This is a genomic window from Rhodobacter sp. 4.3.4 (genome assembly GCF_058724655.1).
Map to the genome: position 1 here is coordinate 3,193,485 of NZ_CM178967.1, position 109,083 is coordinate 3,302,567.

Here is a 109,083-nt window from a genome sequence, read left to right on the forward strand (position 1 = left end):
ACCGGAGCGCCCAGAATGTCGGCCAAAAACTGCATCGTCCAGTCGCTCGCCGCCATGCCGCCATCGACGCGCAGCACGTTTTGCCCCGCCGCGCCCCAATCGGCCCGCATCGCCTCCAGCAGGTCGCGCGTCTGCAACCCGACACTTTCAAGCGCCGCACGGGCAAATTCCGCAGGCCCGGTGTTGCGGGTCAGCCCATAGATGGCGCCGCGACAGTCGGGGTTCCAGTAAGGCGCCCCCAGCCCGGTAAAGGCGGGCACGATCACCAGATCCTGCGCCGGATCGGCGGCTTCGGCCAGATTTTGCGTCTCGGACGCCCGGGCAATCAGGCCCAGCCCGTCGCGCAGCCATTGCACCACCGCCCCGGCGATGAAGATCGAGCCTTCCAGCGCATAGGTGGTCTCTCCGTTCAGCCGATAGGCGATGGTGGCGAGCAGCCGGTTTTGTGACACGACCCGCGCGGACCCGGTGTTCAACAGCGCAAAGCAGCCGGTGCCATAGGTCGATTTCAGCATGCCGGGGGCGAAACAGGCCTGCCCCACCGTCGCCGCCTGCTGATCGCCCGCTACCCCAGTGATCGGGATCGCGGCGCCGAACAGCGCCGGATCAGTCACCCCGAAATCATCGGCGCAATCCTTTACTTCGGGCAAAAGCGCCATGGGCACGCCCAGCAGATCGCAGATTTCCGCATCCCATTGATTGCGGCCGATGTCATAAAGCAGCGTCCGCGCGGCATTCGTCGCATCGGTCGCATGCACCCGGCCACCGGTCAGCCGCCAGATCAGGAAACTGTCGATGGTGCCAAAGGCCAGTTCCCCGCGCGCGGCCCGCTCCCGCGCGCCCGGGATCGTGTCGAGCAGCCATTTCACCTTGGTCCCCGAGAAATAGGGGTCGAGCAGCAGCCCGGTTTTCGCCGTCACCCTCGCCTCGTGGCCCGCGGATTTCAGGCCCGCGCAGATCTCGGCGGTGCGGCGATCCTGCCAGACAAGCGCATTGTGGATCGGCACGCCCGTTGCCCGGTCCCAGATCACCGTGGTCTCGCGCTGGTTGGTCAGGCCCAGCGCCGCCACCGGACCGGCCTGCGCCAGCGCCTCGCGGACGGTCGAAAGCACCGTCGCCCAGATCGCCTCGGGGTCATGTTCGACCCAGCCGGGCGCGGGGAATATCTGCGGAAACTCCCGCTGCGCCGTGGCCACGGGGCGCAGGCCCGCCTCAAAGACAATCGCCCGGGTCGAGGTCGTGCCCTGATCGAGCGCCAGAATTCGTGTCATCGCGCCCCCCGGTCCAGCATGAAGCGGTCGAGCACCGCGATCTGATCGGCGCTCAGCCGCAGGCCCAGTTTCGTGCGCCGCCAGACCACATCCTCGGCCCGCCGCGCCCATTCGCGGTCCATCAGCCAGATCACCTCGGCCTCGGAGAGGCCTGCACCGAAATCGCGGCCCAGATCGGCGCGGGTCTTCGCCTCGCCAAGGATCGCGAAAGCCTCGGTGCCATAGGCCCGCGCCATCCGCCCCGCCCCCGCCTGCCCCAGAAAGGCATAGCGCACCCGCAACCGCTCGATCAGCGCCTTGACGCCGGTTTGAAAGAAATCGCCGCCGGGCAGCGGCACGCGGGCGGTCCAGTCCGGGCCAAGGCCGGGAAAATGCGGCGCCAGCTTCGCCAAAGCCGCCTCGGCCAGACGGCGATAGGTGGTGATCTTGCCGCCAAAGACATTGAGCAAAACCGCCCCCCCGGCCTGCAGATCCAGCACATAATCGCGCGAGGCCGCGGTGGCAGAACTGGCGCCATCGTCATAAAGCGGCCGCACCCCGGCATAGGACCAGACGACATCCCGGGCGGTGACGGGCTTTGCCAGATATTGCGAAACAAAAGCCAGCAGGTAATCGCGCTCGGCTTCGGAACAGGTCGCGGCCTCGGGGGCGGCCTCATGCGCGGCCTCGGTGGTGCCGATCAGCGAGAAATCCTGCTCGTAAGGAATGATGAAGACGATCCGCCCGTCCGATCCCTGCAGGAACAGCGCCCGGGGATCGTCATGCAGCCTGCGCGTCACGATATGGCTGCCGCGCACCAGCCGCACCTGCGCCGTGGGTTTCGGGCCTTCGATCAGGCCCAGCACCTGCCCGACCCAGGGCCCGGCGGCATTGACCAGACCGCGGGCCAGATGCACGGCCTTGCCTCCAGGCCCCTCGGTCTCGATGCGCCACAGATCACCCTGCCGCGCCGCCGCGGTGACACGAGTGCGCACCAGCACCGTCGCCCCCCGCGCCTGCGCATCGCGGGCATTCAGCACCACAAGCCGCGCATCCTCGATCCAGCAATCGGAATATTCCCAGGCCAGCGCCATCCCCGGCTGCAAGGCCCGGCCGATCTTGTCCCGCGTCAGATCCAGCCTGCGCGTGCCGGGCAGGATCTGGCGCCCGCCCATGCTGTCGTAAAGAAAAAGCCCCAACCGCAAGAGCCACGCGGGCCGCCGCCCCTTCATCCACGGAAACACAAGGTTCAACAGCCGGCTGGTCGGTGTTGTCGTGTCGAACCGGATCCCCGCATGGACCGGCAGCACGAAGCGCAAGGGCCAGGAAATATGCGGCATCGCGACCAGAAGCGTCTCGCGTTCCTCCAAGGCCTCGCGCACCAGACGAAACTCGAAGAACTCCAGATAGCGCAACCCGCCGTGAAACAGCTTGGTCGAGGCCGAGGAGGTCCCCTGCGCCAGATCCCCCTGTTCGGCCAAGGTCACGGAAAGACCACGCCCCGCGGCGTCGCGGGCGATGCCGCAGCCGTTCACCCCCCCGCCGATGATGAAAAGATCGACGACCCCGGGTTGATCGCTCACGACGTCCTCCTGCGCATTTGATCCGATGATGGGCTTTTCCCGCGGTTTGGCAAGCGATGACGCAGCCGCCCGGGGGCCTTCGCGCTTGCCCGCCCCCCTTGGCCCGCCTATAACGCCGCCATGACCGGGCTTTGCTTCATACATCGAATTACCGGCCCGGCGCTCTGACGCGTCAGGGTTGCCGGGAGATAGTGTTAAAGCCCCGGGCACGGAGGTGCCCAGATCAGATGCGGGCGCGTTGCGCCCTTTCAGCCCGATATGGATATGAGATGAGCGCCGACACGCCCGAAACCACCCCCGAAACTGCTGTCGATTACCGCAACACCGTCTTTCTGCCCGAAACCGACTTTCCGATGCGCGCCAACCTTCCGGGCCGCGAACCCGACTGGCTGGCGCGCTGGGAAAAGATCGGCATCTATGACCGCCTGCGCGAGAAAACCGGCCGGGCGCCGTTTGTCCTGCATGACGGCCCGCCCTATGCCAACGGGCATCTGCATATCGGCCATGCGCTGAACAAGGTCCTGAAAGACTTCATCGTGCGCAGCCAGCAGATGATGGGCCGCGATGCGCGCTATGTGCCGGGCTGGGACTGCCACGGCCTGCCGATCGAGTGGAAGATCGAGGAACAATACCGCGCCAAGGGCCTGAACAAGGACGACGTGGACACCGTCGCCTTCCGGCAGGAATGCCGCCGTTTTGCCGAGGGCTGGATCGACATCCAGCGCGAGGAATTCAAGCGTCTGGGCGTCACCGGCAAATGGGAACGCCCCTATCTGACGATGGATTACCACGCCGAGGCGGTGATCGCCGAGGAGTTCATGAAGCTTCTGATGAACGGCTCGCTTTATCAGGGCTCGAAGCCGGTGATGTGGTCGCCCGTCGAAAAGACGGCGCTGGCCGAAGCCGAGGTCGAATATCACGACCACACCAGCCACACGATCTGGGTGCGGTTCAGGGTCAAGAGTTTGCGGCCGGACTCATTTGTTGCGGTTGCTAACGGCTTGACCTGGGAAGGCGAACGACACGTTGATGAGCTCTTGTCTTCCGACGAGATGAAACAGTTCGCGCCAGACTTCATGGACACGTCGGTGGTGATCTGGACCACGACCCCCTGGACGATCCCGCAAAACCGCGCCGTGGCTTACGGCCCGGGGATCGCTTATGGCCTTTACCGCGTCGATACGGCGGCGGAGAGCGCGACCGCGGTTGTCGGCGAAACGCTGGTGCTTGCTGACGTTCTGGCGCAGGGCGTGATGACCGCGGCCAAGGTCGAGGGCTTCACCCGTCTGCGCGATGTTCCTGCCTCGGAATTCGAAGGCGTGATCCTGCGCCACCCCTATGCGGGCATCGAAAACGGCAACGGCGAATGGGATTTCGATGTGCCGATGCTGCCGGGCGATCACGTCACCGACGACGCCGGGACGGGCTTCGTTCACACCGCGCCCAGCCACGGCGATGACGACTATCAGCTGGGCCTCAAGTTCGGCCTGCCGATGACCTACAATGTCGAGCCCGATGGCAGCTACCGCGCCAACCTGCCGGTCTTCGGCGGTCAGGCGATCATCCTGCCCGATGGCAAGGAAGGCCCGGCAAACGTCAGCAACATCAAGGCGCTGCATGCGGCAGGCGCGCTGCTGGCCAAGGGCAAGCTGAAGCACTCCTACCCGCATTCCTGGCGCTCGAAGGCGCCGCTCATCTACCGCAACACGCCGCAATGGTTCGCCGCCATCGACGTGAAGCTGGAAGACGGCATGGGCACCTATGGCGACACGATCCGCCAACGCGCGCTGAAATCCATCGACCAGCTGGTGCAATGGACCCCGCCCACCGGCCGCAACCGGCTTTATTCGATGATCGAGGCCCGGCCCGACTGGGTGCTGTCGCGGCAACGCGCCTGGGGCGTGCCGCTGACCTGCTTCACCAAAAAGGGCGCGCAGCCGACCGACCCGGATTTCCTGCTGCGCAACGCCGAGGTGAACGCCCGGATCAGCGCGGCGTTTGAGGCCGAGGGCGCCGATGTCTGGTATACCGAGGGCTTCAAGGAGAAGATGCTGGCGGGCATCGTCAATCCCGAGGATTACAACCAGGTCTTCGACGTGCTGGATGTGTGGTTTGACTCTGGCTCCACCCATGCCTTCGTGCTGCGCGACCGCGAGGATGGCACGGCGGATGGCATCGCGGATCTTTACCTCGAGGGCACCGACCAGCACCGCGGCTGGTTCCATTCCTCGATGCTGCAGGCCTGCGCCACCAAGGGCCGCGCCCCCTATCGCGGCGTGCTGACCCACGGCTTCACGCTCGACGAAAAAGGCATGAAAATGTCGAAATCGCTCGGCAATACCGTGGCGCCCGCCGATGTGATCAAGGATTACGGCGCCGACATCCTGCGGCTTTGGGTGGCGCAATCGGATTACACCGTCGATCTGCGGATCGGCAAAGAGATCCTGAAAGGCACCGCCGACAGCTACCGCCGCCTGCGCAACACCCTGCGCTTCATGCTCGGCGCGCTCTCGGGCTTTGCGGAGGAAGAGCGCGTCAGCCCGGCCGAGATGCCGGAGCTGGAACGGTGGGTGCTGCACCGTCTGGCCGAACTCGATACCACCGTGCGCACGGGCTATGCGGCTTACGACTTCCAGGGCGTGTTCCAGGCCCTCTTCACCTTCTGCACCGTCGATCTCTCGGCCTTCTGGTTCGACATCCGCAAGGACGCGCTTTACTGCGACGCCGCCTCCAGCCTGCGCCGCCGCGCCGCGCGCACGGTGATGGACGCGCTCTTCCAGCGCCTGACGAAGTGGCTCGCGCCGATGCTGCCCTTCACCATGGAAGACGTCTGGCTGAGCCGCTTCCCCGGCGAGGCGAATTCGGTCCATCTGGAGGATTTCGATCCCACCCCCGCCGCGTGGCTGAACCACGATCTCGCCGCGAAATGGGAGGGCATCCGCCGCGCCCGCCGCGTGGTGACGGCGGCGCTCGAGGTGCAACGCACCGCCAAGGTGATCGGCGCGAGCCTTGAAGCCGCCCCGGTGGTGCATGTCGAGGAAGCGGCGCTGGAAGCCGCGCTGAAATCGGTCGACTTCGCCGATATCTGCATCACCTCGGACCTGAGCCTGACCACCGACCCGGCCCCCGCCGAGACGTTCCGCCTGCCCGAACTGCCCGGCATCGCCGTCGTCTTCGAGGCGGCCGAAGGGGCCAAATGCGAACGCTGCTGGAAGATCCTGCCCGATGTGGGCTGCCACAAGCATCCCTGCACCTGCGCGCGCTGCAATTCGGTGCTGGGCTGATCCCCACCGGCGCCGGGGGCTTCGCGCCCCCGGACCCCCGCGGGATATTTGGGGCAAGATGAAAGGCAGACAGGCTTTGCTTTCATCTTGCGACAAATACCTCGGGGGGAGTCCGCTTGCGGACGGGGGGCGGCGCCCCCTTGCCCTGCCGGACATCGCTCGTTACCGATGTGACGATTGCATGACAGTTGGGGGCGTCCGCGATGAGCCTGTCCATTCTTCTCGCGGTTCTGGCCGCCGCTTTCCTGCATGCGCTCTGGAATGCGCTGTTGCGCTTTGGCGGATCAAAAATCCGCGCCATGGTGATGCTGAGCTACATGGAAGCCGCCGTCGGCCTTGCCATCGCGCTTTCGCGCCCCTGGCCCGAGGTTGCCGCCTGGAAATGGGTCGCCGCGGCAAGCTGCGTGCATTTCTTTTACAAGTATTTCCTCGCCCATGCCTATGAACAGGGCGATCTGAGCCGGGTCTATCCGATTGCGCGCGGCACGGCGCCGATGATGGTCGCGATCGTCTCGGCGCTTTTCGCGCTCGATACGATTGCGCCGCTTGGCTATGTCGGCATCGGCGTTCTGGGGCTGGGCATCCTCTTCATGGCGCGCGGCGTTTTCACCGATGGCGAGAGCCGCAAGCTCCTGCCCTATGCCTTCGGCTCCGCCTGTGCCACCGCCACCTACACGCTGACCGACGGCCTTGGCGCCCGCGTCGCGGGGGATGCGGCGGGCTATGTCGGCTGGCTGATGGTGGGGGGCGGGCTGCTGTTCGGGCTGGTGATGACCTTCACCCGTCCGAAGGGCTTTCTGACCGTCACGCCGCTGAAGGATTGGGGGATGGCGGCGGCGGGGGCGGCGGCCTCTTATGGCGCCTATGCGATCTCGATCTGGGCGATGACCAAGGCGCCGATCGCGCTTGTGGCGGCAACGCGCGAAACCGCGATCCTGTTCGCGGTGCTGATCGGCTGGCTGGCCTTTGGCGAGAAGATGACCCGGTCGAAAGCCACGGCAGCGGCGCTGATCGTCGCGGGGGTGGTGCTGACCCGGCTATAGTCGGGACGGTTTCAGTCCTGGTTCCGCGCCGGGATGATCTGCTGCGCGATCCCCGCGAACATCAGGTAGACCGAGGTCACGACCAGCCCCCAATGCGCCCAGCTGCCTTCCTCGAAATTCACCCAGGCGGCGCGGGCGGCAAAGGCGGTCCACAACAGCGCCATCGTCAGCGACAGCGGCCGCCAGCGCAGGGTGCGGGTCGGGTGGATGAATTTCAGCGGAAAGAACATCGCCACCGCCAGCGCCAAGACGACGCCAAGCGTGATCCAGTAGGAGGGCCAGATCGCGAAAAGCACCAGCACCACCATGTTCCAGCAGGCCGGAAAGCCGGAGAAAGAGCAATCCTTGGTCTTCATCCGCGTATCGGCGAAATAGATCACCGAGGTGTAGATGATCGCGATGATCGCCAGCCAGCCGGTCCAGCCCGGCAGCAGCCCGGATTTGAACAGGGCATAGGCCGGAATGAAGACATAGGTCAGATAATCGACGATCATGTCCATCAGCACGCCGTCATGCGTCGGCCAGTTGTGCTTGGTGTCAAACCGCCGTGCCAGCGGCCCGTCGACGCCATCGACGATCAGCGCCACCACCAGCCACAGGAACATCAGCGACCATTTTTCCTCGACCGCCGCCAGCATCGCCAGCATCGACAGAACCGCGCCGGTGGCGGTCAACAGGTGAACGGAGAGGGCCTTGAAACGAATGTCCATGTGCCCTTCCTGCCCGAAACCGGCAAGGCGCGCAAGACGGGCCGACGGGGCAGCCCGGCCAGTCCCCCGGTCACGATGTCGTTTTGGCCACCGCCCGGGGCGGCGACAGGACCCGGCGGGCGGTGTCGCGGCGGATCGTTCGCGGCCCCGACAAAGCCCCCGGAGCAGGACCGGGACTTTGCTCCTGGCCCGACCTTTGGGCCCCCCCCGGGTTCGCCTCAGGCGCGCGGATGGGCCGCCTGATAGACCTGCATGAGCCGCGCCTGATCGACGGCGGTATAGACCTGGGTCGTGGCAAGGCTCGCATGGCCCAGCAATTCCTGGATCGCCCGCAGATCGCCGCCTTCTGCCAGCAGATGCGTGGCGAAACTGTGCCGCAAGGCATGCGGGGTCGCCGTCGCGGGCAGGCCAAGGCCGAGCCGCGCCCGTTCCATCGATTTCGCCACCAGCCGCGGATTGAGCGGACCGCCGCGGGCGCCGCGGAACAGCGGCTCATAGCGCGACATCGGGAAGGGGCAGAGCCGCAGGTAATCGGCCACCGCCTTGCGCGCCGCCGGAAGCACCGGAACCAGCCGCTCCTTGTCGCCCTTGCCGCGGATGCGCAGCACCTCGGGCAGGGGCGCATCCGAGCCCTTCAGCGCCAAAGCCTCGGAGACCCGCAGCCCGCAGCCATACATCAGCGTCATCACCGCCGAATCACGCGCCGCAATCCAAGGCTCCTGCGCCTGCACCTCGACCTGTTCCAGCACCTCGGCCGCGGCCTCGACACTCAGCGGACGCGGCAGCTTGCGCTGATATTTCGGCGCCTTGGCAGACAGAACATGGGTGGCGTCAAAGCCTTCGCGCGCCGCCAGCCAACGGATGAAATTCTTCACCGCCGAAAGCGCCCGCGCCAGCGACCGGCTGGAAAGGCCGCGGTTGCGCTCATGCGCCATCCAGGCGCGCATGTCGGTCTGGCCTAGCCCGGCCAGCTGCGCCAGACCAAGGCTTTCGCCGCGGTGACGGTGGAGAAAGGCCAGGAACCCGGCCACATCGGAACTATAGGCCGTCAACGTGTGACTGGCCGCCCCGTCGATCGCCCGCAAGTGACTGATCCACAGGGCCATCGCCGTCCGTGCGGCGGGCGAGACCCCCATCGACATCAGCTCAGCCAGCGCCGCATGCCGCGTTCGAACACGCCTGCAAAGAAGGCCAGCAGGTCGGTGCCCTGCGAGGGTTTGAACTGATGCGGGTCTTCGGCGCCCATCACCAGCATGCCGGGCAGACGCCCCTCGCCCAGATCCAGACGCATCAGCGCCTCGGAGCGGATCCAGCTCGCGGCCTCGCCATAGATCGCCTCGGAATGCGGCAGGGTCTGGCGCAGCACCACCGGGCGCACCTGCCCGCCACGACCGGCGCGCATGTATTCCTGAATGAAGCCGGGCTCAGCCACGCAGAGCACATCGCCCAGACGGCGCAGCGCCGGATCGCTGTCATCTTGCAGCGTTTCCAGCACCAGCTTGACGCTGTCCACCCGCAGGATCTCGGCGACTTCGGTGCCGAGGCTCTTCAGGAAGCCCTCGAAATCGACCGGATCAAGCATGCGCAGCACGGCGCGGTGGATCTGGTTCGTCCCCGAGAGATTCTCGTAGGCGGCCGCGATCACCGAACGGTGCGTGTCCTCCAGCCGGTCGAGGCGGCGTTCCAGCCGCTCCATCGCCACACCGCGCAGGTCGACGATATTGGCGCCCATGGCGCGTTCATTCGCGGTGATCAGGGCCCGCATCAGATCGCGATCCTCGAGGATCACGTCAGGATCGGAGATGATCTTGTCGCGCAGTTCGGGTGCAAAAGCCGTGTCGGTCATGCCAGCCTCTCGTAAGCGGGTTACAGGTAAATTGACACAGATTCTGGTTAAATGCAGGTTAAATTTGTTAACAATAATAACAGGCCCGCCGATTTTGGCGGGCCCGGGCCTGCGAAGTGCGGATTTCAGACGATCGACTGACCGGTTTTCGCCCAATCCTTGAGGAACTGCTCCAGCCCCTTGTCGGTCAGCGGGTGGTTCGCCATCGCCTTGATCACCGCGGGCGGCGCGGTGATGACATCTGCGCCGATCCGGGCGACATCGGTGATATGGTTGACCGAGCGGATCGAGGCGGCCAGAATCTCGGTCTTGAAGCCGTAATTGTCATAGATGGTGCGGATGTCCTCGATCAGCTGCACGCCATCGAGGTTGATGTCATCCAGCCGGCCGATGAAGGGGCTGATGAAGGTCGCGCCCGCCTTGGCGGCAAGGATCGCCTGCGCGGCCGAGAAGCACAGAGTGACGTTGACCATATGGCCTTCGGATGCGAAAGCCTTGCAAGCCGTCAGGCCCGCCCAGGTCAGCGGCACCTTGATGGCGATGTTGGAGGCGATCTTGGCCAGTTTCAGCCCTTCGGCGATCATGTCCTTGGCTTCGGTCGCCACCACCTCGGCCGAGACCGGGCCCGCAACCATGTCGCAGATTTCCTTCGTCACCTCGAGAATGTCGCGGCCCGATTTCAGGATCAGCGACGGGTTGGTGGTGACGCCATCGACCATGCCGAGATCGTTCAGCTCCTTGATGGCTGCCACATCGGCGGTATCGACGAAGAATTTCATGACGGGCCTCCTGCGCTCTGTCTGGCCGCGATTTAGCGCAAACAGCCGGCGATGGCGAGAGCGGATTCGGGCGCAAGGGGGGGCTTGCCGCCCCCCTCGGCCTGACGGCCTCTCCCCCCGCGCGTATTTCGGCCAAGAAAAAGCCCGACCGTTTTTTCTTGGCGCAAATACGCCCGCCGGAGGCGTTGCGGGGCGCGGGGCCGGCCATGTCTGAGCCGGGCTTCTTTCCCGAAGGCGCCCGGGTCTCGGTGCTCACCGCCGAGCCGATCGGCAAGCCTTTGGACTATCTCGCACCCGAAGGCGGCTGTTTCCCGGGCGCTTTCGTCGAAGTGCCGCTCGGGCCGCGCCGGGTCGTCGGCGTCGTCTGGGGCGCGGGCGATGGCCGGTTCGAGGCGGGCAAGCTGCGCACGGTTTCGCGGGTGCTGGATGTGCCGCCGATGCGGGCGGAATTGCAGGACTTCCTGATCCGCATGGGGTCTTACACGATGACCTCGCTGCCCGCGGTGCTGCGGCTGGCCACGCGCACGCCGGGCCTGTTCGATCCGCCCGGCGCGCGGCGGATCTATCGGCTGGGCACGGCGGCGCCGGGCAAGCTGACCGAGGCGCGCGAAAAGGTGCTCGCCGTGCTCTGCGATCACGGCGGCGCGGGGTTTTACCTGAGCGAGCTGGCGCAGCTGGCAGGCGTCACGCCGCAGGTGGTGAAGGGGCTGGTGAAGCTCGGCGCGATCGAGGAGACCGAACAGCCCCGCGATCTGCCGCTGCCGAAGCTCGATTTCACCCGGCCCGGCAAGGTTCTGTCCGAAGATCAGGCGGCGGCGGCGGAGGCGCTGCGGGGGGACGGCTTTGGCGTGACGCTTTTGAAGGGCGTCACCGGCTCGGGCAAGACCGAGGTCTATCTGGAAGCCGTGGCCGACTGTCTGCGGCGCGGGCGGCAGGCTTTGGTGCTGTTGCCGGAAATCGCGCTGACCTCGGAATTTCTCTCGCGCGTCGAGGCGCGCTTCGGCGCAAGGCCCGGGGAATGGCATTCGGGCGTCACCCAATCCGAGCGGCGCAGGCTGTGGCGGATGGTGGCGACGGGGGGCGCGCAGATGGTCGTCGGCGCCCGTTCGGCGCTGTTCCTGCCGTTTCAGGATCTGGGGCTGATCGTCGTCGACGAGGAACACGACACCTCCTACAAGCAGGAGGAGGGCGCGCTTTACAACGCCCGCGACATGGCCGTGCTGCGCGCCTCGCTCGCCGGGTCGCAGGTGGTGCTGGCCTCGGCCACGCCCAGCCTTGAAAGCTGGGTCAATGCCGCCTCGGGGAAATACCGCCGTATCGATCTGGCCGCCCGTTTCGGCGCCTCGGAACTGCCCGAGATGCGCGCCATCGACATGCGCGAGGAACGCATCGAATCGGTGCACTGGATTTCCCCCAGCCTGGTCGGCGCGGTGCAGGCGACACTCTCGCGCGGGGAACAGGCGATGCTGTTCCTGAACCGGCGCGGCTATGCCCCCGTCACGCTCTGCCGCGCCTGCGGTCAGCAGATCGGCTGCGATCATTGCGACGCGCGGATGGTCGAGCATCGCTTCCTCAAGCGCCTTGTCTGCCATCAATGCGGCGAGACGAAACCCGTTCCCACCGCCTGCCCCGCCTGCGGCGTCGAAGGCAAGCTGGCCCCCGTCGGCCCCGGCGTCGAGCGGCTGGCCGAGGAGGTGGCGGAACGCTTCCCCACGGCGCGCGTCGCGGTGCTGTCCTCGGACCTCTTCAGCACCGCCCGGGCGCTGAAAGAGGCGGTGGAGAGCATCGCCAAAGGCGGCGCCGACATCCTCATCGGCACGCAGATCGTCGCCAAGGGGCACAACTTTCCGCTGCTCACCCTGGTCGGCGTGATCGACGCCGATCTGGGCCTGCAGGGCTCGGACCTGCGGGCGGCGGAACGCACCTTTCAGCTGATGCGGCAGGTGGCGGGCCGGGCGGGGCGGGCGGAAAAACCCGGGCTGGCGCTGTTGCAGACCTATCAGCCCGAACATCCGGTGATCCGCGCGATTCTGGGCGGCGACGAGGAGGCGTTCTGGAAGGCCGAGGCCGAGGGGCGCCGGGCCGCGGGCGTGCCCCCCTATGGCCGGATGGCGGGCATCATCCTCTCGGGCGCCGAGATCGAGCCGCTCTTCGCCTATGGCAATGACCTTGCGCAGCACGACGGCCCCCTGCGCCGGGTGGGCGCGCAGCTTTTCGGCCCCGCCCCCGCGCCCATCGCCCGCATCCGGGGGCGGCACCGGGTCCGGCTTCTGATCCGCGCCGACAAGACCGCGCCGCTGCAACAGGCGATCCGGGCCTGGCTGCGCGGGGTGAAACAGCCCAATTCAGTGCGTCTGGCCATCGACATCGACCCGCAAAGCTTCCTTTAGCCTTGTTTCGATTGACCGCCCGCCCCTTTCGCGCCATTGGGGGCAAAACCAACGGAGCCCGCCATGACCACCTTCACCGCCTTTGCCGTCCTGCCCGAGCGCGACCTTGCCGAGGATCTGGCCGAGCGGCTGGAGGAGCTGGACCCCGGCCCCTATGGCGTCGGCGTCTTCGAGATCGAGGATGGCTCGGGCAATTTCGAGGTCGGCGCCTATTTTCTGGACCGCCCGAATGACATCGTGCTCGATCTGCTCGCCGCAGCCTACGGGGCGACGGGCTTTGTCGTCTCGGAACTGCCGGAAACCGACTGGGTGGCGCATGTGAAACGCGAACTGGCCCCGGTGGTGGCCGGGCGGTTTTTCGTGCATGGTAGCCATGATGCCGACAAGGTGCCTGCGGGGGCGATCCCGCTGCTGATCGACGCGGCCATGGCCTTCGGCACCGGCCATCACGGCACGACGCTCGGCTGTCTGACAGCGCTCGACCGGCTGGCGGGCGAGGGCTTTCATCCGCGCAACAGTGTCGACATCGGTTGCGGCACCGCGGTGCTGGCGATGGCCGCTGCGAAACTCTGGCCCGAGACGGTGCTGGCCTCGGACATCGACCCGGTGGCGGTCGAAACCGCCGCGGCGAATGTCACCGGCAATGATCTGGCGGGCCGGGTGATCTGCCTGCAGGCGGCCGGTTTCGCCCATCCCGATCTGCAATCCGCCGCACCGTTTGACCTGATCTTTGCCAATATTCTGAAAGGCCCGCTGATCGCGCTGGCCCCCGACATGGGGCGGTTTTGTGCCGAATCGGGCCTTGTCATCCTCTCCGGCATCCTGATCGACCAGGGCGACGAGGTGATCGAGGCCTATCAGGCGCAGGGCTTCAACCTTGTTTCGCGCGACAATTACGGCGATTGGACAACTTTGGTGCTGCGGCGGGGCTGATTTCGGCGAAACCATCTCGCCGGAGCGACAAAATTCAGGCATGATCCTTAACCGGCCGTTAGGCATGTTGCCCCGGCCGGTTTCTGTGGAGCCTGTCATGCGTCGTGCGACCCATGCGGATTTCGAAGACCGCCTTGCGCGGATCCACCGGATTCGCGCGACCGGCGGGGCGTTCGAGGCGGCGGGTGCGCTTGGCCGCACCTATTTCGATAGCCGCCGCCCGAAGCAGCGCCGCCGTTTTCCCTGGCCCGCCGTGGCGATGGTGCTTTTCGCGATGCTGCTCTTCAAGGGCGCGATCCTGGCGCAGGTCGGCCCGGAAACCTATGACCGCCGGGTCGAGGTTCTGCGCCAGGGCTCGCCGCTCGAACAGGCGGGGGCCTGGGTTCTGCAGGCTGATGCGCCGACGCGATTCATCGCCACGCAGCTGCGCGCCCTGCTGTTCTGACCCGGGGTGCCGCCATGCAAAAGGCCGCGCAGGATGCTGCGCGGCCCTTGGTCCTTTCCGGCGCTCAGCGGCCGATGCTGTCGATGTCGGACCGCGTCAGGCCGATGTCATTCAGCTCCCGGTCGCTCAGCCGCGCCAGCGCCCGCCGCGTCCGCCGGGCGTCGTTCCACAGCAGCACCGCGTCGATCAGGCGGGCAAACATCCCGGCCCGGCCGTTGCGGGCGGAAAAGGCGAGGGTGTCGAGGGCGGACATGAGGAGTTCCTTTGTTTTCTGCCGTTTTGATGGGCGCCTCTTTGTTGATTGAGCAGTTAATCAAGGCATCTGATGAAAACAAGCACCCCCCGGTCAGCCCCGCCATGCGGTTTTTGCATGGCTTTTCGGACAGTTGACGGCTTCGTGACCGACCCCGGCATTTTGCTGTCCCGTTTCGTCATTTTGCTGGCGCAATCGGCTGCGAAACGTCGCTTTGTGTCGATCCCGGGCCGTTTCGCCGTCAGGGCGCAAAGCGGCCGCCCCCGCTTTGCGCTTTCCGATGTTCTGCTTTTGTGCTAATTGCGGTGAAAATGCCACAGGTGAAGGGCGAGCAGATGCGGGTGATCGGGATCGATCCGGGGTTGCGCAACCTCGGCTGGGGGGTGATCGAGGTCGAGGGCGCCCGTCTGCGTCATGTCGCGAATGGAATCATCCATTCCGAGGGAACGGATCTGGCGAAACGCCTTGTCGTGCTGCATGCGGGCCTGACCGCGGTGATCACGACGCATCGCCCCGAGGCGGCAGCAGTGGAACAGACCTTCGTCAACAAGGATGCGGTGGCGACCTTGAAACTGGGGCAGGCGCGGGGGATCGCGCTTCTGGTGCCCGCGCAGGCCGGGCTGGAGATCGGGGAATATGCGCCCAATGCGGTGAAAAAGGCGGTCGTCGGCGTCGGCCATGCCGACAAGGGGCAGGTGCAGCACATGGTCCGCCACCAGCTGCCGGGCGTCGTTTTTGACGGGCCCGATGCGGCGGATGCGCTGGCCATCGCGATCTGCCACGCCCATCATCTGCAATCGGCACGCCGCGCCTCGGCGGCGATTCTGGGCCGCGGCGCGCTCGAAATCACCGCGGGGCAAGCGCGCATCCGGAGGACAGGCGCATGATCGGACGTATCGCCGGGGTGATCCTGCACCGCGCCATGGACCATGTGCTGATCGACGTGCGCGGGGTGGGGTACATCGTCCATGTCTCCTCCCGCACCGCCGCGAACCTGCCGCCGGTGGGCGAGGCCTGCGCGCTTTACACCGAGTTTCTGGTGCGCGAGGACCTGTTGCAGCTTTTCGGCTTCCCGACGCTGATCGAAAAGGAATGGCACCGGCTGTTGACCTCGGTGCAGGGGATCGGCGCGAAAGCCGCGCTCGCCATCCTTGGCACGCTGGGGCCGGAGGGCGTCTCCCGCGCGCTGGCGCTGGGCGACTGGAACGCGATCAAGGCCGCCCCCGGGGTCGGGCCGAAACTGGCGCAGCGCGTGGTGATGGAACTCAAGGACAAGGCGCCGACGGTGATGGCGATGGGCGGCACGCTGACCGTCGACACCGCCCCCTCGGACACGGTGATCGAGGCCGAGCCGAAGCCGGTCAAACGCCCCGCCCCGGCCGCCACGAAACAGGTGAACTTCACCGCCGAGGCGCTCTCGGCCCTGACCAACCTCGGCTATTCCCCCTCGGACGCCGCCACCGCTGTCGCTCGGGCCAGCGAAAACCCCGAGGCCACCGATACAGCAAAACTGATCCGCGCCGCCCTGCGCCTTCTCGCCCCAAAGGACTAGCCTTTTCATCTTGCCCCAAATATCCCGGGGTGCGGGGCAGAGCCCCGCTCCGCCGTTGAAAGCCAAGCATGACCGAACCCGATCCGACCCTCCGCCCCGACCGCCTGCCCGAGGACGCCGACCGCGCCCTGCGGCCGCAGCTGCTCGAGGATTTTGTCGGTCAGGCCGAGGCGCGGGCGAACCTGCGCGTCTTCATCGAAAGCGCGAAGATGCGCGGTCAGGCGATGGATCACACGCTGTTTCATGGCCCCCCCGGCTTGGGGAAAACCACGCTGGCGCAGATCATGGCGCGCGAGCTTGGGGTGAATTTCAAGATGACCTCCGGCCCGGTGCTGGCGCGGGCAGGCGATCTGGCGGCGATCCTGACCAACCTCGAAAACCGCGATGTGCTGTTCATCGACGAGATCCACCGGATGAACCCGGCGGTCGAGGAGGTGCTTTACCCGGCGATGGAGGATTTCGAGCTGGATCTGGTGATCGGCGAAGGCCCGGCCGCGCGCACCGTGCGCATCGAGCTGCAGCCCTTCACCCTGGTCGGCGCCACGACCCGGCTGGGCCTGCTGACGACCCCCTTGCGCGACCGTTTCGGCATTCCGACACGGCTGCAATTCTATACCGAGGACGAGCTGGACCTGATCGTCAGCCGCGGCGCCCGGCTTCTGGGCATTCCCGCCGACCCGGACGGCACGCGCGAGATCGCCAAACGCGCCCGCGGCACGCCGCGGATTGCAGGCCGGCTCTTGCGCCGCGTCGTCGATTTCGCGCTGGTCGAGGGCGACGGGCGGCTGACCCGGAAACTTGCCGACACGGCGCTGACGCGGCTCGGCGTTGATCATCTGGGGCTGGATGGTGCCGACCGGCGCTACATGATGCTGATGGCCGAACATTACGGCGGCGGGCCGGTGGGGGTGGAAACGCTCTCGGCCGCGCTGTCGGAAAGCCGCGATGCGCTGGAAGAGGTGATCGAGCCTTACCTGTTGCAGCAGGGTCTCATTCAGCGCACCCCGCGGGGACGGATGCTGGGCCACCGGGCTTGGCGCCATCTGGGGCTGGAGGCGCCGGTGCAGCCGGTCGCGCAACCTCCGGTCCAGACCGACCTTTTCGACGCGGACTGACTGGACGCGCCGCGGTGGCGGTATATCCTTGGCCCATGTCCACGCCCCTGCCCCCCCGTTTCCCCGTCACCGAAGCCCAGATCGAAGCCGTGGTGGCCGAGTTCTATGCCCGCATCCGCGCCCATCCCGATCTGGCGCCGATCTTTGCCGCGCATGTGACCGACTGGGCGCATCACGAGGCGAAGATCGCCCGGTTCTGGAAGGGCTCGATCCTGCATATGCAGGGCTATGAGGGCAGCCCGATGATCTCGCATCGTCGCGCGGGCGATGTCGAGGGCGGGCATTTCCCGCTTTGGCTCGCCACTTTTGATGCGGTGCTGCACGACACGCTGGACCCGGAGGCGGCGGCAGGCTGGTCGGCGCTCGCGCATCGGATCGGCAAGGGGCTGCGGATGGGGGTCGAGGATGTGGGGCGGCCGCCCGATGCAGTGCCCAATCTGCGCTGAGCCGCCCGGCCCCGGCCAGGGAAAGGGCGTATTTGGACCAAGAAAAAGCCGAAGGCTCAGTCTTCGTCTTTCGATCTGGTGAAGACGCCTTTCAGCGCGCCGCCGGTCAGTTGCGTGACTTTCGGGCGCGGCAGCGCGGCGAAGGGCATTGGGCGACAGACCTCCATTGCGGCAATGCCGACGCGGGCGGTCAGGGCGCCGTTGATCACGCCCTCGCCGAAGCGGCGCGAGAGTTTCGCGGCCAGATGGCCCCCGGTCATCGTCTCGATCAGATCATCGCCCGCCGAGACCGCGCCCGTCGCGATCACATGCGTCATCACCGTGCGGGCGAGGCGCAAGGCGCCAAGGCTGCCCGCGCGGCCGCCGTAAACCTCGGCCACGCCGCGGATCATCCGCAAGTTGGCAATCAGCGCGGTGGCGACATCGGCCAGAGCCAGCGGCACCAGCGCCGTCACCGCCGCCACCGTGCGCGTGGCCGCCTCGATCTCCAGCCGGGCAGCGGCATCGAGCGGCGCCATCAGCTCGGTTTCGGTCAGCCGCAGCAAGGTTTGCGTATCAAGCTGCTCGGGCGCGCGCTCGCGCAGGCGGGCCAGCGACCATTTCATCTCGGGCCGGGCGGCATAAAGCTTCGCCATCCGGTCCACCGCCTTGCGCGCGGCGCGCAGATCATCGCGGGTTGCCGCCTCGATCACCTCCTGATGCAGCTTGTCGAGCCGGCCAAGCTTGGCGAAGGCGGTCAGCTCGCGCAGCGCCACCAAAGCGCAGGCGATCAGGAACAGGATCAAAAGCCCCGTCGCCACCCAGCCCAGCACCGGATTGGCCGCGAACAGCCCAGTGACGAAATTCCAAAGCGCGACGCTGATCAGAAAACCCACCAGCGCCCCGGTCGCCTGCCAGAAGAAGCGCGTCAGCCGGGACCGCGGCCGGGTGGCGAGTTTCGCGGCGATCTGCATGGCGCGGCCTTCCGGGGCCACATCGAAGGCGGGTTGGTCGATCACCGGCGGCGCCTCGGCGGGCGAGGCGGGCGGGGTGTCCAGTTCCAGAATGACAGGTCGTTTCACAGCTTGTCCCCGATCAGGAATTCGGCGGCGCGGTCGATGCGGATATGCGGCGGCCCTTCGCCCGGGCGCAGCACACCGGGCGCGGGCGCAAAGTTCATCAGGCTGAAATCGGCATCCAGCCAGTCCTCGGCGCCATCCCGGGCGGGGGTCAGCAGCTCGGCGGGATCGGCGGGCAGCTCGCCCGGGTAAAGCGCGACCGAGCGGCCATCGGCCAGCCGTCCGCGCACCGCAGGCAGATCCTCGCCGGAATGCGGGATGATGTCTTCGGTCGTGGTGCGCAAGGACGCCAGCGGCATCGCCGCGGTCTCGGCCCCGGCGAAACTGGCGCGATCCTTGGCCTCGCGCAGAAGCGCCTCGGTGATCGCGGTCAGTTTGGCGTGCTGGATGTGATGCAGATGATCGGCCTTGGTGGCGGCAAAAAGGATGCGTTCGACCCGTTTCGCGCCCAGAAGCGTGAGCAGGAACCCGGGCACGCCGGGGCGGAAGGCCGAGAGGATCGCCGCCATGGATTGCCGCAGATCTTCGAGCGCGGCAGGTCCGGCGTGAATGGCGCCCAAGACATCGACCAGCACCACCTGCCGGTCGATCCGGGCGAAGTGATCGCGAAAGAAGGGCCGCACCACCTCGCGCTTGTAGGCGTCAAAGCGGCGTTCCATCTCGCGCCCGAGCGAGTCGCGCGGATAGCTGGCGGGCGGGATCGGCGCGAAGGTCAAGACCGGCGAGCCCGCCATCTCCCCCGGCAACAGGAACCGCCCCGGCGAGCAATCGGAAAACCCCGCCTCGCGCGAGGCGATCAGATGCGCGGTGAAGCTTTCCGACAGCGCCTTGGCCGCAGTTTCCGAAAACCTTGCGTAAAGGTCGATCTCGTCGAGCGTTTGCAGGAAGGCATCGGACCCCGGGCGGCCGGGCAGACGGTCAAGCACGCCCGCCGACCAGTCGGCAAAGCTTTTCTCGATCAGGCCAAGGTCCAGAAGCCATTCGCCCGGGTAATCGACGATATCGAGATGCACGGTGCGCGGTTTGTAAAGCGCGCCGAGCATCCCCGCAGGTTGCAGCCGGAAGCTGAGCCGCAGTTCCGAGACCGCCCGCGTGCCCTCGGGCCAGGCGGGATTGGGGCCGGTCATGCTGGCCAGATGGCTTTCATAGTCGAACCGCGGCACGGTATCGTCGGGTTGCGGTTTCAGATAGGCGGCGCGGATGCGCCCTGCCCCGGTCAGCGCGGGCATCCGGCCGCGATCGAGCAGATTGGCCACCAGCGAGGTGATGAAGACCGTCTTGCCCGCCCGCGAGAGCCCGGTGACGCCCAGCCGGATCACCGGCTCGAACAGGGCTTCGGATACCGAGGAGCCCAAGCCCTCGATGCTGCGGCCGATGTCCTCGGCAAGGTCGGTGATCCCCACTGCGCTGCCTTTCCCGGTCATTCTGGTTGCGCCGAAGATAGGCGTTGCGCAAGGCAATTCACAGAGGGGAAAGCAGCGCACCCGCGCGGCCATTGCACAACGCCCGCAGCCGCGCTATCGCCGGGACATGCCCAGATTTGCCTTCAGGATCGAATATGACGGCGGCCCCTTTGCCGGGTGGCAAAGACAGGCCGTCCTGCCCTCGGTGCAGGGTGCGGTGGAAGCGGCGCTGGCGCGGCTCGAACCCGGCGATCACACGATTGCCGCCGCCGGACGGACCGATGCCGGGGTGCATGCGACCGCGCAGGTCGCCCATGCCGATCTGGCGAAAGACTGGGACCCGTTCCGGCTGTCCGAGGCGCTGAACCACCATCTGCGCCCGCATCCTGTGGCGATCACCGCCTGCGCCCGCGTGGGAGACGACTTTCACGCCCGGTTTTCCGCGCGCGAGCGACGCTATCTGTTCCGGCTGGTCAGCCGCCGCGCCCCGGTGGTGCATGATCGCGGCAAGGTCTGGCAGGTGCAGAATCCGCTGGATCTGGCGGCGATGCGCGACGGGGCGGCGCAGCTGATCGGGCTGCACGATTTCACCACCTTCCGCGCCGCGATGTGTCAGGCGAAATCGCCGGTCAAGACGCTGGATGAGATCACGATCGAGGAGATCGCCCTGCCGAGCGGGCAGGAATATCGCTTCCATCTGCGGGCACGCAGCTTCCTGCACAATCAGGTGCGCTCGATCGTCGGCACGCTGGAACGGGTGGGGGCAGGCGCCTGGGCACCCGAAGATGTCGGCCGGGCGCTGGCCGCGCGTGACCGGGCGGCCTGCGGGCCGGTCTGTCCGCCGCAGGGGCTTTACCTTTGCGGTGTCGGCTACCCCGAAGATCCGTTTGCCTGAGTTACAAGGCCGGAAGTTCGGCTGCGGGCTCGTCGCGCTGCGCCTGCGCGATCTGACATTGCAGCGCCGAAGCGGGCAGGCTTTGCGGCGCATATTCCGGCACCGCCCGCGCCACCACCGCGATCACGTCGGTCTCCGAGCCGCGGTCGATCGCCTCGCGCAGATCGCGCAGCGCCGCCGCCGTGGCCAGTTCCGACAGGTGATCTTCGCGCACCGAGATGATCTTCGGATGTGCCGTGGTCTGCGCGCCCCGACGCATCATCAGCTCCTCATGCAGCTTTTCGCCCGGACGCAGCCCGGTGAGGACGATCTCGATATCGCCCTCGGGGTTGGCCGCGTCGCGCACGGTGAAGCCCGCGGTCTCGATCAGCCGCCGCGCCAGATCGATGATCTTTACCGGCTTGCCCATGTCCAGCACGAAGACCTCGCCGCCCTCGGCAAAGGAGCCCGCCAGCAGCACCAGCCGCGAGGCCTCCTGGATCGTCATGAAATAGCGCGTCACCCGTTCGTCGGTCAGCGTCACCGGGCCGCCGCGGGCGATCTGTTCCTGAAACAGCGGCACAACCGAGCCCGAAGAGCCAAGCACATTGCCGAAACGCACGATCGAGAACACCGTCTTGCCCGGCCGCGCCGCCAGATCCTGCACGATCAGCTCCGCCAGCCGCTTCGAGGCGCCCATCAGATTGCCCGGCCGCACCGCCTTGTCGGTGGAGATCAGCACGAAGCGCCTGACCTGCGCCTCCCGCGCCGCCCGCGCCAGCACGGCGGTGCCCAGCACATTGTTCGCCATCCCCGCCCGGACATTGATCTCGACCAGCGGCACATGCTTGTAGGCGGCGGCATGCAGCACGATGTCGATGCCGTGGCCCTCCAGCACCTGCATCACCTGCATCCGGTCGGCGACCGAGCCCAGAACCGCCACGATCCGCACGCCGGTCGCCTCGGCCAGCAGCCGCATCTCGGCCTCGGCATTGTAAAGCGCAAGCTCGGAAAGCTCGTAGAGCACCAGCGTCTTCGGACGGCAGGACAGGACCTGACGGCACAGCTCCAGCCCGATCGAGCCGCCGGCCCCGGTAATCAGCACATTGGCATCGCGATAGGCATTGCGGCCCGCGGTCAGCTCATGGCTGAGCGGGTCGCGGCTCAAAAGCCCCGCCGTGCCGACCGGGCGCACCAGGTCCAGCAGTTCCTGACCGCCGTGGATCTGCGCGAAGGCGGGCAGGCTGTGCACCTGCAACCCCAGCTTTTCCAGCCGTTGCGACAGGAAAGTCTGCTTGTCGGTCGAGACCGAGGGCATCGCCAGAATGACGTGATTGATCTTGTATTGCTCAATCACCCGGGCGGCATGCACGCCGGAATGGATCGGCACGCCATTCATCGTCATGCCCGCCAGCGTGGCGTTGTCGTCCAGAAAGGCGCAAACGACGAAATCGTCGCTGTCGCGCAATTCGCGGGCAAGCGCCAGGCCGGTGCGGCCCGCGCCATAGATCGCCACGCGCGAGAGGGTGCGGGAATTGCGATAGATCGCGATCAGGATCTGCGTCAGCGCCAGCCGGGTGAAGAAGAAGCCGGTGAAATAGATCAGCCCGAAAACCACATGCAGCCCGGGCGATTGATCGACGGCGGCCAGGCTCGACTGCACCGCCGAGGTGATGGCCAGCAGCAAGGCCAGGACCGCCGAGCGCACCACCGCCGCGCCCTGATAGTCGCGCAGCTTGATCCGCGACAGGCCCAGAAGAACGCTCAGAACCCCGGCTTCGGCGATCAGCAGCGGCAGCTCCAGCGCATGCGCCCGCAGCAGCGGCATAAGGGCCGCGCCCTCGTTCAGCAGCATCAACGCAAGGCAGAAACTCAGCGGCACCAGCAGAAGATCGACCGTCATCAGGATCGCGGACTTCTGCCGGCGGCTGAGCGAGATAATGGACTTCAAGAACACCGTCAGCCCCGCTCCGAGATATGCATTGCATTTGCAGCATACCCGGTATTCATTTTCGATCAACGAAATGGATGCAAAACCGGCCACGCGTCGCCAAACCTGCGCAAAAATATGCGCTATCGGCGGCAATCAGCTTATCATTCGTGCAATGGTGCGCCCGATCAGCTGCAAATCGAAGCAGACCGAGGCGTGACGCGCATAGATCAGGTCCAGTTTCGCCTTCGCCGGAATGCAGATGCGGCAATAGAGTCGGTCGGTCTCCTCGGCGCTGCGCGAGCGCGCCAGCAGCCATTCCTCGTGCCGGTGATAGTGGATCGAGGCCAGCCCGGTCACGCCGGGACGGGATTTCAGCACCTCGGCATAGATCGCGGGGAAGCGCTCGACATAGGCGCGCAGCGGCGGGCGCGGCCCGACGAAGCTGATGTCGCCGCGCAGGATGTTCCACAGCTGCGGCAGCTCATCAAGCCGGAACCGGCGCAGCACCCGGCCGACCGGGGTGATCCGCCCGGCCTTGTCGCCCCCCGACACGCCGGCATCGGCGGCGACCGCGGTCATGGTGCGGAACTTCCACAGCCGAAAGGCGGTGTCGGGCGTCTTCATCCGCTCGGCGGCGTAGAAATAGGGGCGGCCCTGGGTCAGCGCCAGCGCCACCAGCACCAGAAGGCCCAGCCCCCCGACCACCGGCAGGATCAGCAGCGCGAAACCGAGGTCGAACAGCCGTTTCGTCAGGCTCATGGCCGTCCTTCCTCCAGCCGCAGATCGGCGATCAGCCCCGCCGCGGTGACCGGCAGATCGGGCACAAGGCCGAGCGCCAGCGCCCGGTCCACCGCAAGCTCCACCGCGGCGATCGCTTCGGGCGGGGCCGGATCGGCCTGCCAGCCTTCCCCCGCCGCGCGCAACAGCGCCTCCATGCCCACGGCCCCGGGCAAGGCCAGATTGATCACCCCGGGCAGCGCCGCGCCGCCAGATGCTGCCCCACCCGCCGTCGTCCCACCAACCGCCAGCCGCACCAGCCGCGCCAGCGCCCGGGCAAGCGCCTGCGGGCCGATGTAGCTGCGCCGCGGCGCCAGCCCGTCGGCAAAAACCTGCAGCCGCCGCCCGCCCGGCGGCGCGGGCTGCCCCAAAAGCGCATCCGCCCCCGCGACATTGCCAATCCGCAGCACCACCGCCCCCGGCCGCCCCGCGGCCACCGCCTCCATCGCCGCCTTGGCCCGGCCATAATCCGAGATCGGCGCGGGTGCGTCCTCCTCATGGCACAGCCGCCCGGCAGGCCGACCATAGACCGCCGCCGAAGAGGCCAGCAGGACCGGCCGCCCCCCGGCGCAGTCCAGCACCGCCCCGGCAAGCGCCGCATGGGCGGCAAGCGCCTCGGCCGTGCCCCGGGTCGGACCGGCCAGCAGCAGCACCGCCTCGGCCGCCGCCACCGCCCGCGCGAGCGCCCCGGGCTCCGCCAGCGGATCGAACACCACCGAGGGACCGCCAAAGGCGGCGAAATCACCGGGCCTGCGCGCCTGCCACACCAGCTGCGGCGCGGCACTGCCGGGCAGGCTCCAGACCCGGCGCAACAGCCCGCCCAACCGCCCGGATCCGCCCAGAACAAGCAGGCGCGGAAACTCTGGCTTGAGATTTGATCTGAATGACCGCATAGATTTGGCTGCCGTGGACCTGCTGACTCCTGGGAGTGAGACTTAGCACCCGATGCGCGGCGCGGGAACGGGGGAACGTGAATGGCTTCGAGACCGGGACTCATCGTCGCCGTGATGCTGGCGGTGGCCGCCTCGGGCTGCGCCCTGCCGCGCGGTGCCGCGATGCAAAGCGAGATCCTGAAGAACGCCTCCGACAAGACCCCGGAGTTTTCGCATTACCCGGTGGATTCGAAACTGCTCGCCGAGCTGCCGCACTGGCCCGCGGGCAAGGCCGCGGCGGCGAAGCGGTCCTGGATCAAAGGCGGCAGCGGTGGCGCCGGGCAGGTTCTGGCGGCGGGCGACACGGTGACGCTGGCGATCTGGGAAGGCGGGCAGAACAAGCTTCTGACCAGCGAGGGTGCCCCCACGACGCAGATCGCCCCCACCACCGTCTCGAACAGCGGCCAGATTTTCGTGCCCTATGTCGGCGCGGTGAAGGTTTCGGGCCTCAGCGTCGAGGCCGCGCGCGAGAAGGTGCAGCAATCGGTCACCGCGCTGATCCCCGAGGCGCAGGTGCAGCTGGCCGCCACGCCCGGCAAGGGCAATGCCGTCTCGCTGATCGGCGGTGTGTCGAACCCGGGCACGATCCCGCTGATCGACCGCTCGCTGACCGTGCTCGGCGCGATTTCCGAAGCGGGCGGCGTGCAGGGCGCGATCGAGAACCCGCAGCTGCGGCTTTACCGCGGCGGCAAGGTCTACGAGACCTCGCTCGCGCGCGTGCTGGACGATCCGGCGCTGGATGCCGGGCTGCGGCCGGGCGACAAGCTGATGGTGCTCAAGGACGATCGCAGTTTCCTGGCGCTGGGCGCCTCGGGGGTGGAAAAGATCATCCCCTTTCCCAAGGATCACGTGAACGCGCTGGAGGCAGTGACGCTGGCGGGCGGCATCAACGACATCCGCGCCAATCCCAAGGGCGTGCTGATCTTGCGCGAATATCCCGCCAGCGCCGTGCGCGCCGATGCCGCGCAGGGGCCGCAGAACGCCCGGGTGGTGTTCTCGATGGACCTGACCACTTCCGAGGGGCTGTTCTCGGCGCAGAATTTCGAGGTGCAGTCGAACGATCTCGTGCTCGCCACCGAAAGCGCACTGGTCAATACCCGGACCATCCTCGGACTCTTCGGCTCGACGCTGGGTCTGGCACGGACGGCGGACTCGATCGGGAACTGATCCGCTGTCCCCGATACAATCCGGTCTCTGGACCTTTGGGCGCGGCTGTGGCTAGGGTCGCGCCCGACAAAGGAGACCGTCATGGCATTCGGAACGAACATCCGCACCTGGTTCGAGGGACGCTGGCACGAGGGCGACATCGCCGTCATGCGCGCGGCCGATCATGGCATCTGGCAGGGCTCGTCGGTTTTTGACGGCGCGCGTCTGTTTGACGGGCTTGTGCCCGACCTTGACCTGCATTGCGCGCGGGTGAACCGCTCGGCCGCGGCGCTGATGATCACCCCGACGATCGACCCGGCCGAAATGGTCGAGATCGCCCGCGAGGGGCTGCGCAAATATGCGAAAGGCGCGGCGGTCTATGTGCGGCCGATGTATTGGGCGCTCGACGGCTCCGATCTGGGCATCTCGCCGCTGGAAAATTCCACCGGCTTCGCGCTTTGTCTGGAAGAAGTGCCGATGCCGCCCGCCGACCGGGCGACGACGCTGACGACGACGCAATTCCGCCGCCCGGTGCTGGCCGACAACGTCTGCAACGCCAAGGCGGGCTGCCTTTATCCGAACAACGCCCGGATGCTGGTCGAGGCGCAGCGCAAGGGCTTCGGCAATGCGCTGGTGCAGGATGCGATGGGCAATGTCGCGGAATCGGCGACGGCGAACGTCTTCATCGTGAAGGACGGCGTGGTGCTGACGCCGATCGCGAATGGCACCTTCCTTGCGGGCATCACCCGGGCGCGGCACATGGCGAACCTGCGCGCCGCGGGGATCGAGGTGCGCGAAGCCGTGCTGACGCTTGACGACGTGCGGGCGGCGGACGAGGTGTTCCTCTCGGGCAACTTCGGCAAGGTAACGCCGGTGACGGGCTTTGAGGACGTGACCTATGCCCATGGTCCGATGACGAAACGCATCCGCGAGATCTACATGGACTGGGCGCTGTCGTCGCCGCTTTGAGCCAGTTGCCAAAGCGTCCGGTTCCGGTCCATGATGGCCGCAATCCGGAGGACAGGATGCGCAAGTTTCTCGTGGTGCTCGACCAGACCCGCGAATGTCTGAATGCGATACGCTATGCCGCCATGCGCGCGGCCCATACGGGCGGGGGCGTCACCATCCTGTCGGTGATCCCGCCCGACGATTACCAGCACTGGATCGGCGTCTCGGAAATCATGCGCGCCGAAGCCCGCGAGACGATCACCGCGCATTTCGAGGTCTTCGCGAAATGGATGCGTGACAAGCAGGGGGTGACCCCCGAGCTGGTGATCCGCGAGGGCGATCCGGTGAGCGAAATCATGGCGCTGGTGCGCGAAGACCCGGAAATCGGCGTGCTGGTGCTGGGCGCGGGAACCGACAAATCCGGTCCCGGCCCGCTGGTGACGCAGCTGTCGCGCAGCTCCGGCAACCTGCCCGTGCCGCTCACCATCGTTCCGGGCGACATGTCCAAGGAACGGCTGGAATCGATCACATAAGCCGCCAATCTTGACGGTTTCGGTCGCCAAGCGCATATAGACCGCAAGCCAAGGAGGCGCCCGATGTTCATCCAGACCGAGACCACCCCGAACCCCGCCACGCTGAAATTCCTGCCGGGCCTTGACGTGATGCCCGAGGGTGTCGCGGATTTCACCAGCCAGGAGGCCGCGCAGGTCTCGCCGCTGGCGGGGCGGATCTTCCGCGTCGCAGGCGTCAAGGCGGTGTTTCTGGGCGCCGATTTCGTCACCGTGACGAAGGACGAGGCCACCGAATGGGCCCATGCCCGCCCGGCGATCATGGGCGCGATCATGGAACATTACCAATCCGGCCAGCCGGTGCTGATGGGCGCGGCCACGGGCGGCCACACCGAGGGCAGCGCGGATTCCGGCGAAGACGGGGCGATCATCGCACAGATCAAGGAACTGCTTGATACAAGGGTGCGCCCCGCGGTGGCGCGTGACGGCGGCGACATCACCTTCCACGGCTTTGAAAAGGGGGTCGTCTATCTGCACATGCAGGGCGCCTGCGCGGGCTGCCCCTCCTCGACCTACACGCTGAAAATGGGGATCGAGAACCTGCTGCGCCACTACATCCCGGAAGTGAGCGAGGTCCGCGCCGTTGCGCAGTGAGCCGCTGGTTCTGGGTTTCGATACCTCGGCCGCGCATTGCGCGGCCGCTTTGGTTCGGGGCGACACCGTTCTGGCCGCCCGCGCCGAGGACATGGCCAAGGGGCAGGCCGAACGGTTGATGCCGCTTCTGGAAGAGGTTCTGGCGGAAGCCGGTCTGGGCTGGCACGATCTTGATGCGCTTGGCGTCGGCACCGGTCCCGGCAATTTCACCGGCGTAAGGATCTCCGTCGCCGCCGCCCGCGGTCTGGCGCTGGGGCTGGACATCCCGGCGATCGGCGTTTCGGTGTTCGAGGCGCTGGCCCAGGATGCCCCCCGCCCGGTCGCGGTCGCGCTCGATGCGCGGCGCGACGAGGCCTATGCGCAGCTTTTCACCCCCGCGGGCGCCGAGGCCCCGACCCTTGGCCCCGCCGCCGATCTGGCTGAAACGCTGGCCGGGGTTCCGGTGATCGGCCTGACCCTGCCGCACTCCGCGCCGCTTGCGCCCCGCCATCCGCTGGCCGTGGCGGTGGCGCTGGTGGCGGCGGCGAAACTGGGCACGGACCAGCCCCGCCCCGCGCCGCTTTACCTGCGCGGGGCCGATGCCGCGCCGCCCTCGGACCCGCCGCCGGTGATTCTCGACTGATGACCCCCGAAGCCCTCGCCGCTCTGCATGCCCGCTGCTTCACCACGCCCCGGCCGTGGTCGGCGGCGGAATTTGCCGATTTTCTGGGCTCTCGCTTCTGTTTCCTGCTCACCGAACCCGCCGGTTTCCTGCTTGGCCGGGTGATCGCGGACGAGGCCGAACTGCTGACCGTCGCCGTCGATCCGGCGGCGCGGCGGCAGGGCATGGGGGCGCGGCTTCTGACCGGATTTGCCGCCACCGCAAGCGCGCGCGGCGCCACCACCGCCTTTCTGGAAGTCGCCGCCGGCAACACCCCGGCGCAGGCGCTCTACCGGCAGGCGGGCTGGGTGGAGACCGGACGCCGCCGCGGCTATTACCACGCCCCCGACGGCACCGCGGAAGATGCGCTTTTGCTGGGCTGCGACCTGTCGCGCGGCTGAGGCCGTGCCGCGAAGTCCCCCTTGACCCCCTGCCGCGGTTCTGGCCCTATCGAGCTCGGGTTGCCGCCTCGCCGGGCGGACCGAAACGGACAGAGGCCGCCAGAACCGGCAGCCATAGTCGACAGGAGAGATGTCATGAAGAACGTTTTGCTGGGAACCGTCGCTTTCCTCGCGGTGGCTGCGGTCGGTGGGTATGTCCTCGTCCTCAAGCCCGGAGCGTCTTCCGCCCCGCAACCCACCCCCGCCACCGAACCCGCCCCCGCTGCTGCCGCCCCGGCTGCCCCGGCCGCGGATGCCACCGCCACGGCCGGTCCGGCGCTGATCTTCGATCTGGGCGGCAAGTTCGACAAATCCTTCAACGAAGCCGCCTTCAACGGCGCGCAGAAATGGGCGGCCGAGACCGGGGCGACCTTCAAGGAACTGGAAATGCAGTCGGAGGCCCAGCGCGAACAGGCGCTGCGCCGCTTTGCCGAGGCGGGCGCAAACCCGATCGCGATGACCGGCTTCGCCTTTGGCGACGTGCTCAACACCGTCGCCCCGGATTATCCGAAAACGAAATTCGTCATCGTCGATGCGGTCGTTGATCAGCCCAACGTGCGCTCGGTGGTGTTCCAGGAAGAACAGGGCTCCTATCTGGTCGGCATGATGGCGGCGATGGCCTCGAAGACCGGCACCGTGGGCTTTGTCGGCGGCATGGACATTCCGCTGATCCGCAAATTCGAATGCGGCTATGCCCAGGGCGCGAAAGCTGCGAAGCCCGAAATCAAGGTCGTCTACAACATGACCGGCACCACCCCGGCGGCCTGGAACGACCCGGTGAAGGGCTCGGAGCTGACCAAGGCGCAGATCGCGCAGGGGGCGGATGTGGTCTTTGCCGCTGCGGGCTCGACCGGGCTTGGCATCCTGCAGACCGCCGCGGATGAAAACATCCTCGGCATCGGCGTCGACAGCAACCAGAACTTCCTGCATCCGGGCAAGATCCTGACCTCGATGGTGAAGCGCGTCGATGTCACGATCTATGACGCCTTCAAGGAAGGCGCCGCGATGAAGACCGGCACTGTCGTCGCCGGGCTGAAGGACGAGGGCATCAGCTATGCGCTGGATGAACACAACGCCAAGCTGGTGACGCCCGAGATGAAGGCCGCGGTCGATGCCGCCGCCGAAAAGATCAAATCGGGCGAGATCAAGGTGCATGATTACATGACGGACAACACCTGCCCGGTGAACTGATGGCATCGGCAGCGGAACCGGGGCGGCAGGCAACTGCCGCCCTTGCCACAAGACCGCCTGCGATCGAGCTGCGGGGGATTTCGAAATCCTTCGGCGCCGTGCAGGCGAACCGGGACATTTCGATCCGCGTGCGGCCGGGCACGATCCACGGCATCGTCGGCGAGAACGGTGCGGGCAAATCGACGCTGATGTCGATCCTCTACGGCTTTTACCGCGCCGATGCGGGCGACATCCTGATCGACGGCCGTCCGACCGAGATTCCCGACAGTCAGGCGGCGATCCGCGCGGGCATCGGGATGGTGTTCCAGCATTTCAAGCTGGTGCCGAATTTCTCGGTGCTGGAAAACGTCATCCTGGGCGCCGAAGACGGCGCGCTGTTGCGCCCCTCGCTTGCCAAGGCGCGGAAAACGCTGGCAGATCTGGCGCGGGACTATGACCTTGAGGTCGATCCCGAGGCGCTGGTCGAAGACCTTTCCGTAGGCCATCAGCAGCGCGTCGAGATCCTCAAGGCGCTGTATCGCCACGCCGACATTCTCATTCTGGACGAGCCGACGGGGGTTCTGACCCCGGACGAGGCCGACCATCTGTTTCGCATCCTGCGCGGGCTGAAGGCGCAGGGCAAGACGATCCTGCTGATCACCCACAAGCTGCGCGAGATCATGGAGATCACCGACGAGGTCTCGGTGATGCGCCGCGGCGAGATGGTCGCGACGGTGACGACATCCGAAACCAGCCCCGAACAGCTGGCCGAGCTGATGGTGGGCCGCAAGGTGCTGTTGCATGTGCCCAAGGGCCCCGCCACCCCGGGGCGCGAGGTGCTGCGCATCGAGGATCTGCGCGTCACCGATGCGCAGGGCGTCGAGCGGCTCAAGGGCGTCAGCCTGACGATCCGGGCGGGCGAAATCCTTGGCATTGCGGGGGTTGCGGGCAACGGCCAGTCAGAGCTGTTGCAGGTTCTGGGCGGCTTCGCCAGGGGCAAGGTCAGCGGCACGATCGCGGTGGACGGGCAACAGATCCCCGCCGCGGGCAAGGGCGCGACCGGCCAGACGCGGCGGCAGATCGGGATTTCCCATGTGCCCGAGGATCGCCACCACCTCGGCCTGATCCTCGATTTCACCGCCTGGGAAAACATCGCCTTCGGCTATCATGCGGCGCCCGACTATCAGGCGAATGCCCTTTTCATGGACAATGATGCCATCCTGCGCGACACCCTGGGCAAGATGGAGCGGTTCGACGTGCGCCCGCCCGATCCGTCGCTGCCCGCGAAAAGCTTCTCCGGCGGCAATCAGCAGAAAATCGTGCTGGCGCGGGAAATCGAGCGCAATCCGGTGCTGCTGCTGGTCGGTCAGCCGACGCGCGGGGTCGACATTGGCGCCATCGAATTCATCCACCGCCGCATCGTCGCGCTGCGCGATGCCGGGGCGGCGGTGCTGCTGGTCTCGGTCGAGCTGGATGAAATCCTGTCGCTCTCGGACCGGATCGCGGTGATGTTCGACGGCCAGATCATGAGCGAGCGTCTGCCCGACAAGACGAACGAACGCGAGCTGGGCCTTTTGATGGCCGGGGTCGCCAGCACCACGGGGGCCGTATGATGGAGAAACTTCCGGCCTGGGCCGATCTGGTGCTGGTGCCGTTGATTTCGCTTTTGCTGGCGGCGCTGATCTCGGCGCTGGTGGTGCTGGGCATCGGCGGCGACCCGATTGAGGCGGTCTCGGTGATGGTCACCGGCGCGCTCGGCTCGGCCTATGGCTGGGGCTACACGCTTTACTACACCACCTCTTTCATCTTCACCGGGCTTGCGGTGACGGTCGCCTATCACGCCAGCCAGTTCAACATCGGCGGCGAGGGACAGGCGCAGCTGGGCGGCCTTGGCGTCGCGCTGGTGCTTTTGGCCTTTGACTGGCCGCATTGGTCGGTGGCGCTGCTTGCGGCGAGCCTGGGCGCGGCGGCCTTTGGCGCGGCCTGGGCGGCGATCCCGGCCTGGCTGCAGGCGAAACGCGGCAGCCATATCGTCATCACCACGATCATGTTCAACTATATCGCCGCGGCGCTGATCGTCTATCTTCTGGTCGAGGTGCTGCGCCCGGTGGGTCAGATGGACCCGGCCACGGCGCGGTTCCCGGCGGCAACGCATCTGCCAAGCTTCGGCGAGATCCCGGGCCTGTCGCTGATCTTTTCGAAACAGGTGCCCGCGAATATCAGCTTCTTTCTGGCGGTTGCCGCCTGTGTCGCGGTCTGGGCGCTCTTGTGGCGGACCCGGCTGGGCTATGAGATCCGCGCCTTCGGCAAATCCGAAAGCGCCGCCGTCTATGCCGGGATCTCGCCCACCCGGGTCATTCTTGTCTCGATGCTGATTTCGGGCGCGCTGGCCGGGCTGATGGCAGTCAACAACGTCATGGGCGAGGCCGAGCGGCTGATGCAGAACGCTTCGGAAGGGGCCGGGTTCATCGGCATCGCCGTGGCGCTGATGGGGCGCAACCATCCGCTGGGGGTGTTTCTGGCGGCGCTGCTGTTCGGCTTTCTTTATCAGGGCGGCGCCGAAATGGGGCTTTGGACCAATATCCCGATCGAGCTGCGCACGCTGTTGCAGGGGCTGGTGATCCTGTTCACCGGGGCGCTCGATACGATGGTGCGGATGATGCTGGTGCCCGCCTTCCGGCTGGTCGCGGCCAGACGCATCGGGGGGGCGGCGTGATGGAGTACATGACGCTGATCGAGATTCTCGGCTCGACGCTGCGGCTGGGCACGCCGCTTCTCTTGGCCTGCATCGCCGGGCTTTATTCCGAACGCGCGGGCATTTTCGACATCGGGCTGGAAGGCAAGATGCTGATGGCCGCGATGGCCTCGGGCGCGGTGGCGGCGCTGACCGGCTCGGCCTGGATCGGGCTCGGCGCAGGCATCTTCGCCTCGCTTCTCTTCGCGGCAATCCACGGGCTCGCCTCGATCACCTTCCGCGGCAACCAGCTGATTTCCGGGGTGGCGCTGAACTTCGTCGCCTCGGGGGCGACGATCCTGATCGCGCAGACGCTGTTCGGACAGGGCGGCCGCACCCCGCCGCTGACGGGCGAGGCCCGGTTCGGCCCCATCACCCTGCCCTTTGCCGAGGCGCTCTCGGGCGTGCCCGTCCTTGGCCCCTTCTATGGCCGGGTGATCTCGGGGCAGTCGCTGCTGGTCTATCTGGCGCTGGCCATCGTGCCGCTGACCTGGTGGCTGCTTTACCGCACCCGCTTCGGGCTGCGGCTGCGCGCGGTGGGCGAGAACCCGGAATCGGTCGATACCGCGGGGGTTTCGGTGGTGCGGCTGCGCTATACCGCCGTCGCGCTGACCGGGGTTCTGTGCGGCATTGCCGGGGCCTATATGGCGACCTCGCTGCAGGCGGGCTTCGGCCGCGAGATGACCGCGGGCCGCGGCTACATTGCCCTCGCCGCGCTGATCTTTGCGAAATGGCGGCCCTGGCAGGCGCTGTGGGCAACGATGCTCTTTGGCTTCCTGCAGGCGCTGGCCCTGCGCCCCGACGTGATCGAGGCGATGTCGCCGGGTAGCCTGACCATCCCGGTCTCCTTCCTTGATGCTCTGCCCTATCTGCTGACCGTGATCGTGCTGGCGGGCTTCGTCGGCCGCGCCATCCCCCCCCGTGCCGGAGGCCAACCCTATGTCAAAGAGCGCTGAACTTGCCGATCTGATCCGCGCCCGCGCCGGGGCGGAGCCGCCCGCGCTCGGACTGATCCTTGGCTCGGGCCTTGGCCATATCGCCGAGGAGGTGCAGGGCTGCGGCATCGATTACGCCGACCTGCCCGGCTTTCCCCATGCGGGGGTGTCGGGGCACAATCCGAAGCTGGTGATCGGCCAGCTGGAGGGCGTGCGGGTCGCGGTTTTCGGCGGGCGGGCGCATTATTACGAACGCGGCAACCCGGCCGAGATGCGCCTGCCGCTGGAGATCCTGCGCGATCTGGGCTGCGGTGAGCTTTTGCTGACCAATGCCGCCGGGTCTTTGCGCGACGACATCGGCCCGGGCGATCTGATGGCGCTCTCCGATCACATCAACTTCGCCGGGGCAAACCCGCTGATCGGCGAGCCAAGCGACGCCCGTTTCGTGCCGATGACCGAGGCCTATGATCCGCTGCTGCGCGCCGCGCTGCAATCCGCCGCCGCCGCCGAAGGCATCGCCCTGCCCGAGGGCGTCTATTGCTGGTTCTCTGGTCCCTCCTTTGAAACGCCTGCGGAAATCCGCGCCGCCAAGGTTCTGGGCGCCGATGCGGTCGGCATGTCCACCGTGCCCGAGGTGATCCTGGCCCGCTTCCTCGGCCTGCGGGTGGCCGCCGTTTCGGTCGTCACCAACATGGGCGCGGGGCTGTCCTCTGAGGCGATCAGCCACGCGCATACCAAGGCGATGGCCCCCCTGGGTGCGGCGAAATTCGAGCGCATCCTGCGGCGGTTCCTGCGGTCTCGGTAACGTGACGGCCAGCCCCTCTTGCTCCGCAAGGTCGCCCGGGGCATGCTGGGACAACCAAGCCGTCGGACATCCATGCAGATCTACCTCCCCATTGCCGAGGTATCGGTCAACATCTTCCTGTTGCTGGGTCTGGGCGGCCTTGTCGGGCTGCTGTCGGGCCTGTTCGGCGTGGGCGGCGGCTTCATCATCACGCCGCTTCTGTTCCTGATCGGCATTCCGCCCACCGTCGCCGTGGCCACCGGGGCCAATCAGGTCGTCGCCTCCTCGGTCTCGGGGGTGCTGGCGCAGTTCCGGCGCAAGGCGGTCGACGTGCCGATGGGAATGGTGCTGCAGGCGGGCGGCCTGCTCGGCTCGGGGCTTGGTATCCTTTTGTTCAACTGGCTGACCCGGCTTGGGCAGGTCGATCTGGCGGTGCAGCTGGCCTATGTGGTGTTTCTGGGCGGCATCGGCGCGATGATGCTGCTGGAATCGATCCGCGCCCTGCGCCACGCCAACCGCCCGGGGGCGGTGCGGTCGCGCGATCAAAGCCGCAAGCTGGTGCACCGGCTGCCCTTCAAGATGCGGTTTCGCACCTCGGGGCTTTACATCTCGGTCATTCCGCCCTTCGCCATCGGCATGGCGGTCGGCGTGCTGGCCGCGGTGATGGGGGTGGGCGGCGGTTTCATCATGGTGCCCGCGATGATCTACCTGCTCGGCATGCCGACCAAGGTGGTGATCGGCACCTCGCTGTTTCAGATCCTGATCGTCTCGGCCTTCACCACGCTCTTGCATGCGATCACCAACCAGTCGGTCGATGTGATGCTGGCGCTTTTGCTGATCGTCGGCGGCGTCGTGGGCGCGCAGATCGGCACCCGCCTTGGCGCGAAGCTGAAGGCGGAACAGCTGCGCATCCTGCTGGCGCTGCTGGTGCTGGCCGTCGCGCTGAAGCTGGGGCTGGATCTGGTCTTGCCGCCCTCCGAGCTTTACAGCCTGCAGACGGGGGGGGCGCGATGATCCTGCGGCTGCTTCTGCTGCTGCTGCTGACCGCCCTGCCCGCCCGGGCCGAGCGCGTCGTGGCCGGCATCAGCGCCGACAATATCGGCATCACCACCGCCTTTGACGGCTCTTCGGTGCTGATCTTCGGCGCGGTGAAACGCGAGGCCCCGGAACCCGACGGCCCGCTGGGCGTCATCGTCACGCTGGAGGGGCCGCCGCAAAAGGTTACCGTGCGCCGCAAGACCCGCGAAATGGGGATCTGGGTCAACAGCGACAAGATGGTGATGTCCTCGGTGCCCAGCTTCTATGCCGTCGCCTCTTCGGCGCCGCTGGACCGCATCCTGTCGCCCGAGACCGACGCGAAGGAGCGCATTTCCGTGCCGGTCGCGGTCGAGGCCTATGCCGGGCCGCTCGGCCGCAGCGACGGACGCCCCTTCGCCGAGGCGCTGTTGCGGCTGCGCGCGGGGTCGGGGGCCTATACGGTTTCCGAACGCGCGGTGACGCTGGCGGCGGACACGCTGTTTCGGGCCGATTTCGAGCTGCCCGCGAACCTGATCGAGGGCGATTACACCGCGCGGATGTATCTTTTGCGCGAGGGCAAGGTGATCGATCAGACCTGGGCGCCGATCAAGGTGCGCCGGATCGGGCTGGAACGCTTCACCTATGCGCTGTCGCGCGAACAGCCGCTGCTTTACGGGCTTTTGTCGCTGGGTCTGGCGATCTTCGCGGGCTGGGCGGCGGCGGCGGCGTTCCGGCTGATCCGCAATTCCTGATCCGGCAAAGCCCCCGCCCTCAGAACGCCCGAAACGTCATCGTCGTCAGGGTGCGGGCGATGCCCTCGATGCCGAACAGCTTTTCGTTCAGCCAATGGCCGACATCGGCCTCTTCGGGGATATAGACTTTGGCGATCAGGTCGAACTCGCCCGAGGTCGAGTAAAGCTCGCTCACCACCTCGCGTTCATAGATGGCATCGGCCACGGCATAGGTCTTGCCGGGCTGGCAACGGAACTGGACGAAAACGCAACGCATCGCGGGCCTCCTTGGACGGGGCGGATTGGGGTTGGCGCCAGATTAGGCGGCTGCGGGGAAAAGGAAAAGCCTCACTCTTGCTCGGGGGCCAGCGTCAGCGCCGCCGTGCCCGCGGGCAGATCGTCAATGCCGAGCGGCGCCGAGGGCCGCGCCAGCATCGCCTTTGTCACCCAAAGCAGCCGATGCTCGGCGCGGGTGATCGCGACATAGGCGAGCCGTTTCCACAGCGGAATGCCCGCCTCGGACCGCCCGGCGCGGAAGGCGGCATAGATGTCGGGGGCGAAGACCTGCACATCGGGCCATTGGCTGCCCTGCGCCTTGTGGATGGTGACGGCGGCGCCATGCAGGAAGGTCGCCCCCATCCGCGCGGCAAAGGGGATGAAGGGCTCTTCCTCGTCCGGCATCTCGATCTTCACGATCGAGGCGGCCGAAAGCCGCGGGTCCTCGGCGCCGATCACATGCAGCCGCGAAAAGCCGGGCTTGCGGCCGGGGCCGAGGTAGATCACCTGCGCCCCCTTGATCAGGCCGCGGGCTTCCAGATCGATGCGCTTCTTGCGATGCTTGAGCGGCAATTCGATCCCGTCGCAGATCAGCGGCTCGCCGGGCAAAAGCGCATCGGCGGGGGCACCATGGGCATTGCGGAACGCCTGAATGAGCCGGATCCGGGTCGCGTTGCGCCAGACCAGCACCGGCGAGCGCGCCATCAGATCGCTTTCCACCCGCTCGGCCCGCACCACCCGCGGATCGCGCCGGGCGGCCTGGTCCACCATCCGCTCGAAGGCATAGAAATCAAGGCTGTCATCGGCCAAGGCATGGGCCAGATCAAGGATCGGGTTGTCGTCGGCCTGACGGTGGATGCGGTGCAGCGCATGCACCGCGGCCTCGGGCAGGCGCTCGAAACTCATGTGGCCGGACTGGTTCACAGGGGCGAGCTGGGCCGGATCGCCAAACAGCACCAGCGTCGGGAAAATCTCTTTCAGATCGTCGAACTGGCGCTCGTCCAGCATCGAGGCCTCGTCGACAAAACCGATGTCGAGCGGGTCTTCGCGCCGCTTCCAGCCCGAGATGAAATCCGACCCGCGCAGCCCCGCCGCGGCCAAGGCGCCGGGGATCGACTTGTTCGTCTCGTAAAACGCTTTCGCGCGGTCCAGCGCCAGATCGGTCAGCCCGTCGATGCGCAGAAGGTCAAGGTTCGGCCGCTCGCCCTGCCCCGCCAGCCATTCCGCGATCGCCTCATATTCCGGGTGATAGACCGGGGAGTAAAGGATGCGGTGAATGGTGGTCGCGGGCACCCCGCGCGAGCGCAGCACCGAAGCCGCCTTGTTCGTCGGCGCGAGGATCGCCAAAGTGCGCCGCTCCTTGCGCCGCTTACCCTCCCAATCGCCCGAAACCAGCTCGACCCCCGCGGCCTCCAGCGCCTTGTAAAGCTCGGCCAGCAGCAGGGTCTTGCCCGAGCCCGCCTTGCCGATCACCGCCATCACCGAGGGCTCGCCGCCCTCGGGCATCACCGTGCCGTCAAGCAGATCGACGCCTGCGCGCTCCAGCGCGGCAGCGACGGCATCCCAGGCTTCGGCCTGATCTTCGGAAAAGGTGACGGTGGCAGGCAGGCTCATGGGCGCGACCCTACACGGCGCGCCCGGCTTTCGAAAGGCGCGAAATCATTGACCGAGGGAGCCTCCGGCGGGGATATTTGCGGCAAGATAAAGGGGCTTTGCTTTTATCTTGCCCCAAATATCCCGGGGTGAGACGGGATCGAGCAAGCGTCCAGTGGACGCTTGCCCCGTCGAACGGGCTGCCCGTGGCAGCCCTGGGGGGCAGAGCCCCCGCCGCCACGGTTCACGCCGCGACCGTCTCTGGCGTGGCCAGCGCGACGATATCCATCATGATCCGGTTCAGTTCGAAATCCTTCGGCGTGTAGACCCGGGCCACGCCCATCTGCTTGAGCTTCACCGCGTCTTCCTCGGGGATGATGCCGCCGACGCAGACCGGGATATGGTCAAGCCCCACCGCGCGCAGCCGTTCCATCACCTCGGAAATCAGCGGCAGATGCGACCCCGAGAGGATCGACAGGCCGATCACATGCACCTCTTCGGCTGCGGCCTGGGTCACGATCTGCTCAGGCGTCAGGCGGATGCCCTCGTAGGTGATGTCCATGCCGCAATCGCGGGCACGGAAGGCGATCTGCTCGGCGCCGTTGCTATGCCCGTCAAGCCCCGGCTTGCCAACCAGGAATTTCAGCCGCCGCCCCAGTTTCGACGACACCGCATCGACCGCGGCGCGGATGTCTTCCAGCCCCTCGGTCCGGTTCGACGGGCTGCGCGAGACCCCGGTCGGCCCGCGATATTCGCCATGCACGGCGCGCATCACCCCCGCCCATTCGCCGGTCGTCGCGCCCGCCTTCGCCGCCGCGATCGAGGCCGGCATGATGTTCTTGCCCGCCGCCGCATCGGCGCGGAGTTGCTCCAGCGCCACCGCCACAGCCACCGCATCGCGCGACGCCCGCCAGGCCTGCAGCCGGGCGATCTGATCGGCCTCCACCGCCGGATCGACGGTCATGATGCCGCCATCCGACCCCACCAGCGGCGAGGGCTCGGCCTCGGTCCAGCGGTTCACCCCGACGATCGTGGTCTCGCCGGTCTCGATACTGCCGACGCGGGCGGCGTTGCTGTCGACCAGACGCGCCTTCATGTAATCGATCGCCGCAATCGCCCCGCCCATCGCGTCGAGCGTCTCCAGCTCCTGCCGCGCCCCCGCCTTCAGGCTTTCGACCTTGGCCGTCACCACCGGGTTGCCGTCGAACAGATCGCCATATTCCAGCAGGTCGGTCTCATAGGCCATGATCTGCTGCATGCGCAGCGACCATTGCTGATCCCAGGGCCGCGGCAGGCCCAGCGCCTCGTTCCAGGCCGGAAGCTGCACCGCCCGCGCCCGGGCGTTCTTGGAAAGCGTCACCGCCAGCATCTCGATCAGGATGCGGTAGACGTTGTTTTCCGGCTGCTGCTCGGTCAGGCCCAGGCTGTTCACCTGCACGCCATAGCGGAAACGGCGGTATTTCTCCTCCTCGATGCCGTAACGCTCGCGGCAGATTTCGTCCCACAGCTCGGTGAAGGCGCGCATCTTGCACATCTCGGTGACGAAGCGGATGCCCGCATTCACGAAGAAGGAGATCCGCCCCACCATCGCCGGGAAATCGGCGGCCGGAACCTTGCCCTTGAGGTCATCGAGCACCGCAATCCCGGTGGCCAGCGCAAAGGCCAGCTCCTGCTCCGGCGTCGCGCCCGCTTCCTGCAGGTGATAGGAACAGACGTTCATCGGGTTCCATTTCGGCAGATGTTGCGCCGTATAGGCCGCGACATCGGTGATCATCGTCAGGGACGGTTTCGGCGGGCAGATATAGGTGCCGCGCGACAGATATTCCTTGACCAGATCGTTCTGCACCGTGCCCTGCAGCTTGCGGATATCGGCGCCCTGTTCCTCGGCCACGGCGATATAGAGCGACAAGAGCCACGGCGCGGGCGCGTTGATCGTCATCGAGGTGTTCATCTGCTCGAGCGGGATCTGGTCGAACAGCGTGCGCATGTCGCCCAGATGGCAGAGCGGCACGCCGACCTTGCCCACCTCGCCGCGCGCCAGAACGTGGTCGCTGTCATAACCTGTCTGCGTCGGCAGGTCGAAAGCGACCGACAGACCCGTCTGCCCCTTCGCCAGGTTGGTGCGATAAAGCGCGTTCGATTTCGCCGCCGTCGAGTGACCCGCATAGGTGCGGAACAGCCAGGGGTGATCCTTCTTGGGCTTCATCGTCTCGGTCATGGCGGCCTCCGGCGTCGATTCTGGTTTCGCAAGAATGTTGCTTTGAAAGACCTGATAGGCGAAAGAATGTGTCCCTGTCAATTCGCCGCAGTGCGGCAAGATGCGGATAGGAAATCTGCGCGGCCTTGCAACACGGCGCTTGCCGCAGATCACGTTTCTGTCATCCTTACCGCGATGGCGCGCGACGCCATCCACACAGGGGGACGAACATGTTGCATAAAAGATTTGTGACTGCGCTGGCTTTTGCGGCTGTCGTGGAGTCGATTGCCTCGCCGGGTTGGGCGCTGAACCGTCATGTGACGATCGTGAACAACACCGGGTTCACCATGGTGAAATTCTACGGTTCGAACACCGGCTCGGACAATTGGGAGGAAGATATCCTCGGCAATGACGTTTTGCCCTCGGGATCTTCGGTCGACATCAATTTCAACGACGAGTCGGGCTATTGCAAGTTCGACTTCAAGGCGGTTTTCGAAGACGGCGACGAGCTGGTGCGCCAGAACGTCAATGTCTGCGAAGTCGCCACCTTCACCTACAACTGAGCCCGGTGGCTTGGCGGCCGCGCCCTGTTTGCGGCCGCCTGTCGCGGAAATGCTGCATTCGCTCGGTCATAAAATTACAAAAACCTAACGTCACCAATTGCATTGTTGCGCAGCGAAGTTTATTTACTCCTCGGACCCCGCGCTGATTCTGCACCGCGGCGAAAACAGGAGACGCTGATGGCCCTCGATCAGAACACCGGCATCGCGCCTTATGAGGCGCCCGAGAAGGACCTTTACGAAATCGGCGAGATGCCGCCCCTCGGCTATGTGCCCAAGAACATGTACGCCTGGGCGATCCGCCGCGAGCGTCACGGCGAGCCCGAGCAGTCGTTTCAGGTCGAGGTGGTGCCGACCTGGGAGATCGACAGCCACGAGGTGCTGGTGCTGGTGATGGCCGCGGGGGTGAACTACAACGGCGTCTGGGCGGGGCTTGGCGTGCCGATCTCGCCCTTTGACGGCCACAAGCAGCCCTATCACATCGCGGGCTCGGATGCCTCGGGGATCGTCTGGAAGGTCGGCTCCAAGGTCAAGGGCTGGAAAGTCGGCGACGAGGTGGTGATCCACTGCAACCAGGACGACGGCGACGACGAGGAATGCAACGGCGGCGATCCGATGTTCTCGCCCAGCCAGCGGATCTGGGGTTACGAAACCCATGACGGCAGTTTCGCCCAGTTCACCCGGGTGCAGGCGCAGCAGCTGATGCGGCGTCCGCAGCATCTGACCTGGGAGGAATCGGCCTGCTACACGCTGACGCTTGCCACCGCCTACCGGATGCTGTTCGGCCATCCGCCGCATGACCTGCAGCCGGGTCAGAACGTGCTGGTCTGGGGCGCCTCGGGCGGGCTTGGCAGCTATGCGATCCAGCTGATCAACGCGGCGGGCGGCAATGCGATCGGCGTGATCTCGGACGAGGACAAGCGCGAGTTTGTCATGGGTCTGGGCGCCAAGGGCGTGATCAACCGCAAGGATTTCAAGTGCTGGGGCCAGCTGCCCAAGGTGAACAGCCCCGAATACAACGACTGGCTGAAAGAGGCGCGCAAGTTCGGCAAGGCGATCTGGGACATCACCGGCAAGGGCGTGAACGTCGACATGGTGTTCGAGCATCCGGGCGAAGCGACCTTCCCGGTCAGCTCGCTGGTGTGCAAAAAGGGCGGCATGGTGGTGATCTGCGCCGGCACCTCGGGCTTCAACTGCACCTTTGACGTGCGCTACATGTGGATGCACCAGAAGCGTCTGCAGGGCAGCCACTTCGCGCATCTGAAACAGGCGGCCTCGGCGAACCGGCTGATGCTGGAGCGGCGGCTCGACCCCTGCATGTCCGAGGTCTTCCCCTGGACGGAAATCCCGAAGGCGCACACGAAAATGATGCGCAACCAGCACAAGCCGGGCAACATGGCGGTGCTGGTGCAGGCCCCAACCACCGGGCTGCGCACGTTTGAGGATGCGCTCGAAGCCGGTCCGAAAGCCTGAGTTTCCTCCGAAACGCCCGTGAAACCCGCGCCCCGTGGCGCGGGTTTTGCATATCTTCCATGCGTTCAATCACTCTAGTTTCGCTGTTTCCCTGACCGGCGCTTTCCTCTGCGTCACTCTGGGGCGAAGCGAGGGGCAATCGTGCACCGGATGGTCAGGGACGCGGCGCGCGGGGGATGCGGCACGACGACCCGAACCGCGGTCCAGGGAGTTGCACAAACCTCCGCATGGTCCAGGCATCGGCCTTCCGTTCCAGCTCCGGGATTGGGCGGGCAGTCTTGACCTGTCACCGGAGACGATGAACTTCTGGCGCGACCGCGACATCCGCGCCAAGCTGGCGCGCAGGACATGCCCTGCCCGGTGCTTTTGGAAAACGACGCCTCGGCCGGGCGCACTGCGGCACTGGTTTTCGGCAAGGACCGCCCGCCGCGCGATCAGGCGGCAAGTCCCCGCATCGCCACGATCTGCCCCAGCGCCCGATGCAGCGGCACGGTGCGGAACATGTCAGCCAGCATGCGGATATCGGCCCGGACCCCGGCCAGACGGCCGCGTTTGGTGCCTTTCCACGGGCTTGCCACCTCGGGCCAGCGCACGACGGCCAGCCGCGCCCGCGCCGCGATCAGACGGCGGTTGAGATGCATTTCCAGCCCGAAGCGCGGCAGCGCCCGCAGCGCCTGCGGCTCGCCGATCAGCGCCCGGCGCAACACCCGCTCGCCCGAGATGTAATCCAGCCCGATCCTCCGCCACAGCCAGGGCGCATTGCCGCGCAGCGAGATCGCCACATCGGCCCGCCCCGCCTGCACCGGCGCGATCAGCGCGGCGATCGCCTCGGGCGCCAGTCCCAGAAGATCGCTGTCCAGAAGCAGGATCAGCTCGTGACGCGCGGCCTCGATGCCGACCGAGACCGCCCAGCTCTTGCCGCGATTCGGGCTTTGCCGGATCAGCCGGATGCCGGGCACCTGCGCCGCCACCGCGGCGGTGCCATCGCTTGAACCGTCATCGACCACGATCACCTCGTCGATCAGCGGATGACCGATCACGGTTTGCAGCACGGCGGCGATGCGCGGGGCCTCGTTATAGGCGGGGATGATGCAGGAAACGCCCATCGCTTACGCCTTCGCCTCCTGACCGGGCGCCAGCGCGGTGCCGCGCCATTCAAACCCGCGCGACCGCCAGGTGGCAACCCAGAGCGGGGCGAGCAAAAGATCGCGCAGCACCATCGCGGCCATGTCGATCCGCCGCGCCGGCCAGCCCGCGACGCGGTTCATCGCCACCTCGACGCCATACCAGAGCGCGAGGAAGGGCAGCGCCACCGCCGCTGTCCACAGGCCCAGCATCGGGATCAGCGCGACAAGCGGCACGAAGGGGCCAAGCAGGATTTCGGCGGCAAACAGCGCCGGAAAGCCGTCGCGCCGCACCCGCGCCCAGCGCAGCTGCCGCTTCCAGACCGCGACAAAGCTGCGCCTGCCGATCGGCTGGGTAAAGGCCTGCCGCGTCAGCCGCACCTTCAGCCCCTGCGCCCGCACCGCCTTGGTCGAGGCGACATCCTCGGCCAGATCGCGGCCCAGCGCCACCAGACCGCCCGCCTTTTCCAGCACGTCGCGCCGCCAGGCCAGCGTCTTGCCCTGCGCGAAGCCGTTGCCCAGACTGTCCGACGCCAGCTGCCAGCGGTCCTGAAACCCGTCCAGGAAGGCGCATTCCAGCGCCGCCCAGAAGCCCTCGGCGCGGATACCCACGGGGGGCGAGGTGACCAGCCCGGTATCGGGGCGGAAAGTGGCGAGGATCTGCTCGATATAGTCGCGCGGCAACAGCAGGTTCGAATCCGCCATCGCGACGATCTCGCCCCGCGACGCGATCCAGCCCTTTTGCAGGTTGTTCAGCTTCGGGTTGCCGGTGATCCGGTCCTCGCCAATCAAGAGCTGCGCCCGCGCCTGCGGGTACTCGGCGATCAGCGCGCGCAGAAGCGGCACTGCCGGGTCCTCCTCGACCGCGGCGCAAAAGATGATTTCAAGGTTCGGATAGCTGAGTTCAAAGGAGGAGCGCAGCGTTTCCGCATCATGGGTGTCAAGCCCGCAGACCGGACGCAGCAGCGTCACCAGCGGCGGGTTGGCTGGCAGAAGGGTCGGCGCAGGCCCGCGATAGCGCCAGGCGGTCAGGGCAGCCGAAGAGACATGCAGGGCAGCGGCAAGGCCGGTGAACCCGGCCAGTGTTTCGGCGATCATGCGTCCACTTCCTCCATCAGACCCTGGCGGGCCGGGGCGGCTTCGACCTCGGCACGCCATTCCACAAGTTGGAGAGCGCCCTCGAAGGTTTCAACCAGCGCGGTCCGGCTGTCGACCCAATCGCCGCAATTGGCATAGGTGATCGCGCCGCTTTGCCGCAGCGCCGCCTTGTGGAAATGACCGCAGATCACCCCGTCGTGCCCGGTCGCCATCGCCATCGCGGCCAGACGCTTTTCAAAGCCGTTGCCGACCATCATCAGCGCATTGACCCCGCAGATCGCCCATTCGAACATCCCGCGCTTGGCCGAGGGCCGCAGCCCGCGCAAGGCGTGATCGACCGCACGCAGCGCGGCATCCAGCCGCGAGCCGATCCGGGTCATGACATGAAAGCGGAAGATCCGCGCATCGACCTGATCGCCGTGCAGCACCAGATAGCGGGTGCCATCGGCGGCGACATGGGTCAGGCTGTCGGTCAGCTCGAAGCGGTCAAAGCGGCCGGTGGCGATCTCGCGCAGCGGCGCATCGTGGTTGCCGGGCAGATAGACGACGCGGGTGCCGGTGTCGGCGCGGCGGCCAAGCTCGGTCCAGATCGCATCCTGCAACCCGCCCCAATGCACCCGACCGGGGTGCCAGACATCGAGGATGTCGCCCACAAGATAGATCGTCTCGGCCTCGACGCTGCTCAGGAAATCGAGGATCTCGGCGGCGCGGCAGCCCCGCGCCCCCAGATGCAGATCGGACAGGAACAGGCTGCGGTAACGGCGGCGCAGACGGGTAGCGGAAGCGTCGAACATGATCATTCCCCGTTGTCGATGCGTTTTCACTATCAACAAGCGGGAACGACGCTTCCGTTGCATCTTCACGAAGATTTCATGACGCTTCGCTGCAATGCGGCGACAAGCTGTCGCAGCGGCGGACGAATCAGCTGAAAAGCCCGAAGCGCGGCGGCTTCGGGCGGGTTTCGGCCAGCTTCGGGCTAAGCTTCGGACTCAGCCGCGGGCAAGCAGCGCCGAGGGGCGGTATTGCGCGATGGTGCGCGCGACCAGGCCCGTCACCACCACCTTGACCAGATCGCCCGGGATGAAAGGCGCCATGATCGCGGTCGCGGCCCAAAGGCTCATCGGCGCGTCCTCGGGCTTCAGCCCGGCGTTCTTCACCAGCCAGAAGCCAAGGATGCCCAGCGCATACATGACGACGATGCCGCCCAGCGTCGCGCCGATCCCGGCGGCAAGGCCGACCGGAACGCGGCGCAGGCGCTCGACGATCAGGCCGGTGACGAAGGCGGCGGGAAGCCAGCCGATCAGGAAGCCCGCGGTGGGACCGACGAAGATGCCAAGGCCGCCACGACCGCCCGCCAGCACCGGCAAGCCGATCGCCACCAGCGCCTGCACCAGAAGCACGGCGAGCGCGCCACGCCAGCTGCCCAGCACCGCCCCCGCCAGCATCACGCCCAGCGATTGCAGCGTGATCGGCACGCCAAAGCCCAGCGGAATCGCGGGCACGAAGCCAAGCGCGACGATCAGCGCAGCGAAAAGCCCGATCAGGGTCACGTTACGTTCCAACGGTGTCTCTCCCTTTGCGCGGCAGGGCCAATCCACCGCGTGCGCGCAAGGCATCGGCCATATGATCCGCATCGTCAAGCAGCGAAAACGTCAATGGCGCAAGGAGTTTCCCCCGTGGCTTGCGGGCGGAACGGGCCCGCCAGGCCTCGGCCAAAGTGTCGTGACGGGCGCGCAGGACCGGCACGAAGCGGATCACCAAAGCCACCGAAATCGCTGGCACGCGCGGGGAAATCCCAAGCCGCGCAAGCGGTTGCGCCAGCCATTCGATCAGCGCCACGATCTCGGGCAGCGGCGTCGTCAGGGTGACGAGATTGGCCAGACCGACCATCGCCAGCACCCGCAGGCCGAACACCACCCCCAGCTGAAAGCGCCCCTGCGCCGTATCCCAGAGCAGGATCACCGCCACGATCCAGACCAGCGGACGCAACGTCACCAGGCTTTGCCGGACCGCCCGGCGGCCAAGGCTGACAGTCAGGGCGGCCACGACCAGCACCGCCGCCCCCTGCCCCGCCAGACTGCCGATCCGCATCAGAGCGATCATCGCCACGGCAAGCAGGCCGAATTTCAGCGCCGCGGGCAGCCGATGCGCCCAGGTCCGATAGGGCAGCGCCAGGCTCAGCATGCGCCCTCGCGCGCCAGCGCCTGCATCGCCGCGATGTAGCGCGGCAGCACCTCGGCGGGCGGGCCGTCGGCCTCGATCCGGCCCGCCTCCAGCCACAGGACACGGTCGAACCCGCTCAGCCGCGACGGATCATGCGTCACCAGCACGACATTCTGCGCCAGAGCCGCGATCCGCGCCTCGATCGACAGCGCGGTGGGCAGGTCCAGCGCGTTGAACGGCTCGTCGAACAGGATCCAGTCCGGCTCCATCGCCAGAACCGCCATCAGGCACAAAAGCTGGCGCTGCCCCTGCGACAGCGTATGGCACAGCCGGTCGCCCCAGTCAGGGCGCCCCTGCGCCGCCAGAACGGCCTCGGCCCGGGCCAGCGCCGCGGCGCGTTTCAGCCCCTTCTGCTCAAGCCCAAAGGCGATCTCGTCGCGCACCACCGGAAAGATGATCTGATGATCGGGGTTCTGGAACAACAGCCCCACCGTGCCCAGCGCCCCGGCGCGGTCGGCGGCCACATCGACGCCATTCACCACCACCCGGCCCTTTTGCGGCGCCACCAGCCCGGTGATCAGCCGGATCAGCGAGGATTTGCCCGCGCCATTGCGCCCGACGATGCCGATGCGCCGCTCGGTCAGGCGCAGGGAAAAACGGTCAAAGATCGTCGCGCCCTCGCGCTCGAATGTCACCCGCTCGATATCGATTGCCTGCATCATCGCCTCCGGCTGCTGGCTTGCCCGCTTGGCTGTGCAAGGTCAACCGCGAAGCGGTGGCGATTGCGCGGCGGGGGTGATAAGGCTGGCCGTGGTGGGCGGAATCATGTCGCCGATCCTGCCCCATCGCCGTGCAAAGGCCCAAGACCGAAGGCTCGATGACCGAAACCTGTCTTTCCCCCGCTGACGCCAAGGCCGAACTGGCCCGCCTGACCGCCCCGGTATCGAAGCAGCTGCGTTCGGCCGGGATGCTGGCCTCGCTTTCCGAAGTGCTCTGGGCGGCGCAGGCGGCGCTGGTCGCGCTGGCTTTGGGGGGGCTTGTCGCCCCGCCCGCCAGCCTGAGCGTGCCGCAGGCGGCGCTTGGCTTCGTCTTCGTGATGCTGCTGCGGGCAGGGCTGGATGCGGCGGCGCAGGCCCGCGCCAACCGCGCCGCGACGACGCTGGTGGCGGCCGAACGCGCCCGGCTGCTGACCGAGGCGGCGCGGCTGGACGCCCGGGCGACCGGCCTTGCCCCGGCGCAGCTGGCCAGCCTTGCGGGCGAGAAACTGGCGCTGCTTGGCCCCTATGTCTCGCGCTTCACCCCGGCGATGACCCGCTCGCGCATCGTGCCGATCGTGTTTCTGGCGCTGGTGGCGCCGCTCTCCTGGGTCGTGGCGGTGATCTTCCTGATCGCCGGGCCGCTGATCCCGGTCTTCATGGCGCTGATCGGCATGGCGGCACAGCAGGCCTCCGAGCGGCAGATGGCGCATCTGGGCACGCTGAACGGCACGCTTGCCGACCGCATCGCCGCCAGCGCCGATCTGCGGCTGCTGGGCGCCGAAGACCGGGCGGGGCGCGAATTGTCGATCGTGTTCCATATCCTGCGGGCGCGGACGATGAAGGTGCTGACGGTGGCCTTCCTGTCCTCGACCGTGCTCGAGCTTTTTTCCGCGCTCGGCGTCGCGCTGGTCGCGGTTCACGTCGGCTTCAACCTGCTGGGGGAAATCACCTGGGGCTCCTGGGGCACGCCGCTGCATCCGGCCGGGGGGATTTTCCTTCTGATGCTGGCGCCGAACATGTTCCAGCCGATGCGCGATCTGGCCGCGGCCTGGCATGACCGGGCTTCGGCCTTTGCCGTCGCGGGCGAGCTCAAGGCCGCCAAGGCGATGCTGTCCGAGGAAGGCCAGATCATGGGCACGGGCGCCGCGGCCAAGGCGCTGCCGCCTGCGGCCCTGTCCTGGCGGGGTCTGGCGCTGCGGCCCGGGCCGGGGGCGGCGCCGATCGCGCTGCCCGACGGCCATGTGGCGCCCGGAGAGGCCGTGGCGATTTCCGGCCCCTCGGGGGCGGGGAAATCGACGCTGATCGCGGCGCTGGCCGGGCTGATCCGTCCCGATGCGGGCGAAATCCGCTGGGGCGAGACGGTTCTGGCCGAAGACAGCGCCGATGCGATCCGGGCGGGGATGGGCTGGCTGCCGCAGGCGCCGCAATTCATCGCCGCGCCGCTCTCCGAGGCGATCACGCTTGGTCGTCCGGGCGATCTTTCGGCGGCGCTGCGGGCCGCCCATGCCGAGGAAATCATCGCCGCCCTGCCCGAGGGTCTGGCGACGCCCTTGGGCGATATCGGCGGCGGCGTCTCGGGTGGCGAGGCGCGGCGGCTGATGCTGGCGCGCGCCCACCACGCCCAGGCGCATCTGATCCTGGCTGACGAGCCCACAGCCGATCTGGATGCCGAAACCGCCCGGGCGGTTCTGGCCGGGCTGATGGCGCTGCGCGAGGGTGGCGCGGCGCTCTTGATCGCCAGCCATGATCCCGCGGTGATCGCCGCGATGGATCGCGTCATCACGCTGCACCATGATGCGGAGGACCGGACATGATCGCGCTTTTCCGTCTGGCACGTCGCCTGTCCGAAGCCGAACGCACCGCGTTTCTGCGCGGCCTTGCGCTGATGGTGACGGTGTTGGTGATGGGCGTCGCCCTTCTGGGCCTGTCGGGCTGGTTCGTCACCGCCGCCGCCGCCGCGGGCATCGCCGGGGTGGTCGGTTTCGATTTCTTCCGCCCCTCGGCCGGGGTGCGGTTTCTGGCGCTGGGCCGGGCGATGGCGCGCTATGGCGAACGCCTTCTGACGCATGACGCCACGCTTCGGGCGCTGGCGGGGATGCGCAGCGCGGTTTACGCCGGGATCACCCGGCTGCCGCATGAGGTGCAATCGCGCCTGCGCGGGGCCGAGGCGCTCAACCGCATCACCTCGGATATCGACGCGCTGGACGGGCTGATGCTGCGCCTTGTGCTGCCGCTTTGTGCCGCCGTGGCGGGGCTGGCGGCGGGCACGCTGGCGATCTGGTTTCTGGTCACCCCCGCTGCCGCGCTGGCCGTGGCGCTGATCTATGCGCTCGGCGGCACGCTGGTTCTGGTGGTCACCGCCCGCATCGCGCATCGCCCCGCCGCCGAGGCCGAGGCCGGGCTGCAGGGGCTGCGCGCCGCGGGGCTTGATCTGATGCGCAACCGCGCCGATCTGGCGGTGGCGGGGGCGCTTGACCGGCTGACCGGGGTGGCGTTGCAAACCGTGGCGGCCGAACAGACCGCGCGCAACCGGCTTGATGACATCGAGCGGCAATCCTCCTCGGCGCTGGCGCTGACGGTGGGCACGGCCGCCGCCGCCGCGCTTTATCTGGGTGGCAGTGCCGCCGAGGCCGGGCTGATTTCGCCCGCCCGCGCCGCGATCGGGTTTTTCGTCGCGCTGGCGCTGGCCGAAAGTCTGGGCGCGCTGCGCCGGGGCCTGGCGGAATGGGGCCGGATGCAGGGCGCGGCCGAACGGGTTCTGCGCCTGACCGACACGCCGCCGCGCCCCGATCCGCAGGTGGTGCCGCTGCCCCTGCCGGAAAAACCGCTACTGCACGTGACCGATCTGCGCCACCGCCGCCAGGGCGCGCAGCGAGACAGTTTCGGGCCGGTCAGTTTTGAGCTGATCCGCGGCGAGACGCTGCTGATCACCGGCCCTTCGGGGGTCGGCAAATCGACGCTGCTGGCCACGCTGGCCGGGCTGACGGCGCCGGTTTCGGGGCAGATCCTGCTTTCGGGCGTGCCGCTTACGGATTGGTCCGAGGAGCTCCTGCGCTCCTGGCTGACGCTGGTGCCGCAACGCTCGGCGCTGATGGCGGGAACCGTGGCAGAGAACCTGGCGCTGGCCCTGCCCGAGGGGCAGCCGGTCGATGAGGCCCAGCTGTGGCAGGTGCTCGAAGCCGTCGATCTGGCCGGGCCGTTGCAGGCGCGCGAGGGGCTGGAAACCCAGCTTGGCCCGCATGGATCGGGGCTTTCGGGCGGTCAGGCGAAGCGGCTGGCGCTGGCCCGGGCGCTGTTGCGCCGCCCCAAGGTGCTGCTTCTTGACGAACCGACCGAGGGGCTGGATGCGCCGACGGCCAAGGCGACGCTGCAGGGCATCCGCAAGCTTTTGCCCGAAACCGGGATCGTCTTCGTCAGCCACCGCAGCCCCGATGCCGATCTGGCTGACCGGGTGCTGCATCTGGCCGAATGACCTGTCCCCCGCTCAGCTGCGGGGGGTCAGTTTCAGCCTGATCCCGGCATCGGAGCGCACCGTCAGATGCGCGACCGGCATCGGCACCGCGCCCGGGACCGGCTCAAACCGGAAGGCGCGCAGGAACATCGACAGGATCAGCGGCCCTTCGGCCATGGCAAAGGCCGCGCCGGGGCAGACCCGCGGTCCCTCGGAAAACGGCACATAGGCATCGCGCAGCCCGGCCTTGCCGTTCTCGGTCTCCCAGCGGCCGGGATCGAAAGCGTCGGGATTGTCCCAGATCCGTTCATGCCGGTGCAGGTGCCAGGGGGAGATGATGATCTGCGCGCCCTTTTTGACCTTCCGCCCGCGGAAGGTCATCGGGCAGGCGGCCTCGCGCACGAACATCGGCACCGGCGGGTACAGCCGCATCGCCTCGCGGAACACCGCGCGCGACAGTTTCAGCCGGTTGACGATGGAAAACACCGGGATGTCATCGCCCAGCACCTCGGTCGCCTCGGCGGCCAGTTTCTCCTGCCAGTCGGGATGGGTGGCGAGCAGATAAAGCGACCAGGCCAGCGCCGCGGCCGAGGTCTCGTGCCCGGCCAGAAAGAAGATCGCCACCTGATCGACCATCTCCTCGGTCTCGAAGACCCGGCCGGTTTCCGGGTCGGGCGTCGTCATGATCTTCGTCGCCAGATCATCGGGCGCGGTGCCGTTCTCGATCTCGCCCGCCCGCATCCGCGCCAGCTGGCCGATCAGCGCCCGGATTGCCCGGGCGGTGTCGCGCGTCTGTTTCGAATGGATCGCGGGGACCCATTTCGGCAGGGGCAGGATCGCCGCCAGATTGGCCACCGGATGCGCCGCCTGATGGGCGCGAAACCCCTCGAAGGCCGCCTGCGCGATCTGATGCTCGATCGGCATCGAGAACATCGTGCGAAAGATCACATCCATCGCCACATGGCTGGTTTCCGCCTCGATCTCCAGCGGTTGCCCATCGGCTTTCGCCCGCAGCCTTTCGACCGCCGCGACGCCGCTGTCCCACATCGCCGGGAAGACCTCGCGCAGCCGACCGCCCTCGAAGGCCGGGTCGATGATGCGGCGCTGATGTTCCCACAACGCGCCGTTGGTGATGAAGACGCTGTCGCGCAGCAGCGGCTTGAGACCAAAGCGGATGCGCTCGGATTTCGGGAAATCATGCGGCGAGCCGCGCAGAACCCGATGCACCAGATCCGGCTCGTTGCACAGGAAGGACCGGAAGAAGGGTGTCTTCATCTCGGCCATCCAGGCCCGGTAGAGATGCGCGGGCTGGGCCGAAAGAATGTCGCGCTGAAACAGCCGCAGATATTCCAGAAGCGAGACCTTGCCCCTGCGCGCTTGCGGTTTCGGCGGCAAAGCCACCGCTTGCGGCGCGGGGGCTGTTTCATCGGTCATCGGCACACTCCGGTTCGGCTGGGGTTCGACATTGGGGGGGCGGCATGGGAAGGTCGGCTGGGGGGCTTGCAGGGCCATCGGTCGGGTATCGAGAGGGGTTTCGGCCTTGTCAGTGACGGCTATCACAGGAAATTGCCCTTGTCCGCCCCGTGTTACCTTGGGTCGCACTCGCCCGCGCCGGGAAAGACGCGTAAAGTCGCGCGAGCCCATTCCGCCGCAAAGGCCGTTCGTCATGCTTGACGCCCTCGATCCCCCGGCGCATCCCTGCGGGAAGTGCCTCTTTTACGAAAAGAGCCTGTGGAACCCGGTGGGCCTTGGCGGCGTCTCGGTGCTGGCCTGCGGCTTTTCCCGCCGCGATGTCGCCGCGGGCGAGGTGCTGTTCGAACAGGGCAGCCGCAACCGCGGCGTGTTTTGCGTCTCGAAGGGGCTGATCGCGCTGCGCAGCCACAACCCTGATGGCTCCTCGACGCTGATGCGGCTGGCCTATCCGGGCGAGATCGTCGGCTTCCGCTCCTTCCTCAGCCATGGCGAGCACCAGACCGAGGCCCGGGCGCTGATGCCCGCGCGGGTCTGCACCGTGGCGCGCGGCAGTGCCGAAAAGCTTTTGCGCAACAATCCCGCGATCATGGAGCGGCTGATGGTGCGCGCGGTGGCGGAAATCGACCGCAGCCATGCCCGGATCATTGCCGCCGCCACCACCTCGAACAAGGACCGGCTGGAACAGCTGCTGGGCTGGCTGATGACGCGGCATGGCGCGCGCATCGGCGCCGAGATGCGGATGCAGCTGCCGATGACGCGCTCGGATCTGGCCGATCTGATCGGGGTGCAGCGGGAAACGATGTCGCGGCTGATCAAGCGGCTGGAGGAAGACGGGGTGTTCCGCTTTTCCGGCCGCGAGGTGCTGATGCGGGTTCCGGGCGATCTGATGGCGCAATGCTCTGACGCCGAACGCGAAGAGGTCCGGCTGCTGGTGCAACGGCTGCGCTGAGATCGCTCAGCGCGGGGTCAGCGCCAGCCAGATCCCGTCGCGGCCACGCACGGTCAGTTGCGCCACCGGCATCGGCTCGCGCCCGGGCACCAGCGCGACGCGGAAATGCTTCAGCATCATGGCGAGCAACAGCGGCCCCTCGGCCATGGCGAAGCCCGCCCCGGGGCAGACCCGCGGCCCGGCCGAGAAGGGCACATAGGCCAGACGCGAGCTTTCCCGCCCCTCGGGCGTGTCCCAGCGGGTGGGGTCGAAATCGTCCGGGTCCTTCCAGATCCGTTCGTGCCGGTGCAAATGCCAGGGGCTGACCACGACCAGCGCGCCTTTCGGCACCTTGCGACCGCGGAAGGTTTCCTCCTGCACCGTCTCGCGCAGATACATCGGCACCGGCGGGTAAAGCCGCATCGATTCCCGGAACACCGCGCGGGCGAGCTTCAGCCGCGGCACCGAGGAGGCATAGATCTTTTCGATGTCGATCACCGCCTCGGCTTCCTCGGCCAGACGGTCCTGCCATTCCGGGTAAAGCGCCATCAGGTAAAGCGACCAGGCCAGCGCCGCCGCCCCGGTTTCATGCCCGGCCAAAAGGAAGATGCCGACCTGATCGACCATCTCGCCCGGGCTGAAGCACTTGCCATCCTCGGGATCGGGGGTGGTCATGATCCGCGTCGCCAGATCGTCAGGCGCGGTGCCCGCCGCGATCTCGGCCGCCCGCGCCTCGACCAGCGACGAAATGAAGCCCCGGATCTGCTTGGCCGTCTTCGCCGTCGCGCCAAAGCGCAGCCGCGGCAGCCAGCGCGGCAGGCTGAACAAGGTGCCCGTGTTCACCATCGGCCGCGAGGCCTGATGCGCGCGGAAGGCATCGAAGACGGCATTGGCCGTCGCATTCTCGACCGGGATCGAAAACAGCGTGCGGAAGATCACATCCAGCGCGATATGGCTGGCCTGCCCCTCGACATCGATCGGGCGGCCATCGGCGAGCGGTTTCAGCCGCTCGACGCCCGAGAGCGCGGCATCCCACATCGCGGGCAGCACGTCGCGGGTGCGGCCCCCGTCAAAGGCCGGGTCGATGATCCGGCGCTGGCGTTCCCATTCCGGCCCGTTGGTGATGAAGATCGAATGGCCCAGAAGCGGCGTCAGCCCCTCGAAAAGCCGCAAGGATTTCGGGAAATCCCCGGCGCGGCGGGTCAGAATCAGATCGACCAGATCGGGGTCGTTGCACAGGAACGAGGTGAAGAAGGGCGAATGGAATTCCGCCATCCAGGCGCGGAACATCCGGGCCGGTTGCACGGCCAGAATGTCCTGCCGTATCAGGCGGAAGAAATCGCGGGGGCCGACACGCTCGGGCCGGGGCGCGGGCTTGACCGGGCGGCGGCCCGCAAAGGGGCATTGCGGGGCCGGGGCGGCGCGGTCTGCGGCTGCGTCTTTCATCGGGTTTCACCTTCACCTTTTTCGGGCTCTTGTGGCACGAAGCAGGCGCAGGCTTGGTGATGATCGTCAAGTTCCGAGGGCGTTCTCACTCCGCGGCGGGCAGCAGCACCGGCTCGGCCCGCCAATCGGCGGGGAACATCCGCTCCAGCGCCGCGATCTTCGGCCTGTCCACCTGGACGATATAGGGGTGGTCGGGGTTCAGCGTCAGGAAGTTCTGGTGATAGGCCTCGGCCGGGTAAAAGGCGGCGCCGGGGTCCAGCTGGGTAACGATGGCGGCGTCAAAGACCCGGGCGCGGCCCAGCTGGTCGATATAGGCTTTCGCGATCCTTGCCTGATCCTCGGTCACCGGAAACAGCGCCGAGCGATATTGCGGCCCGACATCGGGGCCCTGACGATTGAGCTGTGTCGGATCATGCGCGACGGAAAAGAACACATGCAAAAGCGCGCCATAGCTGATCTGCTTCGGGTCGAAGACCACCTGCACGGCTTCGGCATGGCCGGTCTGCCCGGTCGAGACCAGATCATAGCGGGCGCTGGCGCCATCGCCCCCGGCATAGCCCGAGGTGGCGCTGATCACGCCCTCAAGATGCTGAAACACCCCCTGCACGCCCCAGAAACAGCCGCCCGCGAAGATCGCGGTTTCCGGGCCGGTCGTCGTCGCCGCATCCAGCGCGGGCGGCGGGATCACCCGGAATTCCCCGGCAAACGCGGGGGTGGCGAGGGCAAGCGCAAGGGCAAGAACAAGGCGGCGCATGGGCGATCCTTTATCCGAAGGTGAAGGCGAAGGCCTGAACGCCGGGGGCGTCGAAGCGGATTTCAAAGAGGTGGTCGGTGACCGGCCCCTTGGCGCGGTAAAGCTGATAGAGCCGGTCCTCGGTGACGATGCCCCGGCCCGCGGCATCGACATCAAGCCCGGCATCGGCGCCGGGGGGCTGGCCATCGATCGTCACGGTAAAGGGAACCGGCGCGGCCCCGGGGGCCAGAACCAGATGCAGGTCGCGGGCGTGAAAGCGCATCGTCACGCTCCCGCCGGGGGCATTCAGCCGCACGGCCTCGGCGCCCACGGTCCAGTCCCCCGCCAGCGCCCATTCGTTCAGCCGCAGATCGGGCGCGGTGTAGCGGTGCGGCTGATCGGCGATCAACCCCTCGGCATTCAGGTTCCCGCTGGCGCGCTCATGGCCCAGATAGGTTTCGGGTGAGAGCACGTCGCCCATGTCGGCGGGGGCGGAAACGCCCGCGGCCTGCACCTGCGCCGTCGTTTCGGGGGGTGCCCCGGCCTCGGCCAGAAGGGCGCGGATCACCTGTTCGGACTGCGCATAGCCGCCCTCGCCGAAATGGTGGTGCCGGATCTGGCCCTTGGCATCGATGAAGTAATGCGCGGGCCAGTAGCGGTTCGAAAACGCCCGCCACAGCGCGTAATCGTTATCCAGCGCCACCGGGTAAGTGATGCCCAGATCGCGGACCGCCTTTTCGACATTGGCCGGGGTCTTTTCAAAGGCGAATTCCGGCGCATGCACGCCGATCACCACCAGCCCCTTGTCGCGATAGGCGGCATCCCAGGCCTGCACATGCGGCAGCGCGCGCAGGCAATTGATGCAGGAATAGGTCCAGAAATCGATCAGCACGACCTTGCCGCGCAATTGGGCCGCAGTCAGCGGCGGCGAGTTCAGCCATTGCACCGCGCCGGTCAGATCAGGCATCTGCCCCTCGACCGGCAGGGCCTCGGGCTGGCCCTTGGCCACCATTGCCGGGCCTGCCATCATCGCAGGCCCCCCGGTCATCGCGGGGCCGCCCGTCATTGCCGGGCCGGTCATCGCCGGGGCGGCCTGCATCACCGTGCTGCCCTCGGGGCCGAAACGGCTCAGCAGCGCCGCTTCCAGCCGGTTCGTCGAGGCGGTCGACAGCCGCGTCAAAAGCCCGGTATCGAGCCCCAAAGCAATCGCCGCGACAGCCGCCAGAACCAGCGCGCCAAGGCCGCGGCGCAGCCCCGCGCCAAGGCCCAGGCTGCGCTTCATCAGCGCGAAGACCCGCCCCCCGGCCAGCAGCGCCACCGCCAGGGCCGACGCCGCTCCCAAAGCATAGGCGAACAAAAGCCCCGTCGTCGCGACGCTTGCCCCGTTCAGCGCCGCCCCGGTCAGGATCAGGCCAAGGATCGGCCCGGCGCAGGGCGCCCACAAAAGGCCTGTGGCCACGCCCAAAACCGCCGAGCCCAGCACCCCCTCGCCCGGCCCCGCAGCGCGGTTGCCCAGCGCGACCAAGGGCCGGGTCAGCCGCTCGGACAGCGCGGGGAAAAGCAGCATCAGCCCGAACAGGCCCAGAAGAAGCAGCGCGATCCCCCGCCCCCAGCCATTCGCCGCCACCGCCCAGCCACCGCCCACGGCGGCAAGGCTTGCCACCGCGGCAAAGGCCAGCGCCATCCCGGCCAGCATCGGCAAACCATTCGTCAAGAAAGGTTTTCCCGCACGGGCAAAGACGAAGGGCAAAACCGGCAGGATGCAGGGCGACAGGATCGTCAGCACCCCGCCCAGCCAGGCCAGAAGGGCAAGGGTCATCGTTCAGGTCTCCGGGGTGAAGGTCATCGCGACGCCGTTCATGCAATAGCGCAACCCGGTCGGCGGCGGGCCGTCCTCGAAGACATGGCCCAGATGGCCGCCGCAACGGGCGCAATGCACCTCGGTCCGGGTCATCATCAACGCGCCGTCAATGCGGGTGCCCACGACCTCGGGGCGGATCGGCTGATAGAAACTGGGCCAGCCGGTGCCGCTGTCGAATTTCGTCTCGGACGAAAACAGCCCCTGCCCGCAGCCCGCACAGGCGAAGCTGCCCTTGCGGTGTTCCTGCTCCAGCGGGCTGGTGTAGGGATATTCCGTGCCCTCCCGGCGCAGCACCGAATAGGCCTCGGGCGACAAGAGCTTGCGCCACTCCTCGTCGCTGTGAACGACCTCGAAGGTTTCGGCGGCGGCCTTCTGGGTGGCCAGGCCAACAGCGGCCAGCCCCACCGACAGCAAAAGATGTCTCCGGTTCATGCGCTCCTCCGCAGCTTGATCCGAAGCATCAGTTAGGGCGCTAACGGCCACTGTCACGCGGCCGCGGTCAACGCTTTCGTGAGAGCGTTAAAAGATCGCGTGATCGCCGCGGTCATCGGCAATCTCGCCGCGCAGCATCGCGGCGACGTAATCCTCGAACCGCTCGGTGCCATATTCCGGCGTCGCATCAGCATCATAGCAGCCCTTGGCTGGGTTCCACAGCAGCATCGATTCGGTGGCATAATACCGCCCGATCCGGGCCAGCTCCGCCTTGGCGGCCAGTTTCGGAGAAAATTTCCCGAAAACGGTCAGCACGCCGACAATCGCATCCATCAGCTTCGGCGTCACATGCCGGATCTTCACCGGCTTGCCGGTCAGCCGCTCCAGCATCGCCGCCTGATCAAGCGGCGTGATCGCGGGGCCCGGGCCGCCGATCGGCAGCACCTTGCGGATCTTCTCGGGGTCGCTCAGGCAGGAGGTGATGAACCGCCCCAGATCGGCATCGGAAATCGGCTTGCAGGCGGTGATCCGGCCATCGCCGAAGACCAGAAACGGCTTGCCCGCCTGCACCCGCGGGATCTGCCCCGAGAGCGATTTGAAGAACGCCGTCGGCCGCACGATCGACCATTCGAGCGGCGAGCCGCGCAGCTGCGCCTCGAAGGCCAGTTTCGCCTTCTGGAATTCAAGATAGGGTTTTTGCACGCAGATCGCCGAGAGCAGCACGAATTTGCGCACCCGCGCCTCCATCGCCGCTTCTAGCGCATGGGCATGGGCGCGGTCATCGATCGCCCAGGCGTCGGCGGGCAGGCCGGTGCGCGAGGCGAGGCAGGAGACGATGGCGGCGCAGGGATGATCTTTCAGCACCCGCGCCACGGTGTCGGGATGGCTCACGTCGGCCTCGATCAGCGTGCAGCCGGGCAGCTTCGCCGGATCGGTGCCCGGACGCACCAGCGCCCAGACGCCATGCCCTGCCGCCAGCAAAGCCGCGGCCGTCGCCCGGCCGATGGTGCCGGTGCCGCCCAGCAAAAGCACCCGGAATTTCAGATCGTTCATCGCAAGGCCCCCTTTTCGCGCCCGCACCTTAGCAGGATGAACGGGCGCGGCCAGATACAGTTTGGCGCAGGGCCAAGGCAAGGGGGCGCAGCCGCCCGGCCGCGCCCCCCCGCCCTGACGGGCCGATCAGGTCTTGCCGACGATCACGTCGGAAGCCTTGATGATCGCGCAGGCCTCGTCGCCGACCTTCAGCGCCAGATCGGCGGCGGCTTCATTGGTGATCGAGGCGGTGACGATGGTGCCACCGATGTCGATCTTGACATGGGTGGTGACATTGCCGGTCTCGACGGCGGTGACCTTGCCCGCCAGAATATTGCGTGCGCTGAGTTTCATCGGGGTTTCCTTTCCCGGAAAGATTGAGTCGATTTCTGCCAAATTCCTGCAGCACGGCCAGTGTTAACCTTTGTTACCTTCACGACAATATGGGAAAAATTTACATATCGACGCAAGGCGAAGGCCGCCTCTCTCCCCTTGCGGTGGTGCGGGGCAGGGCTCAGCCCTCGGGCACGGTCAGCAGGTCGGTCAGCGCCGAGAGCGGCAGATCCAGACGGCGGATCTGCAGCTCCTCGAGGAACTTCTCCTCCATCTTCGTCAGCGGCCCGGGGATCACCGCGACATGGCCGGGGGCCGAGCGCTTGGCGATCTGCCGCGCATAGATGCGCAACAGCTGGTCATCAAAGCGGCAGCCCAGGAACAGGAACGGCCGCCCGGTGCGGCGGTTTTGCACCTCGTCGGGGATCGGGGTCTGAATGTCGATCTCGGTCAGCACCTCGACATAATCGGCGTCGGACAGAAGGAACGAGGACCCCATCCGCACCAGACCATTGGGCTTGTAGATCAGCGATCTCCAACCCGGATCGGCGGCAGGAACGGGGGTGCCGAAACTGTCGAAGGCGGCGGTGAAGGCCTCGGACTGCGTTCCCGCCCGGCTGATCCCCTGCACCAGCCCCCAATCGCCGTCACCCGGGCCGAAGGCGCGCAGGAGACCCTCGTCATACCAGGTGTCGACGACCATCGGCACCCGCATCGCGGCCAGCCAGTCATGCACCGGATTGGGCCGGTCGGGGCGGCCGACGAACGCCTTGCGCACCAGCGCATCGAGTGTCGCACGGAACTTCCGGCTTTCGATATATTGCGCCACCGCCCACAGATTGCCCGCGGCGCGGCGCGGCACCCGCACTTCGGCCTCCAGCCTGCGGCACAGCTCGGCGGTCGTGCCGGGCGCCTGCCCGCCCGACAAGGCCGAGACCTCGGGGCCCAGATAGGGGATGCGACGGCCCGCCCCCACCTCGGCCATGACGGTTTCCAGAAGCGCGATATCGGTCATGCTCAGTCCTCGTCGGAAATCTTGCGCGCCTCGACCGTCACCGGCAGCTGCGGCGGGGTGTCGAATTCGGGCATGGCAAAGACCCAGCCATTGGCCAGCTTCGCCCAGCCGCCCCAAAGTCCGGGTTTTTCCTGCGCGACCACCATTTCCTCAAGGTCCTTCTTCGGCACATAGGCCTCGATCCCCTTGGCGGTTTCACGGATCATCACTTTCATCGGGAGAAGTCCTTTGCAGTTTGCGCAAGGCTTGCGCGGGTCACGATATGGGATTGCAGCGCCCGTTCGCCCTCGCGCGCGGCAAGGGTCCCGGCGGGCTTGATTTCCTTTTCGCGCATGCCGACGATCGAGCCGCGCTCGATGAAGTCGATGGCGTAGATGTAGAATTGCGACAGGAACACGCCGATGTCGCGGACATAGCCGACATCGCCCTTTTTCACCACGATGTCGCCGATCTCGAACCCGGCCATGGTGCCGTCGTTCTTCACCTGCTTGCGGGCGATCACCTTGTCGCCCGGCCGGTAGGCGGGGGCGCGGTAGACCTCGATTTCACGGTCGTCGGTCGCCATGGGTCACTCCTTCATTTGGGCAAGCCGCTGGATCGCGGTCTCGCGGATGATCGCTTCGGGGTCAGAGACAAGGCGGCGCAATTCCGCGCGCCCGCCTTCCTCGGCAACGGTGTGGCGGACGCGGAGATCGTCATCCGTCACGAAGAGCGCAGGCCGCCGCCGCGCCGCCATGCGCCGCACCAGCGGCTCGGGATCGGTGCGGAAGCGGTCGAGAAAGGCCGGGTCGATGCGGCGGGCGACCTCGGCACGCACTTCGGGATCGGGGTCGGCACAAAGCATCGGCAGCAGACCGGATTCGGCCCGGCGTGCAACGATCAGCCGGACATGGCCGTCCTGATCGTGCAGCATCGGCAGCAACCCGCCCGGCGGCAGACGATGCGCCACCGCAATCCGCACGGCGCGGTCCGGATCGGCCATCAGCCGTTCCGCATGTGCGGCGGGCAGGCGCAGCACCGCCATGCCGCGCACCGCCGGATCTTCGTCGGCCAGAAGCCGCGGCAGCCGGAACACCGAGGCCATCCGCGCCGCCTGCACCCGGGTCTCGAAATAGGGATGGCGCAGGTTTTCATCGGCCAGTTCCGGGTTGAGGGTGAAGAACCGCTCGATCCGCTTGCCGTAGCGATCATTCAGGCAGGACCAGCCCAGCCCGCAATGCCCGCTCTCCAGCCGGTCATGGAACCGGCAGGCGCTGCAATCGAGCGCCTTGCCAGTCCAGTCAACGGGTTCGGGTCCTTCGGGCATCGGGTCCTCAGGCGGTTTGCGCTTGTTTTGGGGCCATTCTTTCGCGGTAGAGGGCGAGGATGGCGGGTTCGATATAGTCGTGGGCCCAGGTGTCGCGGGCGGTGATGCCGGCCGCGGCCAGGCCCTCGCGCGGGCAGTCGCCGATCTTTGCGACCAGAACCGTGTCGATGCCGTCAAGCGCCGCGATCACCCGGTCAAGCCGGTCGTCCGCGCCGCCGCCATCGACGCAATAGTTGTCGCAGCGGCGGTGGAAGGCGAAGCGCACGCCCGTTGCGTCGACCTCGAAGACCTGGAACTCGGTCGCATGGCCGAAATGCTGGTTGATCCGGCCGCCGCCCTGCGTCGTCACCGCGACGAGGAGTTTCGGTGACGATGCCGCGCAGGCCGCCCCGGTCGCGTCCTGCGCGGCCTTTGCCGCGGCACGGCGATCCTCGCGCTCGGCGGCGACCCAGTCGCGATAGGTTTCGCGCGCGGCGGGATCATAGACCGGCGCCTCGGGCACGAGGTCCAGGGTGAATTCCTGCCCCCGATCCTCGCCGAGTAACCCCACCGCATCGGCGCGGCATTGGCGGCAGTGCTTCATCAGATTGGCGCCGCCCGCGCAGGCCTCCTGCACCGCCAGAAGCTCGGCCGCCGTCGGCCCGCGCTGCCCGGTCAGGCCGAAATGCGTGCCATGTTCGGGCGCCGAAATCAGCGGCATGATGTTGTGCAAGAACGCGCCGCGGCGTTTGACCTCGCGGTTCACCTCCAAGAGATGCGCGTCGTTGATGCCGGGGATCAGCACCGAGTTCACCTTGACCAGAATCCTCCGCGCAACGAGCCCATCCAGCGCTTCCATCTGCCGTTCATGCAGGATGCGGCTGGCCTCGACGCCGTAGATCCGTTTGCGATTGTGGAAGATCCAGGGGTAGATCTGCGCCCCCACCGCGGGGTCGATCATGTTGATGGTGATGGTGACGTGATCGACATTCATCTCGACCAGCTCATCCAGATGATCGGGCAGCGCCAGCCCGTTCGAGGACAGACAGAGCTTGATGTCGGGGATCTGCGCCGTCACCAGCCGGAAGGTTTCCTTTGTCTTCCGCCAGTCATAGGCGCTGTCGCCCGGCCCGGCGATGCCCAGAACCGAGAGCTGCGGCACCTCATTGGCCACCGCAATCACCTTGCGCGCGGCCTCCTCGGGCGTCAGGCGCTCCGACACCACCCCGGGGCGGCTTTCGTTCGAACAATCGTATTTGCGGTTGCAGTAATTGCACTGGATGTTGCAGGCGGGCGCCACCGCGACATGCATGCGCGCGAAATAATGATGCGCTTCCTCGGAATAGCAGGGGTGATCCTTGACCCTGGCCCAGGTCGCCGGGTCCATGTCTTCGGGTTTTTCCTTGCTGCCACAGCCGGTTGCCGATCCGGTCGCGGAACAGCCGCCCGCGGCCAGCGCGGCGGAAAGGCTCTGTTTCGAGCCGATCGCCAGGGTGCCAAGGGTCACGACAGTCTCCGACATGCTGCTCTCCATGCTCTGCCCGTGAGGGGGTCATCGGGGATGCAGCAAGACCCGTGCCAACTGCCGGGCGGCGGGATTGGCCAAAACCTGCGCTTTTGTCGGGAATGCGACAGCGGGGGCAAACGACAGCGGGGGCAACAAAGACCCCGGCCAAAACCGGGGTCCGTCCTCGGCGCTGCCGCCCTCAGATCCTGCGCAGCTCGATCTCGAATTTCTGCAGCGCATAGGCGATCTGCCGCGGCGTCATCCCCAGAAGCCGCGCCGCCTTGGCCTGCACCCAGCCCGCGCTTTCCAGCGCCCGCAGCAGCTCCTCGCGGCTCAGCTGCGCGGTCTTGATGCGCAGCGGTGTCTCCTCGCGCGCAGCCGGTCCCGAGGTTGGCGCTTCGGGCGCGGGGTCGGGCGCAGGCTCGGGCGGCGGCGGCGGCGCGCTGACCCGGACCGTCGGCGGGATCACCCGCCCCACCGCCAGCCCACCGATCGGCGAGGCCCCGTCCTGCAGCCGGAACAGCTCGGCAGACAGGCAGGCGCCTTGCCGACAGGCCAGCTCCTCGGCCAGCACGATCACGCCATCCGAGAGCGCCGCGGCCCGGTTCACGCAGTTTTCCAGCTCGCGCACATTGCCCGGAAACTGGCAGCGGCAGATCTGCTCAAAAGCCTCGGCGGCGAATTTGACATTGGTGGCGTTCTGCTTGTTGAAGCGGTCCAGGAACAGCTGCGCCAAGGGCTTGATATCGCTTTTACGGTTGCGCAGCGGCGGCAGCACGATCGGCACGACGCAGATGCGGAAGTAAAGATCGGCGCGGAACTGCCCGCGCGCGACGGCATCCTCCAGATCGCGGTTCGTCGCCGCGACGATGCGGGTATCGACCTTGATCGTCTTCGACCCGCCCACCCGTTCGAACTCGCCCTCCTGCAGCACGCGCAGCAGCTTCGACTGAAAGGCCGGGCTGATCTCGCCGATCTCGTCCAGAAACAGCGTGCCGCCATCGGCCAGTTCGAACCGGCCCTTTTTCAGCGCATTGGCGCCGGTGAAGGCGCCTTTCTCATGGCCGAAAAGTTCCGATTCCAGAAGGGTTTCCGACAGCGCCGCGCAGTTGACGCGGATGAACGGGCCTTTCGCGCGGGGCGACTGGGCATGCACCGCGCGGGCGAACAATTCCTTGCCGGTGCCGCTTTCGCCGCGCAGCAAAACCGGCATCCGGGTGGAGGCCACGCGCCTGATCTGCGCCACCACCTCGGCGATGGCGGGGCTCGATCCGACGATGCCATCCAGGCTGACGGGCGCCGCCGGGCCGCGGTGCTCGGTCACCGTTTGCAGCATGCGCCGCGTGTCTTCCAGCGCGCGTTCGCGGTCGCGCGCGATGCGGCGGCGAAAGCGCAGCGCCTGTTCCAGAAGCGAGGCGACCATGGTCAGCACCCGCACATCGGCGTCGGAAAAGCCCGACCGGTTGTGGTCATGGCTGCGATAGGCGGCCAGCACGCCCAGCACGAAATGGCTGCGTTCGGGGTCGCGCAGCGGCACGGCGATCAGCGTCTGGCCCGCGTCGCGCAGCCGCTTCGGCACCGCCTCGGCGCCGAATTCGGCGGCCAGATCAAAGGAGACGAAGGGCACGCCGGAACGAAAGACGATCCGCGCCACGGCATCGGGGATCACCTCCGCGGCGGGGGCATCGGGGCTGCGCCGAAACGCCGTCGCGGCGATGACATAGGGGTTGACGCCCACGCCTTCGCCCGGCTCGGCGAGCAGGGCGAGCACGCCATGGCGCAGATCGAGGAAAGACGACAGCACGTTGAAGATCTGCGGCACCTCCGCCACCGGATCCGGCGCCGCCGCAAAGGTCTTGGCAATCTCGTAAAGCGCATCCAGCGCCAAACGGTCGGCGATCGACTGCGTCGAGCGACGCCGCGGCGCGGCAGGGCGGGAGTGTTGATCGGTCATGCAGTCATCCCCTCAGAGGAAGGAATTTCCGCGGCGGACGACCCGGATCATCGGAACGCGCGCACCATCCGCCGCAGTCGGGACTTCTGCGGATCAGCATAGGACGCGGGCAGAAAAAGGCACGCCTTGACGACGGGCCCGACAGGCAGGTTCGGTTCATTTTTGCGAAGGCACCGGGTCGATTGCGCAATAATGCGGCGAACCGACCCCGGGGGCCGGAAAATCTGGCAGATTGCGGGCGGTCAGGATTTGATCACTTTCAGGGTTTCAAGGCCGACGAAGCGGGCTTTGCGTTTCGCCGCCTCGGTCTCGAAGACCTTGAAGACCTTTTCCTGGAGCGGTGTCGAGGCGACGAAATCGGCCTGCGCCCGCAACAGCGCATCGCGCGCGCGCGCGAAGATCGCATCTTCGGTCAGGCCGGTCATGTCGGTGTCGCGCAGATAGGCGCCGAAGCGCTTCATGATGTGCAGCCGCGACGAGTTCAGCACCTCGCGGATCGGCTCGACGCCGAGAAAGGCGAAAATCTCCTCGGCCGAGGAGAGTTTCGCCAGCGCGGTCAGAGTGGGGCTTTCGGGGGTCATCTGGGTCTCCTTCGATCAGGGTCGGGGCGGCAGGCGGTCAAGCCGTGCCACCATGCGGCGCAGGTCTTCGGGCTGGACGGGGCGTTTCACCCGCACGGCATGGGCGCGCAAAAGCGGTTTCAGCCGGTCCAGCACGGTGTCACTGGCGGGCAGGCCCGCCTCCAGCAGGGCGGCGCGCAGACCGGCACTGCCCGAATGCTTGCCGATCACGATCTGGCGCTCGCGGCCAAAGCGGGCGGGGGCGCAGCGCGGGTCTTCGTAGGTATCGGCGCGTTTGAGGATCGCATCGACATGGATGCCGGATTCATGCGCGAAAACCATCGCCCCGGTGATCGGCTTTTGCGGCGGCAGCGCCCGGCCCGAGGCCTTGGCGACGACGGCGGAAAGCCCGGGCAGGGCGCAGAGATCAAGGCCGGTGTCGATCCCCCCGGCCTCGAGCGCGGCGCCGACCTCCTCGAGCGCGGCATTGCCCGCGCGTTCGCCCAGCCCGTTCACGGTGACCGACAGATGTGTGGCGCCCGCATGGGCGGCCATGATCGTATTCGCCGTCGCCATGCCGAAATCATTATGGGCATGCATCTCGATCGGCAGGGAAATCCGCGCCGAAAGCTCGGCCACAAGACGAAAGGCGCCCAGCGGATCGAGCAGGCCCAGCGTGTCGGCGATGCGGAACCGGATCGCGCCCGCAGCTGCCGCGACCTCGGCCAGACGGATCAGGAACGCGGGATCGGTGCGGCTGGCATCCTCGGCCCCGACCGAGACCTGCAGGCCGCGATCGGTGGCGCAAAAGACCAAAGCCGCGGTTTCGCGCAAGATCCAGTCACGATCGACGCGCAGCTTGCCCTCCAGTTGCGCGGTTGAGGTGGGCACCGCGAAATGCACCCGCCGGACCCCGGTTTTCTGCGCCATGTCCAGATCCTGCATCCGCAGCCGGCACCAGACGACGGGCGTCGCATGGGCGATTTCGGCGACGACGGCGCGGATCTCGGCAACCTCGGCCCAGCCCATCGCGGCGATGCCGACCTCGATTTCCGCCACGCCTGCCCGGTCCAGCGCCCGGGCGATGGCCTTCTTTTCGGCCAGCGAAAAGGCCACCCCGGCGGTCTGTTCGCCGTCGCGCAGGGTGGTGTCGCACAGCGCAAGCCTCTGGTTGGGTGTCATGATCTTTCCCTTCAGGCGGTTACGGGAACGGGGCGCAGCTCGGCCAGGATCTCGGGCAGGACGGCGAGCACGCGGGAAAGTTCTGCCGCGGTGGTGTCGGCGGAGAGCGAGAACCGCACGACGCCATGCGCCGCGGTAAAGGGCACGGCCATGGCGCGGGTGACATGGCTTGGCTCCATCGCGCCCGAAGCGCAAGCCGAGCCGGTCGAGACGGCGATGCCCGCCCGGGCGAGTTTCGTCAGCACCGCCTCGCCGTCGATGCGGTCAAAGGCGAGGGTGCAGGTATTGGCCAGCCGGTTGGCCGGATCGCCCAGCCGCTGACAGCCGCCGAGCTTCAGCAGACCGGCTTCGAGCCAGTCGCGCAGCGTCGCGATGCGGGAGAGATCGGTGGTCATCCGCGCCGCGGCGATCTCGGCCGCGGTGCCCATGCCGACCAGCGCGGGCACGTTTTCGGTGCCCGCCCGGCGGCCGCGTTCCTGCTTGCCGCCGCGCAAAAGCGGGCGGAACGCGACGCCCTTGCGCAGGTAAAGCGCCCCCACCCCCTTTGGCCCGTGGAACTTGTGACCCGAAAGCGAGAGCATGTCGATTTCGGTCTCCGCAAGCGACATCGGCAGCTTGCCCACCGCCTGCACGGCGTCGGTGTGAAACAGCGCCCCCACCGCATGGGCCTCGGCGGCGAGCTGCGGCACCGGAAAGATCGTGCCGGTCTCGTTGTTCGCCCACATGATCGAGACGACGGCCACCCGGTCCGAGAGCGCCGCCCGATAGGCCGCAAGGTCCAGCCGACCCAGGGAATCGACCGCAATCCGATGCACCTTGACGCCTTCGGTCTTTTCCAGATCGGCGGCGAGCATCAGGATGGCCGGATGCTCGACCGCAGAAATGACGATCTCGCGTCGGCCTTCCTGCACCGCCAGCGCCGAGCGGATCGCAGTCGTGTTCGCCTCGGTCCCGCCCGAGGTGAAAAGGATCTCCTGTTCCGAGGCCGCGCCGATCAGCGCCGCGACCGCAAGCCTTGCCTTGCGCAGCCCCAGCCCCGCCTGCGCCCCGAAGCCATGGCCCGAGGAGGCATTGCCGAAATGCTCGGTGAAATAGGGCAGCATCGCCGCCACGACCTCGGGGAAAACCCGGGTGGTGGCGTTGTTGTCAAGGTAGATGGCCGGTTGGGTCATGATCAATGCCGGATGTCGGGGAGGACGCGGAAGGGGCGGCCGAGACTGTCGGTGATGCGCTTTTGCACGCCGTAAAGGGTCTGTCCCGCCAGCATGCAGCCCGCGCAGGCGCCCGACAGATGCACGATGACCCGGGCGCCCTCGACCCGCACCAGTTCGATATCGCCGCCGTCGCGACGGAAGGTCGGGCGCATCTCGTCGATCAGGGCGCGGATGCGGGTCACCTCGTCGTCGGCTGCATCCATCGCCGCTTCTGGGGTGTCCAGCTGCGCGAGCTTGGCGAAGCGGTCGCGCAGCGCGCTGGCATCGGGGGCGGCGCCCCCCGCGGCCCGACGCGCGGCAGCGGCGGCGGCAGGCGGCGGGGCGGGAGCCTTGGTGTCGTCGTCTTGCATGTCGCGCATCGCTTCCCCCTCAGCAGAAGGATTTGCCGCAGCCGCAGGCGCTTTTGGCGTTGGGGTTGTCAAAGGTGAAGCCGGTGCCCTCAAGCGTGCTGACGAAGTCGATCTTCGTGCCCGCGATATGTTCGCGGGTCAGCGGGTCGATCAGCACGGTGACCGCGCCAAAGGTCAGGCTGGCATCGTCGGGCTGGGCTTCCAGCTCCAGCGCCATGCCATATTTCAGCCCGGCGCAACCGCCCGCCTGCACCATCAGGCGCAGCCCGGCAACGGGTTGACCGGCGCCCTCGATGGCGGCCTTGATCGCTTCCTGGGCGGGTTGGGTGATCTCGATCATGACGCTCTCCCCTGTGATGCGTTCCTCAGGGATGCAGCAAGAACCGTGCCAACCCTGCGGGCGGGGATCACTGACAGGGATGCAAGGTTCGGGCCGACATTGAGGGATTTGCGACAGAGCCCGGGGGGATTGTCGCATCGCCCCGATCAGCGCCCCAGAGGGGCCGGATCAATCGGGGGCAAAACAACCGGCCCGCTCGTCGCAATCGTCGCAAGAGGGCGAAAGGCAGAGCGAAAACGCCGCGTCCGAACAGATCTGCCGGTAAAAGAACTTTTTCCAGCGCATGTTGCGGGAATTGGCGGCGGCGAGACCGGGCAGGAAATGCGCGATCATCGCGCTCAACCAGGGCCGCGCGGGCAGGCCAAGGTCTTCCCACAGATGCCGCGTCTCCATCGACCGCCGGGCCAGGATCGCCGCCAGCCAGCGCGCCTCGGGCGTGGCAACGCCCGCCCGCCACAGGATCAGCGTCTCGATCGCCTGCTGATCCGGCCCCGCCTCGGGGCGGGGCTGGTCCAGATCGGGCAGATCAAGGCCCGGCGCAAAACGGTCACGCAGGGCCGCAAGATCGGCGCCCGACAGCCCGAGCCGCGCCGTCAGCGGCCCCAGCCCCGCAGCGCAGTCGCGCAGGCCATGGGCCAGGATGAAGCCGAAGGCCTCGGCCGGGATCACCGGCCCCGGGCCTGTCGCGAAAGGATCAGGAAAGTGCCGCATGGGTCTGACATTCGGAGGGGCAGACCCGGGCGCAGGCGCCACAGCCGATGCAATTCTCGGCACCGGTCAAGGCCATGACCTTCTTGACGATCTCGTCCTCGACCTCGTCCCATTCCTCGGTTCCCGGCGCAACGATCTGGCCATCTTCGGTCAGCCCGTGCAGGCTCATCACGTCGCGGCCGCAAACCTTGAAGCAGCGGCCGCAGCCGATGCATTTCTGCTCGTCGATCTTCATCAGGTAAACGGGCGTATATTCCGCGCCCCCGCGGGTATAGGCAACAGTGGGCATCGCTTTGTCCTTGTCAGGCTTGCTTGGCGGCTTTGAGCGCCTTGCGGGCTTCGTCCAGGTCCTTGAAAATCTGCCAGGTCGCCTCTGCCACCTCCGGGATCTTCTGCCAGTCGGTCGGCAGCTCCTCGGACAGGTCGTGAAGGTTCATCTTGGCGTCCGTCGCGCGCAGCGACAGCTTCTTCACCCGGGCTTCGAGTTCTTCCAGCGTCATCTCAGGCCCTCGCCGCTTCGGGGAATTCGTTGATCGTGGCGACGGCGCTTTCGACCAGCTTTTCGCCCGCCTCGGCCAGTTTCGCCCAGGTCTCGAAGCCGAAACGGTGCACGTCGCGCAGATGTTTCGACACCACGACCAGCTTGCCCGCGATCAAGACGACGCGGCCGAAGCCCTCGTGGTGCATCTTCTGCATCTGGCTGGCCATGCAGCCGGTGCGCTTTTCGACCAGAAGCCCGATGGCGTCATAGAATTTCGTCATCCGCCAGATCAGCTCCGGGTCCGGGTCGCCGATGATCGGCATCGACCGGCGTTCCTCGGCGGTGACGATGAAGTCGCGCAGGATTTCGGCATTGGTCTTGTCATCCCACAACCCATGGCTGTCCTCGGCACGGATCACCGCAGCCAGTTGTGCCAGAAACGGGCTGTCGACCATCTCGCCGCCGCGGGCGGCATCCAGCGTCATCGTCATCAGACCTCTTCCCCTTCGACATCGGCGGTGAAATCGGGTTTTTCGTAAGTGCCCAGAACCTTGCGCAGGAAGGGCGGCGGGGTGCCGTTCAGCATCACCTGCACCTGTTCGATCACCGCCGAAATCGGCTCGGGTTCCTTGCGCTTGATCGGATGCATCCCCGCCCGCACCATCCGCGCGGCGGACGGCCCGCCAACGGCCAGCGCGAAGACCAGCGTGCAGCCCGAAAGCGCCTGAAGCTTCGGGCCGATGCGGTCCTCCAGCTCGTCATGGCGGCCCTTCTGGTCGGTGGCCGAGGAAAACTGATGCACCTCGACGAAACGGGCGCCGGTCTTCCAGACCTCGTAAACCGCGATCTGCCGGGCCGAGCCGAAATGCGCGTCAAGATTTTCCAGATCGTTCGAGGCGATGGCGACGCGCAGCGGCTTTTCGCCGGGGGCAGGGCCGGAGGGCTCAACAAGGCGCAGGGTGCGGGACATGGTCAAACTCCTGAGGGATGGGGGCTGCCCCGAAATCCTCGGGGCGGGGGCGGTGGGGGATTGCCTGCATCGCATTGGCGATTTCGAACAGGAACGCGCGGGTGCCGCGATAGCCGACACGGCAGGCATCCTGCGCGCCGATGCGATCAAAGATCGGGAAACCCACCCGGACCAGCGGCAGATGCAGCGCCGCGGCGGCATGGCGGCCGTGGCTGTGGGTGATCAGGATCTGCGCCTCGGCCTGTTGCGCGGCGCGTTCGAAATCGCCCAGATCGCCCAAGATCACCTCGGCGCAGGGCATCTTTTCGATCACCGCGGAATTTTGCGTCGTGGTGACGGCCGCAACGATCTCGGCCCCCATCGACACAAGCGCGGTCGAAAGCGCGAACATCAGATCGGGATCGGCAGCGATGGCGACGCGAAGCCCGCCGGTGAAGAAATGCGCATCGAGCGCCGCATCCATCATCCGCGCCCGGTCGCGCTTGATCGAGGGCGGCGGCTCCTGCATCCCCGACAGCTCCATCAGCACGCGGACAAAGGCATCGACGGCCTTGAGGCCCGTCAGGCTTTGGAAAACGTGATAGGGCACCAGCGCACGGTCCTCGATCATCTGCGCGGCAGTGCGCATCTGCTCGCCAATCGCCAGCGTGACGGCAGAACGGGGAATGCGGGCAATGTCGTCCAGACGGGTGCCGCCCAGCGCATGGCCCGACCAGTCATCCGACAGATGCCCGTCAAGCGAGGTGGAGAGATCCGGCAGCACGATCGGCGACAGGCCAAAGGCGCGGATCATCCGCACCGCCTCGTCGATCTCGGCGGTGGTGAAATAGCTGGGCACCAGCAGCGTCACCTGCCGCAGGTCGGGGTCGCGCTCATCCGTCACCGGGACCAGCGCCGCGACGATTGCCTCGACCGCCTTGGCCCAGCCATCCTGTTGACCGCCCTCGAAATCCGGGGTGGCGGCATAGACGATCTCGGTCCCCGCCCAATCCTTGCGCCGGGCCAGCATCGCGCGCAATTCGCCCGCGATATCCTCGCCGCGGGTTTCCGTCAGCGCGGTCGAGGCGATGCCGATGAACTTCGGGTTCGCCCGCTTGCGGATGTTGTCGATCGCTTCCTCGATCTGCTCGCCCCCGCCAAGGATCGTCGTGACCTCGTTCATCGCGGTGGTCTGCAGCGGCACAGCTTCCTTGAAATGGCGCACCAGATGCACCAGCCCGAAGGCGGTGCAGCCCTGCGCACCGTGGAACAGCGGCACGGCGCCCTCGATGCCCAGATAGGCCATGGCGGCGCCAAGGGGGGCCGAGGTCTTCAGCGGATTGGTCGAAAGGGCGCGGCGGGGATGGGTCAGCACGGCCATGTCAGCAATCCTCGAAATCGGTGGCGGAATTCGTCATCGCGGCCAGATCGGGGCTTGTCGCAGGCGCCACCGGGACGGCGGCGGCCTGTTGCGGCACCAGCACCGGCGCCCGGCTCCTTGGCGCGGCAATCCCGGTCACCGGACAGGCGCCCGCGGGCCCGGGCACGACCGCGCCGGTCAGCGGCACATCCCAGGGCGCGGGGGCGCGCAGATCCGCCCACATCGGGTTGTTCACGGAGCGGTCGATGGCGCGGACCAGATCGACCATGCCGCTGTAACCCGCATAGGGTTCGTGCTTTTCCTGGTTCACATCGACCCAAGGCACCAGCGCCTTCAGCGCCACGAACTGCGACCGCCCGCCCGACAACAGCACATCGGCCCCGGCGTCGCGCAGCATCTGATACATCTCGCGCGGAGCCATGTTTTCATACATGTGCTTGTCGTCGCCCATGATCTCGATGACCCGGTCGCGGTCATTCGCGGTGGCCTTGCGCATCGAGGTGCCGACGACCTCCATCCCCAGTTCCATGAGCGCCGAGACCACCGACCAGGATTTGTGCCCGCCGGTGTAAAGCAGCACGCGGCGGCCTTCGACTTTGGGGCGAAACGGCTGCAGCGCCGCCCAGGCCTTTGCTTCTTCCCTGGCGATCAGCGCCTCGCAGCGGGTCAGAAGATCCGCGGGCGCGCCTTGGTCCACCAGCATCCGGCACATCCTGCGCAAAGATTGTGAGGTGTCGGAAATGCCGTAGAACGAGCCCTCGAAATAGGGGATGCCGTAGCGCTCCTGCAGCTTGCGGGCGACATTGATCAGCGCCTGCGAACAGACCAGCATCGTCACCTTGGCCCGATGCGCCATCGCCACCTGGCGATAGCGCGCATCGCCCGAGATCGCGCCCAGAATGCGGATGCCGAGCTGATCCAGAAGCGGCTTCACCTGCCACAACTCGCCCGACAGGTTAAAATCACCGATGATATTGACATCGCAGGGCGTCACCGTCTCCGGCTCCAGCGTGCCGATGACATGATCCAGCAGCGCCTCGCCGCCGAGCTTGTTGCCCAGGTTCTTCGACCCGGCAAAACCCGGCACATTGACCGGAATGCAGGGCGTGCCCCATTTCGCTGTCGCCGCCTTGCAGACCGCATCCAGATCATCGCCGATCAGCGCCGTCACGCAGGTCGCATAGACGAAGACGGCGGCGGGGTTTTCCGCCTCGATCACCTCGCGGAGCGCGCGATAAAGCTTCTTCTCGCCATGCCCCATGACGATATCGAGTTCCGACAGATCGGTGGTAAAGCCCTTGCGGTAAAGCTCCGACCCCGACGAGGCCGAGGAGCGGTTGTCCCAGCCGTTCGACCAACAGGCGGCGGGGGCGTGCACCAGATGGGCAACATCGACGATCGGCTGCAGCGCGATCATCGCGCCGTCAAAGGCGCAACCACCGGCCGCCGCCCCCGGGGTCAGCTGCCTGGTGCAGCCCTTCTTGCGCAGAACATCGGTCTTGGTCGCGTTGGTGGCGCAGCCCGGCTCGTTCAGGACGGCGGCGATCTTCGACTTCAAGGCTTCGGACATGATGCATCCCCCTGTCAGGAGGGATCAAGCAAGCAACATGCCAGGTGAAACGGCCAAGCTTTGGCGGCAACGGCGCCGGGTTTGGAGCATATCCGACAAATTGTCGGACCCTGCCCAAATGCAAAGCCCCGCCAAAGCGGCGGGGCTTTCGGAACCTGTTTCGGATCGCTCAGGCGGCTTTCGCGGTTTTCAGCCAGGCCAGAACGTTTTCCGGGCTGGAGACACCATAGGGGTCCTCGGGGCAGTTGTCCATCAGGCCGGGCTCTTCGAACCAGGCCTCGATCACGCCGTTGTCGACGATCGCCGCATAGCGCCACGAGCGCAGGCCGAAGCCAAGGTTGTCCTTGCGCACCAGCATCCCCATGCGGCGGGTAAACTCGCCCGAGCCGTCCGGGATCACCTGGACGTTTTCCAGACCCTGCGCCTTGGCCCATTGGTTCATCACGAAGCTGTCGTTGACCGACAGGCAATAGATCGCGTCGATGCCCTGCGCAGCAAACTCCGGGAAGCCTTTCTCGAAGCCCGGCAGCTGGTAGGTCGAGCAGGTCGGCGTGAAGGCGCCCGGCAGCGAGAACAGGATCACCCGCTTGCCCGCGAAATAATCGGCGGTGGTCATGTCCTGCCAGCGGTAGGGGTTCGGGCCGCCGACGCTTTCGTCGCGGACGCGGGTGTGAAAGGTGACTTCGGGCAATTTGCTGTTGGTTTTCATCTTTTGCTCCTGCTGCGGTCAGGCGGGGGGTCGGTCCCCGCGGAAATCCCGGTCCGAGGGGGTAGCGTGATCTTCGCTGCGCTGCAATATGGAATCGTTCCAAATCCAGAATGTGACAGGTGCGGCCGGGCAAGGCCCGTGCCAAAGCGCGTTCAGCCCTCGGGGCAGAGGGGGATTGCCTCATCCCTGGGCAGATCAACGACGGTGATCGGGGCGGGGAAGCCGCCTTGCACCGCTTCGAGTCGCGTCCTCATTTCGGGGGTGGCGAAGATCGATCCGTCATCGGTGATCCGCAGCACGGCGCTGACCCCCATCTGCGCGGCGATCCGCGGCCAGTCCTCTTCGCCCGCGACGCACAGCGCGGTGGCGGCGGCATCCGACAGCGCGCCGCTGTCGGACAGGACCGAGACCGAGACCACCCCCCGCATCGGCCGGGCCGTACGCGGATCGATGATATGGGAAAAGCGGATGCCGCCCTTGTCGAAATAGCGTTCGTAATTGCCCGAAGTGTGCAAAGCCTCGCCCGGGCGCAGCGAAACGGCGGCAACGACCCCCCAGTCGAACGGATCGCGGATCGCCACCCGCCAGGGCCGCGCGCCGTGACCGCCCAGAACCTGCACGCCACCGCCCGCGTTCAGCACCGCATCGGTGATGCCGGCGGCGGTCAGATCCGCCTCGGCCAGATCCAGCGCCGCGCCCTTGGCATAGGCGCCCAGATCCAGCTGCACCGCGGGATTGGACGACCGGACCGTGGCGCCCTCGATCGTCAGATCGGTCATTTTCGGAGCGCCCGCCAAGAGCTTCGCCACCACCGCGTCAGAGGGCGGATCGCCCTCGGGCGGGGTGTCGGCGTGAAAGCCCCAGGCCTCGACCATGCCGCCCACGGCCGGATCGAAAAGCCCCTCCGAGCGGCAGGCAAGGTCCCTGCCCTGTGCCAGAAGCTGCGCCAGCCCCGGATCGACCTCGAAGGGCTGACCGGCGGCGATGGCGGCGTTCAGGCTTTCGAGTTCACCGGGGTTCCAGGCGTGCCAGTCGCGGTGCATCTGCCGGAAATGCGCGCCCAGCACCGCCATCGCGTCGCGGGCCTGCGCCTCGGGGACGCCACGGGTTTCGACCTCGAGAAGCGTGCCGAAGACGTAAAAGGTCTCGGATATGGCGGGCGCGGGGGCGTTCAGCACCCGCACGCCCCCCGCAAGGGCCAGCCCCGCGGCCAGACCCAGCGCCACCCGCGCAAGGGCGCCGCGGCCCGTCATCGGTTTGGCCCCGGGATCACGTCCAGCACCTGCAGCGCCCGCGACAGCCGCGCGCGGCGTTCGAGCACCACAAGCGGCAGAAACGCAAACATCAGCACGACCCCGCCAACGAGCGCCGCGCCCAGATCGGACAGCCCCGCCCCCGTCGCCAGCGCGAGGGCGATGACGAAGGCCAGCGCGGGCAGGAGATAGGCCAGCCCGACACCGGCCAGAAAGCTGTTGCCCGACAGCGCCACATCGACCTCGTCGCCTGCGGCGACGGCAAGTCCCGGTGGGCAGTGGATCGTCATCTGATCGCTGCGGCTCATCGAGAGCAGCGCTTTGGTGCCGCAGCCCTTCGCCTCGGCACAGGCGGCACAGGCCGAGGCGCGGTTCGCCGCGACGACAAGGCTTTCGCCCCTGACCGCGACCACGCGCAGCCTTTCGCGCAGATCGCGCGCCCCGGTCGCCAGACCGTCGTCGCAGCAGCCCGTCATCTTACGCCGCCGGATTGATGCAATTGTCGGTCATGCAGGCGTTGACGCATTGCGGCAGGTCATGTTCGCCTTCGCATTCGGTGCAGGTCTCGGCGTTGATCACATAAACGCCTTTCTTCGGCGCGATCGCATTGGTCGGACACACCGGTTCGCAATCGCCGCAAGAGGTGCAGAGTTCGGGATCGATCTTCATGGCCATGGCTGGTTTCCTTTCCTGGCAAATGGCTTGGCTTCGTTTCGTTCAGGCGGGACGAACCTTGACGGCGCCGCCCAGCACCCGGCACTGGCAGGCCAGACGGTCATCCTTGCCGCCCAGATTTTCCTCCAGCACCCGCATTTCCAGCGCCGTCGGCTCCGACAGGTTTTCCGAACCCTCAAGGATATGCGTCATGCAGGTGCCGCATTCGCCCTCGCGGCAGCCATAGGTGATGCCCGAGCCGACCTTTTCCGACATCTCGATGATCCGGGTTCCGGTGGGCACGTTGACCGTGATCGAGACATCGGTGAACGTCAGTGTGGCCTTGTCCATGGTCCGTCCTTCTTTCAGCGCGCCGCGATTTCGGCAAAGTCGACCTCGCGGGGCGCAGCCCGGCCGGTCAGGTGATCGGCAAGGCGGCGCCCGAAGGCCCGCCCCTCGTCCAGCTCCGCCACGGAAGGGTGCAGCTTCACCCGCAACCCCGGTTCCGGCAGACGCATCTTCAGCCCCTGCAGGCGGGTTTCGACCAGCCGCACCGCCTCGCCCGACCAGCCATAGGAGCCAAAGGCCGCCCCCAGCTTGCCGCGGGTTTCGATATCGACCAGCGCCGCCAGCATTTCCCAGATCGTGCGCACCGCATCGCCGTTGATCGTCGGCGTACCCAGCGCAATTCCGTCGGCCTCCTCGATCAGGTCCAGAAAGGGGGCGATCTCGCCGCCCTCCAGATCAAAGAGCGACACCCGCACATCGGGGCTTGCGGCGGCGCCGTCATGGATCGCCTGCGCCAGCTGCGCGGTGGCACCGTAAGCCGAGACGTAAAAGATCAGCAGGGTCTTTTCGCTGCCGGTTTCGGAGGCAAGCCGCGAGGAAATCAGCCGCCGCGTATGGGTCAGATAATCGCGCGGATGGCTGCGCAGGATCGGCCCATGGGCGGGGGCGATGATGCCGAAATCGAGCGGCTCGATCAGGTCGAGCGCCTGCGCCACGAAGCTGCGGAAGGGGCGCATGATCCGGTCGAAGTAATATTCGAAAGAAAACCGGAAATCGCCCACAAGGTCGTTGAACAGTCGCCCGTCGCAATAATGGCTGCCGAACAGGTCACAGGTGAACAGCACCCGTTCCGCCGCCAGCCAGGTGCATTGCGTGTCGGGCCAATGCACGAAGGGCGTGGTGAAGAATTGCAGGCTGCGGTCGCCCAGGCTGACCGATTGCCCGGTGGTGACGCCCTTGATGTCGTAACGCTCGAAGTCGTCTTTCAGCAGCGCGCGCAGCATCGGCAGGCCGCGGGGCGACAGCCGGACCTGCGCCTGCGGCGCGCGGCGCAGCAGCTCGGGCACGGCGCCGGTGTGGTCGGGCTCCAGATGGTTCAACACGATCAGGCGGATTTCGTCATAGCGGGCAACGGCTTCCAGCCGGGCAAAGAAGTCGCCCGCAAACTCGGCCTTGACCGTGTCGATCACCGCCACGCCCTCGGCTCCGCGCACGAGGTAGCTGTTGTAGGTGGTGCCGTTCGCGGTTTTCAGGATCACGTCGAAGCTGCGCAGCCCCGGATCGAGCGCCCCCACCCAATGCACGCCGGGCGCCACCGCAACAGCGCCCGCGGGACCGTCGATGCGGGGCGCAGCCGGGCGGATGGTGAAAGGCGGAACGGACAAGGGCTTGCTCCTGTGAAGGCGGACGGGCCGCAACAGGAGTGCAGCAAGAACCGTGCCAGGCCCGGACCTCCAAGAAAACAGGGCCGCGGCATCGCAAGATGACGGAAGCCGCGGCCCGGCCCCGACAAATTGTCGGAAATCCGACAATGCGGCGAAAGCGGCGAAAACATGCGGAAAACCGGCTCTCGAAGCCGTGATCGGGGCGATTTCCCCCGGAAATCGGCGGACTTTGCCGCGGCGGCGAGAGCGCGCTCATCCTTATCGCGGGCGCGGGGGCGGATGCGCGCGCGGGCGGGCACGCGCCCGGACGCAGGCGGGCGCGAGAGGTCGCGACCCACCCGCTTGGCACGGGCCTTGCTGGAACCCCGATGAAGCCTCTCGCCCGATCACCGGCGCGACGGCACAGCCAACCGGGGAGACCGATGCAAGACTTCCTTCTCGTCCTCTTGAGCACGGCGCTGGTGAACAACGTCGTGCTGGTCAAATTCCTCGGGCTCTGCCCGTTCATGGGCGTCTCGCGCAAGACCGATGCCGCGATCGGCATGGGGCTGGCCACAACCTTCGTCATCACCGTCGCCTCGGCCGCCTGCTGGCTGGTCGAGGCGCTGATCCTGGAACCGCTTGACCTGAAGTTCCTGCGCATCCTGAGCATGATCCTTGTCATCGCCGCGATCGTGCAGTTCATCGAGACGGTGATGCGCAAGGTCACCCCGGACTTGCACAAGGCCTTGGGGATCTACCTGCCGCTGATCACCACCAATTGCGCCGTGCTGGGCCTGCCGCTGATGTATATCCAGGGCCATCTGAGCCTTGCGATGAGCACGCTGAGCGGCTTTGGCGCCGCGGTCGGCTTCACCCTTGTTCTGGTGATCTTCGCGGGGATGCGCGAACGGCTGGCGCAGCTGTCGGTACCCGCCGCCTTCGCCGGAACCCCCATCGCCTTCGTCTCCGCAGGGCTTCTGGGCCTCGCCTTCATGGGCTTTGCCGGCCTCGTCCACGTCTGATCGTCGAAAGGAGACCCGCCATGATCACCGCCGCCGTTTCCATGTCGGCCCTCGGGCTCGGGCTGGGCTACCTGCTCGGCGCCGCCGCCCGCAAGTTCCATGTCGAGACGCCGCCGCTCGTCGAGGAAATCGGCAAGATCCTGCCCGGTACCAATTGCGGCGCCTGCGGCTTTCCCGGCTGCAACGGTTTGGCCGAGGCGATGGCCGCGGGCAACGCGCCCCTGACCGCCTGCACCCCGGGCGGGCGCGATGTGGCGCTGGCCCTGGCCGAGATCGTCCCCGTCGAGGACGACGCGCAGGCGGGGCCGGTCGCCGAGATCGAGCCGATGGTCGCCTTCGTCTTCGAGGATCATTGCACCGGCTGTCAGAAATGCTTCAAGCGCTGCCCGACCGATGCGATCGTCGGCGGCGCCAAGCAGATCCATACCGTGGTGATGGACGCCTGCATCGGCTGCGACGCCTGCATCGAGGTCTGCCCGACCGAGGCGATCGTGGCGCGGGTCAAGCCGAAGACCCTGAACAACTGGTTCTGGGACAAGCCCGACCTCGCCTTTGCCACCGCCGCCCGGGCGCAATCCGCGGAGCATGCAGCATGAGCTTTCTTTCTTTTTCGAATATTCTGAAACCTTCGACATGGGGCACGGTGCGCGGCGGCGTGCATCCGGAATACCGCAAGGCGCTGACCTCGGAAGCCGAAACCCGGCCGATGCCGATCCCGCCGCTGCTGCGCGTGCCGCTGCAACAGCATTCCGGCGCGATGGCCGAGCCGCTGGTGAGCCGCGACGATTACGTGCTGAAAGGCCAGCTGATCGGCAAGGCGCGGGGCACGATGTCGGCCAATATCCATGCCCCGACCTCGGGGCGGGTGATTGCGCTGGGCGCCTTTACCGCGCCGCATCCCTCGGGGCTGCCGGTGGCCACGATCACGCTCCGCCCCGATGGTGCGGATACATGGGGTCCCCACCTGCCGCGTCTGCGCCCCGAGATGGCCGACCCGGACGAGATCGCCGCACATATCGAGCTGGCGGGGATCGTGGGCTTGGGCGGCGCGGCCTTTCCGGCGGCGGTGAAACTGAACCAGCGCAAACGCCATGCGGTCGAGACACTGCTTCTCAACGGCGCGGAATGCGAGCCCTATCTGACCTGCGATGACCGGCTGATGCGCGAAAACGCCGAGGAAATCGTCGATGGCGCGGGCATCATGGGCCGGGCGATCGGGGTGAAGCAGATCGTCGTCGGCATCGAGGCGAACAAGCCCGATGCGATCACCGCGCTGCGCCGGTTCAAAACCGCCCTTGGCATCCCGTTCTCGGTCAAGGTGGTGCCTGCGCAATATCCGATGGGTTCGGCCAAGCATCTGGTGCTGGCCGTCACCGGCAAGGAAGTGCCCGCCCGTGCCCGCACCGCGGAAATGGGCGTGCTGGTCTACAACGTCGGCACCGCCCATGCCGTCCACCTCGCCGTGCGCTATGGCGAGCCGCTGATTTCGCGGATCATCACCGTCTCGGGGCGTGGCGTCGCCCGGCCCTCGAACCTCAAGGTGCTGATCGGCACGCCGATTTCCGACATCATCGACTGCTGCGGCGGCTTCGTCGGCGAGGTGGACCGGGTCATTCTGGGCGGGCCGATGATGGGCCATCCGGTCGCCAGCCTGCGCGTGCCGGTGGTCAAGGGCACCTGCGGCGTGCTGGCCATGACCGCGTCCGAAACCCGCAAAAGCGCGCAGATGCCCTGCATCCGCTGCGGCTCCTGTGTCGATGCCTGCGCGAACGGGCTGACGCCCTTTGATCTGAACGCGAAGATCCAGGCGGGCGATCTGGAAGGCGCGGCCCGGGTCGGGCTGATGGATTGCATGTCCTGCGGCTCCTGCGCCTATGCCTGCCCCTCGGGCATCCCGCTGTTGCAGGCCTTCGACTACGCCCGCGGCAAGCTGGCCGAGCGGCAAAGCCGCAAGCACCAGCAGGAGGAAACCAAACGCCTCGCCGCCGCGCGCAAGGCCCGCGAGGAGGCGATCCTTGAAGCCAAGAAACAGATGATGCTGAAACGCAAGGCCGAGATGGCCGCGAAGAAGAAGGCAGAGGAAGAGGCCGCCGCAGCGCAGGCCATGCCTTTGCCTGCGACAGGCTCCGTCCAGGGGGAGGCCACGCCGTGACCATGCAGATGCCCGTTGCGGGCCCGCATACCCATACGCTGTTCACCGTCTCCCGCACGATGCTGACGGTGGTGGCGGCGCTGACCCCCGCCACCCTGTTCGGGCTGTGGCAATTCGGCTGGCCCGCGATCTTCCTGTTCCTGACCACGGTCATCTCGGCCTGGGTCTTCGAGGTCGCCTGCCTCTGGATCGCCAAGAAACCGATCCGGCCCTTTGCCACCGACGGATCGGCGATCCTGTCGGGCTGGCTCGTCGCGATGACGCTGCCGCCCTATGCGCCCTGGTGGGTCGGCGTGATCGGGGCCTTCATCGCCCTCGTCATCGCGAAACACCTGTTCGGCGGTCTCGGCCAGAACCTGTTCAACCCGGCGATGGTCGCCCGCGCCATGCTGGTCGTCGCGCTGCCGGTGCAGATGACCACCTGGGTCGCGCCGGTGGGGCTGCTCGACGGCCCCTCGTTCCTGCACGGGCTGTCGATCACCTTCCTTGGCGCGCAGGAGTTCGACGCGGTGTCGAGCGCCTCAACGCTGAGCCACATCAAAAGCCAGATCGGCGCCGGGGCGACGATGGACGAGATCCTGCCGACGCTCGCCGATCTGAAAAGCCGCCTCTTGGGCTTCGTGCCCGGCAGCCTCGGCGAGACCTCGACCCTGCTTCTGGCGCTGGGCGGGCTTTTGCTGCTGGTCACCAGGATCATCACGCCGACGATCCCGCTGGCGGTGCTGGGCACGCTGGCCACGCTGTCGGCGGTCTGCTCCTTCTTCGCGCCGGACCGTTTCGCGCCGCCGATCCTGCATCTGACCTCGGGCTCGACGATGCTCTGCGCCTTCTTCATCGCCACCGATTACGTCACCTCGCCGGTCACCACCGCAGGCAAATGGGTCTACGGCATCGGAATCGGCACGCTGATCTTCGTGATCCGCACCTTCGGCGCCTTCCCCGAGGGCGTGGCCTTCGCGGTGCTATTGATGAACGCGGTGACGCCCTTGATCGAAACCTACATCCGGCCGCGGATCTTCGGACGGTCCCGCACCGGCAAGCCGCTTGGCGCCGCCAAACCCGCGAAGGGAGCGCAGAAATGACCGACACGCCCCCCGCCGAAAAGCCGAAACGGCCCTGGTTCAAGACCTCGCCGCTGGCGCATGGGATCATGCTCGGGCTCTTTGCGCTGGTCACCGCGGTGCTGCTGGCCGCGGCCAATGACAGCACCTCGGCGCCGATCGCCGCCCGCGCCGCCGAGGATCTGGCCGCCTCGCTCGAACAGGTGATCCCGCGGGATCTGCACGACAATGATCTGGCCGCTGCGATGCGCCCGGTCAGCGACGCCACGGAAGGCACGGTCAAGGTCTATGTCGCGGCCCGGGCGGGCGCGGTGACCGGCCTTGCCTATGAACTTTCCGGCCCCGGCTACAGCGGCCAGATCCGGGTGCTTCTGGGCATCGCCCCCGATGGCACGCTGCTGGGCGTGCGGGTGCTGTCGCATACCGAGACCCCGGGTCTGGGCGACAAGATCGAGCTGGCCAAGGACGACTGGATCCTCGGCTTCACCGGCAAGTCGCTGCGGGATCCGGCCCCCGAAAACTGGAAGGTGAAACGGGACGGTGGCGTGTTCGACCAGTTCTCGGGCGCCACCATCACGCCGCGCGCCGTCGTCAGGACGATCACCCGCGGGCTGACCTTCTTTGACCGCAACAAGGCGGCGCTGACCGCCCCCCTGCCGCAAAAATCCTGAGGAGCGCGCCGATGTCGGAAAATTACGCCAAGATCGCCCGCGACGGGTTGTGGGACAAGAACATCGTGACGGGCCAGATGCTGGCGCTCTGCCCGGCGCTGGCCATCACCGGCACCGCCACGAACGGCCTGGGCATGGGGCTGGCGACGACGGTGGTGCTGATCCTGTCGAACGTGGTGATTTCCGCCCTGCGCAAGACCATCGCGCCCGAAATCCGCATTCCGGCCTTCATCCTGATCATCGCCGCCATCGTGACCGTGGTCGATCTGGCGCTGAACGCCTTTCTGCACGATCTGCACAAGGTTCTGGGCCTGTTCATCGCGCTGATCGTGACCAACTGCGCCATCCTCGGCCGCGCCGAGGCCTTTGCCTCGCGCTTTGGCGTGCTGGCCTCGGCGCTTGACGGGCTGATGATGGGGATTGGCTTCACGCTCGCGCTGGTGACGGTGGGGGCGATCCGGGAAATCCTTGGATCGGGGACGCTTTTCGCCCAGGCCTCGCTGCTTCTGGGGCCGCATTTCGCCTTCATGGAGTTGACGGTCTTCCCCGATTACCCGGGCTTTCTGCTTATGATCCTGCCGCCGGGCGGCTTTCTGGTGGTGGGGGGGCTTTTCGCGCTCAAGCGCGTCATCGATGCCCGCAAGCCGACGATCGAGCAGGAACTCAAGCAAAGGCGCACCGAACGCGTGTTCACCGCCGCGGGCGTGCTGAAACCGAAACCGCAAACCGGAGAAGAGGCATGATCGTGGGTGTCGCCTATGCCAAGCCGACCGTGCAGGTCTGGAAGAATGTCGATGTGCCGGACACCGCCACGGCACGGGACGCGATCGAGAAATCGGGCCTGCTCGACCAGTTCCCCGAGATCGATCTGAGCCGGCAGAAGATCGGCATTTTCGGGCAGATCTGCCCGCTCGACAAGCCGCTGAAGGCAGGCGACCGGGTCGAGATCTACCGCCCGATCCATCCCGAAGCCGAATTGCTGGAAAAGAAAAGCTGACCGCCCTCCCCCCTTTCGTCAGGAGACTTCCGATGACCCGTCTGAGCCGCCGCCATGTCACCCTCGGCCTGTTCGCCACCGCCGCCGTTACCGCCGCGGGCGGGATCGGCCTTGCCCTTGGCCCTTCCGAGCGCGCCGTGATCGTGGGCGCCGGTCCCGCCGGGGCCGGGGCGGCGCTGGCGCTGCGCGCCGCCCATCCGGGGCTGCGGGTGGCGCTTCTGGAACGCGACCCGACCCGGCTGGCCCGGGAAACCGGCGACGCGGCTGCCACCGCCTTTGGCCCGCCGCAAACCGCGGCGACGCTGGCCCGGCTGAAGGCGCAGGGCATCGAGGTGATGCTCGACGATGTCACCGATGTCGACTGGACGGCGGGGCGGCTGTCGCTGTTTTCCGGCCGCGATGCCGCCTTTGACCGGCTCTATCTTGCCCCCGGCACGACGGCACGGGCCGAGGCGATCGCGGGGCTTGATGCCGAAGCCCGCTATGCGATGCCCGCGGCCTGGGGCAATGCGCGCGAGGCGCGGCGGCTGGCGGCGCAGCTCGCCGCCCTGCCCGAGGCCGGTCATGTCGTGCTGCGCCTGCCCGCAGAGCTGAGCCATCCGCAGGTGGCGCTGCACCGCGCCCTGATGCTGAGCCGGCATCTGGCGGCCACCCGCCCGGCGGCGCGGCTGACGGTGCTGGATGCGACGCCGACTCCGGCCCTCGCGCAGGCCTTCGCACTGGCAAAACGGCTGCAGGGGATTGCGGCGCAGGTGGCCTGGATCACTGCCGCCGAGGGCGCCAGCGTGCAGGCCGTCGATGCGCGGACCGGCCGGATCGACACCGCGGCCGGGCGTCTGAGCGCCGATGTGATCAACTTCGTACCGCCGCATGTGGCGGGGGCGATTGCGCAGACGGCGGGTCTCGTCGATGCCTCGGGCTGGTGTCCCTGCGACGCGCGGGGCCGCTCGATGCTGCGCAGCGAAGCCGTCGTGCTGGGCGATGCGCGCAAGGGCGCGGCCCGCACGCTCGATGGCGCCCGGCTCTCGGTTGCGGCGGCAACACTTGCACAAGCCTGAGCCGGGAAAATTCTTGGCGAAAGGGGCGGCGGCGCCTAATGTCGCGTCATCAGGCTCAGAGGGAGGAGCGCCTTGGGACTTGTCGACATTTTCATCACCCAGATCGGGGACCCGCTGCGTCTCATCCTGCTGGCCGGGGTGATTGCACTGCAACCGCGGCTTGCGGACCGGCTGGGCAAGATCCCGACGCTTGCGGCGGGGCTGGTTCTGGTCGCGCTGCTGATCCCGCTCCTGCTGCCGAATGGCAACGTCTGGTTCCTGGTCGCCGCCGCAATCGGGCTGGTGACGAATGCGATCCTGATGGGCCTGTTGCTGGGGATCTGGGCGCTGGTGCGCCGCTTCAGGCACTGAGGGGCTGAACCCCGTCTCACGCGCCTGCCCGCGGCGGGCGCGCTAGGCGCGCCGCACCTCCTGCGTGCAGATCTGCGCGAAATCCTCGGCCGAGAGCGGCGTCGAGAACAAAAAGCCCTGCAGCACGTCGCAGCCAAGATCGCGCAGGATCTCGGCCTGCGCCCGGGTCTCGACCCCTTCGGCAACGGTGGCGATGCCCAGCGTTTCGGCAATCTCGACGATCGCCCGGACCAGATTTTTCGACCGCGGATCGCGCGCCACCGGGGCCACGATGCGCTGGTCGATCTTCAGCGCCGAGGGGGCAATCTGCATCAGCCCGATGATCGAGGCATGGCCCGAGCCGAAATCGTCGATCTCGATCTCGATCCCGGCCTCGCGCAGCGCATCGAGATGGAAGCGGAACACCTCGCTCTCCTCCTCGACCAGGATCGATTCCAGCAGTTCGAAGGTCACCCGGGTCTCGCCCTCGGCGATGGCCCGCGCCGCCCGCACCACATCGGGATCATGCATCCGCCCCGAAGAGACGTTGAAGCTGATCTTCGGCACGGTCAGCCCCCGCGCCTGCCAGAAGCTCAGGGCCGCGGCCGTTTTCTCCATCATCACCCGGTCGATTTCCGACACCAGCCGCAACTGCACCGCTACATGCATGAAGGCATCCGGGGCGAGCAGGCCGCGTTCGGGGTGGCGCCAGCGCAACAGCGTCTCGACCCCGGTCAGCCGACCGCTGCGGGCGCAGACCTGCGACTGGAAGAACGGCACGAATTCGCCGCGGTCGAGCCCCTCCTGAATCTCCACCGCCAGCTTGCGGTCGAACAGGATGTTCTGATGCAGCTCGGGGGTAAAGAACTCCATCCGGTTCCGCCCCCCCTCCTTGGCGCGATAGAGCGCGGCATCGGCGAAAAGCTGGATCTCGGAGCCCATGGCCGCGATATCCTCGGTCTCGGCAACGCCGAAAGAGGCGCCGAACCGGCATTGCCGCCCCTCGAACCACAAGGGTTCCGACAGGCTGGCCTGCATCCGTTCGATCACCTCGCGGGCATGGCCGCCCGATTGACCGGGCGCGAGGATGATCGAAAATTCGTCGCCGCCGATCCGTGCCGCGAAATCGCCGACCCGCAATTCGGCGCGCAGCACATCAGCGACGCGCTGCAACACCAGGTCCCCGGCCTCATGGCCAAGCGTGTCGTTGACATGTTTGAAGTGATCCAGATCGACCCGGATCAGCACGCCGTCGCGCGGACCGCCCGCCGCCGCCCCGGCGATGCGCCGGGCGAGGACATTGTCGTAGCTGCGCCGGTTCGGCAGCCCGGTCAGTCCGTCATGCAGCGCCTGGCGTTCGTTCTCGGCACGCATCTTTTCGGCCAGCAGATGGGCGCGGCGCAACTCCGCCTCGCGCGCGACATCGGCGGTGACATCATGCAGCGCCCCGGTCCAGACCACCGACCCGTCCGGCTGCGCCTTGGGCGTGGCGGAATTGGCCAGCCAGATCTCGCCCCGGGTTGGATGGCGGACCCGGAAGCGCTGGTTCCACAGTTCCAGATTGGTCGCCTTGTCGCCCCGCGCCGTCATGAAATCGGGCCGATCATCGGGATGCACATTGGCAAAAAGATAGTCGGTCGAGGCGACGCGCGAAAACACCCCGTAGCCCACGCCCAGCATATCCTCCAGATAGGGGCTGGCGTAGGGGAAAGAGGTGCTGCCATCGGCATCGCGGCGGAATTCGTAAAGCCCGACCGGCGCAATCGAGGCGATCGAGGCCAGGCGTTCATGCGCCTGATGCATCGCCAGGGCGGTCTGTTCCTCGCGGCTTTTCGCCTCGATCTGATCGGTCACATCCATCGCATTGCCATACCAGACGATGGTGCCGTTTTCCTGCGGGAAGGGACTGGCCGAGACATGCAGCCAGCGCAGGCCGTGGTCCGGGTGCCGGATCCGGTGCAGAACCTCGAACCGGGTCAGGGTCTCGGCCGACTGCGCCACCGCCGCCCGCACCGACGGGATGTCCTCGGGCAGCATGCAGCTGAACACTGCCGCCCCGTCCGCTTCCAGCACATCGCGGCTCAGGCCCAGCAGATCCGGCAGGACGGCGCTGAAAAAGGCGAAGCTGAACTGGCCGCCCGCGTCGCGCTGCCATTCGAAAATCGCCCCGGGCGAGTTCTCGGCCATGGTGACCATGCGGTCATGGGCGCGGCGGACCGCCTCGGCCGAGCGTTCGGCCTCGCGCATCATGTTCATCTGTTCGGTGATGTCGAAGACGTTGCCGAACCAGATCGTCGCCCCGTCCGGCTGGTTGCAGGGCAGCGCCGAGACGGTCAGCCAGATCCGGCCCCGATCGGGGTGATCGACCGGCAACCGGTGCTCGAACGGGGTGCCGTTCAGCCGCGACTCCTCGATCCAGTCGAAGATCTCCGGCAACATCTGCTTCGGCATGTGGGTGAAGACACTCACGCCATTCGCCACGATCGCCTCGGGGGCGACGCCCAGCATCATCGGCAGCTTGGCGCTGAAATAGGGGATGTCGACCGAGCCGTCGGCATTGTGGCGATATTCGAACAGCGCCCCCGGGGCATTGTCGGCCAGCGTGTCCAGTCGGTCCCGGGCCTGCTGCGCCCGTTCCGCCGCCTCGGCCAAACGGAGTTCGGTTTCCCGGCTCTGATCGATGCAGATGATCACCCCGGCCAGCAGATAGGGCAGACCCCGGTCCGAACGATCGACACGGCGGACGATGGCGCGATACCAGTGATAGCTGCCATCGGCATGACGGCAGCGATGTTCATGCATGTAGATATCGCCGGCCCCGGATTTCAGCTTTTCCATTTCGGCCACGGCCGAGGCCAGATCCTCGGGATGGATCTGGCTGCGCCAGCCCGCATCGGTCGGGGCGAAGGCCCCCGGCTCATGGCCGAACAGGCGGTAGGTCTCGTCCGGGGTCCAGCCGATCTCCAGATCGGGGCAGACGCTGAACGAGCCGATCCCGGCGCACAGCGCCGAGGTGCGCAAAAGCTCGCCGCGTTCCTCGACCTTGGCGCGGCTTTTCTGCGCATCGGCCAGCGCGTCGGACAAGCGCTGCTCGATCGCTTTCGCCTCGTCGATGCAAGAGAAGCGGCCACTGACAAGGAAGGGCAGGCCCCGGTCGGAGCGGTCGATCTTGCGCGCGACGGTGCGATACCAGTGATAGCTGCCGTCCTTGTGGCGCAGCCGGTGATCCGCGGTGAAGACTGCGGTCCGGTCGCAGATCAGATCCTGCATCCGGGCGATCGCCGCCTCCAGATCGTCGGGGTGGAACAGGCTGCGCCAGCCGATTTCGTCGGGGATGAAATCGCCGGGCGCATAGCCCAGCTGGCGATAGCATTCGTCGGGCATCCAGGCCTCGCCCAGCTCGGCGCAGATCGACCAGACCCCGGTCTCGCCGCAGATCAGCGCCGTCGTCAGCGCATCGGCGGTGGCCTGTGCGGCGACGCGGGCGGCCTGCGCCTCGGCCAGAGCCTCGGCGAGCCGCGTCGCCTGCGCCGGGCGCTCGCCGCCCCCGGAGGGGGCCAGCGGCGCCGCGATCTGCACCAGCCAGACCCGCGCGCCGCCCTGCAGACAGACCGGCCAGATCGTCACCTCGACCGGCCGCCCTGCCCCCGCCCCTGCGACCGGGGCGTCAGGATCGAGGGCGAAGCGCTGCGCAAGCCCGGTGCCCTGCGCGGCGGTGACACCCTCGGCAATGCGGAGGCCCAGAGCCCCGGGAAACACCGTCTCGACCCGGGCGCCAGCGCACTGCGCGGGGCCAAGGCTGCGGGCCGCATCGGCATTGACCCAAAGCACGCGGGCCGCATCGGACACGGCCAGCGCCGCGCCGGGAAACCCGTCGAGCAGGCTGTGCAGCTGCGCCAGATCTGCAGACATGGATGCCTCGTTGAAACCGGTTCGATGCCCAGATTTCGACGCAAATCCTTAAAGATACACTTCGAAGATATCGAAAATCCGCCTCTTGCCCGCTTTTCCGGGCAAAAACCGCATCAGGTCGTCTGCACATCGGCAAAATCGGCGACCAGATCGGCGGCCTCGATGCGCCTCAGGCGAAGAAATCGCGCAGGCAGCGGGCGTAGATCGCCTTCAGCCGGGTGATCTGCGCCACTTCGATGCGTTCATCGACCTGATGCATGGTCTTGCCGACCAGACCGAATTCCAGCACCGGGCAATGGTCCTTGACGAAACGCGCATCCGAGGTGCCGCCCGAGGTCGAAAGCACCGGCACGACCCCGGTTTCCGACACCACCGCCCGGCTGACCAACTCGACGAAGGCGCCGGGGGGCGTCAGGAAGCTTTCGCCCGAAACCTCGGCGCGAAGGGTGACGCGGGTGCCGGTTTCCGCCTCGATTTCCGCGATCAGCCCGCGCGCCCAATCCTCGATCGTCGCCGATGTATGGGCATCGTTGAAACGGATGTTCACCGTCGCCCGCGCCTTCGCCGGGATCACGTTGTTCGCGGGATTGCCGCAGTCGATCGTGGTGATCTGCAGCGTCGAGGGTTCGAAATGCGCGGTGCCGCGGTCCAGCGCTTCCGCCGTCATCCGCCCCAAAAGGTCGACCAGCGCATGCAGCGGGTTTTTCGCCCGGTGCGGATAGGCGGAATGGCCCTGCACCCCCTCGACTTCAAGATAAAGGGTCATCGAGCCGCGACGGCCGATCTTCATCATGTCGCCCAGGGTTTCCGGGCAGGTCGGCTCACCCACCAGACAGACCGACATCGCCTCGCCCTGCGCTTTCATCCAGTCCAGCAGCGCCACGGTGCCGTCCTTGCCCGGGCCTTCCTCGTCGCCGGTGAGGGTCAGGATGAGCGCACCCTCGGGCGGGGTGGTGGTGACGAAATCGACGGCGGCAGCGACAAAGGCCGCCACGCCCGATTTCATGTCGGTGGCGCCGCGGCCCCAGAGCACGCCGTCGATCACCGCGCCGGAAAACGGCTCCTGCGTCCAGGCCGCCGCATCGCCCACCGGCACGACATCGGTGTGCCCGTTGAAACCGAAGGTCTTCACCCCCTTCGCCCCCCAGCGCGCGAACAGATTGGGCGTGCCGTTGCGGTCAACCCGGGTACAGGTGAAGCCTGCCGCCGAAAGCACCCGTTCAAGCAGCACCAAAGCGCCGCCCTCGGCGGGCGTGACCGAGGGGCAGCGGATCAGATCGGCAGTCAGTTGAACGGGGTCGAGGGTCATCGGTTGCTCCTGTGCGATGCCTTGGCTTAGCCCCGCTTTCCCCCCCGCGCAACAACCGGTGTTGCCCCCGGGTCACCCCGGCCCCGCTCCCCCGCCATCACGGAAAATTTCGTTTCCAAGGGGGGTTAAGCTGACCTACGGTTGAACAAAATCAGGACGACCCGAGGCAGGGCACACGAGCAGGGCAGAATCGCCCCCCCCACTGCGGCCGGATGGCCGGAACGGACGGGATTTCCCGGCTCGATGAGGCTTTGCCGGCAGGCATATGGGGCAAGAGATGGCATTTGGCAGAGTTCTGGGACTGGATCCCTCGGCAGCGGCGGCGCAGATCGCGAAGTCGATCTTCGGCGCGCGGGCGGCAGAGGTGGCGGCGCCGAACCTGCTTGAAGGGTTTGCGGCCGGAACCCGGGTCCAGACCCCGACCGGGCTGCGCCGGGTCGAGACGCTGCACCCCGGCGACATGGTCGCAACCCGCGAGGCCGGGGCGCAGCCGGTGCTCCGCGTCGAGCGGACCCGCCTGCCCGCCCTGCGCAGCGAGGCGCCGATCCGTTTCGCCGCGGGCGCGCATGGCGCCGAGCGTCCGGTGCTGGTGGCGCCGCAGCAGCGCGTGCTGGTGCGCGATCCGGTGCTGGAGATGCTTTTCGGCGAGGCCGAGGTTCTGGTCGCGGCCCGCACGCTGGTCGATGGCGAGATGGTCTCGCGCCAGCCGGGCGGCATGGTCGATTATGTCCGCCTCGTCTTCGATTGCGCCCATATGGTCCTGGCCGAGGGGATGGCGGTGGAATGCTTCCGCCCCGGTCCGCGTCCGATCCCGGGCGAGGCGCAGCCCGAGGCCGGAGCGCCGCGGATGCTGCGGCTGCAGGAGTCGCAGATGATGCGCAAGCTGGTGATCTGAGGGGGCGATGATGCTGGAACATGGCTGGTTTGCGGCGCATCTGACCGGACACGGCCCGGTGCGGCTGTCTGACCGTGCCTTGCCCGCGGTGCTGGGGCGGGGCAGCCTGATGCTGGATTTCGCGCTGCTGCCGGGCGAGACCGGGCCCTTGCCGCTGTTGCATCTGGGCGAGCAGACCGGCTGGACCTGGTTCCTGTCGATCTCGCTTGATGCGCAGGGCGTGCTGACGCTGGTGCAGCGGCAGGGCGCGGCGGTGCAGGCGCTGACGCTGGATATCGCGCAGGATTGCGCCGCGGGCGGACGGATGCGGCTGACCTTCAGCTGGGATTGCAGGACCGACGAGACCCGGCTGACGCTGGAGACGATCGACGGCGGGCAGATCCGCCAGCGTGTCGGCACGGGGGCGATGCCGCTGTCGCGCGCCGAACTGGCCGCGCTGGCCAAGGGCCGCAGCCCGGCGCAGATCGGCCCGCGCGTCGAATGGCTGGCCTTCGGCAGCCAGATGCAGCCGGTCGGTCCGGGCGGCTGTTTCGCGCCGTCAACGCCCATCGCCACGCCCGGAGGCGAATGCCCCGCCGCCAGCCTGAAGGCGGGCGATCTGGTGCTGACCGCCGATGCCGGGCCGCAGCCGCTCTTGTGGTCGGGGCGGATCGCCCTGCCTGCGCTGGGCAGCCTGCGGCCGGTGCGGCTCTGCGCCCCCGCCTTTGGCGCCACCCGCGATCTGTGGCTTTTGCCGCAGCACCGCGTCGCGCTGCGCGGCGCTGCCGTCGAGGCGCTGTTTGGCGACGCCGAGGTTCTGGTTCCCGCGCATCATCTGGTGGACGGGATCAGCGCGCAGCAGCCCGACCGGCCCTGCGTGCTGAGCTGGCACGGGCTGCTGTTGCAGGGGCACCATCTGCTGATCGCCGACGGCTGCCGCGTGGAAAGCCTGCACATCGGCCGTCTGGCCCGCACCCCCGCGCTGGCGAAGACCACCGCGCTTTCGGGGCTGGTGGCGCGGATGGATTTGCCGGTGCATGGCATTGCGGCGCATCGCGCGCTGACCCCCGAGGAGGCGCGGGCGCTGGCGGCCGAACGGCGGCGGCGGCGCGGTTCCGTGGCGGCCTGAACCGGGGAAGCCGAACCCGATGGCCCGGCCCGGACGGTCTGAACAGGACTGTCTGAAAAGAAAAATTTCCCCACGACACATTCGGTCTTGTCGCGTATCCGTCGCGAATTATTATTGCGCTGCGCCTGCAAAATACCTAAGCAGGCTGCACCTGCAGAAACCCGCCGAATCCCGGCGTCGATGAGGCTGACATGACCGACAAGATCCTTCTGGCCGACCTGCTTGCGCTGACCGAAGCCACCCTTCCCGAGATCGCGCAACTGACGGCGCAGGCGACCGAAGCCCTGAAAACCAAGGTCAGCCGCGGCGGCAAGGTGTCGAATGCCGCGCTTGAGGAAGATCAGTTCACCGCCCATGCGCTGGCCTGGCTGGCGACTTACAACCAGTCGCTCATTCAGCTGCGCGGCTGGGCCGGGCGGGTCGCCGAGGCGGGGGCTTTCGGGCAGATGGAAAGCCTGATCCTGCAGATCGGCTTTGGCGAATATCTCAACCAGATCGCCGGCGGCATCCCGATGAGCCAGATCGAAGTGGCGCGTCTGACCGATCTGGGCGTCAGCTGGACGCCGTCCGAGGCCGCCCGCAAACTGATGGCGCGGGGCAACACCGATGCGGCGCGGATGGCGCTGGTGGCGCTGATGCAGGACAATCAGGGCCGGGCGCTGTTCGGCGCCTCGGGGCTGGATGAAGAGCTGGAGATGATCCGCGACCAGTTCCACCGCTATGCCGAGGAACGGGTGATCCCGAACGCCCATGAGTGGCACCTCAAGGACGAGCTGATCCCGATGGAGATCATCGAGGAACTGGCGGAACTGGGCGTCTTCGGCCTGACGATCCCGGAAGAATACGGCGGGCTGGGCCTGTCGAAAGCCTCGATGGTCGTGGTGACCGAGGAACTCTCGCGCGGCTATATCGGCGTCGGCTCGCTGGGAACGCGCTCGGAAATCGCCGCGGAACTGATCCTCTGCGGCGGCACCGAAGAGCAGAAACAGAAGTGGCTTCCGGGCCTTGCCTCGGGGGAAATCCTGTCCACCGCGGTCTTCACCGAACCGAACACCGGCTCGGACCTGGGCTCGCTGCGCACCCGCGCGGTGAAGGACGGCGACGACTGGGTGATCACCGGCAACAAGACCTGGATCACCCATGCGCAGCGCACCCATGTGATGACGCTTCTGGCGCGGACAGAGCCTGACACCACCGACTGGCGCGGCCTGTCGATGTTCCTCGCCGAAAAGACCCCGGGCACGGATGACAACCCCTTCCCCACCCCAGGCATGACCGGCGGCGAGATCGAAGTGCTGGGCTATCGCGGCATGAAGGAATATGAACTCGGCTTTGACGGCTTCCGCGTCAAGGGCGAGAACCTGCTGGGCGGCGAGACCGGCCGGGGCTTCAAGCAGCTGATGGAAACCTTTGAATCGGCGCGGATTCAGACCGCGGCGCGGGCCGTTGGCGTGGCCCAGGCCGCCTGCGAAATCGGCATGCGCTATGCGATCGACCGCAAGCAGTTCGGCAAGTCGCTGATCGCGTTTCCCCGCGTCGGCGGCAAGCTCGCCATGATGGCGGTCGAAATCATGATCGCGCGGCAGCTGACCTATTTCTCGGCCTGGGAAAAGGACAATGGCCGCCGCTGCGACGTGGAAGCCGGGATGGCGAAGCTGCTCGGCGCCCGTGTCGCCTGGGCGGCGGCGGACAATGCGCTGCAGATCCACGGCGGCAACGGCTTCGCGCTTGAATATGCGATCTCGCGCATCCTGTGCGACGCCCGCATCCTGAACATCTTCGAGGGCGCGGCGGAAATTCAGGCGCAGGTGATCGCGCGCCGCCTGCTGGGTTGAGCGCTGACACGGGGCCTTCGGGCCCCGTTTTCGCAAGGAGAATCCGATGATCCGCGATGCCACCCCCGAGGATGCGCAGGCGATCGCCACGATCTACAACGACGCCGTGCGCACGACGACGGCGATCTGGAACGAGGTCGAGGTGAGTGTGCGCGACCGCATCGACTGGATCGCGGCGCGGCAACAGGCGGGCTTTCCGGTGCTGGTGCTGGAGGAAGGGGCGAAGGTCGTCGGCTATGCCAGCTACGGGCCGTTTCGCGCCTTTGACGGCTATCGCGGCACGGTCGAACATTCGGTTTATGTCCGCGCCGATCTGCGCGGCGGCGGGCGCGGTCGGGCGCTGCTTTCGGCGCTTATCCTGCACGCCCGGGCGCGGGGGCTGCATGTGATGGTGGCGGCGATCGAGGCGGGGAATGCCGGCTCGCTGGTGTTGCACCAGCGGCTGGGCTTCGAGGCGGTGGGGCTGATGCCGCAGGTCGGGCAGAAATTCGGCCGCTGGCTGGATCTGCTGTGGATGCAGCTGAAACTGGACGACCGGCCTCAGCCCTGACGGGCAATCGCCGCGATCAGCCGGTTGCGCGCCTCGGGCAGGGCGCGGCGGCTGTGATCCTCGGCGAAGCGGGTCAGGAAATGGCCGGTAAGCCGCAAGCCCTGCGCGATTTCCCCCCAGGTTGCAGGCCCCTGCCCCAAAAGGCACAGGGGCAAGGGCAGCAGTTTCGGCGCCCAATCTCCCGCGCCCTGACGGCTGACGGCGCGGCCCGTGCGCGGCGAGACGAAGGCGAGATCGTCGCGGGTGCCGGTGACGGCGCAGCGGCTCAGATCGAGGCCGAAGCCAAGGTCTTCCAGCAGCGCCATTTCCCAGATCAGGTAATCGACCACCCAGCCCTCGGCCGCCTGTCCGATGACGGTGAAAAGCGGTTCGGTGGCGGCGTAAAGGCGCGGATGCGGCGCGCGTTCGGCCAGCACGAACGAAAGCAGCGCGCAGACGGAATTGAGCCCCATCAGCGCAAGCCGGTCGGAAAGCGCGCCCGCGCGCGAGGCCAGCGGTTCGACGGTGAAACTGCCCAGCTGGTCTTCCAGCCGCGCCCGCCAGGCCACCGCCACATGCGACCCGGGCATCAGCGTCGCCGCCATCTTGCGCGAGGCGCCACCGCGGACGACGCCCAGATGTCGGCCATGCGTGGCCGTGAACACCTCGACAATCGCCGAGCTTTCGCCATGCAGGCGGGTCGAAAGGATGGTGCCGCTGTCTTGCCAGTCCATGGTGCCCGTGACGCAGGCCGGGGGGCTGTCTGCCCCCCGGACCCCCCCGAGGATATTTGAGGCAAGATGAAAGGGAAAGCCGAGGTCAGTCCTTCAGGCCGTCTTCATCCAGAAGCGTGCGGCCGTGGCGGGCTTCGAGTTCGATCACCCAAAGGTCCGGGTCGAAGCTGCGTTGCTTGCGGATGCTTCGATCCACCTCGGCCTCGGGGCCTTCGGTCAGCACGGTCCAGATGTCACAATCGGCTTCATAATCGAAGGTGCGGGTGTAGAGTTTCGCCAGCCCGTCCAGCGTCGCGCATTTGACCATCACGGCGCCCGAGTCAGGCTGACCCCGCGCCGCGATGAAGGCTGGAATGTTGTTCAGTTCCAGCCGCTTGAGATAGGCACGCACCCAAAGTTCGGCACGCAGACGCGGTTGCATCCTCAGTCGCCGTCCTTGAAGTCGAGACCCATTTCCGTGTAGCGCTCGGCCTCTTCCTGCCAGTTCTCGCGCAGTTTGACCTGCAGGAACAGATGGATCGGGCGGCCCATGAACTCGGCCATTTCGGCGCGCGCGGCGGTGGAGATCGCCTTGATCGTCTCACCGCCCTTGCCCAGCACGATGCCCTTGTGACCATCGCGGCTGACATAGATGATCTGGTCGATCCGGGCCGAGCCGTCGGGCTTTTCCTCCCAGCGCTCGGTTTCCACCGTCAGCTGATAGGGCAATTCCTCGTGCAGGCGCAGGGTCAGTTTCTCGCGGGTGATTTCCGCGGCGATCATCCGCATCGGCAGATCGGCGATCTGATCTTCGGGGTAGAACCACGGGCCAACCGGCACCTGCGACGCGAGCCAGTCGCGCAGATCCTCGACGCCATAGCCCTTTTCGGCCGAGATCATGAAGGTTTTCGCAAAGGGGAAGGCGGCGTTCATTTCCTCGGCCAGGGCCAGCAGGCGTTCGGCCTTGACCCGGTCGATCTTGTTGATGGCGAGCGCCACCGGCTGCGTGCCCTCGCGCGCTTTCAGCGCCTCGATGATCGCTTTCGCGCCTTCGGTCAGGCCGCGATGCGCCTCGATCAGCAGAACGACGATATCGGCATCCGCCGCGCCCCCCCAGGCGGCCGAGACCATGGCGCGATCCAGCCTGCGCCGCGGCCGGAAGATGCCGGGGGTGTCGACAAAGACAAGCTGCGCCTTGCCCGCCATGCAGACGCCGCGGATGCGGGCGCGGGTGGTCTGCACCTTATGCGTCACGATCGAGACCTTGGCCCCCACCATGCGGTTGAGCAGCGTCGATTTCCCGGCATTCGGCTCGCCGATCAGGGCGACGAATCCGGCGTGGGTTTCTTCGGTCATGCGCCTCTCTCCAACCGTTCCAGAAGGGCCTTTGCGGCGGCCTGTTCCGCGTTGCGTTTCGATCCGGCCTGCGCCTCTTCGGTCTCGCCCGAGGCCAGCACCACCGCGATGCGGAATAGCGGCGCGTGATCGGGGCCCTCGCGGCCCAGGGTTTCATAGCGCGGCGGCGGCAGGCCGCGGGCCTGCGCCCATTCCTGCAGCGCCGTCTTCGGATCGCGGGCATCGCTGTCGACGCTGCTGATCCGCCCGGCCCAAAGCCGCAGCACCAGCGCCCGCGCCACCTCGAAGCCGGCATCCAGATAGACAGCGGCAATCACCGCCTCCATCGCGTCGCCCAGAAGCGCCTCCTTGCGCCGCCCGCCCGACATCATCTCGGAGCGGCCGAGTTTCAGCACCGCGCCCAGATCGATGTCACGGGCGACCGCGGCACAGGTTTCCTTGCGCACCAAAGCGTTGAACCGCGGCGCCAGCTGCCCTTCGGACGCCCGGTTATCGGCGTGAAACAGCGCCTCGGCCATCGACAGCCCCAGCACCCGGTCGCCCAGAAATTCCAGCCGCTGGTTGTCGGGCCGGGTGGCCGAACCGAGCGAGGAATGGGTCAGCGCCCGAACGAGAAGCTCGGGCGTCGCGAAACGATGCCCGAGCCGGTCCATGAAGGCAGAGAGGTCTGCCGCAACTTTCATTCGATCGCCTTGAAGAAGCGGTCCGCCCGCCAGGTCCAGAAGAAGAACAGCGATTTGCCCGCCGAGGAGAACATCACCCGGTCGGCGCGGCCGACCAGATTTTCCGCCGGAACGAAGCCGACGCCGCCGATGCTTTGCGCAAAGCGGCTGTCCTCGGAATTGTCGCGGTTGTCGCCCATGAAGAAATACTGCCCCTCGGGCACGGTGAAGACCGGGGTGTTGTCGGCGCGGGTGCCGTCAAAGGTGTTCAGGATCGAATGGCTGACGCCGTTCGGCAGCGTTTCGATGAACCGTTGCGACTGGCAATCGCCGCCCTCGCCCACCGGTTCGTTGCGGCAAAGCGGATAGCGCTTCTCCGGGCCCTGCGGTTCGAACACTTCCGAGAAGGTGCCGCCGTCTTCCAGCTTCACCGGGGCGCCGTTGATCTGCAGCACGCCATTGACCATCTGGATGCGGTCGCCCGGCAGGCCGATCAGCCGCTTGATGAAATCGACATTGCGGATCGGATGGCGGAACACCACGACATCGCCGCGCTCGGGTTCACCGCCCAGAATGCGCCCCTCGATCGGGCAGGGCGAGAAATCGGCGCTGGAGAAGGGGCAGGAATAGCGCGAATAGCCATAGGCCATCTTGTTGACGAAGAGGAAATCGCCGATCAGGAGCGTGTCCTTCATCGAGCCCGAGGGGATCCAGAACGGCTGGAAGAACAACGTGCGGAAGACGCCCGCGATGATGAGCGCCCAGAACAGCGTCCGCGCCATTTCGCCGATGCCGCCTTCGGATTTGCTGGCCATGCTCTGCCTCTTGTTGAAACCTTGTCTTCCTTGGCCCGATGCGGGGGGCAAGTCAAGCAAGCGGACGCGCTTCGATGACGACGAAGGCCTGCGCCCAGGGGTGATCGTCGGTCAGCGTCACATGCACGACCGCCTGATGACCGGGCGGCGTCATCGCCGCCAGCCGCTCCGCCGCCCAGCCGGTCAGATGCATGACCGGCTGGCCGGTAGGCAGGTTCGCCACCGACATGTCCTTCCAGGAAATCCCCATCGCAAGGCCGGTGCCGAGCGCCTTGGAACAGGCCTCTTTCGCGGCCCAGCGTTTCGCATAGGTGCCCGCCACATCGGCGCGCTGCTCGGCCTTGGCGATCTCGGTCTCGGTAAAAACGCGGCTGCGGAAACGGTCGCCAAAGCGGGCGAGCGTGCCCGCGATACGTTCGATATTGGCCAGATCCGAGCCGATACCAAGGATCATTTCGCCCCCCGGCCCCGGGCCTTTTGCCGCTCGGCGGCGCGCAGCTGGCTGCGGGCGCCCTGCCCGTAGAACAGATACGAGGCCGGGAAGGTGATCACGACGACAAGCCCCAGGATCACCGACCACAGCACCGCATCGAAACCGCGCAACATGGTGAGCAAGGCCGGATCACCGAGCGAGATCAGCACCAGCGCCGGGCCGAGCAGCATCAGGTTGACCGCCGTCGCCAGCACGGCAAAGCGCAGCGCCTCGGCCCGCGCGGGCAGACGGCCGCTGCGCCTGGCAAAGAACTGCCCCTCGATCATCGCGGTCATGAAGACCGGCACGGCAGCGATGCCGGCCGAGGCCAGATCGACCCCGGCGAAGCGCTCCAGCACCAGCACGAGGCCCGAGACGACCAGCCCGGTCAGGATCAGAATCAGCCCATAGCGCAGGATCGGCATTCTTGCCCCTTTCGGTCAGCGGCGCGCTTCATCCATCATACGGCGCATTTCCGCGATCGAGGCTTCAAGCCCGATGAACAGCGCCTCGGCCATCAGGAAATGACCGATGTTCAGCTCCTTGATCTCGGGGATGGCGGCGACGGGGGCGACGGTCTCATAGGTCAGCCCGTGCCCGGCATGCACTTCCAGCCCAAGGCTTGCGGCCAGCGTCGCGGCCTTTTCCAGCGCTTTCAGTTCGGCATCGCGTTCGGCGAAACGGCCCTCGTAATGCAGGTCGCAATAATGGCCGGTGTGCAGTTCCACCACCGCCGCGCCGATCGCCGCCGAGGCCTCGATCTGCCGCGGATCGGGGCCGACGAACATCGACACCCGGGCCCCCGCCTGCCGCAAGGGCGCGATATAGGCGGTCAGCCGCGCCTGATCGCCCGCGACATCAAGCCCGCCCTCGGTGGTGCGCTCCTGCCGCTTTTCCGGCACAAGGCAGACCGCATGCGGCCGCGTCGCCAGAGCGATGCGCTGCATCTCCAGCGTTGTCGCCATTTCGAAATTCAGCGGGACTTTCAGATTCGCCCGCAGCTCGGCCATGTCACTGTCGCGAATGTGGCGGCGATCCTCGCGCAGATGCGCGGTGATGCCGTCGGCCCCGGCGGCCTCGGCCATCAGGGCCGCGCGCAGCGGGCTCGGATAGGCCGATCCACGGGCGTTGCGGACGGTGGCGACGTGGTCGATGTTCACGCCAAGGCGCAGGGAACGGGTCATGGAAACCTCCGGTCAGATGCGGCCACTATGGCGAAGCGCGGCGGCCGAGGGAAGATGCCGCTCAGCCCCTGTCGTCCTCGTGATCGGAGGCGCCGACCACGGGCGGATGCGGCAGCTTCGCGGCCAGTTTCGCCAGCCGCTCCTTGAGCCGCAGCCGGCGGCGGTTCTGATAGGCGGTGACCAGCGGCAGGGCGATGAAATAGCCCGCAAGGCCGCCCAGAATGCCCGGCACCATCCCGCCCAGCGTATAGGGCAAAAAGACGCCATAGAAGAAATCCGCCATCCCCTCCCAATGCGCCTCATCACGGGTGAAGATCGCCAGAAGATTGTGGCGCAGATCGGCGAAAGCATCGGCAAAGACATCGAGCAACCCGGCGGCATGGGCGGGATCGTAGCTTTGCCCCAGCATCGCATGGCCAAGCTTGATCGAGACCAGCGCGATCAGCGGAAAGGTCAGCGGATTGCCGACCAGCGTGGCAAAAAGCGAGGCCAGCACATTGCCGCGCATCAGTTTCGCCAGCAGCGCGGCCGCCAGAAGATGCACGCCGAACAAGGGCGTGAAGGACACGAAGATGCCCGCGAAAACGCCCCGGGCGATGCGGTGCGGCTTGTCGGGCAGACGGGTGAGACGGTGGCGGATATAGCTCAGCGCCCGCAGCCAGCCGGTGCGGGGCCAGACCAGATCGCGCGTCGACTCGCCCCAGCTCCGCTTCTCACGCCGCTTGAAAACCACGTTCCGCCTTCCGTTCTTGCCTCAGGGCTTGCGCGACAGATCACGCCAGCGCTGCACCTGCGCCACATCGGTCTCGGCTTCCAGCGCCGTCAGCAGCCGGTGCAGATGTTCCGCATCGCGCAGGTCGACCTCTACCAGAAGCGAGTAAAAGTCCGGTTTCTTGTCAAGGAAATGAAGGTCGGAAATATTGGCCTTCTGCGCCCCGATCAGCGTGCAGATATGACCAAGCACCCCGGCGTCATTCGATATGGTGATCTTCAGCGCCACCGAATAGACCGGAGGGTGGCTGCCCTCGTGCCAGTGCAGATCGACCCAGCGGCCAGGTTGGTCCTCGAATTCCTCGAGCGCGGGGCAGTCGATGGCATGGATCACCACGCCCTGCCCGCGATAGGTGATGCCGACGATGCGTTCCCCCGGCAGCGGCTGGCAGCATTTGGCGCGATGGAAGGTCTGATCGGCCCCAAGCCCGATCACCGCGCGGCCGGGATCGACCGTCTCGGGACCGCGGGCGGCCAGTTCGGGGTAAAGCGCCTCGACCACCTCACGCGCCGTCAGCTCGGCCGAGCCGAGCCGGGCCAGAACCTCGGTCTCGTCGGGCAGGCCAAGGGTCTTGGCCGCGGTGCGCAAAGCCTTGTCCGAGACCTTGCGGCCGACATGTTCAAAGGCCACCCGGGCGAGTTCCGACCCCAGTTTCACGAACCGGGTCCGGTCTTCCTCGCGCAGGCTCTTGCGGATCGAGGCCTTGGCGCGGCCGGTGGCAACGATATCCAGCCAGGTCGCCTGCGGACGCTGTCCGGCGGCGATGATCACCTCGACCGACTGGCCGTTCTTCAGCCGCGTCCAAAGCGGCACCCGGATGCCGTCGACCTTGGCCCCGACACAGGAATTGCCGATCCGCGTGTGGATCGCATAGGCGAAATCGATCGGCGTCGCGCCTTTCGGCAGCTTGATCACATCGCCCTTGGGCGAGAAGCAGAACACCTGATCGGAATACATCTCGAGCTTGACGTTCTCGAGGAATTCGTCGTGGTCGCCCTCGGCGAAGCGTTCGGTGAGCGAGGCGAGCCATTTCGCCGGATCGACGGCAAAGGGGTTCAGCGCCCGTTCGCCATCGCGGTAAGACCAATGCGCGGCCACGCCCGCCTCGGCGACCTCATGCATCTGCCTTGTGCGGATCTGCACCTCGACCCGCTTGCCGTCGCGCCCCGAAACGGTGGTGTGGATCGAGCGGTAGCCGTTCGATTTCGGCTGGCTGATGTAATCCTTGAACCGCCCCGGCACCGAGCGCCAGCGCTGGTGAATGAGCCCCAGAACAGCATAGCAATCGGGCACGGAGCGGGTGATGACGCGGAAACCGTAGATGTCGGAAAGCCTTGAAAACGTAAGGCTTTTCTCCTCCATCTTGCGCCAGATCGAATACGGGCGCTTGGCGCGGCCAAAGACATCGGCCTCGATCCCGGCCTTTTCCAGCTCGTTGCGGATATCGGCGGTGATCTGCGAGATCACGTCGCCCGATTCCTTTTGCAAAGACACGAAGCGGCGGATGATCGAGGTCCGCGCCTCGGGGTTGAGCACCTTGAAGGCGAGGTCCTCAAGTTCCTCGCGCATCCACTGCATGCCCATCCGGCCCGCCAGCGGCGCAAAGATCTCCATCGTCTCGCGGGCCTTCTGCGCCTGCTTCTCGGGCCGCATGCTCTTGATCGTGCGCATGTTGTGCAGCCGGTCGGCCAGCTTGACCAGGATCACCCGCAGGTCTTTCGACATCGCCATGAACAGCTTGCGAAAATTCTCCGCCTGCTTGCTGGCCGAAGAGCCGAGTTGCAGATTGGTCAGCTTGGTGACGCCATCGACCAGCTCGGCGACCTCGGTGCCGAACAGCCCCTCGACCTCGGTGAAGGTCGAGCGGGTATCCTCGATCGTGTCATGAAGCAGCGCGGTGACGATGGTGGCATCGTCCAGCCGCTGCTCGGTCAGGATCGCGGCAACGGCGACGGGATGGGTGAAATAGGGCTCGCCCGAGTGACGGAACTGCCCGTCGTGCATCTTCAGCCCATAGGCATAGGCACGACGGATCAGATCGGCGTTGCAGCGGGGATTGTAGTTGCGAACGAGCGCGATCAGGTCTTCGACATCGATCATCCGCGCTCGAACCCCTTGTCAGTCGCGACCCTGCGCATCCATCAGCGCGCGCAGCATCCGTTCCTCGTCCATATCGTCGACGCGGGGCCGGTCGACTTCGCCCGACATCAGAAGCGCCATCGCGTCTTCTTCCGGCTCGTCGACCTCGATCTGGGTCTGGTTGCTTTCGATCAGACGCTCGCGCAGATCATCGGCCAGCTGGGTTTCCTCGGCGATCTCGCGCAGCGCGACCACCGGGTTCTTGTCATTGTCACGCTCGACGGTGATCGGCGCCCCGGCCGCAACCTCACGGGCGCGGTGGGCGGCAAGCATCACCAGCTCGAAGCGGTTCGGAACCTTGTCAACGCAATCTTCAACCGTCACGCGGGCCATCGGCAACTCCAGACCAAAGGGGGAGGTGTGAACCTCTCCCTTAGCCCCTTCCCGGGGTCTTTACAAGCGGCCCTGCCCGTCGAAAGGAACAGAAAACGGCACCATCGCCGCTTTTTCGGCCGCATCAAGCGCCGCCAGCATGTCGCCGACCGTCTTTCCGGTGACCGGATGACGCCACAGGGGCGCGATCTCGGCAAGGGGCGCCAGCACGAAGGCCCGGTCGGCCAGACGCGGATGCGGCAGGATCAGCGTCTCGGGCGCGCGCTGCATCTGTGCGTCCAGCGGCAGGCCGCGCCAAAGCGCTTCGGTCGCGGCATCGGGGCGGATCGCCTCGCCGCAGGCCAGCAGATCCAGGTCGATCCCGCGCGATTCCCAGCGCTTTTCCCGGCGTCGCCCCAGCCGCGCCTCGATTCGGTGCAGCGCCGCAAGCACCGTTTCAGGCGTCATCGCGGCAGAAATCACGGCACAGGCATTGACGTAATCCGGCCCCGACCCGGCCGGAAAGGCCGGAGATCGCCAGAATCGGCTGAGCGCGCAGAGCCGGATTCCCGCCCCGGGCAGCATTTTCAGCGCCGCAACCAGAGATTGAGCCGGTGTGCCCGCCTCGGCGGCAAGATTCGCCCCTAGCGCAATTAAAAATGTGCTATTATCTTTAAAGACAGATATCTCGACCTCCCTGCGCTTGTTAGAAAGCACTGCTGAACTGGTTCTCGCGGCGTATTGGGTAGAGCAATTTTTCCCCGTCAACCACTCCGGACGCCACGCCGCGGGACCACGACGAAAGGACTTATGATGTTTTACAAGGACGAAAGACTGGCCCTTTTCATCGACGGGTCCAATCTTTATGCGGCCGCGAAGGCGCTTGGCTTCGACATCGACTACAAACTGCTGCGTCAGGAATTCGAACGTCGCGGCAAGCTGGTGCGGGCCTTCTACTATACCGCATTGCTGGAGAACGAGGAATACTCGCCGATCCGGCCGCTGGTCGACTGGCTGCACTACAATGGCTACGCGATGGTGACCAAGCCCGCCAAGGAATACACCGATTCGATGGGGCGGCGTAAGGTCAAGGGCAACATGGACATCGAACTGGCGGTGAATGCGATGGAACTCGCGCCGCGGCTCGACCATGCGGTGCTGTTCTCGGGCGACGGCGATTTCCGCCCGCTGGTCGAGGCGCTGCAACGGATGGGCGTGCGGGTGTCGGTCGTTTCGACGATCCGCAGCCAGCCGCCGATGATCGCCGACGAGCTGCGCCGTCAGGCCGATAATTTCATCGAGCTTGACGCGCTGCGCGACGTGATCGGCCGCCCGCCGCGCGAACCGCGCGAGATCGCGGCCCCCGCCCCCTCGGCGGAGAGCGCGGAAAGCTGAGCGCCGGAGCGCCCAGGACAGAAACGGAAAAGACGGCGGTCCACTCCCGCCGTCTTTTTCATTTGCGCTGAGCGGGACGCGGCCCCGCCCCCCCGGGAGACTTGCCCCCGCGGGCGGGGCCGGGGGTCAGAACGGACAGGGCGCGGTGAAGGTCATGAACTGCCCGCCATCGGGGTGGCGCAGGCGCAGGCTTTCGGCGTGCAGCATCAGCCGCGGAAAATCGCGGGCAGCCCCCGTGGCATAGAAGGGATCGCCAAGGATCGGATGCCCCAGCTCGCGCATATGCACCCGCAGCTGATGGCTGCGCCCGGTCAGCGGCATCAGCCGCACCCGCGTCGTGCCGTCGGGATCGTGGCGCAGCACCTTCCAGTCGGTCTGCGCGGGCTTGCCGTTTTCAGGGTCCACATGCTGCAGCGGCCGGTTCGGCCAGTCAACGCAGAGCGGCAGATCGACCCGGCCCGAGCGCGGCTCCAGATGCCCCCAGAGCCGGGCCAGATAGTGCTTTTTCGTCTGCCGGGTCTCGAATTGCAGCCCCAGATGGCGCTGCGCATGCGCGGTCAGCGCGAAAACCATCACCCCCGAGGTGTCGCCGTCGAGCCTGTGCACCAGCAGCACCTGCGGATAGGCGCCCTTGAGCCGCTCGATCAGGCAATCGGCCTTGTGATCGCCCTTGCCCGGCACGGAAAGCAGCCCCGATTGCTTGTCGACCACGAGGATTTCGTGATCGGCATGCAGGATGCGCGGCGGCTCGGACGGGGGCGTGTAGACATGCTCGGTCATCGGCCCGGCATGGCGCGGGGGCGGCGCGGCGTCAAGCCTCAGAGCGCGCCGAAGACATCGGCCAGGATCGCTTCCAGCGCCCTTGCATCGGCCTCGGTGAAGGCGTCGGGCTGATCGCTGTCGATATCGAGCACACCGATGAGCCGCCCGCCCGCGCCAAAAACCGGGATCACCAGTTCCGACCGGGTCGAGGAGGAGCAGGCGATATGGCCCGGAAAGGCCTCGACATCGGGGACAAGCTGGGTGCGGCCCTCGCGCGCGCAGGCGCCGCAGACGCCGCGCGTGAACGGGATCACCAGACAGCCATGCCCGCCCTGATAGGGGCCGATCTTCAGCACGCCGGGCGCGGTGACGCGGTAAAAGCCGGTCCAGTCGAAGCGGTCGTCGGCATGGTGGATCTCGCAGGCGAGGGTGGCCATCAGCGCCACCTCGTCGGTCTCGCCTGCCGTCAGGGCGGCGATGGTGCGGGCCAGCGCCACGGGGTCAAAGCTCATCGGTCCTCTTTCATCATTCTTTCCGTCAGATACGGATTGGTAAGTTTTCGGCCTTAGTCTGAACCAAATCTTTCGGGGCCGGAGTGGCAAGATGAATCTTTATGCGGAAACACGCGGAGGCGCGCTGGTCGTTTCGGTGAACGAGGAACGTCTCGATGCCGCCATCGCGATCCGCTTCAAGGAGCGGATGCGGGAAGTGACCAGCCAACCCGGCACGCGGGTGGTGCTGGACATGTCGCAGGTGGAATTCCTTGACAGCTCCGGGCTGGGCGCGGTCGTCGCGGTGATGAAATCGCTGGTCCCGGACCGGCGGCTGGAACTGGCGGGGCTGACGGCGAATGTCGAACGGGTGTTCCGGCTGACGCGCATGGATTCGGTCTTCGTCATGCACGAAAATGTCGAGGCGGCCTTGCGGGCGGGGCTACGCCATGTTGGCTGACCGCCCCCAATCAGGCCGCAGCCCGAGCGAGGTGCCAAGGCCCGAGGCGAAGATCTTCCACCATTCCTTCGCGGCCGATCCGCTTTCGGTCCGTTTCGCCCTGCGCACCGCGTTGGCCCGGTTCCTGCGGCAATTGTCGCAAGACGAGGCCGGCACGCTGGAGCTGGTTCTGGCCGAAGTGCTGAACAACATCGTCGAACACGGCTACGGCGACACCGGGCATGGCACGATCACGCTGTCGCTGGTGCGCGATCACCGCGGGCTGAGCTGCTCGATCAGCGATGACGGGGTGGAGCTGCCGCATGCCTGCCTCGACCTCGGCATCGACGATTCGCAGCGCCCGGCCCCCGACACCCTGCCCGAGGGCGGTTTCGGCTGGTTCCTGATCCGCGACCTGGTCGAGGATCTGGGCTATCACCGCGAACACGGCCGCAACCTGCTGGCGTTCCGGCTGCCGCTGAAATCCGGCGCCGTCAGTTGAGCTGGAACTGCAACGGGTAACGCCCGTCTTCGAAATCCCCGAACAGATCGCTCAGATCGGGGTGGTCGATCGGCTCGCCGGAATTGTCGGGCAGAAGATTCTGCTCTGACACATAGGCGACGTAATAGGTCTGATCGTTTTCGGCCAGAAGATGATAGAAGGGCTGATCCTTGGCGGGACGGCTCTCTTCCGGGATCGCCTCGTACCAGGCGTCGGTGTTGGAAAACATCGCATCCACGTCGAAGACAACCCCGCGGAACGGGTGTTTGCGATGTCGGACGATCTGACCGATATGATATTTGGCAAGCGTCGTCTGCATGGTTACCCCCGATCATCATTTTTAAACCTTGCAGCCTTGCCTGTCCATCGCCGCCCCACCCGGGGCCGGAAACAATCTGTGGGCGCGCGCCCAACAGTGCTCACGGCTTCGCGACACGGTTTCGCTTTCGTTGCGGGGCGAAATTCCCTAAACTGCGGCAAAACAAAGCCGAGCTGGCAGAGCAGACATGAAAAAATTCCTGATGTTGGCCGTTCTCGTGGCCGTCGCCTCCTGTGGCGGCGGCGGAAAAGCGCCGCGCAATCTTGACAACGCCTGCCTGCTGGCGCGCGAAAAGCCCGCTTATTTCAAGGCGATGCGTCGCGCGGAAAAGCGCTGGGGCGTGCCCGTGCACGTGCAGATGGCGACGATCCATCAGGAATCGAAGTTCATCCCCAATGCCAAGACCCCGCATCGCTACGCGCTGGGGGTGATCCCGATCGGGCGGCAAAGCTCGGCCTATGGCTTCAGCCAGGCGCTTGATTCGACCTGGGAAGACTACAAGCGCGACACCAATTCCTGGGGCGCGAAACGCACCCGGATCACCGATGCCACCGATTTCATGGGCTGGTACATGGACGGCTCCGCCAACCGGCTCGGGATTTCGAAATGGAACGCCCGGGAGCAATATCTCGCCTATCACGAGGGCCGCTCGGGCTATGCCAAGGGCAGCTACAACGACAAGGGCTGGCTTCTGGCCGTCGCAGACAAGGTCGCCGCCCGCGCCGAGATGTATCGCAGCCAGCTGAGCCGCTGCGGCCGCTGAGGCCGGGTTATCGCTTGCGCGCTTCGGTCTCTGCCACGATCGAGAACATCCGCGCGCCCGGATCGGCCCCGGGTTTCAGCTGATCAAGGATCACCACCGTCTTCGCGCCGGTATCGTCGGTGATCACCCAGCGCCGCAAGGTGACCGGATTGGCGGAAAACACCAGCCGGATCGTGCCATATTCGGGGGTCTGCGGGTCCTGCGCCACCACCACGGTATTCGCCCCCTCCGCCTCGTGGCCCACCACCATCCGCGCCTGCGCCAGATCGATCCGGTCGGCCAGGATCAGGTTCAGCGGCGTGCGCTTGAGCGGATATTGCTCGGCGATCTGGTTCGATTTCGGATCGAAGATCGCCACCTGCCCGCCCGAGGCCAGCACCAGCGTCTTGTCATCGCTATATTCGAACCGCATCCGCCCGGGCCGCTTGAGATACAGTTTGCCGGTCGATTTCGAGCCATCCGCATTGACCTGGGTGAACGCCGCCTCGGCCGTCGTCAGCCCGTTCAGATAGGCCGAAAGCTGGGCCAAAGGGATCTTCTCCGCCCAGGCCGGGGCGGCAAGGGCAAGCATCAGAACGGGCAGAAGGGCGGCCACGGGGGCGAAACGCATCAGGGTCATGGCGGAACCTTACCGCAGATCGGGAAAAGAAAAAGCCCCGCGCGGGTCACATCGCGCGGGGCCGGGATCACTTTCCTGCGCCCTTATTGCTCGGGCACCAGGATTTCGCGCTTGCCCACATGGTTGGCGGGCGTCACCACGCCCTGCTCTTCCATCTGTTCCACCAGCCGCGCCGCCTTGTTGTAGCCGATGCCCAGCTTGCGCTGGATATAGGAGGTCGAGCATTTGCGATCCTTGATCACGATCGCCACCGCCGTATCGTAAAGCGCATCCTCGGCATCGTTGCCGCTGTTGCCAAGGCCCAGCACCGCGTCGATATCCGAGGCCGCGTCCTCGTCCGGCCCCTCGACCACGCCCGACATGTATTCGGGCGGCCCGAAGCTCTTCAGATGGCTGACGATTTCCTCGACTTCCTCGTCGCTGACGAAGGGCCCGTGAATCCGGGTGATGCGCGCGCCATTGCCCATGTAAAGC

General features: G+C 66.9%; 116 protein-coding genes (2 of these 116 running past the window's edge). 45 read left to right on the forward strand and 71 right to left on the reverse strand.

Annotated features, from left to right (window positions below; all coding sequences use genetic code 11):
* Both glpK and glpD read right to left on the reverse strand, forming a co-directional pair.
* Positions 1-1,271: the 5' portion of a glycerol kinase GlpK gene (gene glpK, locus AC4PTB_RS15805; RefSeq protein ID WP_492190819.1), read on the reverse strand. The gene continues 202 nt to the left of window position 1, outside the view; only the first 1,271 of its 1,473 coding nucleotides appear in the window; the start codon lies at positions 1,269-1,271; the stop codon falls past the left edge of the window.
* On the reverse strand, positions 1,268-2,833 hold the full coding sequence (gene glpD, locus AC4PTB_RS15810; RefSeq protein WP_492190820.1) for a glycerol-3-phosphate dehydrogenase: 1,566 nt from the start codon (positions 2,831-2,833) through the stop codon (positions 1,268-1,270). Before glpD ends, glpK begins: the two co-directional genes overlap by 4 nt.
* 269 nt (positions 2,834-3,102) lie before the next feature.
* Here glpD and ileS point away from each other — a divergent pair, with 269 nt between their 5' ends.
* Together ileS and AC4PTB_RS15820 are read left to right on the forward strand one after the other, a co-directional pair.
* Complete coding sequence (gene ileS, locus AC4PTB_RS15815; RefSeq protein ID WP_492190821.1) at positions 3,103-6,117, forward strand: isoleucine--tRNA ligase; 3,015 nt, start codon at positions 3,103-3,105, stop codon at positions 6,115-6,117.
* A 203-nt stretch (positions 6,118-6,320) separates the two neighbouring features.
* Complete coding sequence (locus AC4PTB_RS15820) at positions 6,321-7,160, forward strand: EamA family transporter (RefSeq protein WP_492190822.1); 840 nt, start codon at positions 6,321-6,323, stop codon at positions 7,158-7,160.
* An 11-nt stretch (positions 7,161-7,171) separates the two neighbouring features.
* Here the strand turns inward: AC4PTB_RS15820 and AC4PTB_RS15825 are convergent, their stop codons facing one another.
* The 4 genes from AC4PTB_RS15825 to fsa all read right to left on the reverse strand — a co-directional run bounded on the left by AC4PTB_RS15825 (position 7,172) and on the right by fsa (position 10,495).
* The gene (locus tag AC4PTB_RS15825) at positions 7,172-7,870 is read right to left on the reverse strand and encodes a CDP-alcohol phosphatidyltransferase family protein (protein WP_492190823.1); all 699 of its coding nucleotides are present in this window, start codon (positions 7,868-7,870) and stop codon (positions 7,172-7,174) included.
* Positions 7,871-8,088: 218 nt separating this feature from the next.
* Positions 8,089-9,012 (reverse strand): tyrosine recombinase XerC, encoded by a 924-nt coding sequence (locus AC4PTB_RS15830; protein WP_492190824.1) that lies wholly within the window; start codon positions 9,010-9,012, stop codon positions 8,089-8,091.
* Positions 9,012-9,716 carry a DUF484 family protein gene (locus AC4PTB_RS15835; RefSeq protein WP_492190825.1) on the reverse strand — a complete coding sequence of 235 codons (705 nt, stop codon included), beginning with the start codon at positions 9,714-9,716 and terminating at the stop codon, positions 9,012-9,014. The genes AC4PTB_RS15830 and AC4PTB_RS15835 overlap by 1 nt, the downstream gene beginning before the upstream one ends.
* A 125-nt stretch (positions 9,717-9,841) precedes the next feature.
* The gene (fsa, locus tag AC4PTB_RS15840) at positions 9,842-10,495 is read right to left on the reverse strand and encodes a fructose-6-phosphate aldolase (RefSeq protein WP_492190826.1); all 654 of its coding nucleotides are present in this window, start codon (positions 10,493-10,495) and stop codon (positions 9,842-9,844) included.
* 206 nt (positions 10,496-10,701) lie between these two features.
* Between fsa and AC4PTB_RS15845 the strand changes: the two genes are divergently transcribed.
* The 3 genes from AC4PTB_RS15845 to AC4PTB_RS15855 all read left to right on the forward strand — a co-directional run bounded on the left by AC4PTB_RS15845 (position 10,702) and on the right by AC4PTB_RS15855 (position 14,263).
* Positions 10,702-12,885: a primosomal protein N' gene (locus tag AC4PTB_RS15845; RefSeq protein WP_492190827.1), complete on the forward strand. Its 2,184-nt coding sequence runs from the start codon at positions 10,702-10,704 to the stop codon at positions 12,883-12,885.
* A 63-nt stretch (positions 12,886-12,948) separates the two neighbouring features.
* Positions 12,949-13,818, forward strand: coding sequence for a 50S ribosomal protein L11 methyltransferase (locus AC4PTB_RS15850; protein WP_492190828.1), 870 nt, complete (start codon positions 12,949-12,951; stop codon positions 13,816-13,818).
* Between the two features lie 97 nt (positions 13,819-13,915).
* Positions 13,916-14,263, forward strand: a complete 348-nt coding sequence (locus AC4PTB_RS15855) for a hypothetical protein (RefSeq protein WP_492190829.1) — start codon at positions 13,916-13,918, stop codon at positions 14,261-14,263.
* Positions 14,264-14,327: 64 nt separating this feature from the next.
* Here the strand turns inward: AC4PTB_RS15855 and AC4PTB_RS15860 are convergent, their stop codons facing one another.
* A complete protein-coding gene (locus AC4PTB_RS15860) occupies positions 14,328-14,516 on the reverse strand; it encodes a DUF1127 domain-containing protein (RefSeq protein ID WP_492190830.1) in 189 nt (62 codons plus the stop codon).
* Between the two features lie 335 nt (positions 14,517-14,851).
* On the opposite strand from AC4PTB_RS15860, the gene ruvC reads away from it, so the two are divergent.
* The 4 genes from ruvC (at position 14,852) to AC4PTB_RS15880 (ending at position 17,629) form a co-directional block, all read left to right on the forward strand.
* Positions 14,852-15,403 (forward strand): crossover junction endodeoxyribonuclease RuvC, encoded by a 552-nt coding sequence (ruvC, locus tag AC4PTB_RS15865; protein ID WP_492192650.1) that lies wholly within the window; start codon positions 14,852-14,854, stop codon positions 15,401-15,403.
* A complete protein-coding gene (gene ruvA, locus AC4PTB_RS15870) occupies positions 15,400-16,068 on the forward strand; it encodes a Holliday junction branch migration protein RuvA (protein ID WP_492190831.1) in 669 nt (222 codons plus the stop codon). Before ruvC ends, ruvA begins: the two co-directional genes overlap by 4 nt.
* A gap of 68 nt (positions 16,069-16,136) precedes the next feature.
* Entirely contained in the window at positions 16,137-17,183 is a 1,047-nt protein-coding gene (gene ruvB / locus AC4PTB_RS15875) for a Holliday junction branch migration DNA helicase RuvB (protein WP_492190832.1), read from the forward strand.
* A 35-nt stretch (positions 17,184-17,218) separates the two neighbouring features.
* The gene (locus AC4PTB_RS15880) at positions 17,219-17,629 is read left to right on the forward strand and encodes a group III truncated hemoglobin (protein WP_492190833.1); all 411 of its coding nucleotides are present in this window, start codon (positions 17,219-17,221) and stop codon (positions 17,627-17,629) included.
* Positions 17,630-17,685: 56 nt separating this feature from the next.
* On the opposite strand, the gene AC4PTB_RS15885 is transcribed toward AC4PTB_RS15880, so the two are convergent.
* Complete coding sequence (locus AC4PTB_RS15885; RefSeq protein WP_492190834.1) at positions 17,686-18,690, reverse strand: YcjF family protein; 1,005 nt, start codon at positions 18,688-18,690, stop codon at positions 17,686-17,688.
* Positions 18,687-20,111 carry a YcjX family GTP-binding protein gene (locus AC4PTB_RS15890; protein ID WP_492190835.1) on the reverse strand — a complete coding sequence of 475 codons (1,425 nt, stop codon included), beginning with the start codon at positions 20,109-20,111 and terminating at the stop codon, positions 18,687-18,689. The genes AC4PTB_RS15885 and AC4PTB_RS15890 overlap by 4 nt, the downstream gene beginning before the upstream one ends.
* A 106-nt stretch (positions 20,112-20,217) precedes the next feature.
* Here AC4PTB_RS15890 and truA point away from each other — a divergent pair, with 106 nt between their 5' ends.
* Complete coding sequence (truA, locus tag AC4PTB_RS15895) at positions 20,218-20,985, forward strand: tRNA pseudouridine(38-40) synthase TruA (protein ID WP_492190836.1); 768 nt, start codon at positions 20,218-20,220, stop codon at positions 20,983-20,985.
* A gap of 1 nt (position 20,986) precedes the next feature.
* Here truA and AC4PTB_RS15900 read toward each other — a convergent pair whose 3' ends face one another.
* From AC4PTB_RS15900 to AC4PTB_RS15910, 3 genes are all read right to left on the reverse strand, one after another.
* Positions 20,987-22,867: a polysaccharide biosynthesis protein gene (locus AC4PTB_RS15900; RefSeq protein ID WP_492190837.1), complete on the reverse strand. Its 1,881-nt coding sequence runs from the start codon at positions 22,865-22,867 to the stop codon at positions 20,987-20,989.
* A gap of 183 nt (positions 22,868-23,050) precedes the next feature.
* Complete coding sequence (locus tag AC4PTB_RS15905) at positions 23,051-23,656, reverse strand: sugar transferase (protein WP_492190838.1); 606 nt, start codon at positions 23,654-23,656, stop codon at positions 23,051-23,053.
* A complete protein-coding gene (locus tag AC4PTB_RS15910; protein ID WP_492190839.1) occupies positions 23,653-24,567 on the reverse strand; it encodes an NAD-dependent epimerase/dehydratase family protein in 915 nt (304 codons plus the stop codon). Before AC4PTB_RS15910 ends, AC4PTB_RS15905 begins: the two co-directional genes overlap by 4 nt.
* A gap of 81 nt (positions 24,568-24,648) precedes the next feature.
* Between AC4PTB_RS15910 and AC4PTB_RS15915 the strand changes: the two genes are divergently transcribed.
* The 13 genes from AC4PTB_RS15915 (at position 24,649) to AC4PTB_RS15975 (ending at position 36,335) form a co-directional block, all read left to right on the forward strand.
* Positions 24,649-25,773: a polysaccharide biosynthesis/export family protein gene (locus AC4PTB_RS15915; RefSeq protein ID WP_492190840.1), complete on the forward strand. Its 1,125-nt coding sequence runs from the start codon at positions 24,649-24,651 to the stop codon at positions 25,771-25,773.
* A gap of 81 nt (positions 25,774-25,854) precedes the next feature.
* A complete protein-coding gene (locus AC4PTB_RS15920; protein ID WP_492190841.1) occupies positions 25,855-26,721 on the forward strand; it encodes a branched-chain amino acid aminotransferase in 867 nt (288 codons plus the stop codon).
* A 56-nt stretch (positions 26,722-26,777) separates the two neighbouring features.
* Positions 26,778-27,233 (forward strand): universal stress protein, encoded by a 456-nt coding sequence (locus AC4PTB_RS15925; protein WP_492190842.1) that lies wholly within the window; start codon positions 26,778-26,780, stop codon positions 27,231-27,233.
* Positions 27,234-27,296: 63 nt separating this feature from the next.
* Positions 27,297-27,863 (forward strand): NifU family protein, encoded by a 567-nt coding sequence (locus tag AC4PTB_RS15930; protein WP_492190843.1) that lies wholly within the window; start codon positions 27,297-27,299, stop codon positions 27,861-27,863.
* On the forward strand, positions 27,853-28,485 hold the full coding sequence (gene tsaB, locus AC4PTB_RS15935) for a tRNA (adenosine(37)-N6)-threonylcarbamoyltransferase complex dimerization subunit type 1 TsaB (protein WP_492190844.1): 633 nt from the start codon (positions 27,853-27,855) through the stop codon (positions 28,483-28,485). Before AC4PTB_RS15930 ends, tsaB begins: the two co-directional genes overlap by 11 nt.
* Complete coding sequence (rimI, locus tag AC4PTB_RS15940; RefSeq protein ID WP_492190845.1) at positions 28,485-28,904, forward strand: ribosomal protein S18-alanine N-acetyltransferase; 420 nt, start codon at positions 28,485-28,487, stop codon at positions 28,902-28,904. The genes tsaB and rimI overlap by 1 nt, the downstream gene beginning before the upstream one ends.
* Before the next feature lie 135 nt (positions 28,905-29,039).
* The gene (locus tag AC4PTB_RS15945; protein ID WP_492190846.1) at positions 29,040-30,134 is read left to right on the forward strand and encodes a BMP family lipoprotein; all 1,095 of its coding nucleotides are present in this window, start codon (positions 29,040-29,042) and stop codon (positions 30,132-30,134) included.
* Positions 30,134-31,726: an ABC transporter ATP-binding protein gene (locus AC4PTB_RS15950; protein ID WP_492190847.1), complete on the forward strand. Its 1,593-nt coding sequence runs from the start codon at positions 30,134-30,136 to the stop codon at positions 31,724-31,726. The genes AC4PTB_RS15945 and AC4PTB_RS15950 overlap by 1 nt, the downstream gene beginning before the upstream one ends.
* Positions 31,726-32,829, forward strand: a complete 1,104-nt coding sequence (locus AC4PTB_RS15955) for an ABC transporter permease (RefSeq protein WP_492190848.1) — start codon at positions 31,726-31,728, stop codon at positions 32,827-32,829. The genes AC4PTB_RS15950 and AC4PTB_RS15955 overlap by 1 nt, the downstream gene beginning before the upstream one ends.
* Positions 32,829-33,803 carry an ABC transporter permease gene (locus AC4PTB_RS15960; protein ID WP_492190849.1) on the forward strand — a complete coding sequence of 325 codons (975 nt, stop codon included), beginning with the start codon at positions 32,829-32,831 and terminating at the stop codon, positions 33,801-33,803. The genes AC4PTB_RS15955 and AC4PTB_RS15960 overlap by 1 nt, the downstream gene beginning before the upstream one ends.
* Positions 33,787-34,587 carry a purine-nucleoside phosphorylase gene (locus tag AC4PTB_RS15965; RefSeq protein WP_492190850.1) on the forward strand — a complete coding sequence of 267 codons (801 nt, stop codon included), beginning with the start codon at positions 33,787-33,789 and terminating at the stop codon, positions 34,585-34,587. Before AC4PTB_RS15960 ends, AC4PTB_RS15965 begins: the two co-directional genes overlap by 17 nt.
* Positions 34,588-34,659: 72 nt before the next feature.
* A complete protein-coding gene (locus AC4PTB_RS15970; RefSeq protein WP_492190851.1) occupies positions 34,660-35,580 on the forward strand; it encodes a sulfite exporter TauE/SafE family protein in 921 nt (306 codons plus the stop codon).
* Complete coding sequence (locus AC4PTB_RS15975) at positions 35,577-36,335, forward strand: TIGR02186 family protein (RefSeq protein ID WP_492190852.1); 759 nt, start codon at positions 35,577-35,579, stop codon at positions 36,333-36,335. The genes AC4PTB_RS15970 and AC4PTB_RS15975 overlap by 4 nt, the downstream gene beginning before the upstream one ends.
* A gap of 19 nt (positions 36,336-36,354) precedes the next feature.
* Here the strand turns inward: AC4PTB_RS15975 and AC4PTB_RS15980 are convergent, their stop codons facing one another.
* The 3 genes from AC4PTB_RS15980 to AC4PTB_RS15990 all read right to left on the reverse strand — a co-directional run bounded on the left by AC4PTB_RS15980 (position 36,355) and on the right by AC4PTB_RS15990 (position 40,401).
* On the reverse strand, positions 36,355-36,591 hold the full coding sequence (locus AC4PTB_RS15980; RefSeq protein ID WP_055213199.1) for an Lrp/AsnC family transcriptional regulator: 237 nt from the start codon (positions 36,589-36,591) through the stop codon (positions 36,355-36,357).
* Between the two features lie 71 nt (positions 36,592-36,662).
* Positions 36,663-38,204 carry an ATP-dependent DNA helicase gene (locus AC4PTB_RS15985; protein ID WP_492190853.1) on the reverse strand — a complete coding sequence of 514 codons (1,542 nt, stop codon included), beginning with the start codon at positions 38,202-38,204 and terminating at the stop codon, positions 36,663-36,665.
* A gap of 223 nt (positions 38,205-38,427) precedes the next feature.
* Entirely contained in the window at positions 38,428-40,401 is a 1,974-nt protein-coding gene (locus tag AC4PTB_RS15990; RefSeq protein ID WP_492190854.1) for a protein meaA, read from the reverse strand.
* Between the two features lie 227 nt (positions 40,402-40,628).
* Here AC4PTB_RS15990 and AC4PTB_RS15995 point away from each other — a divergent pair, with 227 nt between their 5' ends.
* Positions 40,629-40,943 carry a hypothetical protein gene (locus tag AC4PTB_RS15995; RefSeq protein ID WP_492190855.1) on the forward strand — a complete coding sequence of 105 codons (315 nt, stop codon included), beginning with the start codon at positions 40,629-40,631 and terminating at the stop codon, positions 40,941-40,943.
* A gap of 177 nt (positions 40,944-41,120) precedes the next feature.
* The gene (ccrA, locus tag AC4PTB_RS16000) at positions 41,121-42,413 is read left to right on the forward strand and encodes a crotonyl-CoA carboxylase/reductase (protein ID WP_492190856.1); all 1,293 of its coding nucleotides are present in this window, start codon (positions 41,121-41,123) and stop codon (positions 42,411-42,413) included.
* Between the two features lie 434 nt (positions 42,414-42,847).
* On the opposite strand, the gene AC4PTB_RS16005 is transcribed toward ccrA, so the two are convergent.
* From AC4PTB_RS16005 to AC4PTB_RS16030, 6 genes are all read right to left on the reverse strand, one after another.
* Positions 42,848-43,519 carry a glycosyltransferase family 2 protein gene (locus AC4PTB_RS16005; protein WP_492190857.1) on the reverse strand — a complete coding sequence of 224 codons (672 nt, stop codon included), beginning with the start codon at positions 43,517-43,519 and terminating at the stop codon, positions 42,848-42,850.
* Between the two features lie 3 nt (positions 43,520-43,522).
* Positions 43,523-44,635 carry a ceramide glucosyltransferase gene (locus AC4PTB_RS16010; protein ID WP_492190858.1) on the reverse strand — a complete coding sequence of 371 codons (1,113 nt, stop codon included), beginning with the start codon at positions 44,633-44,635 and terminating at the stop codon, positions 43,523-43,525.
* Complete coding sequence (locus AC4PTB_RS16015; RefSeq protein WP_492190859.1) at positions 44,632-45,429, reverse strand: UDP-2,3-diacylglucosamine diphosphatase; 798 nt, start codon at positions 45,427-45,429, stop codon at positions 44,632-44,634. The genes AC4PTB_RS16010 and AC4PTB_RS16015 overlap by 4 nt, the downstream gene beginning before the upstream one ends.
* Before the next feature lie 195 nt (positions 45,430-45,624).
* Complete coding sequence (locus tag AC4PTB_RS16020) at positions 45,625-46,197, reverse strand: biotin transporter BioY (RefSeq protein ID WP_492190860.1); 573 nt, start codon at positions 46,195-46,197, stop codon at positions 45,625-45,627.
* Positions 46,187-46,819 carry an energy-coupling factor transporter transmembrane component T family protein gene (locus tag AC4PTB_RS16025; RefSeq protein WP_492190861.1) on the reverse strand — a complete coding sequence of 211 codons (633 nt, stop codon included), beginning with the start codon at positions 46,817-46,819 and terminating at the stop codon, positions 46,187-46,189. The genes AC4PTB_RS16020 and AC4PTB_RS16025 overlap by 11 nt, the downstream gene beginning before the upstream one ends.
* Positions 46,813-47,517, reverse strand: a complete 705-nt coding sequence (locus AC4PTB_RS16030) for an energy-coupling factor ABC transporter ATP-binding protein (RefSeq protein ID WP_492190862.1) — start codon at positions 47,515-47,517, stop codon at positions 46,813-46,815. Before AC4PTB_RS16030 ends, AC4PTB_RS16025 begins: the two co-directional genes overlap by 7 nt.
* Before the next feature lie 158 nt (positions 47,518-47,675).
* Here AC4PTB_RS16030 and AC4PTB_RS16035 point away from each other — a divergent pair, with 158 nt between their 5' ends.
* Both AC4PTB_RS16035 and cydC read left to right on the forward strand, forming a co-directional pair.
* The gene (locus tag AC4PTB_RS16035; RefSeq protein ID WP_492190863.1) at positions 47,676-49,370 is read left to right on the forward strand and encodes an ABC transporter ATP-binding protein/permease; all 1,695 of its coding nucleotides are present in this window, start codon (positions 47,676-47,678) and stop codon (positions 49,368-49,370) included.
* Entirely contained in the window at positions 49,367-51,028 is a 1,662-nt protein-coding gene (gene cydC / locus AC4PTB_RS16040) for a thiol reductant ABC exporter subunit CydC (protein ID WP_492190864.1), read from the forward strand. Before AC4PTB_RS16035 ends, cydC begins: the two co-directional genes overlap by 4 nt.
* A 12-nt stretch (positions 51,029-51,040) precedes the next feature.
* Here cydC and AC4PTB_RS16045 read toward each other — a convergent pair whose 3' ends face one another.
* Positions 51,041-52,441: a cytochrome P450 gene (locus tag AC4PTB_RS16045; RefSeq protein ID WP_492190865.1), complete on the reverse strand. Its 1,401-nt coding sequence runs from the start codon at positions 52,439-52,441 to the stop codon at positions 51,041-51,043.
* A 232-nt stretch (positions 52,442-52,673) separates the two neighbouring features.
* Here AC4PTB_RS16045 and AC4PTB_RS16050 point away from each other — a divergent pair, with 232 nt between their 5' ends.
* Positions 52,674-53,429, forward strand: coding sequence for a Crp/Fnr family transcriptional regulator (locus tag AC4PTB_RS16050; RefSeq protein ID WP_492190866.1), 756 nt, complete (start codon positions 52,674-52,676; stop codon positions 53,427-53,429).
* A gap of 6 nt (positions 53,430-53,435) precedes the next feature.
* Here the strand turns inward: AC4PTB_RS16050 and AC4PTB_RS16055 are convergent, their stop codons facing one another.
* From AC4PTB_RS16055 to AC4PTB_RS16200, 30 genes are all read right to left on the reverse strand, one after another.
* Positions 53,436-54,854 carry a cytochrome P450 gene (locus AC4PTB_RS16055; protein WP_492190867.1) on the reverse strand — a complete coding sequence of 473 codons (1,419 nt, stop codon included), beginning with the start codon at positions 54,852-54,854 and terminating at the stop codon, positions 53,436-53,438.
* Positions 54,855-54,939: 85 nt separating this feature from the next.
* Positions 54,940-55,608, reverse strand: a complete 669-nt coding sequence (gene msrA / locus AC4PTB_RS16060; RefSeq protein WP_492190868.1) for a peptide-methionine (S)-S-oxide reductase MsrA — start codon at positions 55,606-55,608, stop codon at positions 54,940-54,942.
* 10 nt (positions 55,609-55,618) lie between these two features.
* On the reverse strand, positions 55,619-57,406 hold the full coding sequence (locus AC4PTB_RS16065; protein WP_492190869.1) for a cytochrome c biogenesis protein DipZ: 1,788 nt from the start codon (positions 57,404-57,406) through the stop codon (positions 55,619-55,621).
* Between the two features lie 3 nt (positions 57,407-57,409).
* Entirely contained in the window at positions 57,410-57,880 is a 471-nt protein-coding gene (gene msrB, locus AC4PTB_RS16070; protein WP_492190870.1) for a peptide-methionine (R)-S-oxide reductase MsrB, read from the reverse strand.
* 87 nt (positions 57,881-57,967) lie between these two features.
* Positions 57,968-58,933 (reverse strand): NAD(P)H-binding protein, encoded by a 966-nt coding sequence (locus tag AC4PTB_RS16075; RefSeq protein WP_492190871.1) that lies wholly within the window; start codon positions 58,931-58,933, stop codon positions 57,968-57,970.
* Positions 58,934-59,059: 126 nt separating this feature from the next.
* Positions 59,060-59,266, reverse strand: a complete 207-nt coding sequence (locus AC4PTB_RS16080) for a TOBE domain-containing protein (protein WP_492190872.1) — start codon at positions 59,264-59,266, stop codon at positions 59,060-59,062.
* A gap of 160 nt (positions 59,267-59,426) precedes the next feature.
* A complete protein-coding gene (locus AC4PTB_RS16085; protein ID WP_492190873.1) occupies positions 59,427-60,260 on the reverse strand; it encodes an SIR2 family NAD-dependent protein deacylase in 834 nt (277 codons plus the stop codon).
* Positions 60,261-60,262: 2 nt separating this feature from the next.
* A complete protein-coding gene (gene nifT / locus AC4PTB_RS16090; protein WP_013068960.1) occupies positions 60,263-60,475 on the reverse strand; it encodes a putative nitrogen fixation protein NifT in 213 nt (70 codons plus the stop codon).
* Positions 60,472-60,825 (reverse strand): nitrogen fixation protein NifZ, encoded by a 354-nt coding sequence (locus tag AC4PTB_RS16095; RefSeq protein WP_492190874.1) that lies wholly within the window; start codon positions 60,823-60,825, stop codon positions 60,472-60,474. Before AC4PTB_RS16095 ends, nifT begins: the two co-directional genes overlap by 4 nt.
* 3 nt (positions 60,826-60,828) lie before the next feature.
* Entirely contained in the window at positions 60,829-61,566 is a 738-nt protein-coding gene (locus AC4PTB_RS16100; protein WP_492190875.1) for a 4Fe4S-binding leucine-rich repeat protein, read from the reverse strand.
* 7 nt (positions 61,567-61,573) lie between these two features.
* Positions 61,574-63,067 (reverse strand): nitrogenase cofactor biosynthesis protein NifB, encoded by a 1,494-nt coding sequence (gene nifB / locus AC4PTB_RS16105; RefSeq protein WP_492190876.1) that lies wholly within the window; start codon positions 63,065-63,067, stop codon positions 61,574-61,576.
* Between the two features lie 184 nt (positions 63,068-63,251).
* Positions 63,252-65,006 carry a nif-specific transcriptional activator NifA gene (nifA, locus tag AC4PTB_RS16110; protein WP_492190877.1) on the reverse strand — a complete coding sequence of 585 codons (1,755 nt, stop codon included), beginning with the start codon at positions 65,004-65,006 and terminating at the stop codon, positions 63,252-63,254.
* Between the two features lie 242 nt (positions 65,007-65,248).
* Positions 65,249-65,587 carry a nitrogenase stabilizing/protective protein NifW gene (nifW, locus tag AC4PTB_RS16115; RefSeq protein ID WP_492190878.1) on the reverse strand — a complete coding sequence of 113 codons (339 nt, stop codon included), beginning with the start codon at positions 65,585-65,587 and terminating at the stop codon, positions 65,249-65,251.
* Positions 65,588-65,602: 15 nt separating this feature from the next.
* Positions 65,603-66,748: a homocitrate synthase gene (gene nifV / locus AC4PTB_RS16120; RefSeq protein WP_492190879.1), complete on the reverse strand. Its 1,146-nt coding sequence runs from the start codon at positions 66,746-66,748 to the stop codon at positions 65,603-65,605.
* Positions 66,749-66,759: 11 nt separating this feature from the next.
* Positions 66,760-67,920 (reverse strand): cysteine desulfurase NifS, encoded by a 1,161-nt coding sequence (gene nifS / locus AC4PTB_RS16125; RefSeq protein WP_492190880.1) that lies wholly within the window; start codon positions 67,918-67,920, stop codon positions 66,760-66,762.
* 2 nt (positions 67,921-67,922) lie between these two features.
* A complete protein-coding gene (locus AC4PTB_RS16130) occupies positions 67,923-68,321 on the reverse strand; it encodes a NifU family protein (RefSeq protein ID WP_492190881.1) in 399 nt (132 codons plus the stop codon).
* Between the two features lie 10 nt (positions 68,322-68,331).
* On the reverse strand, positions 68,332-68,652 hold the full coding sequence (locus tag AC4PTB_RS16135) for an iron-sulfur cluster assembly accessory protein (protein WP_492190882.1): 321 nt from the start codon (positions 68,650-68,652) through the stop codon (positions 68,332-68,334).
* A 168-nt stretch (positions 68,653-68,820) separates the two neighbouring features.
* Entirely contained in the window at positions 68,821-69,363 is a 543-nt protein-coding gene (locus AC4PTB_RS16140; RefSeq protein WP_492190883.1) for a nitrogen fixation protein NifQ, read from the reverse strand.
* Positions 69,347-69,652: a ferredoxin III, nif-specific gene (gene fdxB / locus AC4PTB_RS16145; RefSeq protein ID WP_492190884.1), complete on the reverse strand. Its 306-nt coding sequence runs from the start codon at positions 69,650-69,652 to the stop codon at positions 69,347-69,349. The genes AC4PTB_RS16140 and fdxB overlap by 17 nt, the downstream gene beginning before the upstream one ends.
* 13 nt (positions 69,653-69,665) lie before the next feature.
* Positions 69,666-69,863, reverse strand: coding sequence for a CCE_0567 family metalloprotein (locus AC4PTB_RS16150; RefSeq protein ID WP_055209295.1), 198 nt, complete (start codon positions 69,861-69,863; stop codon positions 69,666-69,668).
* A gap of 1 nt (position 69,864) precedes the next feature.
* Complete coding sequence (locus tag AC4PTB_RS16155) at positions 69,865-70,335, reverse strand: NifX-associated nitrogen fixation protein (RefSeq protein WP_492190885.1); 471 nt, start codon at positions 70,333-70,335, stop codon at positions 69,865-69,867.
* Positions 70,335-70,814, reverse strand: coding sequence for a nitrogen fixation protein NifX (gene nifX / locus AC4PTB_RS16160; protein WP_492190886.1), 480 nt, complete (start codon positions 70,812-70,814; stop codon positions 70,335-70,337). Before nifX ends, AC4PTB_RS16155 begins: the two co-directional genes overlap by 1 nt.
* Positions 70,789-72,174, reverse strand: coding sequence for a nitrogenase iron-molybdenum cofactor biosynthesis protein NifN (gene nifN / locus AC4PTB_RS16165; protein WP_492190887.1), 1,386 nt, complete (start codon positions 72,172-72,174; stop codon positions 70,789-70,791). The genes nifX and nifN overlap by 26 nt, the downstream gene beginning before the upstream one ends.
* A gap of 1 nt (position 72,175) precedes the next feature.
* Positions 72,176-73,744: a nitrogenase iron-molybdenum cofactor biosynthesis protein NifE gene (gene nifE / locus AC4PTB_RS16170; protein ID WP_492190888.1), complete on the reverse strand. Its 1,569-nt coding sequence runs from the start codon at positions 73,742-73,744 to the stop codon at positions 72,176-72,178.
* A gap of 169 nt (positions 73,745-73,913) precedes the next feature.
* Positions 73,914-74,453 (reverse strand): peroxiredoxin, encoded by a 540-nt coding sequence (locus AC4PTB_RS16175; RefSeq protein WP_492190889.1) that lies wholly within the window; start codon positions 74,451-74,453, stop codon positions 73,914-73,916.
* A gap of 152 nt (positions 74,454-74,605) precedes the next feature.
* Positions 74,606-75,706 carry an FAD:protein FMN transferase gene (locus AC4PTB_RS16180; protein ID WP_492190890.1) on the reverse strand — a complete coding sequence of 367 codons (1,101 nt, stop codon included), beginning with the start codon at positions 75,704-75,706 and terminating at the stop codon, positions 74,606-74,608.
* Positions 75,703-76,182, reverse strand: a complete 480-nt coding sequence (locus AC4PTB_RS16185) for a SoxR reducing system RseC family protein (RefSeq protein ID WP_492190891.1) — start codon at positions 76,180-76,182, stop codon at positions 75,703-75,705. Before AC4PTB_RS16185 ends, AC4PTB_RS16180 begins: the two co-directional genes overlap by 4 nt.
* A 1-nt stretch (position 76,183) precedes the next feature.
* A complete protein-coding gene (fdxN, locus tag AC4PTB_RS16190; protein WP_055209281.1) occupies positions 76,184-76,381 on the reverse strand; it encodes a ferredoxin FdxN in 198 nt (65 codons plus the stop codon).
* Between the two features lie 42 nt (positions 76,382-76,423).
* Entirely contained in the window at positions 76,424-76,711 is a 288-nt protein-coding gene (gene fdxC / locus AC4PTB_RS16195) for a ferredoxin FdxC (RefSeq protein WP_013068981.1), read from the reverse strand.
* A 14-nt stretch (positions 76,712-76,725) separates the two neighbouring features.
* Positions 76,726-78,033 carry an FprA family A-type flavoprotein gene (locus AC4PTB_RS16200; RefSeq protein ID WP_492190892.1) on the reverse strand — a complete coding sequence of 436 codons (1,308 nt, stop codon included), beginning with the start codon at positions 78,031-78,033 and terminating at the stop codon, positions 76,726-76,728.
* Positions 78,034-78,455: 422 nt separating this feature from the next.
* Here AC4PTB_RS16200 and rsxA point away from each other — a divergent pair, with 422 nt between their 5' ends.
* From rsxA to AC4PTB_RS16245, 9 genes are all read left to right on the forward strand, one after another.
* Positions 78,456-79,037: an electron transport complex subunit RsxA gene (rsxA, locus tag AC4PTB_RS16205; RefSeq protein ID WP_492190893.1), complete on the forward strand. Its 582-nt coding sequence runs from the start codon at positions 78,456-78,458 to the stop codon at positions 79,035-79,037.
* Positions 79,038-79,057: 20 nt separating this feature from the next.
* The gene (locus AC4PTB_RS16210; protein ID WP_492190894.1) at positions 79,058-79,633 is read left to right on the forward strand and encodes an RnfABCDGE type electron transport complex subunit B; all 576 of its coding nucleotides are present in this window, start codon (positions 79,058-79,060) and stop codon (positions 79,631-79,633) included.
* On the forward strand, positions 79,630-81,189 hold the full coding sequence (gene rsxC / locus AC4PTB_RS16215) for an electron transport complex subunit RsxC (RefSeq protein WP_492190895.1): 1,560 nt from the start codon (positions 79,630-79,632) through the stop codon (positions 81,187-81,189). The genes AC4PTB_RS16210 and rsxC overlap by 4 nt, the downstream gene beginning before the upstream one ends.
* A gap of 2 nt (positions 81,190-81,191) precedes the next feature.
* Complete coding sequence (locus AC4PTB_RS16220) at positions 81,192-82,271, forward strand: RnfABCDGE type electron transport complex subunit D (protein ID WP_492192651.1); 1,080 nt, start codon at positions 81,192-81,194, stop codon at positions 82,269-82,271.
* Positions 82,268-82,921 carry an electron transport complex subunit RsxG gene (rsxG, locus tag AC4PTB_RS16225; RefSeq protein ID WP_492190896.1) on the forward strand — a complete coding sequence of 218 codons (654 nt, stop codon included), beginning with the start codon at positions 82,268-82,270 and terminating at the stop codon, positions 82,919-82,921. The genes AC4PTB_RS16220 and rsxG overlap by 4 nt, the downstream gene beginning before the upstream one ends.
* A gap of 11 nt (positions 82,922-82,932) precedes the next feature.
* A complete protein-coding gene (locus AC4PTB_RS16230) occupies positions 82,933-83,664 on the forward strand; it encodes an electron transport complex subunit E (protein ID WP_492190897.1) in 732 nt (243 codons plus the stop codon).
* On the forward strand, positions 83,661-83,918 hold the full coding sequence (locus AC4PTB_RS16235) for an RnfH family protein (protein ID WP_492190898.1): 258 nt from the start codon (positions 83,661-83,663) through the stop codon (positions 83,916-83,918). The genes AC4PTB_RS16230 and AC4PTB_RS16235 overlap by 4 nt, the downstream gene beginning before the upstream one ends.
* A 32-nt stretch (positions 83,919-83,950) precedes the next feature.
* Positions 83,951-84,976 (forward strand): FAD-dependent oxidoreductase, encoded by a 1,026-nt coding sequence (locus tag AC4PTB_RS16240; protein ID WP_492190899.1) that lies wholly within the window; start codon positions 83,951-83,953, stop codon positions 84,974-84,976.
* A 72-nt stretch (positions 84,977-85,048) separates the two neighbouring features.
* A complete protein-coding gene (locus AC4PTB_RS16245; RefSeq protein ID WP_492190900.1) occupies positions 85,049-85,327 on the forward strand; it encodes a hypothetical protein in 279 nt (92 codons plus the stop codon).
* Positions 85,328-85,369: 42 nt separating this feature from the next.
* Here the strand turns inward: AC4PTB_RS16245 and AC4PTB_RS16250 are convergent, their stop codons facing one another.
* Positions 85,370-89,218 (reverse strand): EAL domain-containing protein, encoded by a 3,849-nt coding sequence (locus AC4PTB_RS16250; protein WP_492190901.1) that lies wholly within the window; start codon positions 89,216-89,218, stop codon positions 85,370-85,372.
* A 169-nt stretch (positions 89,219-89,387) separates the two neighbouring features.
* The gene (dapE, locus tag AC4PTB_RS16255) at positions 89,388-90,527 is read right to left on the reverse strand and encodes a succinyl-diaminopimelate desuccinylase (RefSeq protein ID WP_492190902.1); all 1,140 of its coding nucleotides are present in this window, start codon (positions 90,525-90,527) and stop codon (positions 89,388-89,390) included.
* 277 nt (positions 90,528-90,804) lie between these two features.
* Here dapE and AC4PTB_RS16260 point away from each other — a divergent pair, with 277 nt between their 5' ends.
* The 4 genes from AC4PTB_RS16260 (at position 90,805) to AC4PTB_RS16275 (ending at position 94,915) form a co-directional block, all read left to right on the forward strand.
* Positions 90,805-91,422 carry a Hint domain-containing protein gene (locus AC4PTB_RS16260; RefSeq protein WP_492190903.1) on the forward strand — a complete coding sequence of 206 codons (618 nt, stop codon included), beginning with the start codon at positions 90,805-90,807 and terminating at the stop codon, positions 91,420-91,422.
* 7 nt (positions 91,423-91,429) lie between these two features.
* Entirely contained in the window at positions 91,430-92,530 is a 1,101-nt protein-coding gene (locus AC4PTB_RS16265) for a Hint domain-containing protein (RefSeq protein WP_492190904.1), read from the forward strand.
* A gap of 191 nt (positions 92,531-92,721) precedes the next feature.
* The gene (locus tag AC4PTB_RS16270) at positions 92,722-94,365 is read left to right on the forward strand and encodes an acyl-CoA dehydrogenase family protein (RefSeq protein WP_492190905.1); all 1,644 of its coding nucleotides are present in this window, start codon (positions 92,722-92,724) and stop codon (positions 94,363-94,365) included.
* Between the two features lie 46 nt (positions 94,366-94,411).
* On the forward strand, positions 94,412-94,915 hold the full coding sequence (locus AC4PTB_RS16275; RefSeq protein WP_492190906.1) for a GNAT family N-acetyltransferase: 504 nt from the start codon (positions 94,412-94,414) through the stop codon (positions 94,913-94,915).
* Here AC4PTB_RS16275 and recO read toward each other — a convergent pair.
* The 12 genes from recO to folK form a co-directional block, all read right to left on the reverse strand.
* Complete coding sequence (gene recO / locus AC4PTB_RS16280) at positions 94,906-95,628, reverse strand: DNA repair protein RecO (RefSeq protein WP_492190907.1); 723 nt, start codon at positions 95,626-95,628, stop codon at positions 94,906-94,908. The genes AC4PTB_RS16275 and recO overlap by 10 nt on opposite strands.
* A gap of 85 nt (positions 95,629-95,713) precedes the next feature.
* Entirely contained in the window at positions 95,714-96,049 is a 336-nt protein-coding gene (locus tag AC4PTB_RS16285; protein ID WP_492190908.1) for a DUF1491 family protein, read from the reverse strand.
* A gap of 2 nt (positions 96,050-96,051) precedes the next feature.
* Positions 96,052-96,963 (reverse strand): GTPase Era, encoded by a 912-nt coding sequence (era, locus tag AC4PTB_RS16290; RefSeq protein ID WP_492190909.1) that lies wholly within the window; start codon positions 96,961-96,963, stop codon positions 96,052-96,054.
* The gene (rnc, locus tag AC4PTB_RS16295; RefSeq protein ID WP_492190910.1) at positions 96,960-97,646 is read right to left on the reverse strand and encodes a ribonuclease III; all 687 of its coding nucleotides are present in this window, start codon (positions 97,644-97,646) and stop codon (positions 96,960-96,962) included. Before rnc ends, era begins: the two co-directional genes overlap by 4 nt.
* On the reverse strand, positions 97,643-98,440 hold the full coding sequence (lepB, locus tag AC4PTB_RS16300) for a signal peptidase I (RefSeq protein ID WP_492190911.1): 798 nt from the start codon (positions 98,438-98,440) through the stop codon (positions 97,643-97,645). Before lepB ends, rnc begins: the two co-directional genes overlap by 4 nt.
* Positions 98,441-98,492: 52 nt before the next feature.
* Positions 98,493-98,894: a holo-ACP synthase gene (acpS, locus tag AC4PTB_RS16305; protein WP_492190912.1), complete on the reverse strand. Its 402-nt coding sequence runs from the start codon at positions 98,892-98,894 to the stop codon at positions 98,493-98,495.
* Entirely contained in the window at positions 98,891-99,337 is a 447-nt protein-coding gene (locus AC4PTB_RS16310; RefSeq protein WP_492190913.1) for an ABZJ_00895 family protein, read from the reverse strand. The genes acpS and AC4PTB_RS16310 overlap by 4 nt, the downstream gene beginning before the upstream one ends.
* Before the next feature lie 15 nt (positions 99,338-99,352).
* Positions 99,353-100,096 carry a pyridoxine 5'-phosphate synthase gene (locus tag AC4PTB_RS16315; RefSeq protein ID WP_492190914.1) on the reverse strand — a complete coding sequence of 248 codons (744 nt, stop codon included), beginning with the start codon at positions 100,094-100,096 and terminating at the stop codon, positions 99,353-99,355.
* A 61-nt stretch (positions 100,097-100,157) separates the two neighbouring features.
* A complete protein-coding gene (locus AC4PTB_RS16320; protein WP_492190915.1) occupies positions 100,158-100,829 on the reverse strand; it encodes a DUF2062 domain-containing protein in 672 nt (223 codons plus the stop codon).
* 21 nt (positions 100,830-100,850) lie between these two features.
* Complete coding sequence (locus AC4PTB_RS16325; RefSeq protein WP_492190916.1) at positions 100,851-102,968, reverse strand: RelA/SpoT family protein; 2,118 nt, start codon at positions 102,966-102,968, stop codon at positions 100,851-100,853.
* An 18-nt stretch (positions 102,969-102,986) separates the two neighbouring features.
* Positions 102,987-103,340: a DNA-directed RNA polymerase subunit omega gene (gene rpoZ / locus AC4PTB_RS16330; RefSeq protein ID WP_492190917.1), complete on the reverse strand. Its 354-nt coding sequence runs from the start codon at positions 103,338-103,340 to the stop codon at positions 102,987-102,989.
* A 60-nt stretch (positions 103,341-103,400) separates the two neighbouring features.
* Positions 103,401-104,036: a 2-amino-4-hydroxy-6-hydroxymethyldihydropteridine diphosphokinase gene (gene folK, locus AC4PTB_RS16335; protein WP_492190918.1), complete on the reverse strand. Its 636-nt coding sequence runs from the start codon at positions 104,034-104,036 to the stop codon at positions 103,401-103,403.
* A 96-nt stretch (positions 104,037-104,132) separates the two neighbouring features.
* Between folK and AC4PTB_RS16340 the strand changes: the two genes are divergently transcribed.
* Complete coding sequence (locus tag AC4PTB_RS16340; RefSeq protein ID WP_492190919.1) at positions 104,133-104,714, forward strand: LabA-like NYN domain-containing protein; 582 nt, start codon at positions 104,133-104,135, stop codon at positions 104,712-104,714.
* 126 nt (positions 104,715-104,840) lie between these two features.
* On the opposite strand, the gene AC4PTB_RS16345 is transcribed toward AC4PTB_RS16340, so the two are convergent.
* On the reverse strand, positions 104,841-105,494 hold the full coding sequence (locus tag AC4PTB_RS16345) for a pseudouridine synthase (protein WP_492190920.1): 654 nt from the start codon (positions 105,492-105,494) through the stop codon (positions 104,841-104,843).
* A gap of 38 nt (positions 105,495-105,532) precedes the next feature.
* Positions 105,533-105,988, reverse strand: a complete 456-nt coding sequence (locus AC4PTB_RS16350; RefSeq protein WP_492190921.1) for a GAF domain-containing protein — start codon at positions 105,986-105,988, stop codon at positions 105,533-105,535.
* Positions 105,989-106,079: 91 nt separating this feature from the next.
* Here AC4PTB_RS16350 and AC4PTB_RS16355 point away from each other — a divergent pair, with 91 nt between their 5' ends.
* Complete coding sequence (locus AC4PTB_RS16355; protein WP_492190922.1) at positions 106,080-106,427, forward strand: STAS domain-containing protein; 348 nt, start codon at positions 106,080-106,082, stop codon at positions 106,425-106,427.
* Entirely contained in the window at positions 106,417-106,908 is a 492-nt protein-coding gene (locus AC4PTB_RS16360; RefSeq protein WP_492190923.1) for an ATP-binding protein, read from the forward strand. Before AC4PTB_RS16355 ends, AC4PTB_RS16360 begins: the two co-directional genes overlap by 11 nt.
* On the opposite strand, the gene hspQ is transcribed toward AC4PTB_RS16360, so the two are convergent.
* Complete coding sequence (gene hspQ / locus AC4PTB_RS16365) at positions 106,901-107,227, reverse strand: heat shock protein HspQ (protein WP_013069021.1); 327 nt, start codon at positions 107,225-107,227, stop codon at positions 106,901-106,903. The two genes, AC4PTB_RS16360 and hspQ, sit on opposite strands and share 8 nt — an antisense overlap.
* A gap of 187 nt (positions 107,228-107,414) precedes the next feature.
* Here hspQ and AC4PTB_RS16370 point away from each other — a divergent pair, with 187 nt between their 5' ends.
* Positions 107,415-107,990, forward strand: coding sequence for a transglycosylase SLT domain-containing protein (locus tag AC4PTB_RS16370; RefSeq protein WP_492190924.1), 576 nt, complete (start codon positions 107,415-107,417; stop codon positions 107,988-107,990).
* 7 nt (positions 107,991-107,997) lie between these two features.
* On the opposite strand, the gene AC4PTB_RS16375 is transcribed toward AC4PTB_RS16370, so the two are convergent.
* Both AC4PTB_RS16375 and AC4PTB_RS16380 read right to left on the reverse strand, forming a co-directional pair.
* Positions 107,998-108,609: a LolA family protein gene (locus AC4PTB_RS16375; protein ID WP_492190925.1), complete on the reverse strand. Its 612-nt coding sequence runs from the start codon at positions 108,607-108,609 to the stop codon at positions 107,998-108,000.
* A gap of 83 nt (positions 108,610-108,692) precedes the next feature.
* Positions 108,693-109,083, reverse strand: the end of a protein-coding gene (locus AC4PTB_RS16380) for a DNA translocase FtsK (protein WP_492190926.1). Its footprint extends 2,747 nt past the window's final position; 391 of the gene's 3,138 nt are visible here — the last part of the coding sequence; its start codon lies beyond the right edge, outside the window; the stop codon is at positions 108,693-108,695.

What these genes read in the sequence shown, in the direction of transcription:
- ileS (WP_492190821.1), top strand. Translation starts at nt 3,103, where the DNA reads ATGAGCGCCGACACGCCCGAAACCACCCCCGAAACTGCTGTCGATTAC.
- AC4PTB_RS15820 (WP_492190822.1), top strand. Translation starts at nt 6,321, where the DNA reads ATGAGCCTGTCCATTCTTCTCGCGGTTCTGGCCGCCGCTTTCCTGCAT.
- AC4PTB_RS15825 (WP_492190823.1), bottom strand. Translation starts at nt 7,870, where the DNA reads ATGGACATTCGTTTCAAGGCCCTCTCCGTTCACCTGTTGACCGCCACC.
- AC4PTB_RS15830 (WP_492190824.1), bottom strand. Translation starts at nt 9,012, where the DNA reads ATGTCGATGGGGGTCTCGCCCGCCGCACGGACGGCGATGGCCCTGTGG.
- AC4PTB_RS15835 (WP_492190825.1), bottom strand. Translation starts at nt 9,716, where the DNA reads ATGACCGACACGGCTTTTGCACCCGAACTGCGCGACAAGATCATCTCC.
- fsa (WP_492190826.1), bottom strand. Translation starts at nt 10,495, where the DNA reads ATGAAATTCTTCGTCGATACCGCCGATGTGGCAGCCATCAAGGAGCTG.
- AC4PTB_RS15845 (WP_492190827.1), top strand. Translation starts at nt 10,702, where the DNA reads ATGTCTGAGCCGGGCTTCTTTCCCGAAGGCGCCCGGGTCTCGGTGCTC.
- AC4PTB_RS15850 (WP_492190828.1), top strand. Translation starts at nt 12,949, where the DNA reads ATGACCACCTTCACCGCCTTTGCCGTCCTGCCCGAGCGCGACCTTGCC.
- AC4PTB_RS15855 (WP_492190829.1), top strand. Translation starts at nt 13,916, where the DNA reads ATGCGTCGTGCGACCCATGCGGATTTCGAAGACCGCCTTGCGCGGATC.
- AC4PTB_RS15860 (WP_492190830.1), bottom strand. Translation starts at nt 14,516, where the DNA reads ATGTCCGCCCTCGACACCCTCGCCTTTTCCGCCCGCAACGGCCGGGCC.
- ruvC (WP_492192650.1), top strand. Translation starts at nt 14,852, where the DNA reads ATGCGGGTGATCGGGATCGATCCGGGGTTGCGCAACCTCGGCTGGGGG.
- ruvA (WP_492190831.1), top strand. Translation starts at nt 15,400, where the DNA reads ATGATCGGACGTATCGCCGGGGTGATCCTGCACCGCGCCATGGACCAT.
- ruvB (WP_492190832.1), top strand. Translation starts at nt 16,137, where the DNA reads ATGACCGAACCCGATCCGACCCTCCGCCCCGACCGCCTGCCCGAGGAC.
- AC4PTB_RS15880 (WP_492190833.1), top strand. Translation starts at nt 17,219, where the DNA reads ATGTCCACGCCCCTGCCCCCCCGTTTCCCCGTCACCGAAGCCCAGATC.
- AC4PTB_RS15890 (WP_492190835.1), bottom strand. Translation starts at nt 20,111, where the DNA reads ATGACCGGGAAAGGCAGCGCAGTGGGGATCACCGACCTTGCCGAGGAC.
- truA (WP_492190836.1), top strand. Translation starts at nt 20,218, where the DNA reads ATGCCCAGATTTGCCTTCAGGATCGAATATGACGGCGGCCCCTTTGCC.
- AC4PTB_RS15900 (WP_492190837.1), bottom strand. Translation starts at nt 22,867, where the DNA reads ATGACGGTCGATCTTCTGCTGGTGCCGCTGAGTTTCTGCCTTGCGTTG.
- AC4PTB_RS15905 (WP_492190838.1), bottom strand. Translation starts at nt 23,656, where the DNA reads ATGAGCCTGACGAAACGGCTGTTCGACCTCGGTTTCGCGCTGCTGATC.
- AC4PTB_RS15910 (WP_492190839.1), bottom strand. Translation starts at nt 24,567, where the DNA reads ATGCGGTCATTCAGATCAAATCTCAAGCCAGAGTTTCCGCGCCTGCTT.
- AC4PTB_RS15915 (WP_492190840.1), top strand. Translation starts at nt 24,649, where the DNA reads ATGGCTTCGAGACCGGGACTCATCGTCGCCGTGATGCTGGCGGTGGCC.
- AC4PTB_RS15920 (WP_492190841.1), top strand. Translation starts at nt 25,855, where the DNA reads ATGGCATTCGGAACGAACATCCGCACCTGGTTCGAGGGACGCTGGCAC.
- AC4PTB_RS15925 (WP_492190842.1), top strand. Translation starts at nt 26,778, where the DNA reads ATGCGCAAGTTTCTCGTGGTGCTCGACCAGACCCGCGAATGTCTGAAT.
- AC4PTB_RS15930 (WP_492190843.1), top strand. Translation starts at nt 27,297, where the DNA reads ATGTTCATCCAGACCGAGACCACCCCGAACCCCGCCACGCTGAAATTC.
- rimI (WP_492190845.1), top strand. Translation starts at nt 28,485, where the DNA reads ATGACCCCCGAAGCCCTCGCCGCTCTGCATGCCCGCTGCTTCACCACG.
- AC4PTB_RS15945 (WP_492190846.1), top strand. Translation starts at nt 29,040, where the DNA reads ATGAAGAACGTTTTGCTGGGAACCGTCGCTTTCCTCGCGGTGGCTGCG.
- AC4PTB_RS15950 (WP_492190847.1), top strand. Translation starts at nt 30,134, where the DNA reads ATGGCATCGGCAGCGGAACCGGGGCGGCAGGCAACTGCCGCCCTTGCC.
- AC4PTB_RS15955 (WP_492190848.1), top strand. Translation starts at nt 31,726, where the DNA reads ATGGAGAAACTTCCGGCCTGGGCCGATCTGGTGCTGGTGCCGTTGATT.
- AC4PTB_RS15960 (WP_492190849.1), top strand. Translation starts at nt 32,829, where the DNA reads ATGGAGTACATGACGCTGATCGAGATTCTCGGCTCGACGCTGCGGCTG.
- AC4PTB_RS15965 (WP_492190850.1), top strand. Translation starts at nt 33,787, where the DNA reads ATGTCAAAGAGCGCTGAACTTGCCGATCTGATCCGCGCCCGCGCCGGG.
- AC4PTB_RS15970 (WP_492190851.1), top strand. Translation starts at nt 34,660, where the DNA reads ATGCAGATCTACCTCCCCATTGCCGAGGTATCGGTCAACATCTTCCTG.
- AC4PTB_RS15975 (WP_492190852.1), top strand. Translation starts at nt 35,577, where the DNA reads ATGATCCTGCGGCTGCTTCTGCTGCTGCTGCTGACCGCCCTGCCCGCC.
- AC4PTB_RS15980 (WP_055213199.1), bottom strand. Translation starts at nt 36,591, where the DNA reads ATGCGTTGCGTTTTCGTCCAGTTCCGTTGCCAGCCCGGCAAGACCTAT.
- AC4PTB_RS15985 (WP_492190853.1), bottom strand. Translation starts at nt 38,204, where the DNA reads ATGAGCCTGCCTGCCACCGTCACCTTTTCCGAAGATCAGGCCGAAGCC.
- AC4PTB_RS15990 (WP_492190854.1), bottom strand. Translation starts at nt 40,401, where the DNA reads ATGACCGAGACGATGAAGCCCAAGAAGGATCACCCCTGGCTGTTCCGC.
- ccrA (WP_492190856.1), top strand. Translation starts at nt 41,121, where the DNA reads ATGGCCCTCGATCAGAACACCGGCATCGCGCCTTATGAGGCGCCCGAG.
- AC4PTB_RS16005 (WP_492190857.1), bottom strand. Translation starts at nt 43,519, where the DNA reads ATGGGCGTTTCCTGCATCATCCCCGCCTATAACGAGGCCCCGCGCATC.
- AC4PTB_RS16010 (WP_492190858.1), bottom strand. Translation starts at nt 44,635, where the DNA reads ATGATCGCCGAAACACTGGCCGGGTTCACCGGCCTTGCCGCTGCCCTG.
- AC4PTB_RS16015 (WP_492190859.1), bottom strand. Translation starts at nt 45,429, where the DNA reads ATGTTCGACGCTTCCGCTACCCGTCTGCGCCGCCGTTACCGCAGCCTG.
- AC4PTB_RS16025 (WP_492190861.1), bottom strand. Translation starts at nt 46,819, where the DNA reads ATGCTGAGCCTGGCGCTGCCCTATCGGACCTGGGCGCATCGGCTGCCC.
- AC4PTB_RS16030 (WP_492190862.1), bottom strand. Translation starts at nt 47,517, where the DNA reads ATGCAGGCAATCGATATCGAGCGGGTGACATTCGAGCGCGAGGGCGCG.
- AC4PTB_RS16035 (WP_492190863.1), top strand. Translation starts at nt 47,676, where the DNA reads ATGACCGAAACCTGTCTTTCCCCCGCTGACGCCAAGGCCGAACTGGCC.
- cydC (WP_492190864.1), top strand. Translation starts at nt 49,367, where the DNA reads ATGATCGCGCTTTTCCGTCTGGCACGTCGCCTGTCCGAAGCCGAACGC.
- AC4PTB_RS16045 (WP_492190865.1), bottom strand. Translation starts at nt 52,441, where the DNA reads ATGACCGATGAAACAGCCCCCGCGCCGCAAGCGGTGGCTTTGCCGCCG.
- AC4PTB_RS16050 (WP_492190866.1), top strand. Translation starts at nt 52,674, where the DNA reads ATGCTTGACGCCCTCGATCCCCCGGCGCATCCCTGCGGGAAGTGCCTC.
- AC4PTB_RS16055 (WP_492190867.1), bottom strand. Translation starts at nt 54,854, where the DNA reads ATGAAAGACGCAGCCGCAGACCGCGCCGCCCCGGCCCCGCAATGCCCC.
- msrA (WP_492190868.1), bottom strand. Translation starts at nt 55,608, where the DNA reads ATGCGCCGCCTTGTTCTTGCCCTTGCGCTTGCCCTCGCCACCCCCGCG.
- AC4PTB_RS16065 (WP_492190869.1), bottom strand. Translation starts at nt 57,406, where the DNA reads ATGACCCTTGCCCTTCTGGCCTGGCTGGGCGGGGTGCTGACGATCCTG.
- msrB (WP_492190870.1), bottom strand. Translation starts at nt 57,880, where the DNA reads ATGAACCGGAGACATCTTTTGCTGTCGGTGGGGCTGGCCGCTGTTGGC.
- AC4PTB_RS16075 (WP_492190871.1), bottom strand. Translation starts at nt 58,933, where the DNA reads ATGAACGATCTGAAATTCCGGGTGCTTTTGCTGGGCGGCACCGGCACC.
- AC4PTB_RS16080 (WP_492190872.1), bottom strand. Translation starts at nt 59,266, where the DNA reads ATGAAACTCAGCGCACGCAATATTCTGGCGGGCAAGGTCACCGCCGTC.
- AC4PTB_RS16085 (WP_492190873.1), bottom strand. Translation starts at nt 60,260, where the DNA reads ATGACCGATATCGCGCTTCTGGAAACCGTCATGGCCGAGGTGGGGGCG.
- nifT (WP_013068960.1), bottom strand. Translation starts at nt 60,475, where the DNA reads ATGAAAGTGATGATCCGTGAAACCGCCAAGGGGATCGAGGCCTATGTG.
- AC4PTB_RS16095 (WP_492190874.1), bottom strand. Translation starts at nt 60,825, where the DNA reads ATGGCGACCGACGACCGTGAAATCGAGGTCTACCGCGCCCCCGCCTAC.
- AC4PTB_RS16100 (WP_492190875.1), bottom strand. Translation starts at nt 61,566, where the DNA reads ATGCCCGAAGGACCCGAACCCGTTGACTGGACTGGCAAGGCGCTCGAT.
- nifB (WP_492190876.1), bottom strand. Translation starts at nt 63,067, where the DNA reads ATGTCGGAGACTGTCGTGACCCTTGGCACCCTGGCGATCGGCTCGAAA.
- nifA (WP_492190877.1), bottom strand. Translation starts at nt 65,006, where the DNA reads ATGACCGATCAACACTCCCGCCCTGCCGCGCCGCGGCGTCGCTCGACG.
- nifW (WP_492190878.1), bottom strand. Translation starts at nt 65,587, where the DNA reads ATGACCCCCGAAAGCCCCACTCTGACCGCGCTGGCGAAACTCTCCTCG.
- nifV (WP_492190879.1), bottom strand. Translation starts at nt 66,748, where the DNA reads ATGACACCCAACCAGAGGCTTGCGCTGTGCGACACCACCCTGCGCGAC.
- nifS (WP_492190880.1), bottom strand. Translation starts at nt 67,920, where the DNA reads ATGACCCAACCGGCCATCTACCTTGACAACAACGCCACCACCCGGGTT.
- AC4PTB_RS16130 (WP_492190881.1), bottom strand. Translation starts at nt 68,321, where the DNA reads ATGCGCGACATGCAAGACGACGACACCAAGGCTCCCGCCCCGCCGCCT.
- AC4PTB_RS16135 (WP_492190882.1), bottom strand. Translation starts at nt 68,652, where the DNA reads ATGATCGAGATCACCCAACCCGCCCAGGAAGCGATCAAGGCCGCCATC.
- AC4PTB_RS16140 (WP_492190883.1), bottom strand. Translation starts at nt 69,363, where the DNA reads ATGCGGCACTTTCCTGATCCTTTCGCGACAGGCCCGGGGCCGGTGATC.
- fdxB (WP_492190884.1), bottom strand. Translation starts at nt 69,652, where the DNA reads ATGCCCACTGTTGCCTATACCCGCGGGGGCGCGGAATATACGCCCGTT.
- AC4PTB_RS16150 (WP_055209295.1), bottom strand. Translation starts at nt 69,863, where the DNA reads ATGACGCTGGAAGAACTCGAAGCCCGGGTGAAGAAGCTGTCGCTGCGC.
- AC4PTB_RS16155 (WP_492190885.1), bottom strand. Translation starts at nt 70,335, where the DNA reads ATGACGATGACGCTGGATGCCGCCCGCGGCGGCGAGATGGTCGACAGC.
- nifX (WP_492190886.1), bottom strand. Translation starts at nt 70,814, where the DNA reads ATGTCCCGCACCCTGCGCCTTGTTGAGCCCTCCGGCCCTGCCCCCGGC.
- nifN (WP_492190887.1), bottom strand. Translation starts at nt 72,174, where the DNA reads ATGGCCGTGCTGACCCATCCCCGCCGCGCCCTTTCGACCAATCCGCTG.
- nifE (WP_492190888.1), bottom strand. Translation starts at nt 73,744, where the DNA reads ATGTCCGAAGCCTTGAAGTCGAAGATCGCCGCCGTCCTGAACGAGCCG.
- AC4PTB_RS16175 (WP_492190889.1), bottom strand. Translation starts at nt 74,453, where the DNA reads ATGAAAACCAACAGCAAATTGCCCGAAGTCACCTTTCACACCCGCGTC.
- AC4PTB_RS16180 (WP_492190890.1), bottom strand. Translation starts at nt 75,706, where the DNA reads ATGACGGGCCGCGGCGCCCTTGCGCGGGTGGCGCTGGGTCTGGCCGCG.
- AC4PTB_RS16185 (WP_492190891.1), bottom strand. Translation starts at nt 76,182, where the DNA reads ATGACGGGCTGCTGCGACGACGGTCTGGCGACCGGGGCGCGCGATCTG.
- fdxN (WP_055209281.1), bottom strand. Translation starts at nt 76,381, where the DNA reads ATGGCCATGAAGATCGATCCCGAACTCTGCACCTCTTGCGGCGATTGC.
- fdxC (WP_013068981.1), bottom strand. Translation starts at nt 76,711, where the DNA reads ATGGACAAGGCCACACTGACGTTCACCGATGTCTCGATCACGGTCAAC.
- rsxA (WP_492190893.1), top strand. Translation starts at nt 78,456, where the DNA reads ATGCAAGACTTCCTTCTCGTCCTCTTGAGCACGGCGCTGGTGAACAAC.
- AC4PTB_RS16210 (WP_492190894.1), top strand. Translation starts at nt 79,058, where the DNA reads ATGATCACCGCCGCCGTTTCCATGTCGGCCCTCGGGCTCGGGCTGGGC.
- rsxC (WP_492190895.1), top strand. Translation starts at nt 79,630, where the DNA reads ATGAGCTTTCTTTCTTTTTCGAATATTCTGAAACCTTCGACATGGGGC.
- AC4PTB_RS16220 (WP_492192651.1), top strand. Translation starts at nt 81,192, where the DNA reads ATGCAGATGCCCGTTGCGGGCCCGCATACCCATACGCTGTTCACCGTC.
- rsxG (WP_492190896.1), top strand. Translation starts at nt 82,268, where the DNA reads ATGACCGACACGCCCCCCGCCGAAAAGCCGAAACGGCCCTGGTTCAAG.
- AC4PTB_RS16230 (WP_492190897.1), top strand. Translation starts at nt 82,933, where the DNA reads ATGTCGGAAAATTACGCCAAGATCGCCCGCGACGGGTTGTGGGACAAG.
- AC4PTB_RS16235 (WP_492190898.1), top strand. Translation starts at nt 83,661, where the DNA reads ATGATCGTGGGTGTCGCCTATGCCAAGCCGACCGTGCAGGTCTGGAAG.
- AC4PTB_RS16240 (WP_492190899.1), top strand. Translation starts at nt 83,951, where the DNA reads ATGACCCGTCTGAGCCGCCGCCATGTCACCCTCGGCCTGTTCGCCACC.
- AC4PTB_RS16250 (WP_492190901.1), bottom strand. Translation starts at nt 89,218, where the DNA reads ATGTCTGCAGATCTGGCGCAGCTGCACAGCCTGCTCGACGGGTTTCCC.
- dapE (WP_492190902.1), bottom strand. Translation starts at nt 90,527, where the DNA reads ATGACCCTCGACCCCGTTCAACTGACTGCCGATCTGATCCGCTGCCCC.
- AC4PTB_RS16260 (WP_492190903.1), top strand. Translation starts at nt 90,805, where the DNA reads ATGGCATTTGGCAGAGTTCTGGGACTGGATCCCTCGGCAGCGGCGGCG.
- AC4PTB_RS16265 (WP_492190904.1), top strand. Translation starts at nt 91,430, where the DNA reads ATGATGCTGGAACATGGCTGGTTTGCGGCGCATCTGACCGGACACGGC.
- AC4PTB_RS16270 (WP_492190905.1), top strand. Translation starts at nt 92,722, where the DNA reads ATGACCGACAAGATCCTTCTGGCCGACCTGCTTGCGCTGACCGAAGCC.
- AC4PTB_RS16275 (WP_492190906.1), top strand. Translation starts at nt 94,412, where the DNA reads ATGATCCGCGATGCCACCCCCGAGGATGCGCAGGCGATCGCCACGATC.
- recO (WP_492190907.1), bottom strand. Translation starts at nt 95,628, where the DNA reads ATGGACTGGCAAGACAGCGGCACCATCCTTTCGACCCGCCTGCATGGC.
- AC4PTB_RS16285 (WP_492190908.1), bottom strand. Translation starts at nt 96,049, where the DNA reads ATGCAACCGCGTCTGCGTGCCGAACTTTGGGTGCGTGCCTATCTCAAG.
- era (WP_492190909.1), bottom strand. Translation starts at nt 96,963, where the DNA reads ATGACCGAAGAAACCCACGCCGGATTCGTCGCCCTGATCGGCGAGCCG.
- rnc (WP_492190910.1), bottom strand. Translation starts at nt 97,646, where the DNA reads ATGAAAGTTGCGGCAGACCTCTCTGCCTTCATGGACCGGCTCGGGCAT.
- lepB (WP_492190911.1), bottom strand. Translation starts at nt 98,440, where the DNA reads ATGGCCAGCAAATCCGAAGGCGGCATCGGCGAAATGGCGCGGACGCTG.
- acpS (WP_492190912.1), bottom strand. Translation starts at nt 98,894, where the DNA reads ATGATCCTTGGTATCGGCTCGGATCTGGCCAATATCGAACGTATCGCG.
- AC4PTB_RS16310 (WP_492190913.1), bottom strand. Translation starts at nt 99,337, where the DNA reads ATGCCGATCCTGCGCTATGGGCTGATTCTGATCCTGACCGGGCTGGTC.
- AC4PTB_RS16315 (WP_492190914.1), bottom strand. Translation starts at nt 100,096, where the DNA reads ATGACCCGTTCCCTGCGCCTTGGCGTGAACATCGACCACGTCGCCACC.
- AC4PTB_RS16325 (WP_492190916.1), bottom strand. Translation starts at nt 102,968, where the DNA reads ATGATCGATGTCGAAGACCTGATCGCGCTCGTTCGCAACTACAATCCC.
- rpoZ (WP_492190917.1), bottom strand. Translation starts at nt 103,340, where the DNA reads ATGGCCCGCGTGACGGTTGAAGATTGCGTTGACAAGGTTCCGAACCGC.
- AC4PTB_RS16340 (WP_492190919.1), top strand. Translation starts at nt 104,133, where the DNA reads ATGTTTTACAAGGACGAAAGACTGGCCCTTTTCATCGACGGGTCCAAT.
- AC4PTB_RS16345 (WP_492190920.1), bottom strand. Translation starts at nt 105,494, where the DNA reads ATGACCGAGCATGTCTACACGCCCCCGTCCGAGCCGCCGCGCATCCTG.
- AC4PTB_RS16350 (WP_492190921.1), bottom strand. Translation starts at nt 105,988, where the DNA reads ATGAGCTTTGACCCCGTGGCGCTGGCCCGCACCATCGCCGCCCTGACG.
- AC4PTB_RS16355 (WP_492190922.1), top strand. Translation starts at nt 106,080, where the DNA reads ATGAATCTTTATGCGGAAACACGCGGAGGCGCGCTGGTCGTTTCGGTG.
- AC4PTB_RS16360 (WP_492190923.1), top strand. Translation starts at nt 106,417, where the DNA reads ATGTTGGCTGACCGCCCCCAATCAGGCCGCAGCCCGAGCGAGGTGCCA.
- hspQ (WP_013069021.1), bottom strand. Translation starts at nt 107,227, where the DNA reads ATGCAGACGACGCTTGCCAAATATCATATCGGTCAGATCGTCCGACAT.
- AC4PTB_RS16370 (WP_492190924.1), top strand. Translation starts at nt 107,415, where the DNA reads ATGAAAAAATTCCTGATGTTGGCCGTTCTCGTGGCCGTCGCCTCCTGT.
- AC4PTB_RS16375 (WP_492190925.1), bottom strand. Translation starts at nt 108,609, where the DNA reads ATGACCCTGATGCGTTTCGCCCCCGTGGCCGCCCTTCTGCCCGTTCTG.